We start from the raw sequence: 115,343 nt of genomic DNA, 5'->3' as shown, positions 1-115,343 counted from the left end.
TAGTTGGAAAAATCCCACTCTACGACCGATGCAGGAAGTAGTGGTCAATGCTGCACGTTCGATGAACGGCGGCGGCATGATGTGCATTGAGGCTCCCATGGGACAAGGCAAAACTGAGGCTGGACTCATCGCTGCCGAAATTCTGGCTCAAGAAACAGGACGTAGTGGGCTCGCTTTTGCCGCCCCTACTCAGGCGACGTCAAACGCACTTTTTGATCGGGTCAAAGCATGGGCACAAGGGCCTGCTGGCGGTTTTGAACCGCATACTATGTTTTTAGGCCATGCGAAAAACCAACAGCAAGATTCTTTCCGCTACCTACAGCGAGCTGATATTTTCGATTCAGAAGCCGACATTGAAGGGAAACAGAGTATACGCCCTAATACTTCAGTAGCACGTCACAGCTGGATAGGTGGTCGGAAACGCGGCATTCTTTCAACCTTCGTTGTGTGTACTATCGACCAGATTCTTATGATGGCTCTACAGTCACGCCATGTGATGCTTCGCCACCTTGGGTTAGGTTCTAAAGTCGTCATCATTGACGAGGTGCACGCTTATGATGCCTATATGGGTGTTTATCTCAAGGAGGCACTCTACTGGTTGGGTCAGATGAACGCACCCGTTATTCTCATGTCGGCTACTCTACCTGCACATGTTCGCATCTCTTTGATGGAAAGTTACGCGGAAGGTCTTGAAATTCAGGATTCTACTGAATGGGATTTTGATGATGATTTCGACTCAGAGGATGTTACCGAGCCTTCTCTCGACCTAGATTATCCAGTTATTCATACGCTCACTGCCGAGGATGGTTACACGCCACGTAAATGGCAGGTAACAGCCCCCGAGGAGCAGGTAACAATCTCCATTCGTCAGATAGGTGACGAGTTCACCGACCTTGATAAAGTGCTGGAACCCCTAGAAATCGGGCACGGCTGTGCCGCGGTTATCTGTAATACGGTGGGTCGGGCTCAAAACGCTTACGAGCATCTTCGAGCAAAATTTGGCGCTAACGTAATGTTGACCCATTCCCGTTTTACCTCTAAACATCGTGCGGAGAAAGAAGCTGATTTAGTTTCGCAGCTCGGTAAAGGCGCTCACCGAGGTGATGGCCGCCCAGAACGTTTAATCGTGGTGGGAACACAGGTTATCGAGCAGTCTCTCGACCTCGACTTTGATGTCATGGTGACCGACTTCGCCCCGGTAGATTTAGTACTTCAAAGGCTAGGCCGCCTGCACCGTCATGAGCGTGATGACTCAGAACGACCTTCCGAGTATCGTTCACCCATCTGCTACGTTCGTGGTGTTGAAATTTTTGGTTCTGAAACCCAAGTCCCCGAGTTCCCCAAAGGCTCACGTTCGGTCTACGAGCCCGCTATCCTGCTCAGCAGTTATGCGCAGTTACTCCCCTATTTTGACGGCAAAGCTCTGCGCATTCCGGCGGATATGAGCGAGCTTGTTCAGAAAGCATACGAAGATACTCCAAAGTACCCTGATGCTTGGAACGATGCATACCAGGAAGCGCGTGAAGAATTCAATAAGAACCGGGAAACCGCTGAGCGTAGGGCGCAATCCTACTTACTGAAACATCCAGGTGCGCAAACCCAAACGGTGATGGCTGATGTGATGAATAATTACATCAACACCAAAAACGGAACACTCTCAGAAGACCAAATCGGTGAGGCACGTGTACGCGATAGTGACGCTTCTCTTGAGGTGATTGCGATAGTGGTTGAACGCGATGGAGACGGCTACATTGACCGCTACCGTACGATTCCCAGCGCTACACGGAAAAACCAGGATATTGACTGGCACAATGCAAAGGATCCAGAGGAGCCCACAAAGCCCCTAGCCTTCGAGCTGTTAGCATCAGCTATACGTCTGCCCTACCAATACTCGGATTCTCCAAAGAACAGGGTTAATGGACAACTCCGCTTTGATGCTGCCATTGAGGAGTTAGAAGACGAGCGCATAGACTCGTGGCAGAAAAGCTTTATGCTTGCCGGTGAGCTAATTTTGCCTTTTGAGCTACAGGATTCCGGTTTCTACGAGGTGAAGCTCGTCGATTATCTTCTTCGTTACTCTCCTGAATTAGGTCTTGAGGCTATTCAAATTTCTGATGACTAAAGAAGGTTCATAAGCAGCATAAAAGTCCCGGTTCTCTAAGAACCGGGACTTTTTACTTGTGCGCGATACTGGGTTCGAACCAGTGACCTCTTCCGTGTCAGGGAAGCGCGCTACCGCTGCGCCAATCGCGCCTACAACATCAATGTGTTGTTGCGAGGTGAGGACGGGATTCGAACCCGCGTACACGGCTTTGCAGGCCGCTGCCTAACCACTCGACCACCTCACCGCATACATCTCTCGCGAGATGAGTTCGAACTCTAGGAGTCCTACGAGCGGTTGACGAGACTTGAACTCGCGACATCCACCTTGGCAAGGTGGTGCTCTACCAACTGAGCTACAACCGCTTATCAGGTGCTTTTCAAGCATCAACAACAGGCTTTACCCGTCACACTGACAGATAAATACTATACGGGTTTTTTCGTCGTTTGCCAAATCTTTTGCCGCACTTTTTAGGCCGAGCGTCAGTACCAAAAACCTTACGACCTTCTGCACAAACAAGGTCGCAAATATCAAGCACAGCATTCTACGCTATACCGCAATGCCATGAAGTCTAAGCCTCTGATTCCCCTAGCAAGCCTTCACGAGCGAGCGCCGTCAGACGCGAGACGGCACGGAAGTATTTCTTCTGGTAACCGCCAGCAAGCATTTCGGGTGTGAAGACCTGGTCGAAAGGTACACCGGATGAGACGATCGGCAGGTCTTTGTCGTAAAGACGGTCAGCGAGCACAACAAAGCGCAGCGCTACCGCTTGCTCGGTAATCGGGTGTACATCGCGCCAAGCGATACCCTGCAGACCGTCGATAAACTGGCGGTAACGGGAAGGGTGCACTTTCGCTAGGTGTTCGACAAGCTCTGAGAAAGTATCGATACCCACGGTTTTTCCATCGAATACTTCCTCAACCTTAGCGTCGAACGCGTCGGGAGTTACGGGTTCCGGTGCAGCTGGAAGACCGCGATGACGGAAGTCTTCACCATCCACACGGTGTACTTCGAATTGTTCGGCAAGTACTTGGATTTCACGTTTGAAGTCTTCGGCGGCAAAGCGTCCTTCGCCGAGGGCACCGGGCAGAGTGTTGGAGGTTGCTACGAGTTTGACGCCCGCATCTGCGAGTTCGCGCATCAGGCGGGACATGAGGACGGTATCGCCGGGGTCGTCAAGCTCGAATTCGTCAATGCAGACGAGCTTGTACCCACTGAGCGCTTCTACGGTTTTGCGGAAGGTGAGGGCACCAACCAGGTTGGTGTATTCGACGAAGGTACCGAAGGCTTTGGGTCCGTCAACATAGTGCCATAGGGAGGCTAGAAGGTGGGTTTTCCCAACACCGAAGCCGCCGTCTAGATAGAGCCCGGATTTTGCGGAATCTTTCTTTTTACCGCCAAAAAGTTTGCCGAAGAACCCGCCGGAATTTCCTCCTTTGTTGATTTTATCGCCGAAGGTTTTGAGTTTTTGTACTGCTTCAGCTTGGGAGGGCTGGTTTGGATCGGGAATATAGCTGTCGAATGACACTTCACCGAATCGTTCTGAGGGACGAAATCCAGCGAGAAGCTCTTCTGCTGAGACGTTTGGGATACGTTCGGTGAGGTGTTCGTAGGTGACGGGCACGATATAACTTTCTGAGTGACGTCTATGTTACTTGTCTTAAGTTTAGTACGGATGTGCTGAGCTTGCCGCAGCCCGGTACTCGGAGTGCTCTCTCCCTCGGGTACAAATGCGGTGAAAACGCAGTAAAACCCGGGACTATGCGTTTTACGTGGTTTTAGTCATGTGCGATCTAAAACCTTGAAAACACAGTCCCGGGTTTAGTCGTCAGGGGTGAATTCTGCGTGAGATTCGGCAGAGACTTATGAGAAGGTGAGCGAGTACAGCTGCACTCCGGACGAGACCTTGAGCTCAATAACTCCGCTACTTTGCTCATCGCCGCGCACAATGTGGTGGGCGTTGGGAGCACCGTCTACGTGAATCTTTTCCGTTGTACCATTGCGCCGCACTTCGATGGTACCGCTGCCGCCAGCAACAACCTGCGCTCCGTGAGCACGATAGTTAATCCGCAAAGTGCCATCGTTTCCTTGAGGCTCAATACGTTCGGGGGTTATAGACCACGTACCGTTGAGGTCGTATTGGTCAACAGCTAGACGATCTGCCGGTTTGAAGGTTCGGGTTCCGTTAGAGTAGCTTTCTTGCCCCGCAAAGTACATTGCGCGCTTAGAGCCCAGATACGTTTCAGGGGTTCGCGCATCATGCGCGTTTTGTGTTTCCTCTTGTGCATCATCCCTGTGAATAGGGTCTGGAAGCTGCACTTGTGGATTTGCGGCTTTGAGAAGTTCGCGTACCTGTGCCTCGGTCACCTTATGCCCACCTTCACCATAGTGAACAGCACGAAGTTTACCTTCACTATCAATGAGATAGTGTGCAGGCCAATAGCGGTTGCTGTAAGCACGCCAAATAGCATAGTCGTTGTCTTGAACTACCGGGTATTTAATACCTAGGTTCTCAATGCCTGCCTGGACATTCTTACCTTCGTGTTCGAACGCATATTCCGGCGTGTGTACTCCCACTATTTCTAGACCATAATCATGGTATTTGGCGTAGAGCTCATTCAGGTGCGGTGCCGTCCTCTGACAGTTAATGCACGAGTATGCCCAAAAATCAACGAGTGTAACCTTTCCACGCATATGAGCGAGACTTGGCTGATTCTCAGTGTTGAAGTTACCCGTGCCACCTGCTAATTCCGGGGCAGAGCCGCAGTCCTGCAATTTTTCTTCATCGGGTCGGCACGAGCTTATCGACCCACCGGTGGAAGAAGAAATAATATTATTCTGCGTATCTTGACTGATAGTCTGCTCAATCCCTTCCGTATAATTCGGAATTGCGCGCTGCAGCTGGGCGGGAACGTTGAATACTAGTCCGATTGAAAGAGCGATCAAGAGTACACCCGAGGCGGTGCGCACTCCACGCTGGTGGGTGCGGAACGTCTTAACTCGTTCTGCAATGCTTCGCCCCGCAAGAGCAAAGATCAACAGCGGAATAGCTGTTCCGAAAGCAAAAGATAGGGTGAGTGCTACGGTTTCGATACCGATGTTTCCGGTTGCGCCAGCAAGGGTAATAGCTGCAAGAACCGGACCCGCACAGGGCACATAGACGAGACCGAGAGCAAGCCCCATGAGGAAGCCGCCACGTGTGGTGCTGCGTTTCGCTCCGAGCTTTGAGAATTTCGCGAAAGGTTTTTCAAGCAGGCGCTCCAACGGGGGTATAAGCATGCTCAGCCCAACAATAATGAGGAAGGTGATACCTAAAATCCTCAGCGTATCTTGCGGCAAGTGCAGGGCAGCAAGAATAACCGAACCGAGCAGGGTAAAGAGGCTGAAGCTCAGAACGAGCCCGCCTACAACTTGATAGGGACGCCAGCGTGATGCAGTACGCTGCATGGGTGCTGGAGCTGCGTTTCCGAGAACTGCGCTTCTGCGCGAGAATAAGGCTTGCACATTGTCCGCAGAATCTTTTGCTATGCCTGTTTGTCCAAATTCGGTGGATGCAGTGCGCGCTGAATCTGCACCGCCAGTGACGAGAATAACGGGCAAGATAGGCAGGATGCAGGGCGAGATCCCAGTGATAAGACCACCGAGTATGCCTAGGATGATGAGCGATAACAGCATAGTTATTTTCCTCATGGATTGGTAATGCGAGGCGATGCTGCCTCACGTGTTGTCATGGTTATATTCGGAACGAACTGCGGTTTCGGTTTGGTTGAAATTATTTTTATAGCGATGCCTGCACAATTGACAGCATCTTAATGAGGCCTTTTACTCCGCAATATTCAAGCTCATGGAAGTTTTTCTCAAGGTGTTGCGAGAGGTAGTCAGATACATCACTTAAAAAATTTTCTGAGGTTTTGCAATCCGAGCGGGCTGAATGTTCCGAATACCTAATGAGTCCAGTTTAGGATTCTGAATATTTTGCAATGGTACGGGCGCTCCTCCGCGTTACCTGTGCCGATATAAGATTGGAGTTACGTATGTCCGTTATTCTTCGCACTGCGTCTTTTGCAGCTGTTTCTCTAGCCCTCGTTGCTGGTGTTTCTGCATGTTCTTCTAACGCTTCTGATCAGAACTCATCGCCAAGCGCATCGTCGAGCTCTTCTGCATCATCCACCCCCTCTTCTTCTGCCATGATGAGTTCAGACGCTATGATGTCTCCTTCAGCTATGCCAAGCCAGTCTGCCATGTCTGGGGACAAGATGGATGGCGACCACGGCAAGATGGACGGCGATAAAATGCAGGGAGATCATGACAGCATGAAGCATGATGACAATAAGATGGACGGTGACAAAGGAGGCAAGATGGAAAACAAAGACGCCATGATGTCTCCTTCGGCTTCCGCCATGTCGAAGTAATATTTTGCCGGTATGCTGCTTTACACCCTGGAATATTTTCTAGGGTGTAAAACATACCTAAACTTCGCTTATCACCGACACAATAATCAAATGTCATCATAGGGCGTGAGATGATATGACCATGACTTTTTTGGATCGTCAGGTGACTTCGGCGTATCAAGAAGCTCAAAAAGCCACCCAAATTCCTCAGGAATATCAGCGCTTAACTGCGTTGATGGAGTGTGCTGCCGCAGGAAACGAACACTGTTTTGAAGCTCTATACGATGCGCTTGTTCCGCGTCTGTACGCGCTTATTAACCGCATTCTTCATAACCGAACGCATGCGGAAGAAGTTACTCAAGAAGTTTTTCTAGAAATATGGCAAAAAGCGCCTTTATACCGTGCAGAACGGGGTACTGTGTTGTCGTGGGCTGCAACTATTGCTCACCGCCGTGCGGTTGATAGGGTGCGCTCCGTTGCAGCCTCCACAGAACGTGATTTCACACGCGGTCTTGAGGAGTATCGCGAATCTTATCATCATGTTGATGACGCAATAGCTGCTTTTATGGATACGGAGGAGGTTCATCATGCTCTATCGGGTATTCCACGCGAACAAGCGCAGCTGCTCACTATGGCATATTTCGGAGGTAAATCACAGCGCGAGATCTCCGATGAAACGGGCATTCCTCTAGGAACTGTCAAAACCCGCATGCGCGCTGGCATGCAGAAACTACGTGAACGATTGGAGGGCACCCGTGAGCACTAAAGACTATCCCGAAGATTTCCCCGATAAACTCGACTACGCCCTCCACACGCTTTCACCAACGCAACGTATAGCGTTTGAATCGTGGGCCCCCAAACACGAACGCGAAGATGCTAAGGCCGATGCTGCGGTTCTCTCTGAGGTTTTTGGTACTTCGCTCACTCCGCAAGAACCGTCCGCTGAGCTTAAAGCTCGTGTGATGGCTCAGGTTGCACATACCGAGCAAATCCAGCCAGTTAATGAGCTAGGTACAGATGATGTGAATGCCGAGCATAAGAGTGATCATGCCGATTCCGAAGGTTACTTTGCATCAGATAATGCAGACAACGCTCAAGCTATCGCAGACTCAGAGGATTCCGTTTATGCACGAGCTAAACGGCGTTGGTTCGGGGCTCAGGGTAAATTCTCACCATCTCGCATGACGGCTGCGGCAAGTATTATTATCGCTGCTGGTCTGGGCATATGGGGTTTCACGCAGCATCAGCAACTAGAACGTACCTCCCAGGAGCTTCAAGCCGCGAGGGTGTCCTCTTCGGCTCCAGCACATCCGGCAGCTGCACGACCTGGCGACCAGTCGATCGTCGAGCAAATCAGCATGGCTCCTGACCTTTCAATGGCCCAAGGTAAAGTCAACGGTATGCCAGTATCGGTCATGTACTCCCCTTCCCACAACATGGCGGGTGTTTCAACGACAAATCTGCCTGCGCTACCCGAAGGAAAGGTCTATAAGCTCTGGTTTTACGATGCTCAGGGCAATATTGTGGGATCTGGAATCCTCAATTCTGCTGGTCGCGGTGCAGGGATCACAACCATGACAGAGCACGATCTGAGTACAGTCACCGACTTTGGTATCTCAATTGAAGATGAATCGGCTAATTCTCCTAGTCAGAAACCCGCTATGTTGGAAAACGTTGTGTAGCCTAACGCTTGCAGGCGCCCCATCCATACGCAGGTAAAGGTGATACATACCTTAGGGGTTCACCTCACGTTTTCGTAGAATAGTCTTCATGGCTAAAAAGAATAAAAGCGGCAAGAAAGGTGCCTCCACCGCTGCGGTCGCGCTCTTGAAGGAAACTAAGACTCCTTTTGAGATTCGTGAGTATGAGCATGTGGAGGGAGAAACCTCCTTTGGGCTGGAGGCCGCGCAGAAACTTGGCGCCAATCCTGAGCAGGTATTCAAGACGCTTCTGATTGTTCATGACAAAGATTTTGCGGTGGCGGTAGTGCCAGTGAGCGGGCAGCTAAACCTGAAGGCGGCGGCACACGCCCTTGGTTGGAAGAGTGCCTCCATGTGTGATCCGAAGGTTGCCGAGCGCCGCACCGGGTATGTGGTGGGTGGTATTTCGCCGTTAGGGCAGAAAACTCCTTCCCCCACACTCTTAGATGCCAGCGCCGAGCAGTATCAAACTATCTTGGTCTCTGGCGGTAAACGCGGGCTTGATATTGAGCTCTCCCCCGCCGACTTGCTTAAACTCACCGGCGGCAACTATGCGCCTCTTCGCGCCTGAGCAGCCGTGTCTTGAGCTGCGGATCCCTGCCGCCGCCGAATGGTATGCGCTGTTCAGGGATACGCGCGTCATGGAGTATTTGGGGCGACCCGCAGATTCACTCGCCCACTATGAGGATATGGTGGTGCGGGCTCGCGCCGAATACGAGCGGGAAGGTTTCTGCCTCTACACGGTGCTGGCCAACGGTGAGGTGGCTGGTTTCACCGGAGCCCACCGGTGGTTGAATGATTGGGGTCCGGTCGGAGAGATTGAGCTGGCTTGGCGGCTTGGGTGCGCTTTCTGGGGTGAGGGCATCGCCACCCGCGCCGCCCAGCAGGTAATGGGTGAGCTTGCGGAGGCTGGGCATCAGCAAGTATTTGCTGTTATTCACGCCCGCAACCGGGCGTCGATGGCAGTGGCTCAACGTTTGGGGATGCACCAGCGCAGCAACTACGAGGCGCGACTAAAAGGCTTGAACCTGCCCGTTACCGAATGGGTCACGGACCTGTACCACCGGGAACAAAACCCGAGCCAGCACCGTTATAACGACGACAGCTCATAAGAGAAGATTTGAAGGAGTAGCAGTGGGAAATTCACTACCGGGTGTCGGTAAAATTGCGAAGAATTGGCGTGAAGTTCTCAAGCCCGAAGAGTACGCGGTACTGCGTGAAGGCGGCACCGAACGAGCCTTCACCGGCGAATACTGGGACACGAAAACTGAGGGTGTGTATTCGTGCCGAGCCTGCGGCACCGAGCTTTTCCGCTCTGCTGAGAAGTTTGAGTCGCACTGCGGCTGGCCCTCTTTCTTCGCCCCGCTTGCAGAAGAACGCGTGCGGTATCTGGAAGATACTACGTTCGGGATGCGCCGGGTAGAGGTGCGTTGTGCCGCCTGCGATTCGCATCTGGGCCACGTGTTTGAAGGTGAAGGATACGATACTCCGACTGATCTGCGGTATTGCATCAATTCTGTCTGTCTCACATTGGAACCGCAGAAGTCGTAAGCTAGAGCTATTTACGAGACAATACTGCTGTTAGCCCGGTGCCGATCCTTGGGTTTTCGGTATATTTGAAGAAAAATGTAACGCACAGCGGCAACGGGTAGAATGGTGGAGTTATTGTTTTCAGCCCCGTCGAGGGAGCTACCAGAAACGGATATTCAAGGAACCACTTTCAGATGAGTCTCAGCCCGAGTACCGAGCCTATCAAACTCCCACCTATGCTCGGATTACCTGCTGATTTCACAGTTCCCGATGTTATTCCGCTAACTACCCCGTCAGTTCCGGTCCCCTCCATTATCAACACGGAGAGGGCGCTTGAACGTGCTGCTGAATCTTTGCGTGCTGCATCCGGCCCGGTTGCAGTCGATACGGAACGCGCACAGGGTATACGGTACGGGATCAGGGCTTTCTTGGTGCAGCTGAAACGCGAAGATAAGCTCTACCTGATCGATCCCGAAGCTTTCTCTGACCTTAGGATCATCAACGATGCTCTAGCAGATGCCGAATGGATTATTCACGCAGCAACCCAGGATTTTCCGAGTCTGGATCTTCTTGGAATGCGACCGCGTCTTCTCTTTGATACCGAGCTCGGTGCACGTTTAGCGGGCCTGGAACGGGTGAACCTGGGAGCTGTTGTCGAAGAGCTTCTGGGATACAAACTTGAGAAAAAGCACTCCCAAGAAGACTGGTCACAACGTCCTTTGCCAGAGTCTTGGCTGAACTACGCATGCCTTGATGTTGATGTACTGGCAGATTTACGCGATGCCTTGGAAGAGGTTTTAGAAGACCAGGGAAAACTTGAGTATGCCCGCCAGGAATTTGCCTATCTCTGTTCACTGCCGCCCGCCGACCCTGCTGCGAAGAAAGCCGAACGGTGGAGGAAAACGAAGGGACGGAACACGCTCCGGTCCGTACCGCAACTAACAGCCCTGCGGAATCTTTGGTTCGAGCGCGATAAATTAGCGCAGAAGAAAGATATAGATTCTAAGGCTTTACTCTCAGATGCCGCACTTGTTGAGGCTGCGCAGAAAATGCCTCGTAATGTACCAGCTATCATGGCGATTCCGGGGTTCCGTACTCGACTGTTGAAACGTGAAGGTCCCCGCTGGGTGCGTGCGATAGTATCAGCTTCTCGGGGTGAGGACCCGGCGCCCTACACCATTCCGGCAACCGCCCCTCCCCCGCTTAAGGCTTGGGAAACGAAACGCCCTATTTCACTAGAGATTCTTAGCGAAGTGCGGAAGATAGTACAACGGGAGTCAGAGCGGCTCAATATTCCAGCACAGAATATTATCAGTGCTGATTGTATACGGCGTCTGTGCTGGGATCCGCCCGAGCCTTACTCTCAAGAGGCCCTTCTTGAGGCTCTTCGCTCGCATGATGTGCGCCCGTGGCAGATTGAAATCCTCGCCCCGGATCTTCATGAAGTTTTCCAGCGACACCTTGGCTAATGCCTTAACACATGGATCTCTCAACCCAAGAAAAATATGGAGGCGCACGCCACACAACAAAACGGCTTATTCGCGTGCATACGATTTATCCTCTAGATTTATAAGAGAGCGACACGCAGCTATCCCACAGGTACGGTCGCCTCAGCATCACATAAGCCCGGCTTCACACACCGGGGAATTCAAGGAGGAACGATGAACGAAGTACCATCGTGCACCTGTTCGTGCGCACAATCAGAAATTTCTGCGCACGAGCCGAACTCTCAGAGCATTCAGGAGCTGGAGCATAAACTTTCGCGCCGAAATGCACTCGTAGCGGGGGCTACAGCTACCGCAGGGGCTCTTGCTTTAAGCGCCTGTGCCGAAGGTTCCAGCGGTGGTGGAGGAGGCGGCGGTAACGGTGCTGCCGGGCCAGAGTCCCCCACCGATATTGCGGCAGTTTCGGAGGTACCCGTCGGCAAAGCGGCGAAACTTACCAAAGGCGGCGTTACCGTTATCGTATCTCAGCCTGAAAACGGTGTCTTCAAGGCTTTTAGTTCCACCTGCACCCACCAAGGATGCCAACTCAACGTACAAAACAACAGCCAAATTGTGTGCCCATGCCATGGTTCTCAGTTTGCGCTCGCCGATGGCTCAGTCAAAGGTGGTCCTGCCGAGTCGCCGTTGAAATCCTATAAAGCAGAGGTGAAAGACGGCAGGATCATTGTTGGAGGATAATACCTTTCACATATGGGTATTGACGGTATATTAGTTTTCAACGTCTAGATTTCGTGTCAATAAAAACGTTAGGGGGTGTGTGAAAATCTACACACCCCAACGTTTTATTTTTTGCACTCGGTCAATCACCACAAGAAAATTACTGGGTATGCCGCGGTTTTTGTCCTTCCTCGCGTGCGAAGGGAACCTTATCGCCCGCAAGCTGCGCGAGAATATCGGCAGTAATGGTTTCCGCGCACAAACCAACATCTTCCAGGATTTCCTCACGTGACGCATGCGGTATAAATTCTGCCGGTAAGCCGAGCTCACTCAACGCCGTATCCACGCCAGCCGCACGCATCTCTTGGCGAATGCGTGAACCCACACCGCCCGCGCGCACACCATCTTCGAGAGTCACCACGATGCGGTGGTCTCGCGCAAAATCCACCACCGAATGCGGAACCGGCATAACCCATCGCGGATCAATCACCGTCGAATGGATGCACTGCTCGGCAAGGCGTTCAGACACTTCGAGCGCTACCCGTGCCATAGCGCCAACGGCAACAAACAGCACATCGCGCTGCCCAGTTTCAGGATGCGGCCGCCCGGTGCGGGTCAGCACATCCACCCCGTCAGAGCGGCGTTCCAGGGCAGTAATATCTTCACCCACCGACCCCTTTGGGTACCTGACAACGGTCGGTGCATCATCAATAGCGACGGCTTCACGAAGCGCTTCACGAAGCGTCGCAGCATCGCGTGGAGCGGCCAAGTTTAACCCAGGAATAAACTGCAGAAGCGATAAGTCCCACATGCCGTGGTGACTTGCGCCGTCAGGTCCAGTAATACCGGAGCGGTCAAGAACCAGAGTCACGCCCGCCTTGTGAAGGGCAACATCCATCAAGAGCTGATCGAAGCCGCGGTTTAAGAAGGTCGCATAGAGCGCTACCACAGGATGCATACCGCCGTATGCCAAGCCCGCACTCATCGCAACGGCGTGCTGTTCTGCGATACCAACATCAATGACTCTGTTCGGATGCGCTTGCGCGAATTCACGTAGGCCAACAGGGATGAGCATGGCACCGGTAATGCCCACAATGTCCTCGCGTTCATCCGCGATCTGTTTGATCTCACGACCGAAAACACTCGTCCATGACTCTTCAGTGCTGGTTGAGACAGGCTTACCGGTAAGAGGATCAATCCGTCCTACCGCATGGAATTGATCATCATCATTCGCACGTGCCGGAGCGTAGCCGTGTCCTTTCTCCGTAATAGCGTGCACAATCACCGGGCCGCCGTAGTTCTTAGCGGCACGCAAGGCGGTCTCAACAGCTTCTTGATCGTGCCCATCAATTGGACCAACATATTTCATGCCGAGATCTTCAAAAATACCCTTGGGGACCACAACGTCCTTAATACCGACCTTCATGCCGTGCAGCCCCCGGTAAATCATCTGCCCCAGCGGCCCACCACGCTGCAGACCACGGCGCATAGCATCAAGTGCCCGATCGTATCGATGGTCAAGACGCATACGGTCAACCTGCTGCTGCACCTCGTGCTTAAGTGCCGTCAGCTGGTTAGCAAAACCGCCAATAGTAGGCGCATACGATCGACCATTGTCATTGACTACAATAACGACTTTACGACTACGGTCGGCAGCGATATTATTCACGGCTTCCCAGGCCATGCCTCCGGTCAACGCACCATCACCGATTAAAACCACCGTATAGCGGTCATTTTCTCCGTTGAGAGCGTAGGCGCGTGAAATACCATCAGCCCAGGAAATTGATGATGAAGCGTGCGAGGACTGAATAATATCGTGTTCAGACTCGCCACGGTCCGGGTACCCCGACAAACCGCCCTTTTGGCGCAGGGTGTCAAAGGCGTGACGACCAGTCACCAGCTTGTGTACATAGGACTGATGCCCTGTATCAAAGAGAATAGAATCGTGGGGCGAATTAAAAATACGGTGGATACCAAGAGTCAGCTCAACAACGCCAAGATTGGGACCTAAATGACCACCCGTTGCAGAAACATTCGTTACTATAAACTGACGGATCTCTTCAGCGAGTTCACGCAGCTGCTCGTAGCTGAGGGGGCGCAAATCCCGAGGTTCACGAATATCGGACAAGAACCCTGAGGATTCCTTGTTCGCCTCGTTCTCAGCAGACATACACTCTCCTTCTGCACAGTTGAGGTCAACAATGTACCTCTAGGTCTAACAGTTAAATTCTAACGGGTTGGGCTATATATACCCATTTGAAGGTTGCCGAAAAAAGTCATGGTTACCGTGTTCTCCATCTTAGGTACATACAGTTTTGCTGTATCTACGGGAATTTACTTATGACGTTTTGACAGACGCGCCGGACGAATACGCGCAGGCGCACGGTGAAAAAGAGCGAGCGTCTCAACATGATGCGTATTAGGGTACATATCAAATGCCCGTACCTGTACGAGATCCCAGCCTAGTTCACGCAAAATAGCTGTATCGCGTCCTAAGGCTGCAGGATCACATGCCACATATAGAATGCGCCCGGGTTTGAGTTCGTTGAGGCGTTCCAAAACTTTGCGGTTTGCCCCTTCACGAGATGGGTCAAGTACCACGGCATCCGGGGTAGGTATCTGACCAAGGCTATGTGCTGCTTTAAGATCTTGAAGGCTTTGTGCAACGTCTCCGCGAATAACCTCAACACGGGTTTCCTTGGAGTTATCGCTTCGGGAAGGACCATCCGGCGCGAAGTTGGAACGCGCATCACGGTGCGTTACCGGGGAACCTTCAACGCTGATAACCGTTCCTTCTGATCCGACAGCATCCGCGAGCGCTGCTGTAAATAGCCCAGCACCGGCGTATAGGTCGAGGGCGCATTCGCCTAAGGTTGGGCGGAGCATGGTTAACATGGTGCCCATGAGAGTTGAGGGGGCACAGCGGTGAATCTGCCAGAAGCCACCTGCGGAAACCTGATAGCTGAACCTTCGCGGACCAAAACTTACTTCTTCGGTTACGGAACGTAACCCACCGCCAAGGAGTATATCTCCCTGACGCACACGCCGATAAGGGCTATGCACGCTGGGCTGCCCCGAACGCTTGCTCGGTTTTGCTTTCGATCCGCTATAGGGGGTGAAGAAAAGCGAGATTTTACGCTTAGCAAGCTCGCCCCAAAGCTGGATGCACTGCCTTTCAATCTCTTTGGCGACATGGGTTGTCTCAAACCGGGGGTCAACCATGAATTGGAGCAGAATACGCCCACGTGAAGACAGTGTTGCTTCCAGTTCTCGAACGCCCCGCAGGTTGAGCTTGTGAAGTTCTAGATCACGTAATTCGCGTGCCACGAGGGGAAAATCAACGACGGGTACCGGTTGCGAGCTGTGGTAGGGGTACATGCCGATGCGCCAATACGTGGTACCGTCTTCAATGCTTTTAGCGGTGGTGTACCGTATACGAGATCGCCAGGAGAGGTCGCCTTCGACGAGGTCTCGATTAGGCATAGACTCAACGATAAGGTTTGTTAAGAGTGGTGATTCTAGAGGGATGCCGCCTAGGCGATGAAGCTGAGTTCGTACGATCTCGGCTTTGTAACGCCGTTGTTCAGAGGGTTCTAGGTGTCCATATTCCATCCCACCAAGAAGCTCTGCTATGCCGGTGAGTTTCTGACGTTCTTCGGGGGTTTTGAGGGCATCTGCCTGTGCCCAGGGATGCTTACGGCGCACTGGTGCAGGCACTTTGACGGCTACAACATCTGCAAAGTAGAAACGGTTTTTTGGGCCTATTGCGGTAATCCGAACTTGGGCTTCTTCACCCACTACACCGTGCCTTACGAAAACGACCCCGGCGTGCGTACGTGCAACGAGTGCACCTCCGTGGGCGGGTGTTTCACAGGTTACCTGGATTAGATCGCCTATAGTGTACCCCTGCTCCGAGGTAACGTTATCCGCACCGGAGTCACGTACTGTGCTGGTTTCAGGGGTGTTCACGCGTCTTCTCCTTACAGAATTCTGATGTGAAGCATTCTACACCGCTTATTTTTAAATAACCGTTCAACCCTGCCATAAGCATGAGAAAATCTCAAGGGTTCTCATGGAATATCACGTTTTTTCTGTGTGGGTTGAGCCCCGATACATCGTATCGTTTTTATGGGAGTGAACGGAGGTATCAATGTCCTCGGTATCAATGGACGTTGCATTCTCATGAATGCTCCACGGAACAGTCACAAGAATAACATTAGGCTCTTGCTCTAAAACTTTCTTAAGCTGTTTGACAGTTCGCGGATGAATGAGGCGCTGCCACCAATGTTCCGGAACAAACTCTGGAATGTAAACGGCAATAACATCCCGCGATGTATTGTTCTGAATACGGCGCACATAGTTATGTACGGCTTGGACGGTATCGCGGTAGGGTGAGTCAATCACCGAGAGTCGTACAGGAATCCGCATGCGATCCCAGCGAGTCTTCACATCGTCAAGAGTGGCCTGGTCGTTATTAACGGTCAGAGCTTCCAGCGTTGAAGGATGGGATGCGCGCGCATAGGCTAGGGCACGAAGCACGGGTTTGTTGAGATCTTTCGTGTAAACAATGGCGTGAACCCGTGAAGGCAGCGAGGATAGATCGGCGGATTCTAGATCTTCATATGGTATTTCTGCCGCTTTGATGACGGCATCGTAGTGTTTACGGGTTATCATCATGCCCCCGAACAAGGTAGCGATTATAAGAAGCGAAAGCCAGGCACCTGCCATGAACTTAGTGACAATAACAGTAATAAGTACAGCGGCGGTCACGATAACCCCGATGATACTGACGGCTAGGTCACGGATCAGGTGTCGGCGCGAAGTAAATGCCAGTGTAATGCGCAGTTTTCGGATGCGGTAGCTCACTACCGATCCCTGAGTGAGCAGCATCGAGAGGAACATACCCACGAGATAGAGCTGAATGAGCGAGAAAATATCCGAGCCAAAAAGCAGCGTTAGACATGTTGCCATAACAGCCAGCAGGAGAACCCCGTTACGGTAGAGGCCCACAGAGTTGATACTCCGTAGCTGAACTGGCAGATACCTGCGATCAGCGAGAGCAGATGAACTCAACGGAAAACCGATAAAAGCTGTAAAAGACGCTATGGTCAGCACTGCAACTGTGGCAAAAACAAGCAGCTGAGGTATGAGCGGGGCACCATCATAGATAGCGAGTGCTATCTGATAGAGCGCGGGTTTCTGGTGGAAGAATTCGCCCGGCGCGCGCCCCTCAATCAACAAATATTGTGTGGTGTCATGCACCATAGTAACGCCGGTAACTTGGGCTATGTAAAGTATGCTGACGAGAAGCACACCCGTTATGGTACCCATAATCATGAGGGTGAGGGCGGCATTATGTTTTTTGGGGCGCCGGAAGAAACGCACGGAGTTTGAGATCGTGGAAACTCCGGAGAGCGCAACTGCACCCGCTGAAAAAGACCGTGAGATCAAGAAGAAGAACGCTATGCCAATCAGCTGTGAATCGACGTTTTCGGGGAGTACCGAGTAGTTTGCCGATTCTGCTTTAGCAAGCACACCCATCCAGGATTTGATAATTCCAATGCACAGCGTAACGCCTAGGATCGCGAGGAAAATATAGAGCGGCCAGTGTGCTATCTTTCCCATGAGTTGTAGACCGCGCAGAGACACTACGGTCAAAATAATGATGAGCAGTATTGCGATGGCGCTGCGATGATCTTGTAATTCTGGGTAGAGTGCCACCAGGAATGTTGCCGCCGACGACATGGAAACGGCAACCGTAAGCACGAAATCAAGAAGTACCGAGGCCCCCAAAATAACGGCGGGTTTACTGCCCAACCGCCGATGCACTAGTTCAAAGTCGCCTTCGGCAGCGACCTGATTAATGTTGTATCGGTAGGTGCCTACGATCATAAGACCTACGACGGCGACCGCTAACCCAACCCAGGGGGCATAGACAATGGCTGCGTTACCCGCAACGGCGAGCATCAGAATAATCTCGTCGGCGGCGTATGCGACAGATGAAATACCGTCAGAGCCGAAAAGGGGTAGGGCAAAACGCTTAGGCAGCGACATGGCCGCTACTTGACGCGAATCTACCGGCTTACCGGTGAAGGCGCTGCGAATTTTTTCCCAACGATATTTCACAGGTTTAAGGCTATCCGCCTGCGGGGTAAAGCTCAATTTTATTTGCCGCGTGTTTCGCAGGTTATCGGGCGTTTAGTGGTCTTACTCGGTACACTTAACAGGAAAACCGGTCGTCTGTTGAGGAGGAAAGCACATGCCCCATTTCGTCATTATGGGTTCTGGTCGTGTGGGAGTTATGCTTGCCCGTACTCTAGAGGCTTCGGGGCATACGGTAGCCGTTATCGATCAAGATGAGCGAGCTTTCCAGCCCTTGCGTAAAGGGTTCAGCGGGCAGTTGGTGACCGGTGTCGGTTTTGACCAAGAAACGCTCAAACAGGCGGGTATTTCGGACGCGTATGCTTTTGCTGCTGTATCTTCGGGAGATAATTCAAATATTATTGCCGCCCGCGTGGCGCGTGAGACTTTCAAAGTAAAAAATGTTGTTGCCCGAGTCTACGACCCAAATCGCGCCGAATTCTTTCAGCGTCTAGGTATTCCCACTGTAGCCGCCGTTCGGTGGTCAACGGATCAGGTACTTCGTCGTCTGTTACCGGAGCAGGCACTCAAGGGGGATTTTCGGGAGCCATCGGGCAGGCTCATGCTTACTGAGATTCCACTGCATGAACAATGGGCAGGTCATGCACTCGTGGATATTGAGCGTGCTGCCGGGGTGCGCATCGCCTACATTACCCGATTCGGTGAAGGCATGCTGCCACGTCCAGATACCGCCTATCAGCAGGGAGATACCGTACACATTATGATGCGCACGGACGATATTAACGAAGTCTCTCGGATTCTTTCGCGGTCGCCTCGTACTGATGAAGACGTCGAGTACAGTACCGATCCCCGGCTGGATTGGTTCCATGCGAAGCCGATAGACCCGGCGCAGCACCCCAGCGATCGCCGTCGCCCGAAAGCATAAGGAGCTTATAACATGAAGGTACTTATTGTTGGGGCCGGTTCCGTGGGAGCATCTATCGCTAAGGAACTCAAGGCGAATGGGCACACGGTCACTATTATTGATTCCAAGCCTGAGATGAAAAAACGTACCGACCTGCCGGGGGTGCGCTGGCATATTGGTGACGCCTGTGAGCTATCTGTTTTGCGCCAGGTTCACCCGAATACCGCTGATGTGATTGTTGCCGCCACCGGTGACGACAAAGTTAATCTGATGGTATCTCTACTGTGCCGCAGCGAGTTTGGTGTACAACGCACTGTAGCGCGTGTGAATAATCCCCGGAATGAGTGGCTTTTCGATGATGCCTGGGGCGTGGATGTGGCAGTTTCCACTCCGCGTTTGATGACGGCTCTCGTGGAGGAAGCCGTCGAGGTGGGCGATGTGGTACGTCTGCTTACACTTCAGGCCGGCGGGGCGACGTTGGCGGCGTATACGGTACCGCTCGATCATCCTGTGATTGGCTACAGGATAGACCATGTGCAATGGCCAACCGATACGGTACTCACCGCCATCTTGCGCGATGGTGTTCCGGTTGCACCTTCCGCCGATGTTGTTATTGAGGGTGGCGACGAACTTTTCTTCATCACAACGCTTGACGGAGAAGACCAAATTCGGGCGCTCTTCGCCTAGATTATCTCTCCCCTCCTAGAGCACCAACGAAAACGAGCTATTTCTCAGCTGAAACGCGGAATATAGGAGCGGGTTATAGCGTCCTTTTGATTACGCAAGTTGTTTGTGTCTTCTGAGACTACAGCAATATTGCCCAGCGACACTTAGCTATGAGGTTTCTGCCGGATCAGATACTCGCCACGCCAGCCAGATACCCGCCGCGTACAGAGGCAACCCCATAACGATGCGCATAGCACCTAAGACTTCGGTAGCGTTCATATAGTAAAGCGGTATTTGGATCGCAAGTCGCAACAGCAAGACAGCCGCCATAATCCACGTTGCCAGCTTATAGGCTTTCAAACGTTCGGGTTTCTGTCGCCAGGTAAGCTGCTCTCCTCTGATATACCCGAAAATGAGTCCCGCCAGAGGCCAACCCACGATAATCGAAGCTATGAACGCAACACTGTAAATGCCGTTCGTCCAAAAACCCGGCAAATAATAGTCGGCAGCGTTCCCTGTGCGAAAAGCAGTGAAAGCACAAATTGCAACACCCACAATACCCGACACCGCAGGTATGAGTTTACTGCGCTGTACAAGGCGCAGCACGGTAAAAATACCTGCAGCTGCTACCGCGATAACTAAGGCCAAGTTTAAATCTTTGGTGACCGTGAAGAAGATAAGGAAGAGTAAAGAAGGCAGAGAAGTTTCTACGAGTCCACGCCACCCGCCAATTGCATGGAGCACATCCACATGACCTGACTCTGTACGGCGGATATTGCCCCCCAAAGAAGCACCCAGGCTCTTACCTAATGACTCTTGCCCCGATATCGAGTTTGTCTCTGCACTCTGGGCACCGTCAGAGGCATACTGGTTATTCGAATGCTGAGGGTCATGTGGAGTATTAACCACGTCGAGGATCCTTTTCTAAGAAGTATTGGGGAACAATCTCGTATCGGGGGTTGTACATCACGGGCGGATACGTGTGCGTTGAAATAACCCCAGAGCACCGCAATAGGCACCCCGCCAGTAAACCAGGAACCACACGCTGCCCATGCCAAATAAGGGTTACTCTTTCTCCCACAGAAAACGGCGGACGTGAGGGGAACCGCACTTCTAAACTCTCCGTCATGGGGTTCTTCCCCAAAACTGATTGTTGCTGGTCTCCATCAGGCATAATGGTCTCAGCATTCTGCGAGTCTTCCTGCTCATCGTCAAAGTCTTCGCCAGGAGGCTCAACAATGGGCATACCAATCAGGGCTAGAGGACTGGCCCATTGAAGCGGTTTTGACTTCGCCACGATAAGTTCTGCTTGGTAGAGCGGTTTATCGTGAACAGCAGGAATCCAAACCTGATCGATACGGCCAGCTAGGCGAACACGAAAACGTTCGGGGTACTCCGTCTCAACTTGAGAAGAAGTCCCCGAACCGGGTGCAGCGTGGCTGTTATCTATGCGCGGCATTACCCAATCTCTGTAATCTCGGGCCCGCGACGAGGCATTGGGCGTAGTTCGCGTTTATCCTCGTTCTTCTTTTTCTTCGTTTCAGTCTCTCGACTACTCACCTGCTCCTCAGGTTCCTGCTCTTCATCACCTGAGTCGTCTAAGGTATATATCTGTTCCGGCATCGTCATGGGTAATAGCTCACGTGGCGGGCGGGGGTCGTCGCCACGATTGACAATAGCGGTACGGAAGACCTCTTCGATCGCTTCAGCAGCTTCTTCATTGCCTAGAACAGCCTCGCCAGAAATAACACCACGTAAGAACCATCGCGGGCCATCGACGCCAACGAATCGTGCGATGCGCTCCCCTCGTTTCCCGTCCTCAGTCGTAGCGGGAAGACGGGTCAGCATCTCGGCTCCGAACTCGCCCGTATACATTTCGGCGGTTCCACCCTGCGATGCCACAGACTCGGCAAGATCATGCCGAATATCGTCCCATATACCAGTACTACGAGGCGCTGCAAACGCCTGAATTTGGAGGGTTCCACCAGCACGAATACAGGTTGCGGCAATTACAGCTCCCGTACCTTCGTCCATCTCAAGACGCAGATTTAGACCGTCAAGCATCTTAATATATAGAGCACCAAGGTCGATGTATTCTTCGGTATCATCAACCTCACCAATATCGTGGGGGCCTTCAGAACGGTCGTAGATAACTACCTCGGGCTCTTCATCATCACGATCGACCTTGTTAAGGCTGGACTTAGACTTAGCTTTGGTTAGCTCAGCATCTTCTTTCTTGGAGTCTTTAGAAGTAACCTTAGTAGTTTTCTCTTCTGCTTTCTTACGCTCATCGTCAGAGCTTTTCTTGCCAAAACCAAACACTGAATATCCCTTACTGGTAGATGTTAGTGCGTCTCATATTGTATGCAGATATTGTATATTTCTTTGTGCGATTAAAGTCTATTATCTGCCGAATTACGCGGTAAAAGATTATTTCAAGCCGCTTGAGCCAAATCCCTGAGATCCTCGTTCGGTTTCGTCAAGGTTCTCTACCACCACAAAATTAGCGTGTTCATAACGCTGAATGACAAGCTGGGCAATACGATCACCACGCTTGATTTGGAAAGACTTTGCACGATCCGTATTCAATAACGTCACCATAAGTTCACCGCGATACCCAGAATCGACAGTTCCCGGTGCGTTAACAATTGTGATGCCGTGTTTAGTAGCAAGCCCCGAACGCGGATGCACCAACCCTACATATCCTTCGGGAAGAGCAATAGCAATACCGGTAGGTACAAGTGCTCTCTCTCCAGGCGCCAGTGCAAAATCTACTCGTGAACGCAGATCTGCGCCCGCATCACCAGGATTGGTGTAAGACGGTGTTGGGAGCTCTGCATCAAGCATCTTAATCTGGACATCAATGGGATTAATCATGTCTTTCACTCTACCGAACATACGGGGCTACGTCATCTCTGTCCCCTTAGCGTACAGGAGTTTCACATAAGTACTGCACGGTGCTGGAGTGCGCAGAAAATAACCTCGGTTAGAATGTTGAATATGATTTTCTGCCCAGATGGTGCACACACTCTATTTTCTAGACGCCATCTGAACAGGTACCCAACAAGATTAGAAGGACTATTACGATGGCTTCTTCGTCACCTCATACGCTCTATTATGAGCGTCTTTCTCCTGGACCTGGCATGTGGTTTCTCACGCTGTGTGCCGGAGGTGCATCTTATCTGGTGGGCGCTCCTATTGGTATTCCGGTGGGTATTATTGCTGCTGTCGTTGTTACGCTTCTTCTCGGGTGGATTTTATATTTTTCTGCACCCACTATTGAAATATCGCAGGATTGGGTTCGTGTGGGGCGAGCAAGTATTGAGCGTGCTTATGTGGGTGAAACACACGCATTTCGTGGCGAACGGGCCCGTATTGCGGCTGGTCCCGACCTTGATGGGCGCGCATATATGTGTTTTCGCGGCTGGATTACACCAAAAATCCGCCTCGATATTACCGACCCTGCCGATCCAACCCCCTACTGGATTGCCTCAACCCGTAATCCCGAAAAAATAGCCGAGATTCTAAACGGCTAGTTCTCTTCTCAGCTAAAAGGGCGGTCTCCCTAAGGAAACCGCCCTTGAGTCGTATGGTTTAGCTTCTTATCCTTCGCATTCTACGCAGTACAACAGACCGTCTTCTTCACGCGCAATCTGCGAGCGGTGACGAACCAGGAAGCAGGATGCGCAGGTGAATTCGTCTTCCTGTGCGGGCAGAACCACTACGTTGAGCTCTTCATTGGAGAGATCTGCACCGGGCAGCTCAAAACTTTCTGCCGCGGTATTCTCATCCTCATCCACCGCCCCGGACTGCATCTCCGAACGGTGCGCGTTCAGCTCTTCGTAGGATTCTTCGTTCTGTTCGTCATCCTGCTTGCGGGGTGCATCGTAATCAGTTGCCAAACTATCACGCTCCGTCGTTTTTGGTGGGCTGAAATCCTACCGCCCACGGTGGTCTAAATAGGTAATACCCCATCACATATCGGCGTGTTATGCGACGGCGGCATGCAGGTATTGTTCACTATTGATACCCGTTTTGTCTAATCGGGACGCAGTTAGTGAACTTTTAGCCGTCATAAAGGCCTCTTGGAAGATATCAATTTAGGATTTTTTCACGATGTTTTGGGGGTTTTACTACCGTTTTTTGCGGCTCTCACGGTACCCTTGGTAGGTAACTTTATGTTTTTAAACCGGCATAACGGCATGGTTGTGGTGTTGCCCCACCCATGAATTTGGAGGTTCTTATGCTTGAATTGCGTCTGATTGGCGTACATGATGACGGTGAAAATCTGGTGCTTGAGTCTGCTGACGGCACTAGGTTTCTCCTTCCAATTGACGCGAATCTGCGCACAAGCATCACTAAGGCACGACGCATCCAGCCGCTTCGCGGGCGAGGTACTAAGGGGTCTTTCGGTCCGCGTGATATTCAAACTCGCTTCCGACAGGGTGCAAGCGTAGAAGAAATTGCTGAAGAATCCGGCTGGGAACCAGAGCGCGTGCGCAGGTACGAGTGGCCTATCGTGGCGGAGCGCTCGCACATTATTCGCGCCGCTCAAAACGTGAAAGTGGGACGACGTGATTCAGCTTCTGGCATAGGGCAAATTCCTGTCACCCTCGCGGCTCGTATTGCTGAGATTGCGCACCAGCACGGTTTTGAGGATGCCACCCAGGATTGGGAAACTCGGCAGAAAGAAAACGGGCAGTGGCGGGTTGAAGCCGACTTTGCGCTCTCCGACGAGGCACGCGCGAACTTGTCTGAGAAGGTACGGTTCCCCGCTCGTTGGACCTACAATCCGGCTAATCAAGGGCTGTACGCATCAAATGAGGCAGCATACTTCCTGATGGGAAGCCCGGCTGCGGTGGCAGCTGCGGCTAAGAAAACTTCTTTGGACGGCGAAGATGAAGAGCACGAAGAGCATCCGGAGGCAACCGCCCCGGTGCAGCAGCGGCTTGTGACTACTCATACGACTCCGGTACACGTTAATGCACCTACTTCTTCTTTGAAGGGCGAAAGCCGTGATGAACGTAAACTCAATGAGCTTCTCGAACGCGCCCGCTCGGTACGCCCGGTTACTCCCGTGGTGGAAGAGCCGGAAGTGTATGAGCCTGAGCCGGATACCCCGCAGTCAGTTGAACCCGTTGATGAGCATGGCAGCGACGACCCTGCTCCTTCGACGCCCGAGCATGCTCATCACACTTCGGAGCCCAAAAGCGAGCATCACCAAAGCAATCGTGATGGGAACAAGACTAGTTCTTCGAAGAAGCAGCGCCGAAGCATTCCCGCATGGGATGATATCCTTTTCGGCGGGCGCAAATAGTAGTAATTTCTTACTAGGATTCCTGAAGACACAGACAGTTTAGCCTGCCGTCCTTGCCGTTACGAGGTCGGCAGATACCGCAGAGGAATAAGACGCTCCGCATCGGTCAGCGAACCGTGCTGCCCCACCATAGCGAGTGCGTGTTCCTTCTGACGGCGCATATCGTAGAGCGCATAATCATCACGAGCGCAAACGATCAGATCGCCAATTCGTTCTCGCGCTGCATCACGAATTACCGTACCGTAGTAGCCCCGCTCATAAAGATCGTGTGAGTCTAGCACCCAAGCGTGCTCACCCCAGTGCCGAACCCAATATTGTGCGCTCTGGCGGCGGGCATCCGGTGAAGTATCGTGCAGATAGAGCTGTACTGCTCGCGGTTCCCCCGCCGTCATAGCAACATTTTCCAGAAGTTCTTTGGTCGCCGAATAGTCGATGCGGTTTTCCTGCGGAACATTTACCATGCCGTGATCGGCCGTGAGGAAAATACCAGCCCACGCCGGAGAACGTTCGGCAAGGCGGCGCAGTGCCAGATTAAGTTCTTCAAGTTGTTCAAGCCATTCGTCGCTTCCCGCACCGTAGCGATGCCCCGCTTGGTCAAGCTCTCCCCAGTAAAGGTATATCAAGGTCGGTGTGCGCGAGGCCAGAAGTTCACAGGCATAAGTAATACGAGCGTTATAGTCGGCTGCGCCCACGAACTCACCGCCGCGCAAGTTTGCTTCGGTGAGCCCACTCCCCCGGTATTTCTCCAGTGAAATCGTCACCACGCGCCTATCGGTACAGTACCGCTCGAAAACGGTGGGCAGGGGTTGCCAGGCGTGCGGATCAACATTCTTATCCCACCCCGAAAGATGGTTCATCACGGTATTCGTCGTGGGGTTGCGAACCTCGTAGCCAGCAATCCCATGAGCCCCCGGCGCGGAGGCGGTGCCCAACGATCCCAGCGACGCTGCAGTCGTGGTGGGGAATGCCGCATCTAATGCCCCTAAAGAAACTGTTTTCTTTAGATAAGGCGCATAAGATCCGTAGCTTTGCAGCAGTTGTTCTCCCAGACCATCGACCATGATCAGGCAGATATTACGGAATCCGTTTGGGTCAGCCCCAGCTTCAGTTAGCCGCTGTGCCAGGTTGAGTGGGTCTGCGTCCAGGCTGAAATCTGGTTCATCATCTAATGGGTGCTGAATACGCGGTAAGCTTCTCTGCGCTACCAATGATGCGGTCGATTCGAAAACATCTGCCACGCTGTTGCTTCCATAAGCAGGTGGCGGAGGCACCGGATTTCCAGCGTAATCGAGGTATTCAGACATATCAGCGGCTTTCGCTTACCTGAATATGTGCACGGTGTAGGGCGCGGGCAAACTGCTGCGCTTGAAGGATAGCTTCGGGGCCGTCCGCTGTTGCCGAGACGCGCAGGGCTAAATCTTCTCGGCTGGCGTCACCACTATACCCGTGATCTGCGGTGCAGTGCGGATCGGGGCAGGTAGCGGGTGCTAGTTCCAGGTGCAGCGAGCCCGTCCATGCTATCTGCATCGAAAGTTCGGTGGGGACCGTTCCGGGCTTATATGCCTGCGGATTATCGTACCCGTAACTAATAGTGACGGCACGCAGAGAACTCAGCTTAACCGCTTCAACGCCCACATGTGCTACGGTCTGCTGCCCTTCTTCTTCAAGGTGCTGGTCGTCTAAATGCGCTAGAATCAGCAGAGATCCACTAACAACTAAAACCGTGATATGGCGATGCAAATTATTATGGCTGAAATGCGTTTCAACCTGCACAAAATGGGATTCTGGTTCTAAACCGGCAAGAGCTTCATCAACAATGTCACGCACTAAATCTGGGTAGAAACCTGCACGTTCGATATCGGCCGTGAGTTTTTCCCGCGGATCATATGCGGTCGCTGTCATGAAGACTCCTTAGGGTCATAGGTAATAAGGCAGATTCGAGTGCGCATGTGTGGTGCCGTTGTTAGACACTGTAGTTTATACCTTAGTGCTTTACATGCCGCCTGTGCTACTTTGACGGGCATTTGGGCGGATTTTTCTGCGCTACCTGTAGAATAGAATTACGAATACGCCCACCCCACATTGGGCGCATTATTGTGCGCCTCAAGGAGAGAAATGGCACGCCGCAGCAAGTCCGCCGTTGAAGATTACCCGGTTGATATTGTCGAAAATATTGTCGATATTGATGTCTCTGCCGAGATGGAATCCAGCTTTTTGGAGTACTCCTACTCGGTTATTTATTCGCGTGCTCTGCCAGATGCGCGTGACGGGCTGAAACCGGTGCAGCGGCGCATCCTCTACATGATGCAGCAGATGGGGCTGCGCCCGGATAAGGGGCATGTGAAGAGTGCCCGTGTGACTGGCGAGGTCATGGGTAAACTGCACCCGCACGGCGATGCCGCTATTTACGATGCGATGGTACGTTTGGCGCAGTCTTTTGCGATGCGCCTGCCGCTGGTGGATGGGCACGGTAACTTTGGTTCGCTAGACGACGGCCCGGCGGCTGCCCGCTACACGGAGGCACGTATGGCCCCCGCTGCGACGGCGCTGACTGCGGATCTTGACGAAGACGTTGTTGATTTTGTGCCGAACTACGATAACCAGTTCATGCAGCCGGGCGTGCTGCCAGCGGCGTTCCCTAACCTGTTGGTCAATGGTACGACCGGCATCGCGGTGGGTATGGCAACGAACATGGCTCCGCATAACCTGCGCGAGGTTATTGCGGGTACGCGGCATTTGATTGCGCATCCTGATGCCACGCTCAAAGAGGTTATGAAGTTCATTCCCGGCCCCGATCTGCCCAGCGGCGGCACGATTGTGGGATTGAGCGGTATTAAGGATGCCTACGAAAGCGGACGCGGCACATTCAAGACCCGTGCCAAGGTCTCTATTGAGCAGGTGACCCCCCGTAAACAGGGCATTGTGGTGACTGAACTGCCGTATATGGTGGGCCCCGAAAAGGTTATTGAAAAGATCAAGGACGGCGTTAACGCCAAGAAACTGACCGGTATTTCTGATGTGGTCGATTTGACCGACCGCAAACACGGGTTGCGTCTTGTTATTGAGATTAAGAACGGTTTTAATCCGCAGGCTGTGCTGGCCTCGCTATATAAGCACACGCCTTTGGAGGATTCCTTCGGCATTAATAATGTGGCGCTGGTGAATGGGCAGCCGCAGACCTTGGGGCTGCTTGATCTTCTGCGGGTGTATATCGATCATCGTCTGTCGGTGGTGCGCCGCCGCACCGAATTCCGTCTGGGTAAGCATAAGGATCGTCTGCATTTGGTGGATGGTCTGCTGATTGCCATTGTTGATATTGACGAAGTTATTGAGATTATTCGGTCTTCGGATGAAACCGCGCAAGCTCGTGAGAAGCTGATGGCGGTCTTCGATCTGACGGAGGTTCAGGCGAACTATATTCTTGAGCTGCGTCTGCGCCAGCTTACAAAGTATTCCCGTATTGAGCTTGAGGCTGAGCGTGATAAGTTACGCCAGGAGATCGCTGAACTGGAGCGAATTTTGGGTTCCGATTCTGCGCTGCGTGAGCTGGTATCTGACGAGCTTGCCGAGGTTGCCGAGAAGTACGGCAACGATCGCCGTACCGTTTTGAAGACGAAAGACGATATGCAGTCTGCGATTGAGGCTGTCTCAAACGGGGCTTCAAAGGCGAAGAAGAGCCTCGGGTTGGCACTTGAAATTGCCGATGAGCCCTGTTGGGTGCTGCTGACGGCATCCGGCATACTGGGGCGCACGGTGGGTAAACCAATGCGTGAGGCTTTGGTTGATCCGGGCAAACGTATTAAACATGACGTCTTCACGTCTATTGTTCCTACGACGGCGCGGGGCGAGATTGGTGCGGTGACCTCTACGGGGCGCATGGTGCGCCTGTCGGTCATGGATTTGGTGGTGTTCGATGATTCTTCGGGAACTCCCGTATTGACTACGGGCGTCAAAGCTACTGAGGTTGTTGCCCTAGCAAAGGGTGAGAAGCTGGTGGGGCTTGTGCCGTTGAATGAGGTACTTGCACTGGCAACGGCGAACGGCGTGATTAAGCGCGTGAACCCGGAGTATCCGCTGAACCAGACGGAGTGGGATGTTATCAAGCTCAAGCCGAAGGATACGGTTATTGCCGCAACCGTGTGCTCTTCCGACGATAACGCCCTAACGTTAGTCACCCAGGAAGCGAAACTTCTGACCTTCGATGCGGCTAAGGTTCGTCCGCAGGGTCGCGCGGGCGGCGGTATCGCTGGTATTAAGCTGGGTGCGCAGGATGCGGTAATTGCACTCGGCGTGACCGCCCCGGGTTCTGCCGCCGAGGTTGTGACCGTCACGAACGGGCAAGACGGCATGGCGAGTGCGAAGGTCACTCCCCTGGCGGAGTACCCGCAGAAGGGTCGCGCGACCGGCGGTGTGCGGGCACATCGTTTCTTGACGGGAGAGTCGAAACTGGCACTGGCGTGGGTTGGCATTGGTCCTGCAAAGGCTGGCACGCCGGGTGGTGTGGCGCGCTCCTTGCCGACCGAGCACGGTTCACGTGACGGCTCGGGTGTGCCCCTTACCCAAACGATCGGCACGGTAGGCCCTAACTATGCGGCTATCACCGAGCAGGCAAAAATGGCGTCTGACGGAGAAAAGTTGTTCTAGCTTTTTTTAGTTGGGTCGCTGCTATTTTCATCCGTTGTTGCAGGTAGAGTGTTGCTTCCATGCAAGAAGGCAACACTGCTACCTTTAATGTGAAGTTTTAGGTGAAACCTGGATTTTTTCTACCGCAGCATTAAGGATAGGCAGGCATGACCGAACCGAATAAGCCCCGGGAGCAGATGACCGCGCAAGAACGGCTTGACTTTGGCGTAGAGTGCCTTGACGCGGGCAGGCTGAATGATGCTGTTCATATCCTTGCTACGGTTTCAGCAGGTGAAAATCCTGGGGCGTACTCTTGGGCGCAGTACTTTCTAGGTGATGTTTACGAGGATGCGGGGAATCTTCGTGAAGCGATGACCGCCTACAACAATGTCCATCGCCATGATAACCCTGTAGCCTACGCTTCGGCACAGAACAGCGCAGGTATTCTCTATAAGAACATGGGGCGGCTTGATGATGCGGTTGCCGCGTTCAGCCGTGTTGTCCGTGAAGACAACCCGGAATCCTATGCGTGGGCGCAGAACAACCTTGGCAGCGTCTATCAAACTATGAGGCGGCTTGATGATGCCGCCGCTGCGTTCAGAAATGTGCAGCTTAACGACAGCCTCGAAGCGTACACCAACGCGCAGTTCAACCTTGGCAACACCTATAAGCTTATGGGCAAGACAGATGATGCCCTTCAAAGCTGGGGAGGCGTGCTTCGCGAGGTAGACGCAGAAACCTACGCCCAGGCGCAGTTCAACATTGGTTCTACGTGCAAGAATCAAGGGCGGATAGATGAGGCGATCGCCGCGTGGGGAAGGGTGCGCCATGATGACAACCCCTCAGTTTATGCTCGGGCGCAGCTGAGCCTGGGCCTCACCTATGCCCCGCTAGGGCAGCTTGATGAGGCGATCGCCGTGTGGCGTAATGTGCGCCGGGAGGACAGCCCCGAAGCGTACGCCGCAGCACAAAACAACCTGGGCAGCGCATACGAAGACAAAGAGCTATTTGAAGATTCTTTTGCCGCCCGGAGCAGGGTTCTGCGCAGCGACAGCCCTTACATATATGCTGTGGCACAGCTCAACATGGGCATCGCCTACTATAACAACGGGTCTCTTGATGAGGCCGTGACCGCATGGAACCACGTTCTCGAAGAAGACGATCCGCAGTCCTACGCCGAAGCACAACGTAACCTTGCTCTGGTGAATAAACACTAACTGCCCACAGTGTTGCTCCTGCGCAGCCGGGGGCAACACTGTTACCTTTTAATGTGAAGTTTTAGGTAAGACCTAGAATTTTTCCCACCAAGGCCTCAAGGAGAGACAGGCGTGACCGAACCAAATAAGTCTCTAGAACAGATGACCGCCCAAGAACGGCTTGAACTTGGAAGAAGCCGCTACAATGAGGGTAAATTTGATGAGGCAATTACCCTTCTACAAACGATTTTTCCCACTGAAGACTCCCTTACATACACAGAGGCACAACTTGGCCTAGGACTTGCTTACGAGTTCAAAGGTAACATCAACGAAGCTATTAGCGCTTGGTTAAACATTCACCGTGAGGATAATCCCGAAGCCTATGCATGGGCCCAGTTCAGACTTGGGTTCGCCTACGAAATCCAAGACAGGCTAGACGAGTGTATAAGCGCATGGTCAAATATTGATCGTAAGGACAACCCAGAAGTCTATGCTAAAGCGCAGCTCAACCTCGGAGCAACCTACTACGCCCAAGGTAAGCTGGATCAAGCCATCGAAGCATGGTCAAACATCCACCGCGAGGACGACTCCGAAGCCTACGCACGGGCACGGCTCGGCCTCGGTGCTGCCTACTACGCCCAAGAGGACTGGGAACAGGCCATCAAAACCTGGTCAAAAATCCGCCGTGAAGAAGCCCCCGAAATCTACGCACGGGCGCAGTTCGGCCTCGGCGAAATTCATAAAGACGAAGGAGAGATTAAGCAGGCAAAAGACGCATACCGCAATGTGCAGGGCCCCTTTTACTATTGGGCTCAGCGGGAATACAGGATCCTTGGTTGTCCTCCAGAGTTGATTAACGATCTTCGTAGTCTAGCTAGAAATACCGATAAAGTCCGAGAGTCTCTTCAGATAATTCCAGGATTTGAGTCAAAAGTTGCGCACTATACTCGACCACAAATAGCTTTTGATCTATTCGAAGACAAGAAAAACAATAAGAAGCCGTCAAATTTCCGACTCAGTACCATTCGTGGAGTTAACGACCCAACAGAAGGACTAGTTTTAGGAAATTATTGGACTAAACAAGGTATCCCAGAAACCATACATACAAACGATACTGCAACATTTATTAGTTGTTTCACTTTTAACCATGACAACCTTAACCAGTTTCGTCTCTACGGAAAAGAGAATGGGCAGGAAGCAACAGGCGTTAGTTTGGTATTTAAGAAAAAGTTTTTTAGCGATCAGACAGATACCTTAGATTTTATAGCTGCCCCATCGACAGACCCATCTAGTAAATCGGAACAGATTAAGCCCAATGAAACAGGGAAAACGGAGAGTGACAATAAGAAACCGTTAATAGGTAAATCCACACTCTACCGCTGTATTTATCTAGACCCTGAAACTGGGTATTGGACCCTGGCTCAACGAGACAAATCCACTTTCTATCGTGAACACGATGAAGACGCAGATGCGAAAGGGAAATGGGAAAAATATTATAAATTAATTTCAAAGAAAGAAGAATGTGTAGAAAAATATTTATTTAGCAAAAAAAGATAATAACAATAAATCCGTCTCATCCATGCTTAAATTAATATTTACAGAAGATAACTCATACAAAAAATATAATAAAGAAGAAAAACAACAAATCCTTGAAACCGTTCAGTTTATCCTTCTCCCCTTGCAGTACCTGGTAAAACATATTGCCTTTCAGGAAGAGCAGGAATGCCGCATTATGTATATTACTCAGTTCCGTGATGAGAAGATTCACAGCAACCGTGAGGAACAGAAAATGTACGTCGAGTATGAGGAGTCTGTACTGCCACATATCGATAAAATTTGGCTCTCCCCCGGTGCGGCGAAGGACCAAGATTTCTTCCGCATCTTGTTGGATAAAGAAGACAACGACAACAAGGTTCGCATCTCCCAGAACCCGTTTAGAAACAAGGAGTAAAGGAGCACGGAGCTTGCACGAGAGTTATTCCTCCACGTGAAAACATGATGTCTACCGGCAAAAACTTATTCTAATCTTCATCTTTCTACGGGGGCGTCAAACTTCACACAGAGGTTGCACACCGTTACTCTTATATATATGCGTTTCAGGCAGAGGCTTGTTTCCTGCCCGAAATTCTACAGACACCGCCTATGGAGATCACCGTGACCGAAGCAGAGAACCCGTTAGAGCAGATGACCGTGCAGGAGCGCCTTAACCTGAGCAAGGAGCACTACAAAGCTGGTGCTTTCGATAAAGCTATCGACGTGCTGAGCACGATTTCTGCCGACGAGAACCCGCAAGCCTACGCAACAGCCCAAAACAATCTCGGTATTGTTTACCGGGACCAGGGCAAGGTAGAGCAGGCGGTCGAAGCCTGGAACCGCATTCCCAAAGATGTTCCCGAACTATACGCCAAGGCGCACAATAACCTTGCCTCTGCCTATATTAAACAGGGCGAAACTGATAAGGCTCTTGAAGCATGGAAGAACATTCCCTCTGCTGCCCCAAAGCAGTACGCAATGGCGCAGTTCAACCTGGGTGTAACCTACGCGCAGCAAAACAACGTTGATGAAGCTGTCGAAGCTTACCAGCGTGTTCCCAAGGATGTCACTAATCTTTATGCGCACGCGCAATACAATCTGGGTGCCACCTACACACAGCAGGGCAAAATGGATGAGGCCGCTGAAGCCTACAAGAACGTCCCCGATGCAGCCCCCGCAAAATACGCGAAAGCGCTCAACAATTTGGGCGTGCTCTACGAAGGGCAGGGTAAAGCCGAACAGGCTTCTGAAGCCTACCAGCAGGTACCCAGCACCATTCCTGACCAGTACGCAATGGCTCTCAACAACTTGGGCGTAACCTATTACAACCAAGGCAAGACAGAGCAGGCTCTCGAACTTTGGGAGACCGTTTCTGCCGATATTCCCGAACAATACGCGACCGCGCAGATGAATCTGGGCATGGTGTACGACAGCCAAGGAAAGCTAGAACAGGCTATTACCGCGTGGGAGCGTGTACCCGAGAGCTTACCGGAACGTTACGCTTCGGCACAGTACAATATCGGTACTTCCTATGTGGAGCAGGGCAAACCGACGAAAGCAGTCGAGGCTTGGGAACGTATTCCTGCGAGCGCCTCTGAGCCCTACGCGGTAGCCCAATATAATACCGGACTTATCTACGAAGAACAGGGTAATATCGACGATGCCCTAGTGGCATGGGAACGTGTTCCCAAGGATGCTTCTGAGCACTTTTATAAGGCCCAATTCAATATTGGTGGTGCCTACTACAAACTGGGTGAAACGGACGAGGCAGTTGCTGTCTGGAAGAATATTCCCGAGTCTGCTGCGGAGCAGTACGAGATGGCACAAACCAACCTGAGTATCATCGCCGAGAACCAAGAAAAAGCCTCCGAGCAGAAGAAGCAGAATAACGGGCAAAAGCAGGAAGGCTAAGATAACGTGAGGATTACTCCCCTCACTATCAGCGATGTTCCGATTTTGCGCGGCATTGCCCGTGATACGTTCACCGAAACATTTTCTGAGGCAAACAAAGCCGAAGATATGGAACGCTACCTTGCGGAACGGTTCTCCGAAGATCAGCTCACCCGGGAGCTCAGCAACCCTAATTCATTCTTCTACGTTGCCGAGGTAAACGGGCACATCGTGGGTTACCTCAAGCTCAATACTGCAGACGCACAAACCGAACCACAGGCGGCGAACGCGCTCGAAATTGAGCGTATCTACGTGTTGAGCAACTATCACGGAAACGGTGTTGGGCAGGCCCTCTACCATCACGCCATGAGTGTGGCAGAAGACCGAAAGACAAGCTACATGTGGCTAGGGGTTTGGGAACATAATCATCGAGCCCTGCGCTTCTACGAGAAAAACGGGTTCACCGCCTTCGGTACGCACATTTTTCAGCTAGGTAACGACCAGCAGACGGATATCCTGATGAAAAAATCTGTTGCCGCCTAAACGCTGCGCCTAGCCTGAATCCCTTCGGCGGTTAGGATATGAAGGATGCGCTTATCTTCACGCTGAGGCTCCTTCCCGTATAGTTAGAGAAAACAGTTTTTGCTTGAGGGTAAGCCCCGGCAAATTAGGTGCTTATAAACACCTGGTGTAGGAAAGGAAATCATGGTCGATCAGCCTCATGCAGAGATGCAACGCTACGCCCAGGAACAGGTAGATCTTGGCGCACAATACTACGAACAGGGTCTGCTCGATCAGGCATGTGAAGCGTGGGAGAAAGTACCTGAAAGTGTTCCCGATCAATACGCCATCGCGCATGTAAATATAGGCATTGTCTACGACGGTCAAGGCCAGCATGAACAGGCCATTAAGGCATGGCAGAAGGTTCCCGAAAGTGAGACTCAGCCCTATGCCGTAGCACAGTACAATATCGGATCTGTGCACGAGGCTTTAGAGCAGGATGAGTCTGCTTTAGCGGCATACAGCAAAGTTCCTAAAATAGATGTTCTGCACTATTCCATGGCACAGTTCAATAGCGCCGTGCTCCTGCACCTGCATGGTAACTTGACCACGGCTCTGAGTACCTATCAGAAAATACCTGCCAGTGTTCCCGATCAGTATGCGCGAGCACAGCTGAATTTAGGCGTTTTGTACCAGCAGATGGGGCACAATGACCAGGCTTTTGAGACGTGGAAACGTGTTTCCCCAGATTTTCCTGAGCTCTATGAGGTGGCTCAGTCGTATCTGAACGACGAAGATTCCTAATAGTTCAACAACGGTTGCGGTGAGGTATTATCACCGTAACCTGCGTTTAAGGCGCACGCTGTTTACTCGCTCAGTACCGCCACAATTTCTTGAACAATCTGCCAGCTTTCGTTGCGCTTTTTCCAGGTGATAGTGAATAGAAAATCCTGCTCCTGCGCTCCCTGACTCATCCTGCGTTTGAGCACAATAGTTCCAGTTTCACCGTCAGAATCTGCAAAAAGTATGGTGTGCGCTGTGTTCAGGGGTGCGGCGCCACTGTCTTTGAGGGCTTGAAAGAAATCGATATTGTCCTGTTTCGAGAGAATCTGCACGGTATTATCCGGTAGAATCCGCACAAATTTTAGGTTATCGGCATACACTCGCTTCAGAAAATCAATATCGTAGCTGATACCGCGTGAAATCAATTCTTCGGTGAGTGTTTTCATTGTTTCGTCAATCATGATGCCCTCGCTCTCTGACGTGGAAATACGTACAAGCTCAGCCTAGCATCTGAAAGTTTCATTCCGTCATATTCCATCAGGTATGCTCGTCTTATGACTGTTTAGTTATCGTCTTATGACGATTCCGTTCCACGTATCCGTGTCACATCCCGTAGTGTGAACACGGCTATCTTTAGCACCCATAAAACATAATTCTTAAGGAAACAGTCATGACTATCCCCTGGCTCCCTGCAACTCAAACCGCTCATAACCCTCAAGCGGTGGCACGTATCCTCAAGACCCTGCCTGAATGGTTTGGACGTGAAGAGTCCAATGCAGAATACATACATGATGCTGAACGACTGGAAACGTGGACGGTAACTCATCCCGAAACCCACGAAATTGTGGGTATCATGCTTATCGTCCAGCACTACCCGGTTGAGGCAGAAATTCATTTGCTGGCAGTAGATGCTGCCTTTCACAGATACGGAATTGGTACTTCCCTAATAAATGCATTCGAAAAAGAGGCACGTAACCGTGGTATCAGGCTGATACAGGTAAAGACGCTTGGAGAATCTTTTTTCAACGAACCGTACCAACGCACCCGAAATTTCTATAAAGCTGTAGGGTTTTTGCCTCTTGAAGAGACAGACCTGTGGGGCGAAGATACTCCCTGTCTGATTATGGTAAAAGCAATCTAACTGGCTTGACGTACATAGAGCGTAGGCTTCATCCTTCCAAAAGCTTACGCTTCTCAAGACGTCTAAACGGGGTCTAACATTTCTTGAACCCCTCACAACGTCATGTATAGACCTACTCCAATGTAACAACCGTGTTGCAGCGGGCAATGTCTTCGGGGCGGTGCGAGACCAAAACAGTTGCCATTCCGCTGGTGCGGGTTGCCGTGTCCAGATCAGTCATAAGCGCCGCAGCTGATTCAGAATCTAAATGCGCGGTAGGCTCATCCAGCAGAAGCACCGGAGATTCCACGAGCAGGGCCCGAGCCACCGCAAGACGTTGCCGCTGGCCTCCCGACAGGAACCCGCCACCAGCACCAACACGGGTGTGCAGGCCTTCCGGCAAGGTGCTGTACCACTCCCCCAAACCTACACGCTGCAGAGCCTTTATCATTTGTTCTTCGCTCGGGCGATCAGCACGATCGCGCGCCAAGAGTAAATTACCTTCAAGAGTAGACTCAAAAATATGCGCAGCCTGTGGGCACCATGCCGCATACCCGCGGAGCTGATCGTTCCCCCGTGCTTTCCCGTAGGAGCGAATTTCGCCAGCTTCCAACGGCAGGAAGCCCAAAAGAGTCGCCAGTACGGTGCTCTTGCCCGAACCTGAGGGACCGGTAATTCCCGTCCACTTTCCGGTATGCGCCGTAGCGTTAAGATGCTCAAAAACGGGCTTGTCCATGCTCGGCCACCGAGCGGCAGCATCGACAAGTTCAAGAGCAGGTTCCTGCCCCTGAGGGGCGCGAACACGCCCAGCATGAGATGTATCCTGTGTATCGTCCTCAAGGTCTGAAATACTATTTTCATCCGCAATACCGGGAGCAATCTGCGCCAACAGAGTGGCAAAAGAAGGCCACGAACGCACTGCTTCTATATGCTGCACGGAACTTTCTATCATTGCCGTACACATAAGAACTACGGCGGCAGATTCCGGAGCACCTACCGTTCCCGATACCGCTAACGGATACGCGATATTTGCGCACCACAGTGCTGCTCCGAACCAGCTCAGGGTCACAAGCGCCCTACCAAGACCTTGGGCATACGAGGTGCGAGTCAATGCGGCAACATTGCGGTCATTCAAACGTGTTGTAGCAATCTCGATGCTCGGCGCAACCCCGTTAGCGCGAATATCTTCTGCGGCACTCAGTACACCCGCGCCTAAACGCAAAAGCTCAGCTGTACTTTCACGTGTGGTTTCCTCAGCGTGAGCGTCCGCGCGCGTAACAGCCCATGGCACGAGAATTGTTGTTATCAAAGCTGCGAGCGCTACGGGCACAATAGCCTGAGGTAGCACAACAATGGTGGTTATTAGTGCTGTTAACATCACAAGCACATGTGCGGCAGGTGGAATGAGAACACGCGGAATCCTGTCGCGCAGCTCATCTATGCCGCCAATAAGCCTTTCCAGCAGGGCGTCTCCGCGAAGCAGGGCCCGCACGCTGCCAACATTAAGATAGGCCCCGGTCCAGGCGCGCACACGCAGATTATTCGCTGCGGTCAAGACTTTAGCGTGGGTGAGCAAACGCTCGGCATATCGAGCACAGGCACGCCCTAGCCCAAAGAAGCGCACGCCCACGATAGCTACCATAAGGAACATCATGGCTGGACCTTCGGCTGCGCGTACGATAAGCCATCCTGAGAGCGCGGTCAGAGAAATTGCGGCAAGGGAGGTGAGGGCGGCAAGAATGACCGGCGGCAGTCCCTGTAATATACCTAGTCCCGTAAGATTCCGCAGTGTTTTGAGGGTTTTCACGACTCCGACAGCATGTCCTGTGTTTTCTCGAACCATCTTTTCAGGAGCGTTGTGTAACGTTGGGCTATGCTCAGCAAAGGTATCGGCTGAGTCCTGCTTATGCGGGGCTGCAGCGGGGATAATCTTGGGTGTCTCATTCTGGACGATGCTCCACCGATACGCTTGCTCATGCGATGGTTTCGCATGCGCTCCCTCGACTACCGCCGATGCCTGCACCACACTATCGCAGTACTCGGTAAGTTCCGTTTCATGGGTCACGATTAGAACGGTTACTCCGCGTTCTGCGAGTGCGTCCAGAGACTGAGTTACAAGGTGGGCGGCGTGTGCGTCCAGGTGGGCGGTAGGTTCATCTACTAGAACGGTAATCTGGAGATTTTGATGGTGATCGGCTGCACGGTGGAGGGCATCAATGCGAGCTAAGATGCGGGCGCACGCCAACCTGCGCGCTTGACCCGCGCTGAGCGATTCGGGGCTGAGCTCGCTCAGGTTTTCGAGCCCGAGATTCCACAAATAGTTCTCTAGGCGTTCACGATCTGAGGGGCGTATCTGTGTTTCCCCCGTGAGAAGTTTAGCCGCATAGTCCTCTTCGCTGCGATCGGCGCTGAAGGCATAGAGCGCCATCTCGTGCAGGACTGTGGGGGCGGCGAAAATAGGATTCTGCGGAATACTCAGGGTGTTTCCGGCACCTATAATGCGGCCAGTTACTTTAATCGGTTCGGATGCGCCGGTTGGTACCAGTCCGTCGCGGACGCTCCCAGAAAGCACTCCGAGGAGCGTTGATTTACCGCATCCTGATGCTCCCAGAATGCCTACTAACGCTCCGCGCTGTTTTCCTACCGCGCTTGGGCGCTTCGAAGTACGTGGAATATTCAGGTTTACTGAGTCTAAGATCTGTGTACGTCCGGGGTATGTGACCGAGAGGTTCTCAATCACAAGGTGCTCGGGTGTTTCGGGAGTCGTCGATACTTTTTCGCAGGAAGCGCTCACAGAGGCTTCTGGTACAGGAGTGTCAAGGACTGTACGTGCAGATCGAAGTGCGGCTATGCCGTCTTCAGATTGGTGGTAGGCTGCACCTATATCACGCAAAGGCTGGTAGCATTCAGGAGCCAGCAGGAGTACAAGGATTGCGGTATCGAGTCCGAGTGTACCCTGTACCAAACGCACGCCAATAAGCACGGCGATCAGCGCCACCGAGATGGTCGTGATAAGTTCTAAAGCGAGCGAAGACATAAATGCGCTGCGAAGCGTCTGCATGGTACGTTCGCGGTATTGTTCACCCAGCTTCCTAAGGGCACGAGTTTGTGCACGTTCACGCCCCAGCCCAATCAATACGGGCAGCCCACGGATGAGTTCAAGAATATGGTCTGATAGACGGTGCAGCTCGGCTTGAGCGGCGACTGTATCTTCACGTGTGGTTTTACCGATAAGTATCATGAAGATGGGAATAAGCGGCAGGGTGCACGCTAGGACGAGGGCACTTGTGATATCCAATGAGAGCACAATAAGCCACAGCAGAACGGGCACTACGGCGACCGAGACAAAGGCAGTCAGGGTTTTAGTGTAATAATCATCAAGAGCGTTCAGTCCCCGCGCCAGCAGAACGGCGGTTGCGCCTGTACCTTCAGGGGTGTCTGCCCCTCCTGTAGCTAAGACACGATGCACAAGTTTTTGGCGGATACTTGCTTTGGCTCCTACGGCTGCACGCTGAGCACTTACGGACAGCGCGTAATCGGCGCCTGCACGTACAGCAAGCGCTATCAGCGCCGTAACGATTAGCCCCCACGTTATGGCGGCGTTTCCGGTGCCAAGAAGATTGCCTAGTCCTAGAAGCCATCCATTGGTACTGTCGAGTTTCGCTTGTGAGTCACCCGAGAATTCGATGAGAGCGCGATAGGTTTCTGGATCGCTGGCGGCCTTTAGATGCTCGTGCTCGGCGGCGAGCGCAGTAAATCCGGCGTGGGCTGCCCGGGCAATGAGGGATGCGAGCGCCGCGCTGAAGATCACGGTTGCCAGTGTGTGTATCCCGGTGATAAGCCCGAAAACCCCTAGGTTTTTACGGGCGTCTGGTCCTAGCGGTGGACGTTTATCGTTGTTGCGCTGTGTTTTATTGGCGCGTGGGCTCACGTCTCGTTCCTTCCCTACCGCTAAAGTGAGTGTGGATATTTTCTCCGGTGTGTTTCCTAGTTTAGACACTGGTGGCGGGCTTGTCTGCTTTCGGTTTTAAAGTATTTCCGGTGCCTTCATATGTTGCTGAAAGCACCGGAAATACTTCTGTACCCTCCCGATTACCGGGTACATTCTTGTCTATGACGCCCTGTTCGGGTGCGTCACCAGCTCGCTAGCATCGTGGGCATCGGGGATATTTTCAACGCGCAAACGCTTGCGGAACACCCAGTATGTCCAGACTTGGTACACGATAATAACGGGCAATCCAAATCCACTCACAACGCTCATAACTCCAAGTGTGTACTCCGAGCTTGAGGCGTTTGCAATGGTGAGCGAATGAGCCGCGTCCAAGGTTGAAGGTAGTACGTTGGGGAAAAGAGCGGTGAAAATCGTCAGCGCGCCAAAAGCCATGAAGAAGCTCAGACCTGCGAAGGCACGGCCTTCGCGTGAGCTTCGGGCGCTTATCCATGCAAAGAGCACTGCAAATACGGCAAGAATAGTGCATAGCCAGGAAATACCGTTACCGGTTGTAACCTGCATGTACAGTACCCAGAGCACGATAGGCAAAAGCAGAAGCGGAAGCCAACGCACCAGGGCGGTGCGTGCGCGGTGGCGTATATCTCCATCGGTTTTCAAGGCAACAAAGGCAAGTCCTTGCACGAGGGCAAACCCTACAAGAGAGAGGCCGCCTAGAAGCACGGGCCAGGAGGCCCAGGCGAAGGCACCGCCTACACGGTCACCGTTGGCATTAATTGGTAAGCCAATGGAGGTCAGCGCAAGAAGCGCACCTACCAGTAAAGCGATGAAGAATGATGATAGCGAGAGAGTGATAGTCCAACCGCGAATCCATCGTTCATCGTTTTTCTTACCGCGATACTCAATAGCAACCACGCGGAAGATCAGGGCAAGCAGCGCTAAAGTTAGTGGAATATATAGGGCTGAGAATAGGGATGCGTACCATAACGGGAACGCCGCGAAGGTGGCAGCACCACCGGTAACAATCCAAACTTCATTACCATCCCATACGGGACCGATCGTGTTCAGAAGCAGGCGTCGCTCTTTCTCGTTTTTGGCGAAGATGCTCATGAGCATGCCCACGCCCAAATCGAAACTGTCGAGGATAAGGTAGCCAATCCAGAAAATACCGATAGCGACGAACCAGATGGTTGGTAGCAGTGGCTGCCCGGCAAAGATATTAAAGTCGAAGGTCATCGTTTAGAATCCTTACCCGCCTAGTAGGCGAACTCCAAGACATCGCGCTTATCGTGACCGCTCTTTTCGCCGTCCTGCTCGTGTTCAGAGCGCACGAGTTCGGGCATAGCGGCTACCACGCCGGCCTTAATGTATTTAGTCAGCAGGTAAATTTCGACCACCATCAGGATGCCGTATACCGTTCCTAGGGCGATGAGTGAGAATAGTATCTCTTCGCCGCTCACACCCGGAGAAACCGCTGCCGCCGTGAACATGAGGATGGACGGGTCACCCTCAGGGTTGGGCGCCACCACGAAGGGCTGGCGTCCCATTTCGGTGAAGATCCAACCGAGGGCGTTGCCAAAGAAGGGAGCCCAAATTCCCCACAAAGCCAGGGTTTTCAGCCACTTGGCTTCGGGAACGGTACCGGTTCCTTTTTTACGGGTAACCCATAGTACGTAGACGTACGAAAGTGCACCAATACCACCAAGCGTGATCATGCCTCGGAATCCGTAGTAGGTGACTTCCATAAGAGGCAAATAGTTGATCTTCTGCCCGGCACGCTCACCGTAGAGGGGGTTATCCGCCAGATGCGTACCGTATTTAGCTTCGTATTCAGGCATGAGAGTTTTCACGCCCTTGACCTCGGTGGTGAAATCTTCGTGGGCTAGGAATGAGAGTGCACCGGGAACCTCAAGCACTGCCTGCACCTTATCGCAGTCTTGAGAACCCAGAGAAGATATAGAAAGAACCGAGAAACCGGTGCCGTCATGGCATGCCGCCTCGGCAGCCGCCATTTTAAGGGGCTGCTGATGAATCATGAGCTGAGCTTGAGCGTGACCGCTAAGAGCCACACCAGAGAACCCGATGAGACCCACAATCGCGCCGATACGCAGGGAACGGAACCAAACCTTGTAGTCGGTCTTATCACGACCGCCAACTTCTGCATCTCCTACTACAACCTTGCCATCCTCTACGATGTCAATGCCGTCACGGCGTCGGCGCCAGAGCTTATACCAGGAAATACCGACCAGGAATCCACCGGCGACCTGAATGGCGCCAAAGATCACGTGGGGGAAGGTAAGAAGCGCGGTGTTATTTGTGAGAACAGCCCAAATATCAGTCATGCGGGGACGGCCATCGACCATTTCAACGCCTACCGGATGCTGCATCCAGGAGTTTGCCACCAGAATAAAGTATGCGGATACCCAAGAACCGAGAACCGCCATGAAGAGGCATAGGGCGTGAACTTTGGGCTTGAGTTTGTCCCATCCAAAGATCCAAAGCCCCAGGAAGGTTGATTCGATAAAAAAGGCAAAAAGACCTTCCATAGCTAGCGGCGCACCAAAGACGTCACCCACAAAACGCGAGTATTCACTCCAAGCCATACCAAACTGGAATTCCTGCACTAAACCGGTTGCCACACCCATTGCGAAGTTGATGAGGTAGAGCTTTCCCCAGAACTTCGTCATACGTTTGTATTCGTCTTTTTTCGTGAAGATATAGCGCAGGTACAGGAAGGTGACGACCATACCCAAGCCGAGGGTTAGGGGCACCATAAAGAAGTGGTAGACGGTCGTGATACCGAACTGCCACCGCCCAATGTCAAGGGGATCCATGTACATGATCCTTTTCTAGAATGTGTAAAGTCTACTGTTGGCAGACACGCCCGGGAGCGTAGCACACCTCCGGAAGTCAGGTGCACATATCTCAGGATGTCTTACATAGGTAAGGTAACGCGTTTTAAAAACGGCATGAACCAGGCAAGTTTTACACTCAGGTGTGCATGGCTTGACGAACCTATAAAGGTAGTTAACACAATTATTGATTTTTATGCGCTTTGACCCGTAGATATTGGGAGAAATTTCAAGATAAGCATCACGCCTTGGTGATGCCTTTCCTAAAACTTTCCAAGAAATCGAAGGTCAGCAATTTACACGTACTAAGGTGACTCCTCCAAATTATGAGGAGAGACACCTTTTTCTTATAGTCATACATGATTTATGAAGAAGGACACAGTGAGTATAATCACCAATATTTGCAGCGTCAAATATCTGTCAAAAAGAGGCTTCAACTCTCCTGCGTCAGATTGTTCACAGGTGCAAACTAAATATCAATATTGTCCTGATCGAGCTGATGCGCACCAGCAATAATAAATTCCTTACGCGGAGCAACCTCCGCCCCCATCAGGAGCGAGAAAGCCTGCTCAGCTGCCTCCGCGTCTTCAATTCGGATGCGGCGTAGCATACGATGCCGGGGATCCATCGTAGTTTCGGCAAGTTGGTCGGCATCCATCTCACCCAAACCTTTATAGCGCTGAATGGGCTCTTTATAGCCCTTACCCTCAGCCTGCAGCTGACTCAGCAGTTCATGCAGCTGACGTTCTGAATAGGTATACACCATCTCGTTCGGTTTACCTCGGTTAATAACCTCTACACGATGCAGTGGTGGTACAGCCGCATATACACGACCGTCTTCGATGAGCGGGCGCATATACCGGTACATGAGAGTAAGAAGCAGGGTACGAATATGAGCACCGTCAACATCGGCATCGGTCATCATGATGACTTTACTGTAGCGTGCCGCCTCCAGCTCGAATGTACGCCCAGAACCGGCACCAATTACCTGGATTAGGGCCGCGCATTCGGCGTTCGCCAGCATATCTGTTACCGAGGCACGCTGAGTGTTCAGAATCTTGCCGCGAATCGGTAGAAGCGCCTGATAGGCCGAGGATCGCGCCAAGCGGGCGGTACCCAGTGCAGAGTCACCCTCCACAATAAACAGCTCAGAATGCTCTACGTTTGTTGACCGGCAGTCCACAAGTTTTGTTGGCATTGAGGAAGATTCCAAGGCAGTCTTGCGCCTCTGGGTTTCCTTGTGAATACGTGCTGAGATGCGGGTTTTCATCTCAGACACAACTTTTTCACACAGAGCTGCAGCCTGTGCTTTCTCGGCGCGTGCCGTAGAGTTCAGCCGAGCCTTGAGCTGATCACCAACTACTTTAGAGACGATCTGCCGCACAGCCGGCGTTCCCAGAATTTCCTTTGTCTGCCCCTCGAATTGAGGTTCCGCAAGGCGCACCGTCAACACGGCGGTAAGACCTGCGAGGGCATCGTCTTTCTCGATCTTGTCGTTGCCAACCTTAAACTTTCGAGCGTTGTCGGCAAGATGCTTGCGGAATGTTTTGAGAAGTCCTTGTTCAAACCCCGTGGCGTGGGTTCCGCCTTTGGGCGTGGCAATAATATTGACGAAGCTGCGGATTGTCGTCTCGTAGCCAATGCCCCAGCGCAGAGCAATATCAACCTCGCACTCACGGTCAACTTCGGTGAGCTTAGAGCGCCCATCCGAGCCTAGAACGGGTACGGTTTCCGTAAAAGAGCCTCTGCCGCTAAAACGCCAAATATCGGTCACGGCAGAGTCATGGGCCAGGAATTCAACAAACTCGCTAATGCCGCCGTCATGCTGAAAGACCTCTTCGTAAGGGCCGAACTCCCCCGGAGTTCCAGGGATGCGCCGCTCGTCTCGAATAGCAATGCGCAGCCCGGGAATAAGGAATGAAGTTTGGCGTGCACGTGCCACCAAATCCTCGTAGCTAAAACGCGCATCCGGGGTAAAAATCTGCGGATCAGCCCAATACCGTACTCTGGTTCCAGTTACACCACGCTTGGCGCGCCCTACGATCTGAAGCGCAGGATGTTTCTCATCTGCAGGAGTAAAAGAGTCTTCAGGCTTAGGAGTGCGCCCGGAATCGAACACGCCCGGTAGCCCATGTCGAAAGGACATCTGATAGGTTTTTGACCCGCGATCTACCTGAACGTCAAGACGTGATGAAAGCGCGTTCACCACCGAGGCGCCCACACCGTGCAGACCACCCGATGCCGTGTACGATCCGCCGCCAAATTTGCCGCCAGCATGGAGTTTCGTGAAAACCACCTCTAGCCCGGAAAGCCCGGTTCGAGGCTCAACATCGGTAGGGATACCGCGACCGTCGTCCTGTACTTCAACAGAACCGTCTCGGTAGAGAATGATCTGAATTGACTGTCCGTAACCGGCAAGAGCCTCATCAACAGAGTTATCAATAATCTCCCAGAGGCAGTGCATAAGACCGCGGGAATCGGTCGAACCAATATACATGCCCGGGCGCTTACGCACCGCTTCAAGACCTTCGAGAACCGAGAGGTGTCGGGCAGTATAGTTCGAGGCAGCCAAGATGTTCCCTTTCGAAATGGTTTTCTTCGTAAGTCTATTCTATCGTGCACCGCAGGTAACTTGTGTTCACTCTCGTCACGGACATTTCATGTGTAGTCCATCCTGGACGCTGAGAGCGAAAGGGTCAGGGCGAAGGTATGGCACCGAGGGTATGTGTGGTTGGATAGAGTTACGACAATTCTAGGAACCTATGAGAACTTCAGTAAGGGAGATTTTCAGTGAATGCTCATGCAACTCTCGAATCTGTTGATTCGCGTACGTTGAATTCCCATGACCGTTGCGATGCGTGTGGTTCTCAGGCATATATTCGTGCGGTCTTGCCTTCCGGGAGTGAACTGTTCTTCTGCGGTCACCACGGACGTGCCCACGAAGAAAAGCTCAAAGGGCTTGAAGGCATCTTGTTGTGGGACGATCAGACGTCACGACTTTAGGGCGAGATTCCCGAGGGTGTGACATCCGCCAGTAAATTACCAAGGGTACGACTTCTTCTTGACGGAGGAAGTCGTACCCTTGAAGTTTCTAATGCGTTTCGCCGGTCGCCCGCGCCGAGCTTTCATGCCTATTAGTCACCATAATATTGGACGAGAAATAGAACTCTTCCGGCAGTTCGTTAGTCACAGGACCGTGCGGAAATTCGCTAATCTTAGGCACAAAATACCAGTCCATCAGCTCGGCGCTTGTCTGCTTCAGGAACTTACGCACACGCATGGCGCGCGCTACTTGACGGCGAAGTCGTGGGGTATCTTTCTGCGTCGAGGTAAAAATCCACGGTTTCTCGTATCCTTCAGCGACGGTACCGAAGGTAATCTGCAAGAACCCATCGTCGGTCGTGGAATAAAGAAGATCATTGGGCATAATATCGGTGAACGCGAGCATCCAGCTATGTCGGCGCTCATAGCATTCACGGGTTGTCTGCAAAGCCGCGATAAGGCGGTGGTCAATCAAGAGCTCTACCCGACGTTCCGTGATGTCCCCCAGCTTGGCGTAGTTCCCAAAAGCGCGGTTTGCGCCGGAACGACGCGGCCATTTGGTGACGGCTCCATGAGGAACTTCTCCCGCAAAGGTGAACGGACCGCAAATAGTACCGGCCAAACGTAACCGTTCAAAGGGTGCTGTAGGCAGAAAAGTGTAAAGCAACCTATCGGCGCTTACCGATTTGCCCCAGCGTGCAACTTCAAAAATAGTTGGTTCCGGTCCTACAGGGTACATACGGGGCATAGGCCGCCCATATTCGTCAAAACCCTCACGGGATTTTCCATCCGGCAGATAACCTTCCAGAGTTGCTCCCACCGGTCGAGTCCATGATCCTGAATAGGGTTTGACGATGCGCGGGTTCTGCACCGGAAGAATGCTGGTGCGTCCACCGAAGTAGGCGGGCATCCTTTCCAGATTGCGCCATGCGTATTTTGCGGCAACTGCTTCGCGCCACCAAAGGGGCCGTTTACCGGGGGTTTGCCCGCCCAAACAGTGCATCAAGACCCAAAACCCTGCCCAGAGAAAGCATAAAGCTGCGCCGCTCAGAGTTACGATACTTCCAACCAGTGCTGCGGTACCTGTCGCCCAGATATTGATGCCCACCCATGCTGTTAAGAACCCCCAGCATCCCATGGCATAGGGCCCGAGAGTTATCACTGGATCAACTACTTTAACAGCGGTGATAACACGCCGATTGAGCCCGCGCCAGATATAAGAGTATGCCCACAGCGCGGGAATCAGCAGAATAATCATTACAGCAAAGAGAACAATCATCAGGGCCTCAAAGCATATCTGTTGCCGTATATATTACTTACCATTGTGCCTTGTACCAGAATCGTTTTATACGATCTTCACGGTCGAAGCTGAGAAAGAGATGACCGCAACGTTCTTTCTTCAGAAGATGTCGTACATACCCGATTGATGTGCTAAAACACTCCGATCATGTGTCTTTATGAAAGAACCTCATAGGACGCATGATTATTTATGCTCAAGAGCTTGCTGCAGATGCGGAACTAATGCTTCAAAGGCACGAGCTCGGTGACTTATTGAATTTTTGATCTCTGCCGGAATCTGGGCACACGACTGGTCCGCATAGGCTCCATCATAAAGCGCGTTGTCACCATTAAGCTCCACCGGCATCATAATAGGATCATACCCAAACCCGCCGTCCCCCTGCGGTGCGTGCAAAAGCGTTCCAGGAAGCTCGCCGTACTCAACTGCTTCATACCCACCGAGCGCTGAAGGAACAGCTAAGGAGGCGGCACAGCAGAATTTAGCGGCACGGTGTTCATCGCTGATATCACAAAGTTGTTTCAACAGCAGGGTGAGATTCGCGGTATCGTCCCCATGCTCCCCCGCCCAGCGCGCCGAAAAAATGCCGGGAGCGCCGTGAAGAACCTCAACGGAAAGACCCGAATCATCGGCAATAGCGATACACCCTGTAGATTCTGCCACGGCACGTGCCTTGAGCAATGAATTCTCGGCAAATGTTACCCCGGTCTCTGGAACATCGGGGGCATTGATGCTGGCGGCATCGACCACATCGGTATCCACGTTCAACCCAACAATACGGTTACGCAAAATTTCGCGAAGTTCGCGCAGCTTACCTTGATTGCGACTCGCTAAGACAACCTTAACCATAAAAGTATTACCCCTCTTCAAGAGATTCACGCTGTATCCGAGCAAGTTCGGCGGTGCCTTCTAAAGCAAGATCGAGCAAAGCATTCAGCTCATCACGGTCAAACGGTGCGCCTTCTGCCGTACCCTGAACCTCCACAAATTTCCCAGAGCCGGTCACGACCACATTCATATCAGTTTCAGCGCGCACATCCTCGGTATAGGGCAAATCAAGCATGGGAGTACCGTCGATAATACCCACGGAAATAGCTGACACAGAGTCTTTCAAAGGCTTAGCACTGGGTGAAAGCAGACCATTACGCTGTGCCCACGCGATAGAATCGGCGAGCGCTACATAGGCACCCGTGATCGAAGCGGTACGTGTTCCGCCATCTGCCTGAAGAACATCGCAATCCAGAACAATGGTATTTTCTCCCAACGCGTTCATATCGATAATGGCACGCAGGGATCGCCCAATAAGACGGGAAATTTCGTGTGTACGACCGCCAATCTTTCCCTTGACGGATTCACGCGAAGACCGGGTTCCTGTAGCACGCGGAAGCATGGCGTACTCTGCGGTCACCCAGCCTTTTCCTTCTCCTTTAAGCCAGCGCGGCACCCCTTCCGTAAAGGATGCGGTGCACAGCACCCGGGTATCGCCGAACTCTATCAGCGCCGAACCTTCGGCTTGGTTTGACCATCCGCGAGTGATGGTGATGGGGCGCAGTTCGTTGAGGGTACGACCGTCGGCACGAGCTACAGAAGTCATAGTTCTCCTACTCTTCTTCCGGTGGAAGAGATATGTTTGACATAGGTGGATCGAGCAGTTCGATAACGTTCAGGGTTGAGGTTGGCGGATGCGTGGGCGCTGGCCTAGGATGCACGCGATAGCTTGCTGCAACCTCGGCGACGCCTACCGGCCCGTCGAATGCACTTTGTGCCTCGGCACGGGCGATATCGGGGTCATTCCACACGGGCAGGTGCGTTAACAAAAGGTTGCGTACCCCGGCTTCTTGAGCTGCTTCACCGGCGCGCTTACCGGTCAGGTGAATACCGCGCAACGCATCGTCACGTCCTTCTTGATACGCCGCTTCGCACAGGAAAAGATCGGCACCGCGGGCAGCTTTGATGAGCCCATCGCATGTATCGGTATCACCGGAGTATGCAAAAAGTGTTCTGCCGTCCCGGCTATTGCAGGTAATACGTAGCGCGTAAGGATCTTTAGCGGGGTGGAGCACCCTAAAGGGTTCAACTGTGAAAGGACCGATTTCGACTTTATGTCCTTCGTCCCAAGTATGATATTCAAACTCGGTACTCATGCCCGGGTCTGGGTCAAGCCCGTGCGTTGCCGAAAGATATTCGTTAATGGCGGCAGGTCCGTAGAGAGGAATCCTGCCTTTGGGCCAGCCTCGGGGATCCCATTTCACGGCGACATGCAAACCGGAGAGGTCAATGCAATGGTCAGGGTGAAGATGCGATATCAGGATAGCGTCAATCTCAGCCAGGTCTATGTACCGTTGAAGTACACCTAGTGAGCCGTTGCCCATATCCATGAGCACACGCCACGTGTGCCCAGCATAGTCGGTTGCTGAGAGCAGATAACAGCTCGCCGGAGAATTTGGTCCGGGAAACGAGCCGGTACAGCCGATAATCGTCAAGCGCATACGGGGTGTTTCCTATTTGGTGTGTGTGAAAGCAGCAAGACTTGAGTCGATCGTGACGGAAGGCAGTCCTGAGGCTTCTTCGGAGTTGGAGTCTTTCGTAGTGGCCTTTTCGCTGCCTGCTGGTGCGGGAAGAGCCGCCAAAGAGCCTGTAGGGAATCGTTCTGCCACAGATGCCGTGTGCCGCACATTGTGAACTTCTGGGCCCAAGAACCTGCGCGCTAGGTTCTCGAAAGTCTCAGATTCGCCGGTCGCTAAGAATTCATGATGCGGATTCGTTTCAAGGTCAGGGTTCTCAATATTCTCGGTAAGAAGTGCCCGATAAACGTCTTTGGCGGTCTCATCTGCCGAAGACACAAGAGTTACGTCCTCCCCCATGATGTAGGAAATAATGCCCGTCAGCAAAGGGTAGTGAGTGCAGCCAAGTACCAACGTGTCTACTCCCGAATCTTTAAGGGGCTGCAGATATTCTTCGGCAGTACGCAAAAGTTCGGGTCCGGATGTCACGCCCTTCTCCACGAACTCGACGAATCGAGGACATGCGACAGACTGCACCATAAGGTTCGGGGCGATCGCAAATGTATCTTCGTAAGCGCGTGAGGTTACCGTTGCCTCTGTGGCGATAACCCCGATCTTACGGTTGCGGGTCGCGGCTAGTGCTCGACGCGCGGCAGGCTGAATTACCTCAATCACGGGAATACCGTAGTGGCGGGTGTAGCGTTCGCGTGCGTCCCGAAGCACGGCAGCAGATGCTGTATTGCACGCAATAACCAGCATTTTTACACCGGAATCAACAAGCTCATCCATAATGCGCAGGGCATTAGCACGAACCTCGGCAATTTTGAGCGGGCCGTAAGGTCCATGAGCGGTGTCGCCTACATAAATAATGCGCTCATGTGGCAACTGATCCATAATAGCGCGCGCAACGGTCAGACCACCCACCCCGGAGTCAAAAACTCCGATGGGTGCGCTTGATGTTGGACCAGCCGGTGGCGCGGGGGTTCCCCACGGGGTGCGGGTACGATATGGATTTGAGGTATCTAAGTTATCGCTCACGAACTTTACCTGTTTTCCTTCAGCATATGATGTACTTTATTTTCATTCTAAGGTGTTACAGATACTGTCCTGTTCTAGATAGCCGTCTCTGAGTCCTAAACCACCCTATAGGATGAGCCACATCAAGGTTCGGGCAGTGATGTTTCATATCGCATGCGGTACTGGATCCGTTAATCTGGAGGGCATCGTGCGATGCGCTTATTTTGTCTCTGATCAGCACGTTTCTAAGACTGCGGGGTTTCCATCGAATCGAGCATCGCAACCATAAGTGAGTCCTGTACCCAGGTCACGAAGTTGTACACGACCGCCAAATAATCGTCATCGTTCTCAACCTTTGACCAGTCCGTAAGATGGTGCACCTGGTCTGCACGTTCTTCATCGATAATGTCTAAACGGCTTCCCAAGACTAAACGGATATCGTTAAGTGCAGACGCCCACGCATGCGCGTGCTCATCACTAAGCACAATGTCTCCCGCTTCAATATCGAAAGCGAGGAGACTCAGATTTGCCACCTTCGTGGCGCGTAAATCCTGTTCAGTGTACCGGCGATATTCCAGCGCCGCCTCAGGATCGCTACTTCCTGCAGGCAGTACTCGTGCCACCGCTGGATCGTCCGGGATGCTGGGATTCTCGACAATACCGATGAGAGCTTCAAGAGGATCATGATTTTCCGAATCCGGAGATTCCAGAAGAGCAATCACGTCTTCAGCTAGATCTCGAATAAGATCAAATTCAGCCTTCTCAAATCGAGCGGCATAGCCATGCGGTGTATGTCGAAAACCCTGCGCCATAAATTAGTTCTCCGCCTTTTCAAAGCTCGCCATCAAACCCCACGCGTGCATGGCCTGGGTATGCTTTTCCGCATCCTCACGACTACCGGTGAACACAACAGCCTTGCCATTATTGTGCACCTGGAGCATCAGTTTCTCGGCACGACGACGGCTAAACCCGAAATGAGCGCGAAAAACATAGGAAACATAGGTCATAAGATTAACGGGATCGTTCCAGACGATTACCTGCCACGGCGTCTGCGTTTCAAGATTTTCGTCAATCGTCGCATCAAGCTCAGTGGCATCTAGAGTATCGGTCGCAAGAACAGCCGTCACAGTGTGGTTGGAAAGATGGGTGAGCTTGTTGGTCATGCATAAGATTATACTCGTGGGGGCTTTGTTCCTGCGGGATTGATTCCGTTCAAATAATCATAAATATCTTAAAGTCAAATTTACATTATGTCGCGGACAACACATCCCGTAAAGGTAGTAACCTGCCTAACAGACAACTAAAATGAGACATATGGCAACTACCTCGCTTCTAACCGACCATTACGAACTTACGATGCTCCAGGCAGCGCTCGCCTCTGGAACTGCGCATCGCCGCTGTACCTTTGAAGTCTTTACACGTCGCTTGCCCGCGGGCCGCCGCTACGGCGTGCTCGCAGGTACAGGACGCTTTCTCGAAGGGCTTCAGTCTTTCCGCTTCGATGACGAAGATCTATCTTTTCTAGCCTCTCGCAATGTTGTGAATGCGCAAACCCTAAAATACCTTGAGAACTTTAGGTTTACCGGCAATATTCGAGGCTATGTCGAGGGAGAGATTTTCTTTCCACACTCCCCCGTTGTACAGGTCGAAGCAACTTTCGCAGAAGCCTGCGTCTTAGAAACCTACCTGCTGTCTATCTTGAACTATGATTCAGCTGTTGCATCTGCCGCATCACGTATGACTGCGGCGGCGGGCCACCGTCCCTGTATTGAGATGGGCTCGCGCCGTGCGCACGAACGTGCCGCTGTATCGGCGGCACGTGCCGCTGCTATTGCAGGCTTCACTGCAACATCTAACCTGGAAGCGGGCAGGCGCTATGGGCTTCACACTCTCGGTACCAGCGCCCACGCCTTTACCCTTCTTTACGACTCTGAGCGTGAAGCCTTTGAAGCGCAACTGCAATCGTTAGGGGCACGCACGACCCTTCTTGCTGATACCTATGATGTCGAGAATGCGGTACGCCTTGGCGTGGAACTCGCGGGCGAAGAGCTCGGCGGAGTCCGCCTAGACTCAGGTGATCTGGTGGCATCAGCGCAGCGCGTGCGTGAACTTCTCGATTCTCTGGGCAACCACAACACCAAGATTACAGTGACAAGTGATCTTGACGAATACGCTATCGCTTCCTTAGCCGCCGCGCCAGTAGATTCCTACGGTGTGGGCACCAGGCTAGTGACCGGTTCCGGTGCGCCTACCTCCGCAATGGTGTACAAGCTGGTGGAACGTGAAAATACTGCTGGCGAGCTGGAACCCGTCGCTAAAACCTCTGCTGGCAAACGTTCTCTAGGTGGTGCAAAGCAAGCTGCGCGCCGCCACAATTCCTTGGGTATCGCTACTGCCGAGCTTATCGGAACGGGGAACAACCCCGCTGCCCTCGAAAATACTCGCGACCTTATTCGCGATTTTGTGGTTTCTGGCGAGCTCCTGCCCGGTTTTACTGGCGAGGAGGCGGTACGCAACGCAACCGAACGACATAGCGCATCCCTAGCGGAACTTCCCGAATCCGCTCGTCGCCTTTCAGAAGGCGAACCCGTTATTCCTACTGAATTCATCTAGCCACAGCCCATCCAGATATTGCCAAGAAAGGGACTATACACATGGCAAAAGCGCTTATTATTGTCGATGTTCAAAATGATTTCTGCCCTGGCGGAGCCCTTGCAACACAGCAAGGCGCCAACGTGGCATCGCTAATTAGCGAATACGTTGAGGAACACCATCACCAGTACGATGCCATTGTGGCAACTCAAGACTGGCACATTGACCCGGGCGATCATTTCTCAGAAAATCCAGATTATGTGAATTCCTGGCCTGTACACTGCGTCGCCAACACCGAGGGGGCAGAGATTCACCCGAATCTTGATACCGACTATATCGAAGCATATTTCCGCAAAGGCAAGTATGAGGCGGCATATTCGGGCTTCGAGGGTCTTCAAGCTGCCGAAGATTCCGTGATGACCGGTGAGCACGATCCCGAAGCATCGTTGGAAGATGAGGCACCCAACACCCCGCTTGCCGATTGGCTCGACGAACATGATGTTAAAGATGTTGATATTGTCGGGATCGCGACCGACTTCTGTGTACTAGCGACGGCAAAGGATGCAGTAGATGCCGGGTACGAAACTCGCGTGCTGATTGACCTCACGGCGCCGGTTCATGAAGACAAACTGGATGATGTTATCGCCGACATGGAGGATGACGGTATTACCGTCACAGAAGCGCTTTAGCCAGGCGAGAGATTATTCTACAAGCTCCTGCCCACGAACCAATCCGCCAATTTATCCAGGCGAGCCTGAATTTGCTCCGCCGATGCCTGCGCAACTGCGGGACCACCGCAAATTTTACGCAGCTCATTATGGATAACGCCGTGTGGTTTGCCTGAACGGATAGACCAGGCCGCCACGTTTTTCGCCAGTTTATTGCGCATCTCTTTAAGCTGGCGGTGGTCCACAATTGCGGGAGCTGCTGTCGCTGGGCGACGGGATGCGTGTTCACGCTGACGTGCACGAAGTAGAGTACCCACCTGGTCGGCATCCAGCAGACCGGGAATACCAAGGAAGTCTTGTTCTTCTTCCGAACCGATCTCCAGACCACCCGACGAAAATTCGGAGCCATCGAAGAGCACGCCGTGGAAGGAAGCTTGCGAACCAATCGCCTCGAATTTACCGCGCGTTAGTTGTTCGGAAGCGCGTTCCTCGCGGTTTGCTTCTTCGAGCGCTTCATCGTCCAGCCCTTCAGCCATTGGATCGATATCGTCGTCGGTGGTATGGCGGTCGAGGGCGTGGTCACGCTCAACTTCCATATCATTGGCAAGCATCATCAGCTGCGGCACAGACGGCAGAAAGACAGATGCGGTTTCCCCACGTTTACGGGCTCGCACAAAACGACCGATCGCCTGTGCGAAAAAGAGAGGTGTGCTGGTGCTGGTAGCATACACACCCACCGCCAAGCGGGGTACGTCCACCCCTTCGGATACCATGCGTACCGCGACCATCCACCGCTTGTTGCTTTCACGAAAATCGTCGATTTTAGCGGATGCTTCACGATCGTCAGAAAGTACTACGGTCGGCTTCTCCCCCGTGATCTTGTGCAGTTTTTCGGCATAGGCTTTGGCATCAGCGTGGTCAGTTGCGATGACGAGAGCTCCCGCGTCAGGAACAGTGCGGCGCACTTCGGTGAGTCGTTTATCGGCCGCAGAGAGCACTGTGGGAATCCACTCACCCTGAGGATCAAGTGCGGTGCGCCATGCCTGGGCGGTAATATCTTTAGTGAATCCTTCCCCTAGATTCGCCGCCATTTCTTCTCCGGCGGAGGTCCGCCAGCGCATTTGTCCGGAATATGCCATGAAAATAACTGGCCGCACCACATGGTCTTTCAGCGCGGGGCCATAACCATAGGAGTAATCGGCACGCGATCGACGAATACCTTCATGGTCTTGCTCATAGGTAACAAATGGGATAGGTGAGGCATCAGATCGGAATGGTGTACCGGTCAGCGCAAGGCGGCGTGTGGCCTCATCGAAAGCCTCCCGCAGACCATCGCCCCATGATAAAGCATCACCTGCATGGTGGATTTCGTCGAAGATAACAAGAGTCTTGTCATTTTCGGTATTTCGGGCGTGCAGCTGCGGCTTATTAGCAACCTGCGAATATGTGAGCGCTACGCCCTTGTACTGGCGTCCAACGTGAACATCGGCGTTTTTGAAATTGGGATCGATCGGAATACCGACCTTAGCGGCGGCATCCGCCCACTGTTTCTTGAGGTGGTCGGTGGGTGCTACCACGGTAAGTTTTCGCACAACCCCGCGATCGAAGAGTTCGCGTGCCAAGGTGAGAGCAAAGGTTGTCTTGCCCGCACCAGGGGTTGCTACAGCCATAAAGTCCCGAGGGTTCGTCTCAAAATATTTTTTCATCGCCTCGGCCTGCCAGGCACGCAGACTGACGGAAGTACCCCAGGGTGCACGGTCAGGGTATGCCGGGGAGAGCTTTGGCTTAACCATGCTGTCAAACAATGTAGGCTCTTCGTACTCGCTCATGCTCTTCTCCCCCATATTTTCTCTGGTTTACCTCTGCTTCAGTATTTCCCGTGTACAAAGGCTCCTGCAGAAACACAGGTTATAAATTCTACCACCGTGTCGTGATACGTCCGCGAGGGTTCGCTTAATTATTTTGCCCGGTGCGAAGTCTGTTTGAGCCCAAAAATAAAGTATGTGCCTGCACCCCCATGCTGGGGATACAGGCACATACTTCTGCATATTCCGGAGCGAAACTTCCGTTATTTGTCGCCGTTATCCGAATTATCTTTACCAGGCTTAAGACCCTCGTAGATTTCTTTGCAGGTTGGGCAGACTGGGAATTTTTGCGGATCGCGTCCAGGAGTCCACACCTTACCGCACAGCGCGCGAACGGGTTCACCGGTAAGGGCGGATTCCATGATTTTTTCCTTACGCACATAATGCGAGAAGCGTTCATGGTCGCCCGGCTCAGAAAGCTGGGCTTCTTCCCGCTCAAGTAATGCGGTACCGCCCGCAGTCTCGGGACCGAAGGGATCTTCAACGCCTTCAATGGAGCTCATGTTCTATCCTCCAAGTATGTTCTCGCCGTCTTAGTGCTATTAGTTCTATTGTAGAGACTAGTGTAACAACGGGAAGGGAAGCATAGTTATTCCATAGAGAATAAGGGCGACGCTTGGAAACATACGTGTAACTGCCCCATAACACCGCCCCATATTCTCTATATAGGCTCTAGTTCGTATTGAACTTTGCAACCCGCTGAAGCATCATCGAGCTATGGCGATCGTAGAGTTTACCACCTGCAGAAATTCCAATAATGAATAGTGCAGCGCCGATAACCAGCTGGATAACGCCGGAGATAATCAGTACCATGTCATCCTTGCCACCGACCATGTAGATGAACGAGCCAATCCCACCGGGAAGAGCGATCAGCATGCAGATAATCATGCTGCCCATCAGCAAAAGCTGCTTCGCGAAGCCGTCTGGCTGCTTAGGCGTTTTGAAGGGGTTGGCTCCAGGAGGCGCGACCGGCGGTGAAAGCACTGTATCAAGCATCAATCCGAACCCTACGGTTCCTGCGTAGACTCCCAGCTGATGCAAAAGCACGACCGGGTAATAGGCTATAAGCCCGTGGACAGCGCACATAATAAAGAACATCACCACGACGATCGGCAGCATTACGATGGAATGTCCGAGTGCACGCCCGAGCCTATCATCACGCCCACGCAGAGGCGAGAGCACATGCAGACTAAAAGCCGTGTTATCGTACGAGACCATATACGCTATGTAGAATCCTGTGAAGACATTGCAGAAATAAACCCAGAACCCGAAGAGCGTTTCAGGTCCAGCCCCGGAATTAGCGAGCTGGATTCCCGTCGTCGCACCACGAGACCCCATGCTGCCCGTGAAGAGCGGCATCACGAGAGCAAAGAGTACATAGAGCATGGCAGTCATGGCGATCAGCAAAGTCATGCGCGTATCTTTGAAGTAGCTATGAATGGTACGTGCGGCCACAGCGCCCCAACCAGTGTTTGGGAACCTCGCAAAAATACCAATATCTCCTGCCGTCAGGTTCTTAGCCTTGCCCCGTTTTTGTTCACCGCTGACATTACGCATTGAGCGTTCGAGGCTACGACCCCACAATACCCAAGCACCACCCAGGTATATGAGGGAAAGTACCAGACTTAGACCTGCTAGAGCCCAGTTACCCGCCGCCACATGGTATGCAATCGCAAAAGCAGACCCGAAAGGCGTATACCCCAACCATTGAACGTTCTGAGCGATCTCCTGGAAATGATCTATCACATAGAATATAGCTCCACTGAAGATAAAGCCCGAGCTTACCAACAGCACGCCCAGAATAATCTTGAAGATCAGATCAATACGGGGGTTAGCATTCAAATAAACGCCAAGCTGATTGGCAAGGCGCGCCACTGTCATCAGCAAAGCCAGCCCCAACACTATGCTCAGCAGATAGGCTGCTAATCCCACAGGATTACCAATAAATCCGAGGGTTCCCAGAAGGATTAGGATAATCGTCGCTATACCTGGAAGACCTATAAACCCACCGAAGAATTGCCCCTTCTGCAGCGTCTTAGCCTCTAGCGGGAATAACACGAAGCGGCTTTCATCAAGGGTTCCGTCTAGGCCAGTCCAGACAATGGGGATAAGAGCCCAGCCAAGAGATACAAGAAACCCGAGGAATAGGGCGAGTGCAGGACCATCTAAACTACCATCAATCCCTAAACCAACATAAGCGAATCCCAAACCAGTCAGTGTGCCAAGCAGATATAGGGCGCCAAAGGCAATACCAATAATCGCCCACACACTACGTTTGAGCGAAGCAAGCACATACCGCCATTTTAGTGAGACGAGGTGCGCAACCATGATAGTCCTTCCGAGGTGGTGCGTCCGCCCACGAGCTGTATGAAACGTTCTTCCAAAGTAGATTCCCCACGCACTTCATCAACCGTACCTGCAGCGAGAATCCGTCCCTCATCCATAATGGCGACGTGATCGCATAAACGCTGCACCAAGTCCATGACATGCGAGGAGAGAATAACTGTTCCGCCTGAGGCGACGAATCCTTTGAGGATATCCTGAATATTAGCCGCTGAAACCGGATCAACCGCTTCAAAGGGCTCATCCAAGATCAAGACTGAAGGGGCGTGAATCAGCGCTGCTGCGAGGGCGATCTTCTTAGTCATACCTGCTGAATAGTCGGCGACCGCGCGACCTGCTGCATCGGTTAAATCCATAGCCTGCAGAAGATCCTTGGTACGTTCGGCGACAGTGTCACGTTCGAGACCATGCAGGTACCCCGAATAGGTAATAAGCTGTTCACCTGTGAGTTTATCGAAAAGGTGCACGCCATCCGGCAGAACGCCCAAGTGCTTTTTGGCTTCCAAAGGGTTCTGCCACATATCGGTTCCCTTAATCAATGCCACGCCTTCGGTGGGCTGCAGCATACCAGAAACCATTGAGATAGTCGTCGTCTTACCGGCACCGTTGCGCCCTACCAAACCGTAAAAAGAGCCGGTAGGAATAGCAAGATTAATGCGATTAACGGCAACTGTCATACCGAATGCCTTCGTCAAACCATGAATTTCGATGGCATTAACAAGGTGCGCACCAGGTTGGTGACTAAGAGCCTCACGGGCGACTTGAGGCAAGCTCCCCGGCTGTGCGTTTGCATAACTCTGATCGGTCATTGACTGACCGACATCATACGTCGGTGTACCAGCTTGTGTATTCTCTGGTGAATAGCCGTAGTCTTCAGGTGCCGTCCCAGGCACAAAATTGTGTTCTTTCATACATACAACGGTACCAGTTTGGGAATACTTCAGAACCATATTTTGGGCTTATATCACCAATAATTCTCTAAACTTTTTAAAGCATGAACTATAAGGATTGCTAGAATATTTTTATTACCTTCGCGTTGAAGGTGTGGATAAGGCGGGATGCGCCATAAGATACAAACATCCCGCCTTATTCTCTATTCTGTGGGGTCTAGAAAATTGCCATCGTCAGCTCAGCCCGTGCTTTGACTGTTCGCGGATCTGTAGCACCTACAACGTCAAAGAGCTGCACAAGACGTTCACGTACTCGGCTCTTATCTTCCGGAGAAACAGATTTAAAAAGTCGCAGCAGTCGTGCGTAGGCATCTTCAACATGCCCGCCTATAACGTCAAGATCGGCAACGTTAAAGGCAGCCTCAATATTGAGAGCGTCGGATGCCGCCGCTTCACGCTCTTGGGCAAGATCCAAATCTGCCACACGAGCTAATAAATCAACCTGAGCAAGCCCAACTTTAGCATCATGGTCGCCCGGGTTCTCTGTCAAAGCCTCGCGATATGCGGCTCGTGCTCCTTCATAGTCGCGTTCATCAAGGGCCTCCAGTGCTTTAGCGTGCAGCGGCGGCAGGGTTTTCTCTTCCTCATCCGAAGGAGCAGGCTCAAATCCACCGGGAAGCTGATACTGCGCAGCAACCTGCAAGACCTGCTTCAGCATTTCTGACAGATCCTGCGGACTGATCTGACCGTTATAAAGAGGGGCCGGGCGACCGGCGATAACGGCCACACCTGCCGGTACGCCGTCCATGCCAAACGCTTGGGCAGCCTCCGGAAGTTTCGTAATATCGACGGCGGCAAGCAGCATCGCACCTTCCGCCGCATTGACTAGGTTTTCGACGGCGTCTAGCATTTCAAGCGACGCTGGAGAATGCGGGGCATATAGCCCAAAGATCACGGCGCCTTGAGTAGACAGTTGTACGTACTTCTGAAAATCTTCAGGTGTTGCAACATCGAAACGCCAGCTTTTCGCCGAATTGCTTTGTGCTGCAGTGGGTGTAGAAGTACTGATATCGTGACCGCCAAGCACTGGAGCGCTACGTACCGACGCGGGAATTTGTTCTGCTGAGCTTTGGGGGTTTGTTGGCAGTTGGTTCGGGGTGGGAGGAATTGTCATCGAGAATCCTTTGCGAGCCTCAGAGAAATTTAACGTACTCCCTAATTATCCCGCGCGACCCGCTGTTTTACAGGATTCTCAGCAATCGTTCGAGGTGCGCGAAATTTCAGATAGGCTTACTCGGTAGCTTTCTGCCTCAAGAATGTTGCGAGCGCATACAGTTTTCAGAGATGCCCGGTAGAATAGCCAGGTAAGCTTTATGAAAGGCAGACTATGTCCGATAGCTCGAATCCGCAAGCCCAGCAGACTCCTCCCCCAGTTCCCCGGGTTCCGCGGAAAAAGCCGGAGCAGGAAGAACACATGTTTGAACAGGACGGTTCCGCATCGTCTACAAAGCGCGAATCCCTGACTTCACATATTACGGGTACCATCAGCGATTTGACCGATAGCATCAGTCAGGCACGCTCACAACGCCGCAAAGCTTCTCTTCCTCCCCGCATCGCTCCAAAAGTCGATGAGGCTTCTGAACTTCATATTTATGAGAAAAGCTCACCGCTGCATAATCCTGTATCTTTCGGTTTCCTGACGACGGTTGGTGTTGGTCTGGCCCTGCTGGCTTACTACGCTTTTACCAATGTCGGCGCGCTTGTCGGCTGGGTCACTGGCGCTATCTTCATCGCGCTTGGGCTTGACCCCATTGTTCGTAAACTTGAGAGTTTCGGCGTTAAACGCAGTGCCGGTGTGGTGATTGTGGTTCTTTCCTTCGCAGCCATCATTAGCGGACTTGTGGTGTGGATTGTGCCTATTATCAGCGCACAGGCCAGCAGCTTTGTCTATCGGGCACCCGCTATTTATCAGGATTTCATCGATTCTGATACTTTCAAACGCATTGATGACGTTCTGCATGTTAACGACTGGGTTAATAACAACGTTCCAAAGTTCCTAGAGTCTCTTACATCAAGCTCTGCGGTCGGCGGATTTATGAGCAACCTAATTACTGCGGGTTCCACAATTGCGCAGATTTTGACCGGCACTATTATTGTGCTGTTCCTCTCGCTCTATTTCCTCTCGTCAATGCGCACTATTAAGGCGTGGGGGTCGCGTTTGGCTCCGGCTTCCAAACGGGAACGTGTTGAGGAACTTACCGAACGTATCACGGGTGCTGTTGGTAACTATGTGATGGGGCAGGGAGTTGTCGCTGTTCTCAACGCAACCTTTGCGCTTATCACCATGATTATCTTGGGGTTCTCATTCCCTCAACTTGTGGCTGTGTTCGTCTTGATTTTGGCCTTCATCCCATTAGTTGGCGGCGTAGCGGCGCTTGTTCTGGTGTCTCTTATTCTTCTGACGCAAGGCTGGCAAATGTCTGTCACATTTGCGATCGCCTATTTCATTTACCTGCAGATCGAGGCGTACGTAATTTCGCCGCGTATTATGTCAAAGGCTGTTTCGGTTCCCGGCGGTGTCGCTATTATCGCTGTCGCTGCAGGCGGTGCGCTGTGGGGCGTCTTGGGTGCGCTTATCGCGATTCCTGTCGCCGCATCGCTACTGATTCTGGTGAAGGAAGTCTTTATTCCCCGCCAAGACCATCGGTAAAAAACCTTTTCTTAGAAATAAGGATGCGCCCGCCGTTGAGAAAAGCGGCAGGCGCATCCTTCGTATAGACGGAGTAGACAGATTATAGTTCAGTAATCTCTTCTGCGACCGGGCCGTTGTATTCAGTAGGAAGTGTGGTCTGCTGACCCGTCACCACTGAGACAAGGGCATTGATCACGCTGTTTACCGACTTTTCACCCACCCAAAGGTGTTTACAGTTCTCAAAAGGCACGACCTGAGTGCGGGCTATTGATTTAAAACGCTCGCGCGCTTCGGTAGGGCGTAGATAATCGTCAAACTCCGGGATAAAGGCATAGAGCGGATTTGAGATTTTATTCCATTCATCCAGTTCAGCAGGATGCACTCGGTGCAAAGGCGGAGAAAGCAGAATAGCCCCCACAAATTCTGATGCATGTTCTGGGGCATACTTGAGCACAAGTTCCGTACCGAAAGACCACCCGATTAACCAAATATTCGGCAGCTGGCGTTCTACGGCATATTGTAAGATCGCGTCAAAATCTTTTTTCTCGGCAAATCCTCCGTCGAACACTCCCTCGCTTGTACCGCGGATCGAAGAAGTGCCGCGGGTGTTAAACCGCAGAACCGCAATATTTGCCAGCGCTGGCAGACGGAATGAAGCCTTCTTGTACACATGCGAATCCATATATCCGCCGTGCGTTGGAAGCGGGTGAAAAGTCACGAGAGTAGCTTTAATTTCCCCTTCGGGAAGTGCCAGTTCACCCACAAGGCGTTTTCCGTCAGCGGTTGTGACCTCAAAGTTCTCTCGGCGCGCGGGAAGTACCGTACGAGATTTAATGAGAACAGGCTGATCAGATTGGGTGAAAACATACCGTGAGGGATCAAACTCTCGGAGTTTTCCAGAGGACTCTTCAGTCGCCATAGTGTCACTTTCTTCGTTCTAACAGGTCTTCGCACCCACGATAGGTATTCCGATTTCGTAATAGTTCTAAGCGCGTCTGGTACGCCAACAATGTTGGTGCCAGTGGCGGCGCTCATCAATAGCGCGAGAACGCCCCAGTGTATGGCTTTCTTGCCATACAACAAGATGCGCTGTTCTTGGCGGAATTGGACGGTTGCATTCCGGGCACGTATAGGTTTTCAGAGCATTTACGGCGGGAACGTATTGCACCAGCCAATCACCAAAACGGTCACGTTCAATGCGCGGCGCCGGATCAAGAATACGAGATATATCACGTCCACCGGGTGCAGACCGCGTCCATTTGTTGGAGGTTGTGCCCGAGGAACGTTTACCGGGGTGATTCTTGCGTGCCATGCTTTCTATTCTAGCGTTCAGTCTGACTGCGCAATGCGGTTACCCATCTTTTATCCGCTATGATGCGTCAGTCAGCGGTTTCTACAGCTGGCATGTCATACTCTTCCTCGGTAGAGTAGATGGGGTGCGTATCGTTATAGCTGACTGTTCTGTTGATTACGAAGGGCGTTTGCGTGCCCATCTCCCCCGTGCTACCCGCTTACTTATGGTGAAGAATGACGGTTCTGTGCTTATCCATTCCGATGGAGGTTCCTATAAGCCGCTGAACTGGATGAGCCCACCATGCTCTCTCCTTGTCGCAGACTATGACGAAATTCCAGAAAGCACCCGTGAAGATCTTGATACGGATGTGCAGCAGCTGTGGACGGTACAAGCCGCTAAAAGTGATGACCGCCTCCTTATCCGCGTGTACGAAGTTATTCATGAGCACGCCCATGATTTAGGAGTCGATCCTGGACTTATCAAAGACGGCGTAGAGGCCGACCTGCAGCGTCTTCTTGCAGAACAGATTGAAACGCTCGGCAAGGGTTACTCTCTAGTACGCCGTGAATACCCTACGGCTATTGGTCCTGTAGATATTATGGCGAGAGACTCCAACGGTATCAGCATTGCGGTAGAGCTCAAGCGCGTGGGCGATATTGACGGAGTGGAACAGCTTACCCGGTACCTCGATCTGCTCAACCGCGACCCACGGCTGGCACCCGTCAAGGGAGTTTTTGCTGCACAAAAGATCAAGCCCCAGGCACGGACTCTTGCCGAAGATCGCGGTATCCGCTGCATCTCTCTCGATTACGATGCGATGCGCGGTATCGACGACGCAGCAGATCGGCTTTTCTAAGCCAACATTTATGCACTGTAGAGATCTTCGCGACTCTAAAACTCAAGTATTCGGGAAAGTAAAAGCCGGTACAACCAACAATAGGTTGTACCGGCTTTTACCTTATTAACGGTTTACTTCTTACCCGTCGTAGGGGTAGCGATCTCGGCATGCTTTGCCGCGATCGTTACCTTATCGTTTGAGACGGTCAAGAACCCATCATGCAAACGCGTGGTGAGTTCGCCGCCATTGACGGGTCGAATCAGAAGTTCTCCGTCCTCCGCAAGAAGCGCACAGGTGGGGATGAGTCCGGGATAAATGCCCAAATCGCCGTTCGTAGTACGCACCCGTACATAGGAAGCTTCACCAGTCCACACGACGTTTTCGCGAGAAACAACTTCAACTGTTAGTGCCATAATTACTTGGCTCCGGTCTGTGCCTTGATTTCCTCGTACTGACGCATCACGTCATCCATGCCACCGATGTTGTAGAACGCCTGCTCAGGAATATGGTCTACATCGCCATTGCAGATCATCTGGAATGATTCGATGGTATCCTTCAACGGAACAGTGGATCCTTCAACGCCAGTGAACTGCTTTGCGGTATAGGTGTTCTGTGAAAGGAACTGCTCAATGCGGCGTGCACGTGAAACAACGACCTTCTGCTCCTCAGAAAGCTCATCAACACCCAGAATCGCGATAATATCCTGAAGGTCCTTGTTTTCCTGCAGGATAGCCTTCACGCGAATAGCCGTGTCGTAGTGTTCCTGCCCAATGTACTGCGGATCAAGAATACGAGAGGTCGAGGTCAACGGGTCAATTGCCGGGTACAGACCGCGCGATGCAATCTCACGCGAAAGCTCGGTAGTCGCGTCCAAGTGTGCGAAGGTTGTCGCCGGTGCAGGGTCGGTGTAATCGTCTGCAGGAACGTAGATTGCCTGCATCGAAGTAATGGAGTGACCGCGAGTCGAGGTAATGCGTTCCTGAAGCAGACCCATTTCATCCGCCAGGTTAGGCTGGTAACCAACAGCAGAGGGCATACGACCGAGCAAAGTCGAAACTTCAGAACCTGCCTGAGTAAAGCGGAAGATGTTATCGATAAAGAGCAGCACGTCCTGGTTCTTCACATCGCGGAAGTATTCCGCCATAGTCAAGCCGGTGAGTGCCACACGCAGACGAGTTCCCGGGGGTTCATCCATCTGTCCGAAGACAAGGGCAGTATCTTTCAAAACCCCTGCTTCTTCCATCTCAACCCACAAGTCGTTACCTTCACGGGTACGCTCACCAACGCCGGTGAACACCGAGGTACCACCGAAGTTGCGCGCCACACGGGTAATCATTTCCTGAATCAGCACTGTCTTACCAACGCCAGCACCACCGAACAGACCGATCTTACCACCCTTAATGTAAGGGGTGAGCAGGTCGATAGATTTAATACCAGTCTCTAGCATCTCGGTCGATCCCTCTAGCTCTGCGAAGCCGGGAGCGGCGCGGTGAATAGGCCAGTATGCGTCAGCATCGATATCGGAGTTCGGTACGTCTAGTGCGTTACCAAGAACGTTGAAGAGATGCCCCTTCACGCCATCGCCCACGGGTACAGCGATAGGAGCCCCGGTATCTAGGACAGCCTGCCCACGCACAAGACCGTCAGTCTGTTGCATAGAGATGGCACGAACAATCGAATCACCCAAATGCTGAGCAGTCTCAAAGGTGATGGTGTAGGTTTTCCCGTCGAGGGTGAGTTCAGTGGTCAGCGCATTGTAGATATCCGGCACCTGACCAGCGGGGAACTCAACGTCAACCACGGGGCCAATCACGCGGGCAATACGACCCGTCGCGCCCTGGGTGGTGGTAGTAGTCATGTTTCTCACTTACCTTGAAAAGTTGAAAGTAGATAGCTTCGAGTTAGCAGTGTTCTTAAGAGGAGGCGAGAGCGTCTGCGCCGCCCACAATCTCAGAGAGCTCCTGAGTAATCTCGGCCTGACGAGCGTTGTTCATCAGTCGAGTGTACTTCTTGATCAGAGTCTCAGCGTTATCGCCCGCAGTCTTCATCGCACGCTGACGCGACGCAAGTTCACTTGCAGCGGCTTGGAGCAGGCACGCGAAGATACGAGAAGCGATATAACGCGGTAGCAGCGCATCCAATACTTCCTGAGGAGAAGGCTCAAATTCAAAGGATGCGGGTTGCTGATAATCGGCCGAAGAGAGTTCTTCGTCAGGTACGATTTCCTCCCCCAATTTAGTTGCTTCTGCCACGTGAATGGGAAGCAAACGAAGAATCTTGGTCTCTTGAGTCACCATGGACTTGAATTCGGTGTATACGATATGCAGATCGTCTACCCCGCCGTTTTCATGTCCCTTTTCGTACTCCTCCAAGAACACATCGCGAATCTCAACTGCGGTATCAATATGCGGATTATCGGTGTGTCCTTCCCAAGCACGTTCATAGGGACGTTCCCGGAATTCAAAATAAGACTTCGCTTTACGCCCCACCAAGTACAGCTGTATTTCGCGCCCCTCGCCGCGTAGCCTTTCGATAAGCTCTTCTGTTTTCTTCAGCACAGACGACGAATACGAGCCTGCAAGACCGCGATCACTCGTCATCACCAAGACTGCAGAGCGCTTATGCTCATGCTTGCCGAATGTATCGGGACGATGGATCAGAGGATGCTGCACGGACTGTTGCGTTGCCAAAGCAGTCACAACGCGGGTCAATGCGTTTGCGTAAGGACCCGTGGTTTGAGCGCTTCGACGCGCCTTGTTAATACGGGAGGTCGCGATCATCTCCATCGCCTTGAAGATCTTCTGCATAGACGATGTCGAAGCAATTTTCTGTCGGTAAACCCTAATCTGGGCTCCCATAGAGCTTCCTTTCTCCTGGACATCTGCCCCGCCCATAACTCTGAAAGTTCAGAGCGGGGCTAACACCTAGGACTAATCGCTAACCGATGGTTTCCTGAGTGATGTCACGATCCTGAGCCGCTTTATGCTCCTCATGACCTGCATCAACAAGGTGGCTGGTACCCTCCGAGCGGAATCCCTTCTTGAAATCTGCAACGGCAGCTTTCAAGGCATCTAGGGTTTCATCCTCAAGCTTGCCGGATGCGGCAATATCACTCAACACCGAGGTCCGGTGACGCAGATAGTCAATGAACTCTGCCTCGAAGCGAAGAACGTCAGAAACCTCAAGATCATCAAGGTAACCGTTGGTACCTGCCCAGATGGAGACAACCTGCTCTTCTACCGCATACGGGGTGTACTGCGGCTGGCGAAGCAGCTCGGTAAGACGGGCGCCGCGAGTCAGCTGTGCCTTGGAAGCATCGTCGAGATCGGAGGCGAACATTGCGAACGCTTCCATAGCACGGTACTGAGCAAGGTCCAGTTTCAAAGTACCGGAGACCTTCTTCATAGCCTTGGTCTGCGCTGCACCACCCACACGAGAGACGGAAATACCAACATCAACGGCGGGGCGCTGGTTAGCGTTGAACAGATCAGACTGTAGGAAGATCTGGCCGTCAGTGATAGAAATGACGTTGGTCGGGATGAAGGCAGAAACGTCATTTGCCTTGGTTTCGATAATGGGGAAACCGGTCATCGACCCTGCGCCCAACTCATCAGAGAGTTTAGCGCAACGCTCCAATAGACGAGAGTGCAGGTAGAAAACGTCACCGGGGTATGCTTCACGCCCTGGCGGACGACGAAGCAATAGCGACACGGCGCGGTATGCTTCTGCCTGTTTTGAAAGATCATCAAAGATAATCAGGACGTGCTTTCCGCCATACATCCAGTGCTGACCAATGGCAGAACCGGTGTAGGGAGCCAAGTATTTAAAGCCTGCTGCGTCAGATGCGGGGGCAGCAACGATCGTGGTGTATTCCAACGCTCCCCTAGTTTCAAGGGTGTGTCGAACAGCAGCAATGGTGGAGGCCTTCTGTCCAACTGCCACGTAAACACAACGAACCTGCTTACTGGGGTCACCAGTTTCCCAGTTAGCCTTCTGGTTCAGAATCGTATCGACTGCAATCGCAGTTTTACCGGTCTGACGGTCACCAATAATAAGCTGACGCTGCCCTCGACCGATCGGGATCATAGCGTCAATAGCTTTCAGACCGGTCTGTAGGGGCTCATGCACAGACTTACGCTGCGTTACACCAGGTGCCTGCAGCTCAAGAGCACGACGCCCTTCATCCTTAATAGGACCCAGGTCATCAATGGGGTTACCTAACGGATCGACTACACGACCGAGGTAAGCATCGCCCACCGGGACCGAAAGCACCTCACCAGTACGGTGAACTGGCTGTCCCTCTTCGATACCGGTAAAGTCGCCCAGAATAATGACGCCAATATCGCGGGTATCAAGGTTTTGCGCGAGGCCAAGGGTGCCATCCTCAAAACGAAGTAGTTCGTTCGCCATAACCGAGGGCAAACCCTCGACGCGCGCAATACCATCGGAGGCTGCTACAACGCGCCCCACTTCAACACGTTCCACGTTGCCGGGTTCGTAAGACGCTGCAAATTCGTTCAGCGCGTTACGGACATCATCGGCGTTGATGGTCAAATCGGCCATCTTATGTCCCTGCTCTCCTAATTATGGTTGCACCTCTCGGAACAACCGAAACTTGCTTCGTGGGAAGGAACAATATTCTAAAAATTTGTCTGCTTCCCAAGGTATCTTCTAAATCACCGTTGCGACGTATCGCAGAAATGTTCAGCTAATCTCTATGCTTGAAGGTCACGTTCAAGATCATCAAGACGGGTACCAACGGTTCCGTCGATAACCTCATCTCCAATCTGTACGCGCATACCGCCTAGAACAGCTGTATCTATAGATACGTCGAGTTTAAGCTGACGATTATAGATCTTGTTCAAGGTCCGGCTCAGGCGTTCAAGCTGTGCCTGCGACAGCGCTACTGCAGAAGTCACCTTTGCGATGTAACGGTTCTGTCGCGTGACGATGATTTCCACGAATTCATCAGCGAGGCGAGCGGCATGGTGACCACGGGATTCGCTACCAATTCGTTCCAAGAGAAGTACGCCTTCCGCAGTGACGGCTGGACCGCCTAATGCTACAGCGAGCTTCTTCTTTGCTTCTTTGCTTGCCAAATTGTCGGACAGCGCCGCTTGCGCTTCGGGGGTACCATCAACGTTGCGCACAAACGTCAGCAACTCGTTGGTAACCTCTTCAAGGGCATCAGCACCACCACGAGACTGAGCGGATGCGATGGATGCGAGTACCGCAGCCTTCTCAAGCGCGTCTGCAAGATCACGCTCTTGAGACCAACGCAGTGCTACCGCCGTAGTCAGCACCTTGAGTGCTTGAGAAGAAATTTTGCCGCTAAAAATAGCCTGCGCAATATTTTCTCGATCCTTCCCTTCACGCGAAGAGTCGGTCAAACCACGGCGTAAACCGCCATCGTGGTCAAGTACATCGACCACGGCGAAAAGCTCGCTAGCTAGGTTGAGTGGGTTCAACGAAGCGTTGGCTTCAAGAACCGCTTCCACCTTGCTCAGTGATTCAGTAGATACTCCTGCCATTACCGAGTTGCACCTGCATTCTGTTGCTCGGTTTCAAGGTCAGCAAGAAAACGATCTACCACGCGGGCCGATCGCTCATCATCGTCAAGGGCTTCGCCCACAATCTTTCCTGCAAGAGTAGTCGCCAAAGTACCAACTTCATGACGAAGAGATACTGAAGCAGCTAGGCGCTCAGCCTCGATAGTCTTCTGCGCATTATCAGTAATACGCTGAGCCTCAACGGTTGCGCGCTCACGAGCCGCTGCGATAATTGATTCGCCTTCGGTACGCGCTTCCTCGCGAATTTTCTGAGCTTCCAAACGAGCGTTTTCAAGCTGCTGGTTGTACTCTTCGCGAGCCGCTGCGGCCTCCGCCTGAGCTTTCTCAGCTTTGGCAAGACCACCCTCGATTGCTTCTTTACGGTCCTGGTAGATCTTCTCGAACGCCGGGACAACGTATTTATGAACGATGAAATAGAGAATCACGAACCCAACGACGGTGATGCCCAATTCCCAGAGATTGGGAATTAGAGGGTTAGAGCTGTGCTCTGCGCCCCCTCCTTCTGCCAGATAAGTCATTGAGGGATTTCCTGTTCTTTAGGTTGGTTCGTTAACAGCTATATCTGAGCTTAGATGATGAATGCCAGAACGAGGCCCAGAATCGCCAGAGCCTCAACCACCGCAAAACCCATGAACAGCATTGGCTGCAGGGTACGCTGGGACTCGGGCTGACGTGCAACGCTCGTCATGTAGGCAGCGAAGATTAGACCCACGCCGATGCCGCCACCAATAGCTGCGAGGCCGTAACCAATAACGTTCATGTTGATTCCTTTCAACAGTGTGTGCTTCAGTGAAAATACCGAAGTTACAGAGCTACTTATGTGTATTCGACCCGTAAAACGGGTTGCTTTCTTCGCAACTGGATAGCCAGTTACGAAAACCTATTATTTTTAATGTCCTTCGGAAACTGACCCTTGCAGGTATACCGCGAGGAGCAGTGTGAAGACATAAGCCTGGATTACCTGAATCATCAGTTCCAGGAAGTAGAGGAATAGACCCAACGCCCCAGAGGCGATACCGCCCAAAGCTGCAGCCCCGCCGACGCTCATCACTAGGAACTGAGTTAGGGATGCTGCCACCATCATTGCCATGTGACCGCCGAACATCGTAGCGAAAAGACGAAGCGCGTGAGTCACGGGACGAATAATAAGGTTCGAGAGGAACTCAATCGGTACCAAAATAACGTACACCCACCCCGGAACTCCGGAGGGCATCGTCAGATCTTTAAAAAATCCAACCAGTCCCTTGCGCTTGATACCTACACCGACCCAGGTAAGGTAGCCGACGATAGCCAATGCATAGGCACTGCCTGGGTGAGAAAAAGAAGGAAGTTGAATAAGGGGAATTGAACCGTAAAGGTTATTAATCAGAATAAAGAAGAAAGAAGTAAAGAGCAGGGGCACGAAAGGCTTGAAATGCTGTGCACCAATCAGGTCTTTGCCAAGTGAATTACGGGTGAAGAGATAGCCTGATTCTGCAATGAACTGGGCTTTACCCGGAACCATTGCACGCTTGCGTGCAGCCATCATAAAGAATAGGGAAACGACTACGACAGACAGGATGACGAGCAGCATCTGTTTACCAAAGCCGAACCCAAGAGAATCAACCTGGAAGAAGTCAGGCAGATGCATATCGGCCGGTGTCGGCGGCGTATAGCCTTCTGCGAGTACAGACCCGTTCTCGTTCAAAGCAAGTCCTTTCTTGCCGTTAGCTAGCTACTTGCTGGTGCAAAACTATGCTCAACTAACTGGATGGAATGTGTGCAAAACCTAAAATTTTTAGGCTATTTATTTAGAGCGACTCGTATGCAGATATACCAGGTAGATGCCTCCGCAAGCACCTATCAGAACACCAACCCATACAAACCACCGGGTATTGAGGAGCCAGTCAGCTCCAAAGCCGACCAATCCCCAAAAAGCCATGCCGATAATAAGATACAAAACAGACATCACGCCGCCGGATAGTCCACCGCCGGATACCAGTTCTCCTGTGGTACGGAGTTTCTTATCTCCGTCCCACCATTTCTTCTCAGAATCGGTCAAAAATTTCCCTATCTACTTCTGAGTAAGCCTTTGTGTGTGCTAAGACTCAGGATCGAAGTACAAAATCCTTGAATTCATAATGGTTACAGCCTCGACACTTAACCACAGTACCGCTCCTATGACGGCACCACCAAGCGTCCAACCGTGTTTAAGTGCCTCTGGCATAGGTACTAGTAAAAGCACCATCGCCATGAGTAACACCTTCACCACATAACTTACAAGCAAAGCCTGAGGAATCCCAATCTTTATACGGTGTGCCCCCAAAGCAGTTGCTACGCCCATGGTGAAACATATATAGACTACCAGAAACCCAACCATAAATCCCGCCGACCCGCGAATGCCCAATATGATTCCCAGAATCGGTAAACAAAGAACTAAAACCAGTGCAGACACTACGGTCTCGCGATAGGCTAAAAGCCCCCAGGAAAAGCCTTGCACCCTATTTTGCTTATTGTCTTTCTTACCTATACCATAGATAAATTTTGGGTTCCACAGAGCCCTCCGAATCGAATTTAGCCGCCGTTGTTTCACTCCTGTGAGCCCTCAGACTTCCGCTCGCTCACAGGATGCGTCTCTGTGTTCAGATCTGCAATATTCTGCTTGGAATTAGCGTGCCCCTGCTCGGCAGGCTGCAGACGCGTATCCAGTAGTTCGGGAAGCCGCAGGTATAAAACAATGACAGCTACAGCAAGGGCAAGAACGCCAACACCAGCGAAAAAGGCACCTGTTAGGAAAAGATCTGAGGCAAAGAGTACAAAAGCCCATACAATCGCAGTCGCAGAACTCACCATAATTGTTGCGCTGATATGTCCCAATCCGACGTCAGTCAGACGCTGATACACATGGGTTCGATGCGGTTTGTACCACTGCTCCCCAGCAGCCATACGACGTATAAGAGTCATCGCAGAATCTGCAAGATAAACCAGAAGCGGGGCTATCGACGCAAGGAACGGAATTCCAGCATAGAAAGCACCAACAGCAATTGTTCCAAGAGAGGCACCCAGGAAATAAGACCCAGCATCACCTAAGAAAACATTGTGACCCGTGCGTAAATTCCAAGGTAGGAAAGCCGTATAGGCACCTGCAATTGCCAGACCGCCTATCGTCATCCACGGCAAACTACTTACGCCACCCATATAGGCGTAGGCAAGCCCAGCCACCAGCCCATGGCATCCGGAGATACCGTTGATGCCGTCCATAAAGTTTGTAACGTTTATATACCCCGCAATAAAGATCCCTGCTACAGGAACCCACAGCAATGATGCCTCTTGAATAATAGCGAGAGAAAGTGCAATACCGAGTCCTATAACAAGCTGCATCCCGGCACGCTTGGCAACGCTGACCCCATAGACATCTTCGGTCCATCCCAAAAGCAAAGCAAGACCGCCGCCTGCCAAAAAAGTTAACGAGATGGGGAGATTTACAGTCCACCCCATGAGGGTAGCGACCGCGAAGCTCAAACAGGTAGCGTTAGCGGTTGCCAGCCCCATGCCCCGGTACGTCGGAATCGTATGCGAGGAACGCTCATTGGGTATATCAACCATATTTAGCGCGTGCAACAGGGGGCGTACCGCAAAAGGCAGAAGCGCTCCTAACACAAACGCTAGTATAAGCACCAGAGATGCCTGGTTCATGTCTCTCCTCTAGACGGTAAAACCTCGTAACAGGGTGTAATTTGGGATTCTACTTCCCCGCTGCTGGTTCTACAAGACGAATTCATCACGTAGTACACGCCTATGTAGACGTTAACGGGGCAAAATTTCATCGTTCAATATTCAAAAACGGCTAATTCCTGTGTTCTTCCAGAAGACGACCCTGACGCGGATCTACTACGCGGGTAAATCCATGACGCTCATAAGAACGATGCGCTTCATAATTCTGAATCCACTGCTCATAATCCAAATCCTCAGGATTGAGAGCTGGTGCCGTCGAGTGAGAAATAAACTTGTTTTGAGTGCTTCGAGTGTGTTGCTCATTAGCACCAAAGAGGGTTTCATCCAATTTTTCGCCAGGACGCAGACCGGTCACTACAATATCAACATCGTAACGCTCATAGGCTTTACGCATCTCATGTGCAACATCGTAGATAAATACAGGCTCACCCATATCAAGCACCATAACTTCACCCGGATGACCAATAGCCCCTGCCAGCATCACCAGCAGGCAAGCATCCGTGATGAGCATAAAGTATCGGGTAGCGTTCTCATCAGTAAGTGTAATGGGACCGCCATTGAGAATCTGCTGCGTAAACAGAGGTTTGATAGAGCCGCGCGAGCCAAAAACGTTACCGAATCGAACCGATACATAAGTCTTCCCCGTCTGCTGTCCAAACCACGAGGTTAAGCATTCAGCGGTTCGTTTTGACTGCCCCAAAGCGGTCTTAGGATCTGCCGCTTTATCTGTTGAAACATTCACAAATGTTTCAACATCCGCCGCTTGCGCAGCATATAGAACGTTAAGGGTGCCCAGCGAATTTGTTTTCCATGCTTCCTCAGGGTATGCCTCCAGTGCAGAAACATGCTTCAAAGCTGCGGCGTGGAAAACCACCTGCGGTTTTCGTTCAAGGAAGATATTACGCAGGTTTTCCCCCTCACGAATATCCGCGAGAATAATACGCTCATCATCCAGGCTGGACTCGCCAGTGATCGAGAGCTTTGTTTCCATCAGCAGGGTTTCGTCACGATCGAGCATCATGAGCAGCTCAGGGTCGTATTCGTGGATCTGACGGCATAGCTCAGAACCAATAGATCCTCCTGCGCCGGTCACCAAGACCCGCTTACCTTGAAGGTAGCTGCGCAAAACTTCAGTATCGACATCGTAGTTAATTTCGCCGCGGATAAGCTTCATGAGCTCGTTATCGTCGGTTTCTACCACGTTGTTGCCGAAGAGCTTTTCGCTGGCGCTCGCTACACGAGTTACTTCGACTCCGTGTTTTTGCATGCGTGCCCAGACCCGGTCGAAACGATCATGCGGCATGTTGGTGATAGCGACGATCATTTTTTTAGGGGCATAGCGCCTGATGACCGCATCCAGCTCTTTACCGGTGTTATAAACCGGCACATTGTGAATATTAATACCACGTAGCTGAGGGTTATCATCCACCACCGCAACAGGCCGCATATATGCAGAGTCATCATGCATAAGAGCTTCGATAACTGTGCGACCCGTAAACCCGGCGCCATAGACGATAACAGGCTCACCATCAAGATTACGCAAAGTCTTATGCTCAACATAAATGCGCTTAACCATGCGCATCGCCGCCATGAACAGCAATGTAATACCCACCGAGATAGGCGGCACACCATGAGGCACATGTACTAGTCCGAGAGCTTCATCTACGTAGCTGAAGAGGAAAAGCGCCACCGAGACGATACCTACAGTTGCGCCCGTACGCCAGACTTCCTCGAAAGAACCGTAAGAATACAGGCCGCGGTACACCTTCATACCGTAGCCCACAAGAATCTGCAGAATAATCGCAAACCCCATACTGAGCGCCACGCTTTGAAGATCAATCACATCAAAGACAGAATTCTGGTTCAGAAGCAGGCTGTATCGTAGCATAAACGCGATGACAAGCCCTATAATCCAGGCTACGGAATCTAATGCAATCTGAACGAGAAGCCACCAGCTTTTAGGGGTGTAGGGGCGTTGGCGATCCACCACCGCAATCGGTTGAGTCGTGGGATAGTTCTCCACTTATGCGTCCTTCCCCTGCAAACTATTCTCTACGTTCCTACTAGGCCGTATATCGGTGAGCGCTCGAAATGCCTTACGGCGTGTACTCTCCGGAATAAACCGGTACGCCGTTCGAACGCTCATATTCTTAATCCACCCGAGCTTTGAGATCGCGTGCCCGGTATATAGTCGACGTTGAATCGCCCAATCCTGTTTCCAGGCGTTAAGTCCGCCCCGCCGTGTGTAGGCACCTGCACCCACACGATAACGGACTAATGGCTCAGGCACATTACCAATCTTATAACCGGCGGAGATAACCCGCGACCACAGCCACCAGTCTTCGGCCCCGGGTACATATTCATACCCGCCTAAACGCTGAACAACGTCTTTGTAGAAAGCCACCGTTGGGTGGTACAGGGGATTGCGCGAAGGCATCATGTCAGCCAACCGAGATGCGTCAGTTACCGTTTGGCGGGTAGCCTCTACTGCGGTATTCTGCGCATCAACTTCGTACATGGCAGAGCCCATCACCGCGCAGTCGCTCTCGATAAGCGCCGGAATTAAGGTTGCAAATCGGTCTGGCTCCGAAATATCGTCAGAGTCCGCGCGGGCAACGATGCCGTAAGAACAAGCATTCAGCCCCTCGTTGAGTGCAGCGGCAAGACCCACGTTCTGAGGCAGTTTGACTGTGACGATAGGAGCGCATTCCCCCGCCCTGCTACGTTCGACCCAACGGTCAACGACCGCGCGTACTTCAGAAGGCAACGGGCCATCCTGAACCAAAACCAGTTCAGCAGGCCGAAGGGTCTGATGCTGAGCGTTCGAGGCAATAGCCGCCTCCACATGATCAGCAGATTCCCGAGCGTAAACACTCATCAGAACAGAGAACTCTGCCTGAGAATGTGGTGCGCCGAAGGAACCACGATTTTTTTGAGCGCCATAATGCCCCGGAAATTCAAGGTCGTACACTTCGCGAAGCACATCACGATTAAGGCGAGGGGCATGCAGCGCATCCTTGATGCCCCTCAGGAAATACCCCAAATAAATAGATTTTTCGTCCGTACGCAGAACCGTCGAAGCCCAAAGTCTTGCTACCGACCCGCCATATAACAACTTCTCAAGCGGGCTAAGAGTACGGGATCGCGTGAAAACCCACAATTTATTGCGAACATCGTTATAAAACCGCGGGCCCGGCTTCGCATTCGTCGTCCCAAAAGTTTTCGTGTGGTGACGAGCCACCGAGGCGGGTATAGCAATGGCATCTCGATGATGTGCAAGACGGGTCGAAAATTCAAAATCATCATTCCAGATAAAAAAATCCGCAATCGGTAGGCCGCCATTCTGACGAATAACTTGAGCGTCCATCACCAAAGATACAAAGGAGGCGCTGCGTATAGGCCGACCCCCCACCGCTTGTGCACGACGATGCCGCCCGGAGCCAGCACCGAACATAGTGCGCATCGTATTCATGGGATGGTCTTCCCCATTGGTCCACACAACCCGTGAAGCTATCAAGGCGGGACGACGGCTGCGGTCCGGAGAATATGATTCCCATGCTTGAACAGACTCATGTAGGGTGTTTTCGGTTGGTTCAGTGTCATCATCCATAACCCACACAAGATCTGGATTGTGGCGCGCTAACGCTCGATCGATTCCAACGGCGAATCCACCCGCACCTCCCATATTCTGAGACAATGTGATGATATCGAGCGGAAGCGAATAGCTTAGATTTTTTAGATACTCGGCCGTGCCGTCGGTAGAGGCGTTATCAACCACGACAACGGCATCCGGCACAACCTGCCCTGCGGCGATACCTGCAAGGGTAATGGGTAATAAATCTTGACGATTATAGGTCACAACAACCGCTACAACACGCGGCCTACCGAGCTGTGCCACACCGCAGACAGGCGCACTCACCGAGTTTTCGCTCTCATCAGGCATCGACGCTTCCTCCCCCAGCACGCACTTTTCAGGCGGACCTATAAACACACGGATATATGAGACATCCCAAGATAGCTATTCTACCCGTCGAAAGCTCTATAGCTAAACATTACGTTCCAGCTTCAGTTTCGACTAGAGACCAAAAAGTTAGCTCCGCCACGTGCTCCTGTGCCACGACTATGCTTTAGCTCTCTTCTGCCCTGAAGTACTACTCTAAAACGTTATTTCTGTTTCTTAAACACCACCGAATATGCGAAAGTTGAAATACACACTCCGTAACAGTTTGGGGTGAGAAAGGTGAAAAGACGTGTCCGAGTCTAAATGGAAAGTTATCGGTGCAAGTGGCTTCGTGGGGTCGTCCATCGTGGCACGACTAAATGCCGAAGGAATCAGCGTAGATCCCATTGAGGCACCCCGTTTAGCAACCCGAGCACTCGACTCAAGAACTATTATCGAAGAAGCTCAGCTCCTTGAAGGCATCATCGACTCCCTAGCGGATGCGTTTGCCGGGGCTCAGGTTGTTGTTAACGCAGCAGGTCTTGCTGCCCCCAATATGCAAGACGTACCTGCGCTAGTGGGTGCTAATGCTCTGTTACCAGCGGTTATCGCTATAGCAGCACACCGTACCGGAGTACGCCGAGTTATTCACCTCAGTTCGGCAGCAGTTCAGGGCGCAAAATCTGTTCTTGATGCGAGCGAATACACAGCTCCCTTTAGCGCATACTCCTTTTCAAAAGCCTTGGGTGAAGAAGCTCTTTTAGACTTGCAGGATACGTTCCACGAGGCCTCGCATGGCGAAACCTCTGAACCTGTTGAGCTGTGCATCCTGCGTGCCACCAGCGTGCAGGGGCGCGGGCGCCGTACTACCGAGGTCTTCGCCAAAATAGCCTCTTCCCCGTTAGCTTCTGTAGCAGGTGCAGGAACCCGCAAATCCCCTGTATCGAGCTCATATGCACTGGCTGAATTTGTGGTTAAAGTCGGCTCCTTTAAGGGTGAGCTGCCCTCTATTGTGCTGCAGCCGTGGGAAGGCGAGACGGTAGCCTCTACCATGGCGGATGCCGGTCGCCGCAAGCCCGTGCACCTGCCTGAATGGCTGTGCAATCTGGCGGTTAAGACCGGGTATACGGTCTCCGAAATGATGAACGATAGGTTCCAAGGTTCCGTTCGCAAAGTCGAGCTCATGTGGTTTGGACAAGAACTCGACGATTCCTGGGCTCGTGAAAACGGTCTTCTACCCGAGCCGCGAGTGCGTGAAGTGCTGCGCAATGCCCATACTGCACTCGGTAAAAAGAAAGATAAGCGATTTAAGAACGCCTAGCTACAGGTCCTTACACTTTTCTACACAGAATAAGCAACGGTGAGGGATTCGAGAGTTAGTATCTCGATTCCCTCACCGTTTTTGAATAGCAGTATTTTCTTGTGAGAGTTATCTGCCCTCTAAGATTCTGATTTCGCCTCGCCATGCACGAGGGCGCGAGCCGCATCCGTCGATACCGGCTTAACTGGAGCCTGCGCTGTCTTGACCGGCTGAGGTGTGTTATTGCGGTAACCGCGCGAGCGTTTTTGATCGACCTCAGGCTTTTTATCGGCAGCAAACGAGGTGGCGGTATTAACGGCGCCCAACAGCATGTCTGCGATAGAACCGGCTACTGGTGATGCTGCACGTTCCGGTTCTTTGCCGCCGCCGGCATGCTCAGCGTCCCACTGGTCATAAGCTTCATCAAGGTCTTCCTGACCGGTCGGCTTTTGCTCAGTATCTTCTTGAGCGGAGGCTTCTTGCTTATCCTTCTCCTCGTTACGAGCATTGAGCTCGCTACGGGTCACAATTGAAGGCACAACCTCACGAAGCTCTTCAACGGTAATAGCCCCTTCACGAACCACAACATAAGGGGTCGAAGTACAGTCCAGAATTGTGGACGGCTTGCTATCGCCAACGCTTCCGTCTTCCTGCGGTGCAGGACGAGGACCATCGTCCACAACAAGCGTGACGTCCTCACCCAGCTGATTAAGCGCTTCTTCGGCATTAGCTGCCGCAGGCTGTCCTGTCTTGTTAGCCGAAGACACCGCCAATGGACCGTGCTCAGTCAGAAGCTTGAGCGCAAACTTATCGTCGGGCACACGTACAGCAACCGTCCCTTGAGTTTCGCCCAAATCCCACGTCAGCGACGGATAGGAATACAGAATAATTGTTAGAGCTCCGGGCCAAAACTTATTGCCCAAATCATAAACATCGTTTGGGATTTCGTCAGCAACGCCCGCAAGAGCTGCAAGGTCGAATATCAGCACAGGCGGAGGCATGGTACGGGAACGGCCTTTATCAGCCAGAAGCTTCGAAACGCCCTGATGCGAGAAAGCATCACAGGCGATGCCGTAGACGGTATCGGTAGGAATCACGATAGTTTCGTGGGCATTCAATGCCTCACGAGCGGCTTCGACGGCCTCCGTGGTCTCGGTATCAGTCGTTACTGGGTACAGCTTTGCGTTCACGTGCCTTATTCTCTCATGTTTTGGTACGAGGCGGTGGATGGTGTGACAAGGTTACGCAATAAGCGAGTGGCCACGCCCGAATATACCGCTCTCTACCGGGGTTTATATCCCGCGGTGTGTCTGGGTTTGCCGTTCAAATCTCGGATTGAGTATATGCTCACAAACCCCTGTGCCGCCAATGTCTCAGCCACTCGGGTCTCTTGTGAATCATCGTGCTCCATCATAAAGAAACCGCCGGGACGCAAAAGATAGTGAGCCCGAGCGATTACCTCCCGAGGAATTTCCATGCCGTCTTCTCCCCCGCCATAAAGCGCCATTTGCGGGTCATACTCGGCGACTTCAGGAGCCTGGGGTTTGCGGTGGGGAGGAATATATGGAGGGTTTGAAAGCACCAAGTCAAAGTATCCGGGCAGATCTTCAAGCGAGGTACGAATATCGCCCGGAATAAGGTGTACATTCTGAGGATCAAGATTCTTGCGTGCCCAGAGGAGAGCCTGCTCGGAAAGTTCAACCGCAAAAACTTCTGCTTGAGGATTCTCTTCTTTAATTGCTGCGGCGATTGCCCCGGATCCCGTGCATAAATCCACGACGCGAGGGCGAGCGTTAGACTCGTATGTCGCCAAGACCCGTAGAGCTTCCTCCACTAGAAGCTCAGTTTCAGGACGAGGGATAAAAACACCCGGACCTACCTTTATCTCCAGGTGATAAAAAGGTGCGACCCCCGTAATATGCTGCAACGGAACGCGCTGAGCTCTGCACTCTAGCAGTTCCGTATAGCGTACTGAATCTTGTGGCGTAATCCTACGCCCCATCAGGGCGAACCGCTGCACGTCCGCACGAGTTACTTGGGTTTTCCCGTAGCTGCTGCACTGAACGCCTTGAGAATCCGTATCTAACAGATATGCGGCAAGAAGTTCGGCGTCCGCTCGATATTGTTCTATCCCGGCGTGACGCAGTACGTTAGCACCGCGGCGCAAGGCTTCATCAAGCCCTTCGCCGCGGTGTGCTGTTGGGGTGACCCGTAATCCTGTCACTTCTGCGTCGCCTCGGATTATTCCTGCTCTTGGCCAACCTGTTCCAGTCGGTGAGCCTCATCCATTTCGATGGCAGACTGCACAACTGGATCAAGGTCGCCGTCCAAAACCGCGTCTAAGTTATATGCTTTGTATCCGGTACGATGGTCGGCAATACGGTTCTCGGGGAAGTTGTAGGTACGTATGCGTTCCGAACGGTCCATCGTACGCACCTGAGAGGCACGATGCGCGGCGTTCTCAGCGTCGATCTGTTCCTGCTGATGCGCCAGCAAACGGGCACGCAGCACGCGCATTGCAGCTTCGCGGTTCTGCAGCTGTGATTTCTCATTCTGCATAGCCACAACAATGCCCGTAGGAAGATGAGTAATACGCACGGCAGAGTCGGTTGTATTCACAGACTGCCCGCCGGGACCGGAAGAACGGTAAACATCAATCTTCAGGTCGTTCTGACTGATCTCGATCTCTTCGGGTTCATCAACCTCAGGAAATACGAGCACGCCCGCAGCCGACGTGTGAATGCGCCCCTGCGATTCAGTTGCGGGAACACGCTGAACTCGGTGCACGCCGCCTTCATATTTCATGTGTGCCCATACGCCTTCGGCAGGTTCGTTGGAGGTTCCCTTGATTGCTATCTGGGCATCCTTGTACCCACCCACATCGGTACTGGTGGAGGAAATAACCTCGGTCTTCCAGCCCTTATGCTCGGCATAACGCAGATACATACGCAAAAGATCACCCGCGAAGAGAGCCGCCTCGTCGCCGCCCGCGCCCGCTTTGACCTCAAGAATAACGTTGCGGCCATCATCAGGATCACGAGGGATCAAAAGACGGCGTAGCCTCTCTTGGGCTTCTTCAAGCTCGGCCTCAAGAGTAGGAATCTCAGCCGCAAAATCGGGGTCTTCTGAGGCCATTTCACGCGCCGCTTCTAAGTCATCCGCCAAGGACTTGTATTTGTTATATGCGGTCACGATACCGGTGAGTTCCGCATAACGCCGCCCCACGCGGCGAGCCTTCCCCTGATTTGCCTGAACGGCGGGGTCAGCCAGCTGCTCCTGAAGCTCAGTGTGCTCGTCAAGGAGCACCTGGATAGACTCAAACATTTTTGCTCTCTTACCTTTGTATACGCGCCGATTTTCGGGACTCGCGTATATCTTCACTTCATTATTACAGGGTCTAGGCACCGCACACCCCGTACCGCACAATCTTTTGGGCGGTACGGGGCGAACAATGCTGTGCGATAACCGCTACGAGACGGTTACCTTGCTAATCCACAAGGCGCAGCCCATTCTTCTGAACGGTCAGCAAGAATTCAACGTTGCTCTCAGTCTTCCGAAGCTGGTTCGTAAGAATATTTAGAGCCTGCTCGGGTTCCATACCAGCCAGAGCACGGCGCAGACCCCACATAATCTTAACTTCGTCCGGAGAGAGCAGATTCTCTTCGCGGCGTGTGCCGGAGGCGTTAATATCCACCGCCGGGAAAATACGCTTATCCGCGAGCTGACGTGACAGACGCAGTTCCATATTACCGGTGCCCTTGAACTCTTCGAAGATAACTTCATCCATCTTCGAGCCGGTTTCTACCAGAGCCGTCGCCAGAATAGTAAGCGAGCCACCTTCTTCGATGTTACGAGCGGCACCGAAGAATTTCTTCGGCGGGTACAGAGCGGCAGAATCGACGCCGCCGGAGAGAATACGACCGGAGGCAGGAGCCGCCAGGTTGTAGGCACGCCCCAGACGAGTCATGGAATCCAGCAGCACGACCACATCGTAACCCAGCTCAACCATGCGCTTAGCGCGTTCGATAGCCAGCTCAGCAACGGTGGTGTGATCCTCAGCAGGACGGTCGAAGGTTGAAGCTATAACCTCGCCGGAGACCGTACGCTGCATGTCGGTTACTTCTTCAGGGCGTTCATCCACCAAAACCATCATGAGGTAAACCTCAGGGTTGTTGGCAGTAATAGCGTTCGCGATCGACTGCAACATAAGGGTTTTACCGGCCTTTGGCGGCGAGACGATCAGACCGCGTTGACCTTTACCGATCGGAGATACCAGATCAACAACACGGGTACCCAGTTTCTTCGGGGTGGTCTCTAGGCGCAGACGTTCCTTGGGATACAGCGGGGTAAGTTTCGAGAACTCACGACGGCTGGAAGCTTCTTCCACAGGCTGCCCATTAATAGCTTCAACTTTCACAAGCGCGTTGAAACGCTGGCGCGAGTTTTGTTCTCCCTCGCGCGGCACGCGAATAGCGCCCAGAATATGGTCACCCTTACGCATGTGGTAACGCTTAACCTGAGCCAGGGATACATAGACATCGTTCGGACCGGGCAGATAGCCGGAGGTGCGCACAAAAGCATAATTATCGAGGATATCGAGGACACCGGAAATCGGTGCCAGTACGTCGTCCTCATTCACCTGAGGCTCATCGGAATCCCCACGACGGTTACGACGATCATTCTTTTCATAGCGGTCACGCTTATTGCGGCGGCTAGTGCGCTCCTCACGATTCTGATTCTGTTTTTCGAATCGTTGATCGTTTTTCTCAGAACGCTCATTCTTCTCAGAACGGTCACGCTTGTTACGGCGGCTAGTGCGCTCTTCGGCCTCTTCTTCGCCCTTACGACGGTTATTCCGCTCGCGTGTGCGGGTACGTTTAGTCGGCTTCTCAGGTTCAGATCCGAAAGTCATATCCAGAGCCGCCGTAATGGAGTCCAGGGTAGTAGAGCCATCCGAAGTTGTGGCTTTCAAATCGGCGGAATTCTCCGGAAGATCACGCTGTGCAGAACGCGAACCGATGCTTTCAGAAGCCAGTTCTGCTTTCACATCTAAGGGAGGCAAATCCGCATTCTTACCCTCTTGGGGACCGCGACCGTTCTTAGCTTCACGGTCTTTCCGAGATCGTGAATTTCGAGTGCGGCGAGTGGTACGTTCCTCGCGCTCGGGGGTCTCGGTACTCTCGCCAGATGCTGCTTCTTCGGAAGATTTCTTTGTTGAGGAAGCCTCATCAGGTTTAGCGGCTTCTTCAGAAGCTGCCTTAGCGGTCTTGCGACTACGCGCGCGCTTCTGTGCCGGAGTCTCATCCTGCGCTTGAGAATCTTGCGACTTTGAGCGGGTGTTTTTAGAAGTTTTCGTGCTTTCTTGAGTCGAGGCAGCCTCGGCACCTTCGGTGGTGCCGCCGCGCTGATGCAGGGTTAACGCTTCCACAAGCTCAGCTTTCTTCATTTTCAGGTATCCACGAATACCGAGCTGCTGAGCGAGAGTACGAAGCTGTGCGACCTTCAAGCCGCTGAATTCGGAGAAGGCGTCACCGGAACCGGTGCCATTATCCTCGATCACGACAATGTTCTTTGCCAAACGATTTATCCTTTTAGTCAGGGACACCCAGAAAATCCTCTCAGAATTGAGGATCGGGTTTTTCTCATCATGCATACAGTGTAGAAACTACATACCGCATACTGTGCGGTATCGCGCTACGCTATACTGCCTCATGTATATCCGAGGCACTCACTTTCGAACCGTCGTTACGTGGGGTCAAGAAACGGCAAAGTCCTTGTGAAGTGAGGCAAAAAATACATAACCACAGAAAAATATTTCCTCGCGAGCTCCCCACGGAAGAAGAAGCATACGCGAACACACAAAAAGACGTGGTTCAAAGAAAATACTTTCCATTCCCGGATGTGGCGGTTCTTCGTGCGACCGGGAGATAAAACAAACACGATAAACCATGCAGGTGAAAAACACCTTACTGTGTAACTATAACACCTTCTGCATCGATTTCAAGGGGCATGACGCGCCATGACAGGCGACGCCCCTCATATTCGCTCCCCTCATGAGTAGCCTCAAACTCAGCGATCGCTCGCTGTGCTGCAGCGACTTCTTCACAGCTACGGGAGAAGGTTAATACGGTAGGCCCGGCCCCCGAAATTACGGCGGGAAGCTGCCGATCACGCAGATAGGCAACCAGCGCCGCACTCGGTTGCATCGCAGGAATACGGTACCCCTGATGCAGATAGTCCACGGTTGCATCCATAAGATACTCCGGTGCTTGCGAAAGGGCTTGAATCAATAAAGCAGCACGACCTGAGTTTGCCGCAGCTTGCTCATGCGGAATCTCAGCAGGAATCAGCGAACGTGCAAGTTTTGTAGAAACTTCATAATCGGGTACCGCTACGATAGGTACAACAGCAGAATGAACCGGTACGACCAACGAGCGCCAGTCCCCCAGTTCGCCCCAGGATATTGATAGCGAACCATACACCGAAGGCGCCACATTATCGGGGTGTCCTTCAAGGTCTGAAGCTACTTGAAGAATCTGGTCACGACTCAATTGAGCGTGCTCGGGAAGCAACCCGGAAGCCGCCGCAACGCCCGCAACAATAGCGGAGGCAGATGAGCCCATGCCACGTGAATGCGGAATACGGTTGTGTGCCGTCAGCCTGAGGGCGGGGAACTCATGAAGCCCGACCCTCTCGAAGGCGGCATGCATCGCCTGAATCACTAGATGGGTTTCATCGCGCGGTACGGCCTCACTGCCCTCGCCGGAAAGCTCAAATTCTAAACCTTCAGAAATACGCTCAACCCTAAGTTCATCATAAAACCCTAAGGCCACCCCTAAGGTATCGTAGCCGGGCCCGAGGTTAGCACTTGATGCCGGAACCTTGACGGTGACGGTTTTACCGACAGGAATATCTGCGCATGTGATAGGGGTATCGGAATTCGACATGGAAACCTCGGGTGCATGTGGATGTTAGGAGCGCATACCGTGCTGTTCAAGCGGTGGAACAACACTAATGTCACTTACTTTACGAGAATTTATCCTAGCATTGAGCGGGTTACGGACAGAATAAGACGCCCTTGCCCAAGAAAATTTTCTCGGACAAGGGCGCATCGACCTATCGGTTAACAGGCTATAGGGTGGTTAGTTCAGGTCAAGAATATCTGCCACAGCCACAACATCGAAGGCTGCCTTAGTCGGTTCAACTTTCGCACCGTTGACCGGTTCCAGCGCCCACTGTGGGTCCTTCAAACCATGACCTGTCACCGTAATGACAATAGTCTTGCCTTCAGGAACCTCACCCGCGCGGTGTTTCTTGAGCAAACCTGCGACGCCAGCGGCTGAAGCAGGCTCAACGAAAACGCCCTCGCGGGAAGAGAGCCAGCGGTGCGCCTCAAGAATCTCTTCATCGGTAACGGCCTCAATCACGCCGCCGGATTCGTCGCGTGCCGCTTCAGCTTTCTCCCATGAGGCAGGGTTACCGATGCGAATTGCGGTCGCAATCGTTTCGGGAGTGTCAATCGGGTGTCCTGCAACAATCGGGGCCGCGCCAGCTGCTTGGAAACCCCACATGATGGGTCGCTTGGTGGCGACCGGCTCTAGGACCTTGCCGTCACGGTTCGTATAGGGTTCTGAATACTCCTTGTATCCCTTCCAGTAAGCGGTGATATTGCCCGCGTTACCTACCGGGAGCAGATGGTAATCGGGGGCGTCTCCCAGGGTGTCGACGACCTCAAAAGAACCGGTCTTCTGCCCCTCAATGCGGTAGGGGTTCACCGAGTTCACCAAGAATACTGGGTAATTCTCGCTAAGTTTACGGGCAATTTCGAGGCAGTTATCGAAGTTTCCGTCAATCTGAATAATATCGGCACCGTGGGCGATGGCCTGCGAGAGTTTACCCATCGAAATCTTGCCGTCCGGCACGAGTACCGCGCAGCGCATCCCCGCTTGAAGCGCATATGCCGCTGCCGACGCTGAAGTATTACCGGTCGAAGCGCACACAACAGCCTTCGCACCTTCGCGTTTAGCGGCGGTAATAGCGCTCGTCATGCCGCGGTCTTTGAAAGATCCGGTGGGGTTCATCCCCTCGAATTTGAGGTATACCGTATTGCCAGTCTGCGCTGACAGCGCCGGTGCGTGAATCAGCGGGGTTCCGCCTTCGCCTAGAGTTACCGGTTTTACCTCGTCCCCGAACGGAAGACGATCGCGGTATTCGTTAATGACGCCCTGCCACACATGTGCCATGGGATTCTCCTACTTTCTGCTGATGGTTTTACTCGCGCGGACTTGAGAATTTCCGCGCTGAAATTCTAGTCTTCCTGATCTATTTACCGGACTCGACGCGAATCACGGAAATAATCTCACGCACAGTATCTAAACCGTCGATCACCGCGATCGCGCGGCGCAGGTCAGAGTCTTTGGCAGAGTGCGTCACCAGGCGAATCTGTGCGGCGCCATCCCGCGGAGTAGATTGACGCAAAGAATCCACCGAAATACCGTGTTCGGCGAAAATACGGGCAATGTTTGCGAGCACGCCCAATTTGTCATCAACCAGCATGCCTACCGAGTAGCGGGAGATAATGTCGCCCAATCCGGTAGCAGGCAGCTGCGCATAAGAGGACTCGGGCACACCCGGACCACCCAATACCAGGCGGCGCGCTAACGACACAAAATCACCCAGAACGGCGGAAGCAGTCGGTGCTCCACCTGCACCAGGGCCGTAGAACATCAGCTCGCCTGCATTCTGTGCCTGCACAAACACGGCGTTAAACGCGCCGTGAACACCCGCCAGCGGATGCTGCCGCGAAATAAGCGTAGGAGCCACACGGATATTGACTCCGTCGCCATCTCGCTCACAAATAGCCAGGAGTTTAATCACGTAGCCGTCGGCATCTGCGGCGGCAACGTCATCGGCGCTTACGGCGGTAATACCCTCAACGTGAACGTCATCAATGGTGAAATCAGAATGGAACGCCAATGAGGCTACAATAGCAGCCTTTGATGCGGCATCGTGGCCTTCAACGTCGGCGGTGGGGTCTGCTTCGGCGTAGCCGAGTTCCTGGGCGTCTTTGAGCGCATCGGCAAAGGTTGCGCCGGTGGTATCCATCTGGTCCAGAATGTAGTTGGTGGTGCCGTTCATAATGCCCAGCACACGAGTGACGGTATCGCCTGCCAAAGAATCGCGCAGGGGGCGCAAAATCGGAATTGCACCGGCGACCGCCGCCTCATAGGAAAGCTGTGCACCGGACTTATCGGCAGCAGCCTGAAGCTCAACACCGTGCTTTGCCAGGAGCGCTTTATTCCCTGAAACCACCGATTTACCTGCCTCTAGAGCGCGCAGAATGCGGGTTCGTGCAGGTTCAATACCGCCGGTCAGCTCGATCACCACGTCGGCAGCGTCAATCAGGGCGTCTGCATCGGTGGTATACAGCCCTGGGTCGGCATCCCAGTGGCGTTTAGCCGCAATATCACGCACGGCTATACCGATCAGCTCAACAGGCGCACCTATCCGTTCTTTGAGAACCGCGCTATCCTCACTAAAAATACGCGCTACCTGAGAACCAACGTTCCCAGCGCCGAGCAGAGCAACCTTAATGGTGTCAGTCACGTTATCTCCTACATTTTGACCGAGTGGTGAACGCGCCTGTACGAACGGGCGACGTCATCATCAACTGTATCAAGAGAGCGGCGCCTGGACGCGGTCAAGACGCCAACATTACCGCCATTTACGGGGGTGTCGTTATATTACAAGCAGTTTCTTACCCAAACATACGCCATGCGGGTCATCATGCGGAAAAGATTTGGTGCCCGTACTAGAAGCCCGTATCGAGAGCAAGCATCTCATCTTCGCTTTGGCGACGAATAATAGGATGCGCCGCTTCCCCCGCCGACGTAGCAATAACCGGCGGACGGCTCAGGTAGTTATAGTTCGACCCCAGCACATAACAGTACGCACCGGTAGCTGGCACCGCGAGAATATCCCCCGCACGCAGGTCAGCAGGAAGATAGCAATACCGCACCACAATATCACCCGATTCGCAGTGTTTACCTACCACACGTGAAAGCACGTGCTCTCCCGCCGGGGCGCGGTTTGCCAGGGTTACCGCATAGTCGGCGTCATAGAGCACTGGGCGCGCATTATCACTCATACCGCCGTCCACAGAGACGTACCGGCGCACTCGAATCTGACCGTGCTCATCCTCAATACTCACGTTTTTGATGGTGCCAACGGTGTAAAGTGTCACCCCTGAGGGGCCTGAAATCGAGCGGCCAGGCTCAAAAGACATATGCGGAATCGTCATGCCAAGACGCTCGCAGGTTGCCGCGACTGCATCCGCAATCGAGACGGTAATCTGCTCAATACTGCGCGGGGTATCGGCCTCGGTATAGCCAATACCGTAGCCGCCGCCCAGGTCAAGCTCAGGCAGACTGATACCGTATTTCTGGTTCACGGCATGCATAAAGGTGAGGGCAGTATCTGCCGCTTGCTCGAAACCTTGAGCTTCAAAAATCTGCGAACCTATATGGCAGTGAATACCCCGAAAATCCAGGGAATCTGTGGCAGTGAGGATACCGGCGGCAAGCATCGCGTAGGATTCGTCCTCAGTGGTTGACCAATACTCAAGTTCATCTGCCTCTAACCCGGCAAGACGCGCGGTTCCAGGCTGAAGCGACATCCCAAATTTTTGATCTTCATGCGCCGTAGCAATAGATTCGTGGGTGGAGGCATGTACACCGGGCGTAATCCGAATGAGCACGGGAACCGCCGGATACGGCTCCTGCCCCGCTGCGGCGCGTTCTGCGTTCAGTTCGGCATGCACATACGCGATGAGTTTAAGCTCGTCAACGGAATCTGCCACCACACGCCCTACCCCGTGTTTGATGGCGCGCACAATCTCGCCGCGCGACTTGTTATTACCGTGCAACGCAATATTTTGCCCGGGAACCTGAGCCCGCAGGGCAATCGCCAGTTCCCCTCCCGATGCCGTATCAAGACACAAACCTTCTTCATGCGCCCACCGCGCCACGGACGTGCACAAGAATGACTTTCCCGCGTAGTAGACACTCACCTGCGCGCCATACCGGGCGAAAGCATCCTCGAATGCCTGGCGGTACCCGCGCGCCCTAGCTCGGAATGTATCTTCCGAAAATACGTACTGCGGAGTATCAAACTCTTTGACAAGCTCGCTCGCTGCAATGCCGTCAATGGTTAGTTCTCCCCCATGATTACGCTGAAATGAGTCCGTCCAGATGGTACGGTTCAGCTCGGCCGGATGTTCGGGGCAGGTAAGCCAGTCGGGGGCGTACAGGGATTGTGCGTCGCTCATGCAGAAGTCCTCGGGTCTTGTGTCACGGTCACAGATTCGTGATGCCATCACCACTATATCGGAACGCCTCGCCGTCACGATGCTGCTCATGGGCGGTGTTCAGATAGCGGATAAACCAATAAATAAACAAAAGCCGCGTACCCCGTCATCGTGTTGGAGGGGTACGCGGCTTCCGACAGGTTCGGAATTACATACGCTCGGGGGCGGTGACCCCCAGCAGACCCAATCCGTTGGCGAGTACCTGACGTGTTGCATTGTTGAGAAGCAAACGGGTACGGTGCAGATCAGTCACTGGCTCATCGCCCTTTGGAGCCACGCGCGAGAGGCCATACCAGCTGTGGTAGGCCGCCGCAAGGTTTTCCAGATAACGGCTCACGCGGTGCGGCTCGTAGAATTCCGCTGCAGTACGCACGGTTGCCGGGTATTGCCCCAGCACTGCAAGAAGCTCAGTATCTGCGGGCGTATTCAGAAGCCCTGTGTCCACGCCATCGGCAAGATGCACGCCAGCATCAATGGCATTACGTTCTACAGCCGCGGTGCGGGCGTGCGCATACTGCACATAATAGACAGGGTTATCGCTGCTCTTCTGCACCAGCAGATCAAGGTCGATATCAATTGTGCTGTCTACCGAGTAGCGGATCAGTTCGTAACGTGCCGCATCCACACCCACAGCCTCTACAAGGTCTTCAAGGGTGACGACGTTACCGGCGCGCTTCGACATACGCACGTGTTTGCCGTCCTTGACAAGGTTCACCAGCTGCCCAATCATGACCTCAATCTGCTCGGTCCGGTACCCCAAGATTTGAGCGATAGCCTTGAGTCGTCCTACGTAGCCGCTATGGTCTGCACCAAGCATATAGATGGCTATGTCCGCAGGGTTCTCAGGACGGGTCATTTTATTGCGGAAATACGCAATATCTCCAGCAACATAGGCGTGATTACCATCCGATTTAATGACCACACGGTCTTTGTCATCGCCGTAGTCAGTGGTGCGCATCCACCACGCGCCCTCGGATTCAAAAAGCTGACCATCCTGTTTCATCTGCTCAATGATGCGGTCGGCCTCGCCAGATTCAAATACCGAGTTTTCGTGGAAGAAGACATCAAAGTCGGTACCGAAACGGTGCAGAGACTCTTTAATCTGTGCGAACATAAGCTCGGTTCCGATCTCACGGAAAACTTCTGCGGGGTTTTCGGCGTCGAGCGCGTCTGGGCGTTGGGCGAGAATCTGATCTTTGATATCGGTAATATAGGCGCCCGCATAGCCGTCTTCAGGGGTAGGCTCTCCCTTGGCGGCAGCAAGAAGCGAGTTTACGAACCGATCAATTTGAGTGCCGTGATCGTTGAAGTAGTATTCGCGCACCACATTTGCGCCCTCGGCTTCGAGGATATTGGCGAGCGCATCACCCACGGCCGCCCAGCGGGTTCCACCCAAGTGGATGGGGCCGGTGGGGTTAGCCGAGACGAATTCAAGGTTAATGGTTTTTCCCGCGAATTTATCGCTGGTTCCGTATGTATTTCCAGCTTCGACGATAGTGGCGGCGAGGGTGCCTGCCGCAGCCGCATCCAGGGTTATATTGAGGAAGCCTGGACCGGCAATATCTACCGTTGAAACTCCCGGAATTGAGGCAATTTTATCGGCAAGAACAGCTGCTACTTCGCGAGGGTTCTTGCCAACTTTCTTGGCGAGCTGCAGCGCAATATTAGTCGCCCAGTCACCGTGTTCGCGAGATTTCGGGCGTTCCACGCGCGCGAGGGGAAGCTCTGCGTTATCTGCGAGGGTAAGCTGACCGGATGCGATAGTTTTATCGAGTTCTTGAGCAATTGCTGCTGATAATTCTTCGGGAGTCATAGCTACATATTCTAGCAACATCTGATAGGATATAGAGGTTCGCTTGTGCGCCGTATGCGGCTGAAACGCCTAGTTTCCGGTTGAGGTGCCAAGGCGGTCACCAAAATTTCATATGTCAGCCCTTGTAGCTCAGTGGATAGAGCGCTTGCCTCCGGAGCAAGAAGTCGAAGGTTCGAATCCTTTCAAGGGCACTTTTTTATTGGCCTATCCGCTTCAGCGGGTAGACCATTTTTATTGAACTACTGACATTAGCCCGCTGAGCCATACCATGAAATAACGTAGAGAAACGAAACCATGCAGGAACCTGGGAGGCTAGGATGTCTATAGGCACTTTTGCATTTATTACGATCGCTCTCTTCATGGTGCACGAATTTGAGGAGATCATCTTCGTGCGCCGCTATATCGAGAAGTACTCCAGCGATAACCGGTACCACGACGAAATCTTTATAGCGGGGCAAGACCATTACCCCTCAACCGCAGTTATTGCCGCCATGATAGGTGAAGAATTTATTGTTGCTTGTTTGATTCTTTTTAGCGGGGTCATATTTGATTCCATTGAGACCGTCACAGCTATCTTTATCGCTTATATTCTGCATCTTATCCTTCATATCCGCGAGGCGTTTATCTTTCCTGGGTGGGCACCGGGCAGCAGGACCGCAGTATTTACGATGCCGCTTAACGCTATTACCTTATACGCTATCTTTGCTACCCAGCATATCGATTACCTCAAATTAGTTATTTTGACCGTGGTCTTGAGCGCTGTGATTCTTATTAACCTCCAGATGCTTTACCGACTATCGGGAAAGATTGAAACGTCCATTCAGAAGATTGCGTAATACTAGGGTTCCCGGGTTTCTATAGTTAGACAATAAGCCCTCACGACGCTGATAGCTCTCTACTACAGGAACTGATAGGGCTTCAATTTAGCTAGATATGCACATACTCGTCATGAGAACGGCACGTGTGAGAGTTGCCTTTTATGACATGCTATTTTGCCCCGTGACTTGCGCTTGAGAGAATGTTTCCAACCGTTATCGTCAAGGCAGAAGGGGTTCACCATGACCATGCACCAGGTACAGCTCACCGCATGGGGTGAGCCCGAGAACCTGCATTTTACAGAGGCTCCTATGCCTTCGCCCCTTCGCGGGCATGTTCTTCTCAAAGTTACCGCCGCTGGTGTTAATCCTATAGACCTTACAACGCGCAAGGGATTGGGCCCTGCGGCATCATTGATTAATCTTGACCAAGAACCCGCCGTTTTAGGATGGGATGTTGCCGGTTTGGTTTGTGAAACGGCGGGCGATTACACGGGATTCCAGCCAGGCGAGAAGGTTTTCGGGCTGGTGCAGTTTCCGCATCCGGGTAAGACATATGCCGAATACGTTTTGGCTCCTGCCCATCAGCTTGTGCACGCCCCTGCAGATATTCCCGATGAGCAGCTGGGTGCCGGTGCCCTGGCAGCATTGACGGCATACCAGGCACTTTTTGAGGTTGCGAAACTTTCTTCCGGGGAACGCGTGCTGATCCATGCGGGCGCAGGCGGTGTTGGTCATCTCGCGATTCAGCTTGCCCTCGACGCTGGCGCTACAGTTTACGCTACGGCTTCTGAGAAAAACCGTGAGTTTATACAGTCTTTGGGCGCAGAATTTATCGACTACACAACCCAAGATTTCCGGCAGGTTCTAGGTCCTACCCTTGATGTGGTACTGAATTCTACGGGTGCACAAACCTTCGTAGATTCTTTGGATGTACTGGTTCCGGGCGGTCGAATCGTGACCCTCACAAGCCCCGATCCTTTAGAGACTGCACGCGAGCGCGGGTTTACGGCAGAGTGGCTGACGGTGCATCCCGACCGTTATCAGCTGGGTGAGATTGCTCGACTCATGTCGCTGGGGATCGTGAAAATTCACGTAGATCAGACTTTCCCGCTAGAGCAGGCAGCGAAAGCTCATGAGCTTGTGGGCTCCCGGCATGTGCGCGGCAAAGTGGTGCTTGTTCCTTAGGATTCTACGTGTTCTCTGGAAGAAGAACCTGAATCTTTATAGGGCTGCCGACACTCCAGACGATGAGGTGGCTGCCAGCATATGGTCCACGTCTCTGTGAAGGCGCGCGGCTATGGCGGCATCATAGAGCACGCCGTTGTAGCAGAACTTTTCACGTTCTACGCCCTCAACCACGAACCCTGTATGGCGCGCCACTGCCGCTGATGCCGGGTTATTGGTGCGGTACCCAAGCTCTAAACGACGAACACGTGGGGACCTTGCGGCTATAAGAGCTGAGAAATCGTAGCTGATCTTGGCTTGTTCTGCGGGTTTTCCGGGTGATATAGCGCTATCAATCGACGCGTCTATATTCTGTGCCCAGTCGCACGCCGCACGCACGCATCGACGTGTTATACCGAGCCCTCGGGTTTCTGCCGAGATCCAGTAGTAAACCCAAGCTCTATCCCAGGTTCCAGAAGGCTGGCGCCCCATACATCTGAAACCTATGCATCCTGCAGCTTGGTTGTCAGCTTCCAGGCACCACGTGATGTGTTCAGAAGACGGAAGAAGCTCTTCGCAGATGAGAGCTCGCGCATCTTCTACACTACCGAGAGCTGGCATCTGATGTACAAGGTCGGGCGTTGCACGGTATATGTCATAGAGTCTTGAGGCATCATCTTCCCGCCAAGCCCGCAGTTTTATTTTCATGACCTGCCTTTGCGTTTGAGATTATTAGTATCTGCTCCAAGATTACACAAGACTTCGCCGAAAGCACGGCTTTCTTGGGCACCAAATACAGAAGAGTAAACTAGTAACAATATGTCTGAGCAGAAACCCACCGAACACACAGATACTCCTAAGACCGCTCGAACCGCACCCAGTATGGCGAGCATGGCGGCTGCCATTCATGCGGCGCCGATGCGCGCACCTCAAAAGCCAGCGCGCACATCCCAAACATCCGATGAGAAGCCTGATGATACTTCCACGGCAGAGTCAGGTGCAAAGCGGGATATTTCCCACAAGAATTCCTCACGTAAAAATAACGCTTCACGCCCCAAAAACCCGCAAAAACGCGAACGCCGCAAGAGCCACCGGGACCGGCCCGAACAGCGTCCCTACACCCCGCTGATTCCCGCTGTGATTACTTATCCCGAAGAACTGCCCGTCAGCGAGCGCCGCGAAGACATTAAGACGGCTATTCGTGATCATCAGGTCATCATTGTTGCTGGCGAGACCGGCTCGGGTAAGACCACGCAGCTGCCTAAGATGTGCCTGGAACTCGGTCTTGCCGAGAAAGGCATGATTGGGCACACCCAGCCGCGCCGCCTTGCCGCGCGTTCGGTGGCGGAGCGCATCGCCGAAGAGCTGGGGCAGAAAATTGGTGAGACCGTGGGTTACCAGGTGCGTTTCACCTCTGAGGTGGGCGAGAACAGCGCCATCAAACTCATGACGGACGGTATTCTGCTCGCCGAAATTCAGCACGATAAGCTGCTGCGCAAGTATTCCACGCTCATTATTGACGAGGCACATGAGCGCAGCCTAAATATTGATTTTATTTTGGGGTATTTGAAGCGGATTCTGCCGCAACGACCTGATTTGAAGGTAATTATTACCTCCGCAACCATTGATCCTGAACGATTCGCGAGGCATTTCGCACCGAGTTTCGTGCCAGGTAAGGGTGTGGTAGACGATTCTCTCAGCGATGAGGAACGTGAGCTTGCCGAGCAGATTCTTCCCGATGATGCTCCCCCGATTATTGAGGTCTCAGGGCGCACCTATCCGGTGGAGATTCGCTACCGCCCGCTCGATGGGGACGACTACGCTGATGAAGATGAAGGCGACGAAGACCGTGACCCAACCGATGGAATCCTTGCCGCCGTTGAGGAGTTGTCAAAGGAAGCACCCGGCGATATCCTGATTTTCTTCTCGGGCGAGCGCGAGATTCGTGATGCTCACGATGCTTTAGAGTCTTTGGTTGCCAAGTCCCCACGTATGAACTATGAGGTTCTGCCGCTGTATGCGCGTCTGTCGTTAGCAGAACAGCACCGCGTGTTTACGCCGGGGAGTCGGCCGCGCATCGTGCTGGCGACGAACGTTGCGGAAACTTCGCTGACGGTACCGGGTATCAAGTATGTGATCGATACCGGTACTGCCCGCATTTCGCGGTATTCGGCGCGCACGAAGGTGCAGCGTCTGCCGATCGAGCGGATTTCGCAGGCGAGCGCGAACCAGCGTTCGGGGCGGTGCGGTCGTGTGAGCGATGGTATTGCGATTCGGCTGTATTCTGAGGACGATTTCGCGTCGCGCAGCGAGTTTACCGACCCGGAGATTCTGCGCACGAACCTGGCGGCCGTTATTTTGCAGATGATTGCGATCGGCGTGGTGCGTGAGCCCGGCGATATTGCGCGGTTCCCGTTTGTGCAGCCGCCCGCATCACGCGCGATTAATGACGGCGTGAATCTACTGCGTGAGCTTGGGGCGCTTTCTGAAAAACCGGCGCGCACGGATAAGAGGGGGAAGCATCATCGTGCTACCTCGACGCTGACTGCTACGGGGCGTGCAATGAGTGCGTTCCCGGTCGATCCGCGCTTGGCGCGCATGATTATTGAGGGTTCGCGCCGTGACTGTGCTAAAGAGATGATGGTTCTTGCCGCCGCTTTGACGATTCAGGATCCGCGTGAACGCCCGGCTGAGGTGCGTGGCACCGCCGATGAGATGCACGCCCGTTTCACGGACGATAAATCTGATTTTTCGTCGTTCCTGCTGCTGTGGCAGTACATTAATGAGCGCCAGGCTGAGCTTTCCTCTTCGCAGCTGCGAAAAATGTGCCACCGCGAGTTTATTAACTTTTTGCGTATTCGTGAGTGGCAGGATCTTTTCGCTCAGCTGCGTGAGATGGGGCGCACCGCGAATATCCGCGTGTCGAACGGGCGCGATATTGACGCATCGGGGCGTGAGGTTGAGATTCATAAGAGCCTGCTTTCGGGTCTGCTCTCGCATGTGGGCGCTAAAGAGGAGCGTGAGAAAACCTACGGCAAAGCCCCGCGTGGTCCGCGCGAATATCTGGGGGCGCGCGGCACAAAATTCGCTATCTTCCCAGGTTCAGGGCTTTTCAAGCAGAACCCCGATTGGGTGCTTTCTGCCGAGCTTGTAGAGACTTCCCGGCTGTGGGCACGCACAAACGCCGCGATTGAGCCGCAGTGGGTTGAAGAAGTGGGCGGGCACCTGCTGAAGAAGCAGTATTCCGAGCCGCACTGGTCGGCAAGCCGAGGTGCCGCCGTGGCGTATATGAAGGGCACCCTGTACGGGTTGACGATTTATGCCGACCGTGCTGTGCAGTATTCCCGGGTAGATGCCGCCGCTGCACGTGAAATTTTTATTCGTTCCGCCCTGGTGGAGGGCGACTGGCGCACCCAGCACAAGTTCTACAAGCGCAACCTGCGTGCCCTGGCTGAGGTTGAGGAGCTTGAGGCTCGCCTGCGTCGTCGCGATCTGCGAGTGGATGACGCCGTGCTTTTCGAGTTCTATAATGCGCGTATCCCCGAGTATGTAACGGACGTTCGTTCCTTCGATAAATGGTGGAAGCACGCACGTTTAGAGAACGATAACCTGCTCGATTTCAACCCGGAAAACCTTATTAATGAGGATGCCGCCGATTATGACGATTCGCAGTTCCCGCGCCAGTGGGTGCAGCGTACCGACGGCGGCGAACTCACCCTGGATTTGCGGTACGAATACGCCCCGGGTGCGGGGTTGGGCAGTGCCCGCACGGATGCGGCAAAGCGCGACGGCGTGGCGGTTCAGGTACCGATTCTGTTCTTGAACCAGCTGACCCCCGAGCCGTTCCGCTGGCAGATTCCGGGGATGCGCCATGAACTTTTAACGGCACTCATTAAATCGCTGCCGAAGGCGATTCGCCGTAATTTTGTGCCCGCCCCGGATGTTGCACGCATGGCGCTGGAGTCTTTAGAGGCGGACTACTCCCCCGCGACTGACGAGCTTCTGCCCTCGTTCGCGCTGGTGCTGCGCCGTCTGCGCGGCGTGGTGGTTGAGCCGGATGCCTTTGATTGGGACTCCGTGCCGGATCATCTGAAGTTCACGTTCCAGGTGCGCGATGCCCGCAATAAGATTCTGGGCGAAGGCAAAGATATTCGTGAGCTGCAGCAAAAACTTCATGCGCAGATCCGCTCAGCCCTGGCAGATTCGCTGGGCGCTTCGGAGGATACGGTGGCGAAGATGGCGGTGCTCGCGGGCGGGAACTCAGTGCAGGGGGCTTCATCGCGAACCGGTTCGGCGCAGCAGGGCGCGCAGGAAAACAGCGCAGGGTCGGGCACAAAACCCGGGAAAACCGCCGCTCAGGGTGCAGATTCTCAAGATTCTATCCGTGAAACCACGGGCCTGACCGATTTTCCTGGCGAGGAGATTCCGCGCAAGGTGCAGCGCATTATTGCAACCCAGGCGGTCAGCGGATACCCGGCGCTGGTGGACGAAAAAACGAGCGTGGGCATCCGTATTTTCCCCACCGAGGCTGAGCAGGTACATTCGCAGCGGCGCGGTATTATTCGTCTTCTGCAGCTGCAGGTGCCCTCACCTGAGCGGTATGTGAGCGATCACCTGTCGAATAAAGAGAAGATTGTGTTCACGCAGAACCCGCACGGTTCGATTGACGAACTGATTCGGGACTGCACGGTTGCCGCGCTCGACAAGCTTGTTCCGCATAAGCCCGTGTTCACGCGCGTCGAGTACCGTGAACTGTTCGAGCATGTGCGCGCCGAGCTGATCGATACCGTCTTTGAGGTTACCAAGCTGGTTGCCGAAATCCTCTCAGAGGCGGCGGCGCTGCGCAAAGCCATTAAGAAAGCAACCTCGTTGAGCACCATGCACGCCGTCTCAGATGTGAAGGGGCAGCTCGATAACCTGGTGTACCCCGGATTCGTGGCGAATACCGGGTACGATCAGTTGGTTCACCTGCCGCGCTATCTGAAGGCAGCGCAGATACGCTTGACGAAGCTGGGACCGAACCTGAACCGAGATAATCAGCTCATGCTCACGGTGCAGGATTTGGAGGATTCCTACGATTCCGCCGTTAAGTCGCTTCCCGAGGGGACTCTTATTCCCGATGCGCTCGCTCGCGTGAACTGGATGCTTGAGGAGCTGCGTGTGAGCTTCTTTGCCCAGGAACTCGGCACGGCGTACACGGTCTCTGAGAAGCGCATCGCCAAGGCTCAGCGTGAGGCGCTGGAGCAAGTGAAGAGGTAGGTTTTCGGCAGGCTCTGTCTAGGTTTTCGTTCCTCGAAGGGTTGGGTGTTGCCACAAGATTCTGAATCTTGTGGCAACACCCAACCCTTCTACGCGCCATAGTGGTATCGGCATGAAGCTATGACAATAGAGTCGTCAGTAAGCTTGTATACGAGACGGTGTTCATCAGTAATTCTGCGTGACCACCAGCCTGAAAATTGATGTCTGAGAGCTTCAGGCTTCCCTATACCTTCATTACCATTTCGCTCAACATCTTTGATCAGTAGATTAATGCGCTTGAGAACCTTCCGGTCTTGCACCTGCCACCAGAGATAGTCGCTCCATGCTGAATCGTCAAAAATAATTCTCACAACTATTCCTCAATCAGCTGATGTTCAGACCCAAGACCAGCTTCAAGACGAGAGATAGATTCCATAAGACGACGTGCATTAGCCGGGGAGCGCATAAGGTAGGCAGTCTCTTGAAGAGATTCATATTCAGACAAGGAGAGGATAACTGCTGGCTCGTGCCCCGATCGAGTAATAACAATTTCTTCACGGTGGTCTTCAACGTGGTCAAGTACTTCAGCATACCGAGCCCGAGACTCGGTGTAAGACATGGTTTTCATAAACACCTTCTTTCTCTGTACAGTATAATGTACAGAGGGCTTGATAGGAAAGCAATGAAGCTCGGTTACCATACATTTAGACCGGTTTCTCCAGTTATTTCTGCGCCAATCCGAAAGTTTTGAACACGTATGATGATGGTATGAGTTTTATCGCTACGTTGGTTCTTCTGATAGGTATTAGTGCGGGAAGCAGCTATTTTTACAGACAACATGCCGCGCGGATAAAACCTCAGCCTGATGGAACCGTCCGAGCGAAGCTGCCCGGCTGGTACATCGCGTTTGGTTATTTTCTCATTGCAGCAGGAGTCTTCTTAGCCTTTGCTTCACTTATTTTAAGTTCAGGCAGCAATCCTATGCCCCTGAACATGGCGATTGGCTTTCCTGCTATGACCTTCGGTCTTGGTATCGTGACGATTCTTATGGGTCAGCGCCAATACGTTGAAACCGGCGTGGACTATATCGAACGCCGCGCTTGGTACGGCAAAGTGACCCGAATTCCCTTCCATGAGATTGACTCGTACTCGTATAGTCCAGCGGGCCTTGGCGGTTGGCTGGTTCTTAAGACGGCGGATAGACGCAGGATAGCGTTTAACTCTCGTTTTCTACGGGGTGAACGGGTGATCGCTGCGTTGGCGTTTCGCCAGATTAATGGCCGCTGGCCCTCCCCGTATAACCAGGAGGAACAACGAGTCTTGGGAGAGGAATCATCCCTGAGAGCTGCTCAGCAGTACCTTGCGAAGACTCCGAGAGCTCGGGGCTTGCGGCGGTAACGATACGGTGCCTACAACAGCAAGAGATTTGGAGGTGGGCAAGAAAACCTTACTCTAAGATCGGTCCCGCACGTATCTGGTCTCCCCTTCCTCAGTTTTTGAACACGTATTATGGATATATGACTTTTATTATTACTGCGATTCTTCTAGTGTGTATCGGTGCGGTTAGCGGATACTTCTATAGAAAACATGCCGCGCAGGTAAAGCCTCAACCCGATGGGACGATCAGGGCAAAGCTGCCCAGTTGGTACAGATTTTGTGGTTACTTCCTCGTCGCTGGGGGAGTACTCTTTGCCTTCATCACCCCAGCTTTGATCTCGGGCAGTAATCCGATGCCTCCATATATGGCGTTTGGGGTTATTGGAATCTGCTTAGTGTTTGGCGTCTGGGCAATTCTCATGGGCCAACGTCAGTATGTTGAAACCGGTGTAGATTATATTGAGCAGTGCACTTGGTACGGCAAAGTTACCCGTATCCCTTTTCACGAGATTGATTCGTATGCGTATAGCTCAGGGCATCCCGGTGGATGGTTGGTTCTCAAGACAGCAGATAAGCGCAAGATTGCATTTACGTCCCGGTATCTGCGAGGCGAACGGGTTATGTGTGCACTGGTATTTCGCCAGATTAATGGTCGCTGGCCTTCCCCAACGAGCCCTGAGGATCAACAGGTTTTGATGCAGGAAGCCTCATTGGCAGCCGCTCCGCAGTATCTTACGGAAAACCCAATCGGTCAGAATCTAAGCGGACAACAGGTGTAACGTTCAGCAGGGACATATACATAAAGTCGCCGCCCATTTCGGGAGCGGTTTCTTTATCCAAGTGCGGTTCAAATGCCCTCAGATACAGAAACCGCTCCCGTTTTATGAATATGCTGCTCAAGCAGGGCTATCGAATCCATAAGGCGACGAGCATTCGCCGGAGAATTCATCAGGTACATAGTTTCTCGGAGTGATTCATACTCGGAGGGAGGCAGAACCACAGCAGGTTCATGCCCTGCCCGGGTAATCATGGCTTCCTCACGATGCACTTCGCCGTAGTCGAGAACTTCGGTAAATTGCTCGGCAGAACCGTTATAGGAAAAAGTTTTCATAGGGCGCTCCTCGCTATTGGGGTAAGAATAGTTCTTAAAGATGAATATCTAACGACCTGTTATCGTCTGGACGCAAACATGAAAATAGATTCTAGCAAGAGGAAAAAGAAGTGTTTCCAAAACGATCTTTTTTGCTTTTTGACCTTGAGTTTTTTAGCCAATTCCTCATAAGATTCGGGAAAACGCCCTGTTCGAGTATAAAACTTCATGTAGAGGTCTATTCCGGGGTCTACAAAAACCGTCTTGATAAATTTTGCGCTATTGCCTGATTCGTCTTCGACATACAGGAAGATATCACGCCAGTCATCTTTTCTCCACTCAAGTTCGACGACATCCTTCCAGGGCATAAACTTTTTACGTCTCCCAAACTTACGGTAGGTTATACCATTATCATGGAATTGCACAAAGGTTCGAAGAAAAAGAACTGTAAAGGTAATTGGTATGCCAGAAAAAACTGAAAGTAAAATAAATCCTTCTAAATTGTTTCTACCAATCTCTTTAATAACTCCTAAAAGACCCATATATCCCAGATACCCTATTAGAACAGAGAATATAAGCGGAACATATTGCTTAGTGTTTGGATTATACAAATAGTAGGAACGTTGTATAACCGAGAGGAAGATGCCAACAATAAGAACAATGTATAATTCAGGTTTCATATAATCTACTAGGGAAGTTGTTGCCCCTGCGGGGGAGGTACAGAAGACATGCCAGAGCCAGACTTGCAGGCACCAGAGGTAACTTTATAACCCTTCTCAAATTGTAAATATTCTCGATGAATTACATTTTCTCCCTCATTCTTCCACTTTTTACTGTTGGAGTCATACTCTCCCGTAAATACTTGAACCCCGCGTGTATCATAAGAGATAGGAAGAGCAGTAACACCTTTATCATTGGGATTTGAACTATCTTTAATGCACGACGCATACCCGCTATCATCCCAGTTTATAACACCTACAAAATCTCCAGCTAAATTGATTATAAGCATCATAACAAAAGTAGCGACTAATACACAAACTTTTAAATTTATTTTTTCATCAGTAAATATAAAAACGGCCATCATTATAAAAGGCATGCAAAGACTAAAAAAAGATATAACTAATGACATTATAAATATCCAGCATACATATTTAATCTCAACGGCTAAAAAATACAATAAAAATAAGTTAATAACTAAGCTTATTAGAAAAATAATGAGCATTACAAAAAATATACGCCGAATAGGAAAAACTTTATTCATATTCATCTCACTTTGCAGTGTATCTCTTGATACTTCTCTTACTTTTCCATACTTATTATCTCTCATTAATATGACAGAAACACATACAGGGATTATTACTATTGACACAATGATCCCAAAGGGGAAAGATATAAATGTAACCAACTTATATAGATTTCCTGTAATATAATATTGAACATATTCAGCTGCAGCTCCAACATTACCAGAAAATGTCACTGAATATGCCCTTATTAAAGTTATACACAAACACACAATCGAGAGGGAAGATATCATAAACCAATTTTCTTTAGTGAATTCAAAACTCTCTTTAAGTGATTTTAAAAAACTGTTTAGATTATTATTCTTATCCCTAAATTTATTATTCGACTTAAAATATCCTGGAATTCGCTGTTTTTTCTTCACTTTATGTTCTCCTCTAAAATTTTGTTCTTACCCCTCAAAGAAAAGCCGTTCATAAACTTTCCTGGCATTTCGGGTGACTCGTAAATAGTCTTCTTCTAATTGGCGGGCGCTGCCGGGGGTATAGCCGCTCCAGCGGGCAACCGCCTCCAAAGCATCGCGTAAAGTGGGCAACAAATCGGATTGACGCACGCCACGCAGTACATTGCCGCCGCGAATCTTGGTCGCCAACAGCCACGCATCCCGCAAAACTTCGGCGTCCTCGGCAGCCACTAAGTTAGCCTGAACAGCAGCATCCAGCGCATCCAGAGTCGAAGTCGTGCGAAGCCCCTCAACCTTATAAGCGTGCTGCAGCTGAATCAGCTGAACCAGCCACTCCACATCAGAGAGCCCGCCACGCCCCAGCTTCAGCTGCCGGGTACGGTCCGCCCCGTGCGGCATGCGCTCATGCTCCACTCGCGCCTTCATACGCCGCACCTGCTGCGCCTGCTCCACCGTGAATTCACGCGGATACCGGTACGGGTCAATCAGCTCAACAAACGCACGCCCCAGGTCCTCAGAACCGGCGATCGGGCGTGCCCGCAAGAGCGCCTGAAACTCCCATGTCTCTGCCCAGCGCTCATAGTAGGCGCGGTATGAATCCAGTGAGCGTACCAGCGCACCCTGCTTACCTTCCGGGCGCAAATCCGCATCTACCTCAAGCGGGCGTTCAGCACGAATCGCAGGGCGTACAGGCTGTTTAATCAGCTGCATCAGGTGATTCACAATGCGGTTCGCCTGCGCCTGGGCTTCTTTCTCATCGGCTCCCTCCACGGGGCGGTGCACAAACATCACGTCTGCATCCGAACCGAAGCCGTTCTCGGCGCCGCCCAGACGACCCATCGCAATTACCGTGATCTCGGTTAGTAGCAGGTTCCTCTGTCCCTCTTCGGAGTTCTCCCCCGTTGCCTCTTGAAAATCGTGCTGCGGTGCGCCGCTCTTATGGGGCGCAGTTTCCTCGTTGCGCTCCCCTGCGTTGATCTCTTCGCGTTCCGCCAGGGCGAGCGCCGCGCCGATGGTGCACTCGTCCACGGTCGCCAGCCCGGTGCACACCTGCTGAACGCTCAGCAGGTTCAGGGCGTCTCCCATGGCGATGCGCAAAATCTCGCGGCGGCGCAGGTACCGTACCGCGCGCATAGCGTCCGCAGAGTCCTCGTGACGTGACAGGAGCGAGGTAATTTCAGCTTTGAGAGCGTCCGCACTCAGCGGCTGCAGGTCGGCAACCTTATCAAGCCAGGTGATGGAGGTGGGCGCATCTTCCAGCAGGTCGGTAATATACCGCGAGCTTGAGAGTATCTGGCACAGCCGCTCCGCAGCGGCAGGTGAATCGCGAAGCATACGCAAGTACCAGCTCGTGGTGCCCAAAGACTCTGAGACCAGGCGAAACCCCAGCAGCCCGGCGTCTGCATCCACGCCCTCAGCAAACCAGCCCAAGAGCACGGGCATCAGATGCCGTTGAATCTCAGCGCGGCGGCTGATCCCGTTGGTGAGTGCTTCAATATGCCGCATGGCTCCGCGCGGGTCGCGGTAGCCGAGCGCAGCCAGACGGTCCTGCGCCGCCTGGTCGGAAAGCGCCACTTCATCGCGGCTCAGCGTTGAAACTGCGGCCAGCAGAGGGCGGAAGAAAATACGTTCGTGCAGGGAACGCACATTGCGTTTGAGTTTCTGCCAAGCTTTGAGCATCTGCTCAGCCGAGAGTGTTCCCATACGTTCGGCGGGCACCAAGGAACGGGCAAGAGCGCGCTGTTCCCCGGCGCGATCGGGCATCAGGTGGGTTCGGCGCAAGTGCATAAGCTGAATGCGGTGCTCCAGCAGACGCAACTTCTTGTAGTCGCGTGAGAACGCTTCGGTATCGGCGCGGCTAATGTAGCTGGCACGGGTGAGCGCGGCGAGCGAATCCAGGGTAGATTTGGTACGCACAGCAGGGTCGGTTCGCCCGTGCACCAGCTGCAAAAGCTGAACCGTGAACTCGACATCACGCAGACCGCCGGGGCCGAGCTTTATTTGACGTTCCAGCTGGGCGGCAGGAATATTATCGGTCACGCGGGCGCGCATAGCCTGCACAGATTCCACAAAGGAATCCCGAGCGGCTGACTCCCACACGAACGGCTCGATTGCGCGTGCGTATTTTTCACCCAAATGCGCAGACCCAGCAATTGGTCGGGCTTTCAAAAGCGCCTGAAACTCCCAGTTCTCAGCCCAACGCTTGTAGTACCGCACATAGGATTCGACGGTGCGCACCAGCGGCCCGTCCTTGCCTTCGGGGCGCAGGTTCGCGTCCACCTCCCACAGCGGCGGTTCGGAGGCAGGCGCCATGATCGCTTTCGTCAGCGCGTGTACCAGCTCAGTACCGATCTGGGCGCAGTCCTGCTCGGTGAGGGGTTCTACTCCCTCGGGCAGTTCACTGGCGGGAACGGGTGCTATCACATACACCACGTCTACATCAGAAATATAGTTCAGCTCGCGCGCCCCGCATTTGCCCATACCGATAATCGCCAAATCCAGGGCATCTACGGATGCACCCCGAGCAGGTGCCGAGCACAGTCCACCGCCCAGCCCCTCGGCAACCTCGGTGCGGGCTATCGCAAGCGCCCCTTCCAGCGCAGCAGCGGCAAGATCAGCAAGATGCCGCCCAATCGTAGGCATAAGTTCCACGGGATCGGGCGAACACACATCAACAAGCGCAATTTTCGTGAGTGCGGCACGGTACGCCACACGTAGTGCCGTATACCCGTCTTTACCCGTCATCTCACGTGATGCGCGCGGTCGCTCATCGTCGGGGTTTGCACCCACCGCTTCCAACAGCTCCGTGCGGTATGCGGTTGCCAGCGGGGCTGTAGGCTCATCAATATCGTCGAGCTTTTTACCCCCGGCAGTGCCGCTGTACCCGCGAATATGCGGGGTTTCCTCAACATCGTGCGGGTCTATCTGCGGCTCGATATCCTCCGCCTGAATAGTGCTGGGCTCTTGAGTGGCGATGAGCTCAGGTTCAGAGTCTAGCCCGTGGCTGTCGAGAACATCGTCGATCAAATGCGGGTTGCGGTACAGAAAATCGCCCAACGCCTGCGAAGAGCCCAAAAGCCGGAACATGCTAAATTCGGCATCCCCGCGGTTCGCGCGCTCCGCCGTTGCGGGGTGCTTTTCGATAAGCCTCACCAGCGAAGGTAACGCGATATCCGGCGAGGGTGCCCAGCGCAGCCCGGCAAAGAGAGCATCCGTATTGACCTGGGCGAGTTCGGGGGAATCAAGCCAGCGCTCGCTCTTTGCGGCATCGTAGAACCCAGCGGCGACCATGCGCTTGCGCCTGCGTGCGTGTTCTTGACGTTCCGCATCCGCCGGTACCGCCGCTGTTCCTTCAGTAGGTTGCTGCTCTGGCATGGTCCCCTCCCGAAACTCGCCTATCCGCTAGAGAATCCCCAGATTATGCTTGAGCTCGTACGGAGTGACCTGCGCCTGGTATTGTTCCCAATCGGCACGCTTATTGCGTAAGAATTGTTCGAAAACCTGCTCCCCCAGAGCCTCTGCCATGAACTCGGAGTCCTCGGTACGGTTAATAGCCTCACGCAGAGAAGCAGGCAGCGGGTTGTAGCCCATAGCGCGGCGTTCTGCGGTTGTCATGGCGGCGAGATCTTCAGTTACGGCAGGCATGAGCTCATACTCGTGCTCAATACCTTTGAGCCCCGCAGCGAGGATGACCGCATATGCCAGGTAGGGGTTCGAGGCCGAATCAAGCCCTCGGTATTCGATACGCGCCGCCTGCATCTTATTCGGTTTATAGAGCGGTACGCGCACCAGCGCCGACCTGTTATTGTGCCCCCATGAAACGTAACTGGGTGCTTCCCCCCCGCCCCACAGCCGCTTATATGAATTGATGAACTGATTGGTGACCGAGGTAAACTCCGGGGCATGCTTGAGCACCCCGGCAATAAAGTGCCGCGCCGTCTTTGAGAGACGATACTCAGCCCCGGCCTCGAAGAACGCGTTAGTATCGCCCTCAAAAAGCGAGAAATGGGTGTGCATACCGCTGCCAGCATATTTGGTGAAAGGCTTGGGCATGAACGTTGCGTAAAGATCCCGCGTGTACGCAACCTCTTTAATAACGGTACGGAACGTCATCACATTATCGGCGGTCTGCAGGGCATCAGCATGGCGCAGGTCGATCTCGTTCTGCCCGGGACCAGTTTCATGGTGGCTAAACTCCACCGAGATACCAACCTCTTCAAGCATGGTCACCGCCTTGCGACGGAAATCCTGTACAATCCCTCCGGGAGTGTGATCAAAATAGGATTCATAGTCTACCGGTACCGGAAAACCATCATCACCCAGCTGAGCAGATTTGAGCAGATAAAACTCAATTTCAGGCGACGTATAGCAAGTGAATCCCATCTCAGCCGCTTTGTTGAGGGTTCGCTTGAGTACGCCGCGCGTGTCGGATGCGCTCGCCTCACCATCGGGTGTAAGAATATCGCAGAACATGCGGGAGGTATGGTCTTCAATCCCGCGCCAAGGCAATATCTGGAATGTGGAGGGATCGGGTTGAAGCAGCATATCGGATTCGTACACGCGCGAAAGACCCTCAATAGAGGAACCGTCAAAGCCGAGCCCTTCCTCGAAGGCGCTTTCAACCTCAGCTGGGGCCAATGCCACGGATTTGAGGGTTCCCACCACATCGGTAAACCACAGCCGAATAAAGCGAATGTCGCGCTCTTCGATGGTGCGCAGTACAAATTCCTGTTGACGGTCCATAGATATCTCCCTGTATTCCGGGCGGTAGCTGACTCGGCGGTGAGTGATGCCGTGCTCACGCATATGTTGGTGCCGCAAGACGCGAGTGCGCTGGCACGGTTTTATGTCTCTTTCTAGACTATCGGTTTCTTCCCGCAAACGCCTGATGTTCAGGTTTCGTTTATGTAAATTCTGTGGGTCAGGTAGGCGGGTGTAGCTCAGTTGTTGTATGTTCCGCGTTTTGCCTACCCTTGAAAACTGAACTATAAAAGCCAGCTTCGGGCTAAAAAGTTAGATCTGCGGCGTTCTCGACCTAAAGCCAGCTTCTTATGTAGACAGTAGTTTATTCCCCCAAAATTCACGTTCAATTCACGCTAACGGGCGCTAAGCTGTCCGGCGAGTCGCCTAAGATAGAAGTTATTGGGTGACTCCCATCACTTCAAAGTTTTGCGGACATCCCAACCACGAAATCACTGAATACGTTCCAGAGGAAATACACATGAGCATTGCAGAAATATGCAGATTGATAGCTATAGCGTTCATGTACATCGTATGTTTTATCGTTTTAGGAATTCCTGTTCTCATTTTCGCTGGATTTATCGTATGCGCCCTTCTAGCTATACCCCTCACGCCAATCCTATGGGTCATAGACAAGTTCCGGAACCGAAATCCTACCCCGGTTCCAGAGACTCCCAAAAACCCGTTTAAACTCGACGAAATTACCTGGGCTCTATCGCCTCGCCAACTGCGCGACCGGCATGAACTGTACGTACGGTGGGCGCATCGTATTTACCTCAATATCGCTATCCGCCCTGATACCCTCAAAAAACCCACGTTGGACGATGCCTACTCTGAAGCTGTCCGTGTTGACATTCTGCGAGCTTACACGGCCTTGAACAGATATGAATACGCGCTAGATGCTAAATCTTCTCAACCGCAGAAACTCCGTCAGGCAAGTACCGACGCTCTCGGATACTCTCGAGGTGTTATACGTCAGACAGGTTTGATACTTGGAGATTGGAAAGAACCGCGAAATATATCCGCAAAAATCTTTAAAGGGCAAGAAACTAAGGTACAAGAACTTTGCGGCATCCGTGATGAAACCGAACAGCATCTTTCCACCGCACTATCGCAGCATAAGAACAGTGATTTTCCCCAACAGATTGCTTGTGCGGTGCTTGCCGCCGCAACACAGGTTCTAGAGGCAGCGCAGCATAAACTCGCCGAACATCCGCATATTCGCGGGGATGCGGCACGAACTTACCTGCACCACGAAATTCAACGTGCAATATGCGGCGTTAGGACTATATTGACGGCGCTGCAAGAAGCCCTTGATGCATGCGAGGAATACTGCCGTGCCGCCCCCGAAGCGCAGACTGCCGTTGAACTTCTTGAAGGGGCGCAACACGGAGCCGAAGAACGCCGCAACCGTTTTTATCGGCAAATTGTTAGCCACCGTGCCGAACAGCTCGAAGAACTCCTAGCGACAACCGGCAAGGCACCCGCTGATCTGTCACAAAGTCAAGGGCATCGAGACCGCATAACGAGCTTTTGCGTAGATCTGCTTACGGAGGTGAAGCCGGTACTTTCAGAGGAGTCTTATACACGCTGCGAGCGCCTTATTCAACGCCTATGCATAACGCAGATACGACGCGAATACGGTTACACAAAGCTCCTTCTTGCTGGGGAATACGCGCCGCTGAACGCACATGAGCTCTGCGCGGCTATGCTGAATCAGTATGCTTGCCAAATACTTCTGGAGGATGAAGATGATCTATCGGGCTCTTTAGAGTACCTGGTTAATCTGGTAAAACAATTACGGCATACGCGAGAGGAAATGCTGCAAACATATGACGGCTACTTCCCCGATATGACACCAGATTCCCCAAGCCAAAAACGGTTTGTGACGGCGCTAAGCTACGAGCTTCTTGTATCTGACACCGAAATGTATGCGGCATATGACGAATGCCAGCGTATGCTCGAACGCGATAAGCGCAGCAGACTGCAGCCCGATTCAGAGGAATATCATTACTGGATGCTGCAAAACCCTAGTTGGTTTTATCATTCCCTGTATAAGGATGACTTTTTTGTACCCTGGCATAAGGTGTGGGAGGAGCCAGACTGCCCACGACCGGACTATCTGAAAGTCTGATACTCGGTTCATCACATCGTATAAAGTGGCGAATCTGCCCTTCGTAAAACCAGGAAGGAATAATTGTGGAGTATCTTATTTTCAGCGGCGCCTTCATGCTCGTTATGTTCAGTATCATCTGGCTTATTTCTTATATTTCTTCTTTCAAAGAGCCCTGTCCTTTACCCAATGGAGTCTATGAGCCCGAGTTTATCGTGGCCGATCCGTATGCGCTCTCGGCAGTAGCACTCTCTCCCCAAGGGTTCGCCCCTGCCAACGCTCACCCCTCAATTTTCGAGCTATCGCAGGCGGAACTCATGCACAGATGCACCGCCTGGTACCGCGAAGCTGTATACGCCGCCCAATATTTTCAGCTGCTACGAGAACGGGCGTAGATAGCCCAAGTTCGAGTCAGCAAAGCCGTCAGTCGTGACTATCTGGAAGATACCGATAGTTTCATCCAGAATATGCACTCTGTATATTATGCTTTCGCGACCACAGTGCACAGAGACGATCAAGCCCTCAAAAACGCCGTAGCACAGTCTCTCAGCTGTTCCTTCGGAGTGCTCTTGAGCATTGCCTATTTGCCCGTTCCCGAAAGTTATCTCACCGATGAAAAACTCGCGCATATCGCCGACCGTGCTCGGGAGCACCAACAGGCTTTATCGCGCCAAATTCACGATCTTGAGACACGCTATCCAGCGATCACCTCATTCCCATTTGATGTACTACATAGGCACCTTCGCCTAGCCCAAACGCTGCACGAGAATACACACCATGAACGATATCTCCAAGGTGCCCAGACTATTTATCGACACCTCACTCTGTTCACGGATGCATTCGACTCTGCACAATCACAGCTGAGCCCAACGCTGAAAACCCTTGAGCGTCTGCTTCAGCAGATTGATATTGACCACGCATCAGAGCATTTTCAGACACTTACCGAATATCGTGCAAGGCTCACCGAGCTACAATCGGCGGTGCCATCACAAGACCCCATCACCGTGCTAGTACAGGCAACGCAGCTTACTCTCGATATTGTCAAAGCTCTCGGATACGCATTTTCCGCAGACACTAAAAACGATGCGCGAGCCCTCCTGAGCACCACTACCGAAACACTTATCTCTGCTAATCTAGCCCGCACCAACGTGTACACACTCGGTCACCTTCTGCCTATAAGCCCAGAGCTTCGCGCCGCCCTCTCTCAGGCACATGTTCAGGTACCCCAACTCTACGAGATGATGTCGCTTAGCCAGATGGTCCGCGAGTGTGAACGCCTCATGAAATCCGCATCTGCGCTGCACCATCGCGCCCGCACTGAATATCACGAAAAATTCTCAGCTTTTACGCATGAAGAAATTCTCTCGACTGTAACGGAGGCTCTGACCCGGTCTTCAGCCGAACTGCAAGCCCAAGCACAACACTGTCTTGAACAATTCCAATGCGATGCGCTCGCCGCTGAGAAACGAGACTCCGGTACCGACCCACTCGTGTACTGGCCCCCTGCTCTCACACAGGATACCGTTTTCCTCTTCCACGCAGAACGTCACGGTTGGCGCTGGGGCTGGCGAAAATCCCTTGTCAGAGGTAATTACTCTCCATTACGTGCCCTGTACTAACCAGATGATGGGTGTTTTGGTATGCCATAGCATCAGGCGTTATCTATCAGCGAACCGTTCCCCAGCAATACCGGAGCAACCACGATAAAATAGACCCCATGAGCGAGAACGAAAACGCCCCTTACGCACCATCCGCGTCTGCCATATCTACACAGCACCCGCACAACGCGACGAGCGCCGCCCCCACGGGAGCCGGAGATAAGCCTTTCAGCCTTGAAGAGGTGAAAAAAGTGCGTACCCTCCATCTCGCGCAGGCTAAAGCTGCGGGCGAAAAGTTCTCAATGCTCACCTGCTATGACTTCTTAACAGCCCAGATTTTTGACCGCGCGGGAATCGATATGCTTCTTATCGGTGACTCCGCCGCTAATGTCGTCTACGGATATGAGTCCACTCTCACCGTTACTCTTGACGAGATGATTCCGCTCGTAGCCTCAGTAGCACGCGGCGCATCCCGCGCTATGGTGGTCGCCGATCTCCCCTTCGGCAGTTACGAGCAGTCTCCCGCACAAGCGGTCGCATCGGCGGCGCGCCTCATGAAAGAAGGCGGGGCACACGCTATCAAAATCGAGGCCAACGCCGCTATGACCGAGTGGGTTCGCGCCATAGTTCGTGCAGGTATTCCGGTTGTCGCACACGTCGGCTTCACCCCACAGTCGGAACATGCTCTCGGCGGTTTCCGAGTGCAGGGCCGCGGCGAAAAAAGCGACGCCGTTGTTGCGGATGCACGCGCCCTCGCCGAAGCTGGCGCATTCTGTGTGCTTCTTGAAATGGTGACTACAGAGACCGCGCGCCGCGTTGATCAGGCGGTGGGCGCAGTTCCTACTATCGGTATTGGCGCAAGCAACGTCACTACCGGTCAGGTGCTTGTCTGGCAAGACGCTATGGGAATGCGCGAGGGCAAACTCCCCAAGTTCGTCAAACAATTCGCGCAGATCGGTTCGCTTCTTGAAGATGCGGCACGTACCTACCGCGCCGAGGTGCGCTCGGGCGAATTCCCCGCCCAAGAACACACTTTTGAGTAGAAATCCTCTCAGAAAAGCCGCCTTAGGGAGCAGCGGAAAATCTACAAAGCACAAGAGCCAGCCTCACACACGGTGAGTCTGGCTCTTAAGATTTGCGCGGAAATCGGCTAGTCCTGATTGTCCCATTCTTCATTACGCTTCTGCGCTGTTTCCATGGCCTTTTCTGCCTCTTCGCGTGTCGCATAAGGACCCCACAGGTGGGTAATCTTGCTTTGCTGCCCTTCTTCTACCTGCCCGGTAAAGGTGTTGTACCAGTACTGCACCGGGTGTGGGCCTGGGGTGACATTGTCGGTAATACTCATTATTCTCCTTCAGCATGCCTGCGCTTTGGTGACAGAAAACTACGCAGGTTCTTTATGTCCTTCACGGTAGCACCTTTTACATCCTCATGCGCCGTCTTTCACCAATTTTCGTCAACTTTAAGGCCCTGCGCACGCATGATGAAAAATATTCTGCGTATATGGAAAAAGGTTCGGGTTTTGTATGGGGTACCTAGCGATACACCTGTGTTCTGCCGGTAAGATAATTTTATGGCTACTTCTCATAATCTTCCCGCAGAACCGGGTGCCGCGCCCATAGGGTGCCTGACCCCCGGAGTTGTCACCCCCATGCGCACTGTACCGGCAGATATTGTTCGCCCCGAATACGTGGGTAAGAAAACCCCCAATGAGGGCAACGACTCAAATATGTACACCCCTGAAGAGGTTGAGAGAGTACGTGCAGCGGGTAAGGTTGCTGCAGGCGCTATTGTGGAAGCGGCAAAGATTGCCGTCCCGGGCACGACAACCGATCAGATCGATGTGCTGATCCACGAGTATATTTGCGATCACGGTGCCTACCCCTCCACCGTGGATTATCGCGGCTACCCGAAATCGGTATGCACCTCGCTGAACGAGGTGATCTGTCACGGCATTCCCGACTCCACGGTACTTGAGGACGGCGACATCCTAAACCTTGACGTCACCGCATACCTTGATGGAATGCACGGCGACACCAATAAAACTTTGCTGGTGGGTAATGTCGATGAAGAATCCCGTCTGCTGGTAGAACGTACTGAAGAAGCCCTCAACCGCGCGATGAAGGCGGTTAAACCAGGCCGTCAAATCAACGTTATCGGTCGCGTGATTGAAAAATACGCGGCGCGTTTTGGATACGGTGTAGTGCGTGACTATACCGGGCACGGCGTGGGGCGCGAATTCCACTCGGGCCTTATTATCCCGCACTACGATGCGGCACCCGCCTATGATATGGAGATCAAAGAGGGCATGATCTTCACCATCGAACCCATGCTGACACTCGGCACGATCGAGTGGGATTTGTGGGATGACGATTGGACTGTGGTCACCCGCGATCGCAAACGTACCGCCCAATTTGAGCACACCATGGTTGTCACAGCAGACGGCGTGGATGTTCTCACCCTGCCTTAGTTTTTCTCCCAATAACACAGACACGACGAAAGAGAGACCTATGAACGAGACTACTGCTGCAATTCCTCCGGTCGAAAACTCGGTAGAATACGTCGATGTTCCGGCGCCCACCCCCAAAGACCTGATGATCGGTATTGATATTGGCGGTACCGGTATGAAAGGCGGTATCGTCGATCTGCGAACCGGTAACCTGGTATCCGAGCGTTTTCGTATTCCCACCCCGCAGCCAGCAACCCCACAGGCTATCGCACAGGTGGCACGCCAGATTGTTGATGAGCTTCAATCACGTGAGATAGCGCCAGAGCCTTATTCTGCCATCGGCGTCGATTTCCCCGCCGTCGTGAAGAATGGTGTGGTTTTCTCAGCTGCAAATGTTGATCCCGCCTGGATTAACACTAACCTTGAGCAGCTCATCAGTGACGCCCTGGATTCAAGGACTGTTTACGGCATTAATGATGCTGATGCCGCCGGTCTTGCCGAAGCCACCTACGGGCAAGGACGAGACAAGACGGGGCTCATCGCCGTTATCACCCTGGGAACCGGTATTGGTTCCGCCCTAATTAACAACGGGGTTTTGGTGCCGAACACCGAACTCGGACACCTTGAAATTGACGGGTATGATGCGGAATCCCGCGCATCCGCGCGAGCACGCGAAGTTCATGATCTTTCGTGGAAGAAGTACGCTAAAAAGCGTCTGCGCCGGTATTTCCAGCATGTTGAAGCGTTGTTCTCCCCCGACCTTTTCATTATTGGTGGAGGCATCTCAAAGAACCCCGAGAAATTTATGCCCTACTTCGAGGACGAGATTCGCACTCCTATGGTGATGGCGACTCTGCGCAATAATGCTGGCATTGTGGGTGCTGCGCTTTGGGCTGGCGGAATGCCTTCCGAACGTCAGCGGCGCGGCGAACTCTAAAGCCTGTAAAACTTCATAAAGCGCGAGCAGATAGTATTTTGACGAGCAGATAG

General features: G+C 52.6%; 99 protein-coding genes, 4 tRNA genes and 1 pseudogene (1 of these 104 cut by a window edge). 40 read left to right on the top strand and 64 right to left on the bottom strand.

Annotated features, from left to right (window positions below; translation table 11 throughout):
* On the top strand, positions 1-2,122 hold the 3' portion of the coding sequence (locus HMPREF2625_RS07705) for a CRISPR-associated helicase/endonuclease Cas3 (protein ID WP_070523624.1). 875 nt of this gene lie to the left of the window's left edge; 2,122 of the gene's 2,997 nt are visible here — the last part of the coding sequence; its start codon lies off the left edge, out of view; its stop codon occupies positions 2,120-2,122.
* 59 nt (positions 2,123-2,181) lie between these two features.
* On the opposite strand, the gene HMPREF2625_RS07700 is transcribed toward HMPREF2625_RS07705, so the two are convergent.
* The 5 genes from HMPREF2625_RS07700 to HMPREF2625_RS07680 form a co-directional block, all read right to left on the bottom strand.
* Positions 2,182-2,253, bottom strand: a tRNA-Val gene (locus HMPREF2625_RS07700).
* A gap of 24 nt (positions 2,254-2,277) precedes the next feature.
* Positions 2,278-2,348: transfer RNA gene (locus HMPREF2625_RS07695), tRNA-Cys, on the bottom strand.
* A 45-nt stretch (positions 2,349-2,393) separates the two neighbouring features.
* Positions 2,394-2,466 (bottom strand) — tRNA-Gly (locus tag HMPREF2625_RS07690).
* 206 nt (positions 2,467-2,672) lie between these two features.
* Entirely contained in the window at positions 2,673-3,725 is a 1,053-nt protein-coding gene (gene zapE / locus HMPREF2625_RS07685) for a cell division protein ZapE (RefSeq protein WP_048751306.1), read from the bottom strand.
* Positions 3,726-3,964: 239 nt separating this feature from the next.
* Positions 3,965-5,776, bottom strand: coding sequence for a cytochrome c biogenesis protein DipZ (locus HMPREF2625_RS07680; protein WP_070523621.1), 1,812 nt, complete (start codon positions 5,774-5,776; stop codon positions 3,965-3,967).
* 359 nt (positions 5,777-6,135) lie between these two features.
* Here HMPREF2625_RS07680 and HMPREF2625_RS07675 point away from each other — a divergent pair, with 359 nt between their 5' ends.
* From HMPREF2625_RS07675 to HMPREF2625_RS07640, 8 genes are all read left to right on the top strand, one after another.
* Positions 6,136-6,513 carry a hypothetical protein gene (locus HMPREF2625_RS07675; RefSeq protein ID WP_013398938.1) on the top strand — a complete coding sequence of 126 codons (378 nt, stop codon included), beginning with the start codon at positions 6,136-6,138 and terminating at the stop codon, positions 6,511-6,513.
* 121 nt (positions 6,514-6,634) lie between these two features.
* Positions 6,635-7,258: a sigma-70 family RNA polymerase sigma factor gene (locus tag HMPREF2625_RS07670; protein WP_238382318.1), complete on the top strand. Its 624-nt coding sequence runs from the start codon at positions 6,635-6,637 to the stop codon at positions 7,256-7,258.
* The gene (locus HMPREF2625_RS07665) at positions 7,248-8,174 is read left to right on the top strand and encodes an anti-sigma factor (RefSeq protein ID WP_037230854.1); all 927 of its coding nucleotides are present in this window, start codon (positions 7,248-7,250) and stop codon (positions 8,172-8,174) included. Before HMPREF2625_RS07670 ends, HMPREF2625_RS07665 begins: the two co-directional genes overlap by 11 nt.
* Positions 8,175-8,262: 88 nt before the next feature.
* Entirely contained in the window at positions 8,263-8,763 is a 501-nt protein-coding gene (gene ybaK, locus HMPREF2625_RS07660; RefSeq protein ID WP_004004504.1) for a Cys-tRNA(Pro) deacylase, read from the top strand.
* A complete protein-coding gene (locus HMPREF2625_RS07655) occupies positions 8,744-9,304 on the top strand; it encodes a GNAT family N-acetyltransferase (RefSeq protein WP_004004502.1) in 561 nt (186 codons plus the stop codon). The genes ybaK and HMPREF2625_RS07655 overlap by 20 nt, the downstream gene beginning before the upstream one ends.
* Before the next feature lie 22 nt (positions 9,305-9,326).
* Positions 9,327-9,743: a peptide-methionine (R)-S-oxide reductase MsrB gene (msrB, locus tag HMPREF2625_RS07650; RefSeq protein WP_004004501.1), complete on the top strand. Its 417-nt coding sequence runs from the start codon at positions 9,327-9,329 to the stop codon at positions 9,741-9,743.
* A gap of 173 nt (positions 9,744-9,916) precedes the next feature.
* Entirely contained in the window at positions 9,917-11,191 is a 1,275-nt protein-coding gene (locus tag HMPREF2625_RS07645; protein WP_004004500.1) for an HRDC domain-containing protein, read from the top strand.
* 192 nt (positions 11,192-11,383) lie between these two features.
* On the top strand, positions 11,384-11,905 hold the full coding sequence (locus HMPREF2625_RS07640; protein ID WP_004004499.1) for a Rieske (2Fe-2S) protein: 522 nt from the start codon (positions 11,384-11,386) through the stop codon (positions 11,903-11,905).
* Between the two features lie 139 nt (positions 11,906-12,044).
* Here HMPREF2625_RS07640 and dxs read toward each other — a convergent pair whose 3' ends face one another.
* The 3 genes from dxs to HMPREF2625_RS07625 form a co-directional block, all read right to left on the bottom strand.
* Positions 12,045-14,054: a 1-deoxy-D-xylulose-5-phosphate synthase gene (gene dxs, locus HMPREF2625_RS07635; protein ID WP_070523618.1), complete on the bottom strand. Its 2,010-nt coding sequence runs from the start codon at positions 14,052-14,054 to the stop codon at positions 12,045-12,047.
* 164 nt (positions 14,055-14,218) lie between these two features.
* A complete protein-coding gene (locus HMPREF2625_RS07630) occupies positions 14,219-15,853 on the bottom strand; it encodes a class I SAM-dependent RNA methyltransferase (protein WP_070523615.1) in 1,635 nt (544 codons plus the stop codon).
* Positions 15,854-15,964: 111 nt separating this feature from the next.
* Positions 15,965-18,046: an APC family permease gene (locus HMPREF2625_RS07625; protein ID WP_070523612.1), complete on the bottom strand. Its 2,082-nt coding sequence runs from the start codon at positions 18,044-18,046 to the stop codon at positions 15,965-15,967.
* 97 nt (positions 18,047-18,143) lie between these two features.
* On the opposite strand from HMPREF2625_RS07625, the gene HMPREF2625_RS07620 reads away from it, so the two are divergent.
* Together HMPREF2625_RS07620 and HMPREF2625_RS07615 are read left to right on the top strand one after the other, a co-directional pair.
* Positions 18,144-18,911, top strand: coding sequence for a potassium channel family protein (locus tag HMPREF2625_RS07620; protein WP_004004495.1), 768 nt, complete (start codon positions 18,144-18,146; stop codon positions 18,909-18,911).
* Positions 18,912-18,923: 12 nt separating this feature from the next.
* A complete protein-coding gene (locus HMPREF2625_RS07615) occupies positions 18,924-19,577 on the top strand; it encodes a potassium channel family protein (RefSeq protein ID WP_004004494.1) in 654 nt (217 codons plus the stop codon).
* Between the two features lie 147 nt (positions 19,578-19,724).
* On the opposite strand, the gene HMPREF2625_RS07610 is transcribed toward HMPREF2625_RS07615, so the two are convergent.
* The 4 genes from HMPREF2625_RS07610 to dut all read right to left on the bottom strand — a co-directional run bounded on the left by HMPREF2625_RS07610 (position 19,725) and on the right by dut (position 22,433).
* On the bottom strand, positions 19,725-20,465 hold the full coding sequence (locus HMPREF2625_RS07610; RefSeq protein WP_070523609.1) for a DUF3159 domain-containing protein: 741 nt from the start codon (positions 20,463-20,465) through the stop codon (positions 19,725-19,727).
* Positions 20,458-21,015 carry an asparaginase gene (locus tag HMPREF2625_RS07605; protein WP_070523606.1) on the bottom strand — a complete coding sequence of 186 codons (558 nt, stop codon included), beginning with the start codon at positions 21,013-21,015 and terminating at the stop codon, positions 20,458-20,460. Before HMPREF2625_RS07605 ends, HMPREF2625_RS07610 begins: the two co-directional genes overlap by 8 nt.
* A complete protein-coding gene (locus HMPREF2625_RS07600; protein ID WP_013398924.1) occupies positions 21,015-21,878 on the bottom strand; it encodes a DUF3710 domain-containing protein in 864 nt (287 codons plus the stop codon). The genes HMPREF2625_RS07605 and HMPREF2625_RS07600 overlap by 1 nt, the downstream gene beginning before the upstream one ends.
* 108 nt (positions 21,879-21,986) lie before the next feature.
* Complete coding sequence (gene dut, locus HMPREF2625_RS07595; RefSeq protein ID WP_246826750.1) at positions 21,987-22,433, bottom strand: dUTP diphosphatase; 447 nt, start codon at positions 22,431-22,433, stop codon at positions 21,987-21,989.
* A 209-nt stretch (positions 22,434-22,642) separates the two neighbouring features.
* Between dut and HMPREF2625_RS07590 the strand changes: the two genes are divergently transcribed.
* Entirely contained in the window at positions 22,643-23,092 is a 450-nt protein-coding gene (locus HMPREF2625_RS07590) for a DUF3093 domain-containing protein (RefSeq protein ID WP_070523599.1), read from the top strand.
* 66 nt (positions 23,093-23,158) lie between these two features.
* Here HMPREF2625_RS07590 and HMPREF2625_RS07585 read toward each other — a convergent pair whose 3' ends face one another.
* Positions 23,159-23,458, bottom strand: a complete 300-nt coding sequence (locus tag HMPREF2625_RS07585; protein ID WP_004004482.1) for a DUF4193 domain-containing protein — start codon at positions 23,456-23,458, stop codon at positions 23,159-23,161.
* 323 nt (positions 23,459-23,781) lie between these two features.
* Here HMPREF2625_RS07585 and sepH point away from each other — a divergent pair, with 323 nt between their 5' ends.
* Positions 23,782-24,873 (top strand): septation protein SepH, encoded by a 1,092-nt coding sequence (gene sepH / locus HMPREF2625_RS07580; protein ID WP_070523596.1) that lies wholly within the window; start codon positions 23,782-23,784, stop codon positions 24,871-24,873.
* Positions 24,874-24,932: 59 nt separating this feature from the next.
* Here the strand turns inward: sepH and HMPREF2625_RS07575 are convergent, their stop codons facing one another.
* Entirely contained in the window at positions 24,933-26,177 is a 1,245-nt protein-coding gene (locus HMPREF2625_RS07575) for an alkaline phosphatase family protein (protein WP_070523593.1), read from the bottom strand.
* Position 26,178: 1 nt separating this feature from the next.
* Entirely contained in the window at positions 26,179-26,775 is a 597-nt protein-coding gene (locus tag HMPREF2625_RS07570) for a DUF5998 family protein (protein WP_013398920.1), read from the bottom strand.
* A gap of 213 nt (positions 26,776-26,988) precedes the next feature.
* Between HMPREF2625_RS07570 and HMPREF2625_RS07565 the strand changes: the two genes are divergently transcribed.
* From HMPREF2625_RS07565 to HMPREF2625_RS07540, 8 genes and pseudogenes are all read left to right on the top strand, one after another.
* On the top strand, positions 26,989-29,517 hold the full coding sequence (locus HMPREF2625_RS07565; protein WP_070523590.1) for a DNA gyrase/topoisomerase IV subunit A: 2,529 nt from the start codon (positions 26,989-26,991) through the stop codon (positions 29,515-29,517).
* Between the two features lie 146 nt (positions 29,518-29,663).
* On the top strand, positions 29,664-30,713 hold the full coding sequence (locus tag HMPREF2625_RS07560) for a tetratricopeptide repeat protein (protein ID WP_070523588.1): 1,050 nt from the start codon (positions 29,664-29,666) through the stop codon (positions 30,711-30,713).
* Between the two features lie 111 nt (positions 30,714-30,824).
* Positions 30,825-32,249, top strand: a complete 1,425-nt coding sequence (locus tag HMPREF2625_RS07555) for a tetratricopeptide repeat protein (protein ID WP_246826748.1) — start codon at positions 30,825-30,827, stop codon at positions 32,247-32,249.
* Between the two features lie 22 nt (positions 32,250-32,271).
* Positions 32,272-32,364, top strand: a pseudogene (locus tag HMPREF2625_RS11075) (hypothetical protein); the annotation flags it as partial.
* A gap of 60 nt (positions 32,365-32,424) precedes the next feature.
* Positions 32,425-32,643, top strand: coding sequence for a hypothetical protein (locus HMPREF2625_RS11070; protein WP_246826799.1), 219 nt, complete (start codon positions 32,425-32,427; stop codon positions 32,641-32,643).
* A 203-nt stretch (positions 32,644-32,846) separates the two neighbouring features.
* Positions 32,847-34,136, top strand: a complete 1,290-nt coding sequence (locus HMPREF2625_RS07550; protein WP_246826747.1) for a tetratricopeptide repeat protein — start codon at positions 32,847-32,849, stop codon at positions 34,134-34,136.
* Between the two features lie 6 nt (positions 34,137-34,142).
* Positions 34,143-34,658: a GNAT family N-acetyltransferase gene (locus tag HMPREF2625_RS07545; RefSeq protein ID WP_070523582.1), complete on the top strand. Its 516-nt coding sequence runs from the start codon at positions 34,143-34,145 to the stop codon at positions 34,656-34,658.
* Between the two features lie 162 nt (positions 34,659-34,820).
* Positions 34,821-35,420 (top strand): tetratricopeptide repeat protein, encoded by a 600-nt coding sequence (locus HMPREF2625_RS07540; protein WP_070523579.1) that lies wholly within the window; start codon positions 34,821-34,823, stop codon positions 35,418-35,420.
* A gap of 62 nt (positions 35,421-35,482) precedes the next feature.
* Here the strand turns inward: HMPREF2625_RS07540 and HMPREF2625_RS07535 are convergent, their stop codons facing one another.
* Complete coding sequence (locus tag HMPREF2625_RS07535) at positions 35,483-35,860, bottom strand: nuclear transport factor 2 family protein (RefSeq protein ID WP_070523576.1); 378 nt, start codon at positions 35,858-35,860, stop codon at positions 35,483-35,485.
* A 209-nt stretch (positions 35,861-36,069) separates the two neighbouring features.
* Between HMPREF2625_RS07535 and HMPREF2625_RS07530 the strand changes: the two genes are divergently transcribed.
* Positions 36,070-36,540 carry a GNAT family N-acetyltransferase gene (locus HMPREF2625_RS07530; protein ID WP_070523573.1) on the top strand — a complete coding sequence of 157 codons (471 nt, stop codon included), beginning with the start codon at positions 36,070-36,072 and terminating at the stop codon, positions 36,538-36,540.
* Between the two features lie 112 nt (positions 36,541-36,652).
* Here HMPREF2625_RS07530 and cydC read toward each other — a convergent pair whose 3' ends face one another.
* The 4 genes from cydC to HMPREF2625_RS07510 all read right to left on the bottom strand — a co-directional run bounded on the left by cydC (position 36,653) and on the right by HMPREF2625_RS07510 (position 45,892).
* Positions 36,653-40,450, bottom strand: coding sequence for a thiol reductant ABC exporter subunit CydC (cydC, locus tag HMPREF2625_RS07525; protein ID WP_246826746.1), 3,798 nt, complete (start codon positions 40,448-40,450; stop codon positions 36,653-36,655).
* A 180-nt stretch (positions 40,451-40,630) separates the two neighbouring features.
* Positions 40,631-41,704 (bottom strand): cytochrome d ubiquinol oxidase subunit II, encoded by a 1,074-nt coding sequence (gene cydB, locus HMPREF2625_RS07520; protein ID WP_070523569.1) that lies wholly within the window; start codon positions 41,702-41,704, stop codon positions 40,631-40,633.
* Positions 41,705-41,724: 20 nt separating this feature from the next.
* On the bottom strand, positions 41,725-43,302 hold the full coding sequence (locus HMPREF2625_RS07515; RefSeq protein ID WP_004004464.1) for a cytochrome ubiquinol oxidase subunit I: 1,578 nt from the start codon (positions 43,300-43,302) through the stop codon (positions 41,725-41,727).
* Positions 43,303-43,789: 487 nt separating this feature from the next.
* Positions 43,790-45,892 carry a DNA gyrase/topoisomerase IV subunit B gene (locus HMPREF2625_RS07510; RefSeq protein ID WP_004004463.1) on the bottom strand — a complete coding sequence of 701 codons (2,103 nt, stop codon included), beginning with the start codon at positions 45,890-45,892 and terminating at the stop codon, positions 43,790-43,792.
* A 218-nt stretch (positions 45,893-46,110) separates the two neighbouring features.
* On the opposite strand from HMPREF2625_RS07510, the gene HMPREF2625_RS07505 reads away from it, so the two are divergent.
* A complete protein-coding gene (locus tag HMPREF2625_RS07505) occupies positions 46,111-46,323 on the top strand; it encodes a DUF7455 domain-containing protein (protein WP_070523566.1) in 213 nt (70 codons plus the stop codon).
* Between the two features lie 88 nt (positions 46,324-46,411).
* Here the strand turns inward: HMPREF2625_RS07505 and HMPREF2625_RS07500 are convergent, their stop codons facing one another.
* The 7 genes from HMPREF2625_RS07500 to clpS form a co-directional block, all read right to left on the bottom strand.
* Positions 46,412-47,641: a peptidase E gene (locus HMPREF2625_RS07500; RefSeq protein WP_070523563.1), complete on the bottom strand. Its 1,230-nt coding sequence runs from the start codon at positions 47,639-47,641 to the stop codon at positions 46,412-46,414.
* A gap of 204 nt (positions 47,642-47,845) precedes the next feature.
* Positions 47,846-48,508, bottom strand: a complete 663-nt coding sequence (locus HMPREF2625_RS07495) for a non-canonical purine NTP pyrophosphatase (protein WP_070523560.1) — start codon at positions 48,506-48,508, stop codon at positions 47,846-47,848.
* A gap of 7 nt (positions 48,509-48,515) precedes the next feature.
* A complete protein-coding gene (gene rph / locus HMPREF2625_RS07490) occupies positions 48,516-49,253 on the bottom strand; it encodes a ribonuclease PH (RefSeq protein WP_070523557.1) in 738 nt (245 codons plus the stop codon).
* A 7-nt stretch (positions 49,254-49,260) separates the two neighbouring features.
* The gene (locus HMPREF2625_RS07485; RefSeq protein ID WP_004004458.1) at positions 49,261-50,148 is read right to left on the bottom strand and encodes an MBL fold metallo-hydrolase; all 888 of its coding nucleotides are present in this window, start codon (positions 50,146-50,148) and stop codon (positions 49,261-49,263) included.
* Positions 50,149-50,160: 12 nt separating this feature from the next.
* Positions 50,161-51,201 carry a glutamate racemase gene (gene murI / locus HMPREF2625_RS07480; RefSeq protein ID WP_070523554.1) on the bottom strand — a complete coding sequence of 347 codons (1,041 nt, stop codon included), beginning with the start codon at positions 51,199-51,201 and terminating at the stop codon, positions 50,161-50,163.
* 224 nt (positions 51,202-51,425) lie between these two features.
* A complete protein-coding gene (locus HMPREF2625_RS07475) occupies positions 51,426-51,992 on the bottom strand; it encodes a DUF2017 domain-containing protein (RefSeq protein WP_013398900.1) in 567 nt (188 codons plus the stop codon).
* A 3-nt stretch (positions 51,993-51,995) separates the two neighbouring features.
* Positions 51,996-52,343 carry an ATP-dependent Clp protease adapter ClpS gene (clpS, locus tag HMPREF2625_RS07470; RefSeq protein WP_013398899.1) on the bottom strand — a complete coding sequence of 116 codons (348 nt, stop codon included), beginning with the start codon at positions 52,341-52,343 and terminating at the stop codon, positions 51,996-51,998.
* A 142-nt stretch (positions 52,344-52,485) separates the two neighbouring features.
* Here clpS and HMPREF2625_RS07465 point away from each other — a divergent pair, with 142 nt between their 5' ends.
* Together HMPREF2625_RS07465 and HMPREF2625_RS07460 are read left to right on the top strand one after the other, a co-directional pair.
* Complete coding sequence (locus tag HMPREF2625_RS07465) at positions 52,486-53,793, top strand: nicotinate phosphoribosyltransferase (RefSeq protein WP_285840324.1); 1,308 nt, start codon at positions 52,486-52,488, stop codon at positions 53,791-53,793.
* A 41-nt stretch (positions 53,794-53,834) separates the two neighbouring features.
* Positions 53,835-54,461 (top strand): isochorismatase family protein, encoded by a 627-nt coding sequence (locus tag HMPREF2625_RS07460; RefSeq protein WP_070523551.1) that lies wholly within the window; start codon positions 53,835-53,837, stop codon positions 54,459-54,461.
* A gap of 17 nt (positions 54,462-54,478) precedes the next feature.
* On the opposite strand, the gene HMPREF2625_RS07455 is transcribed toward HMPREF2625_RS07460, so the two are convergent.
* The 5 genes from HMPREF2625_RS07455 to HMPREF2625_RS07435 all read right to left on the bottom strand — a co-directional run bounded on the left by HMPREF2625_RS07455 (position 54,479) and on the right by HMPREF2625_RS07435 (position 60,712).
* A complete protein-coding gene (locus HMPREF2625_RS07455; protein ID WP_204874836.1) occupies positions 54,479-56,269 on the bottom strand; it encodes a DEAD/DEAH box helicase in 1,791 nt (596 codons plus the stop codon).
* Positions 56,270-56,508: 239 nt separating this feature from the next.
* A complete protein-coding gene (locus tag HMPREF2625_RS07450; protein WP_004004450.1) occupies positions 56,509-56,808 on the bottom strand; it encodes a DUF3039 domain-containing protein in 300 nt (99 codons plus the stop codon).
* Between the two features lie 169 nt (positions 56,809-56,977).
* On the bottom strand, positions 56,978-58,633 hold the full coding sequence (locus HMPREF2625_RS07445) for a hypothetical protein (RefSeq protein WP_004004449.1): 1,656 nt from the start codon (positions 58,631-58,633) through the stop codon (positions 56,978-56,980).
* Positions 58,609-59,457, bottom strand: coding sequence for an ABC transporter ATP-binding protein (locus HMPREF2625_RS07440; RefSeq protein WP_004004448.1), 849 nt, complete (start codon positions 59,455-59,457; stop codon positions 58,609-58,611). The genes HMPREF2625_RS07445 and HMPREF2625_RS07440 overlap by 25 nt, the downstream gene beginning before the upstream one ends.
* A 298-nt stretch (positions 59,458-59,755) precedes the next feature.
* Positions 59,756-60,712 (bottom strand): co-chaperone YbbN, encoded by a 957-nt coding sequence (locus tag HMPREF2625_RS07435; protein WP_070523544.1) that lies wholly within the window; start codon positions 60,710-60,712, stop codon positions 59,756-59,758.
* Between the two features lie 213 nt (positions 60,713-60,925).
* Between HMPREF2625_RS07435 and HMPREF2625_RS07430 the strand changes: the two genes are divergently transcribed.
* Positions 60,926-62,248 (top strand): AI-2E family transporter, encoded by a 1,323-nt coding sequence (locus tag HMPREF2625_RS07430; protein ID WP_246826745.1) that lies wholly within the window; start codon positions 60,926-60,928, stop codon positions 62,246-62,248.
* A gap of 82 nt (positions 62,249-62,330) precedes the next feature.
* Here HMPREF2625_RS07430 and HMPREF2625_RS07425 read toward each other — a convergent pair whose 3' ends face one another.
* Positions 62,331-63,149 carry an alpha/beta hydrolase gene (locus tag HMPREF2625_RS07425; RefSeq protein WP_070523538.1) on the bottom strand — a complete coding sequence of 273 codons (819 nt, stop codon included), beginning with the start codon at positions 63,147-63,149 and terminating at the stop codon, positions 62,331-62,333.
* A 66-nt stretch (positions 63,150-63,215) separates the two neighbouring features.
* Positions 63,216-63,542 carry an ATP/GTP-binding protein gene (locus HMPREF2625_RS07420; protein ID WP_070523535.1) on the bottom strand — a complete coding sequence of 109 codons (327 nt, stop codon included), beginning with the start codon at positions 63,540-63,542 and terminating at the stop codon, positions 63,216-63,218.
* 124 nt (positions 63,543-63,666) lie between these two features.
* On the opposite strand from HMPREF2625_RS07420, the gene nucS reads away from it, so the two are divergent.
* Positions 63,667-64,380 carry an endonuclease NucS gene (gene nucS, locus HMPREF2625_RS07415; protein ID WP_070524436.1) on the top strand — a complete coding sequence of 238 codons (714 nt, stop codon included), beginning with the start codon at positions 63,667-63,669 and terminating at the stop codon, positions 64,378-64,380.
* 113 nt (positions 64,381-64,493) lie between these two features.
* Here nucS and HMPREF2625_RS07410 read toward each other — a convergent pair whose 3' ends face one another.
* From HMPREF2625_RS07410 to HMPREF2625_RS07350, 12 genes are all read right to left on the bottom strand, one after another.
* The gene (locus HMPREF2625_RS07410) at positions 64,494-64,775 is read right to left on the bottom strand and encodes a F0F1 ATP synthase subunit epsilon (RefSeq protein WP_070523532.1); all 282 of its coding nucleotides are present in this window, start codon (positions 64,773-64,775) and stop codon (positions 64,494-64,496) included.
* Positions 64,776-64,777: 2 nt separating this feature from the next.
* The gene (gene atpD, locus HMPREF2625_RS07405) at positions 64,778-66,220 is read right to left on the bottom strand and encodes a F0F1 ATP synthase subunit beta (RefSeq protein ID WP_013398888.1); all 1,443 of its coding nucleotides are present in this window, start codon (positions 66,218-66,220) and stop codon (positions 64,778-64,780) included.
* A gap of 55 nt (positions 66,221-66,275) precedes the next feature.
* Positions 66,276-67,220: a F0F1 ATP synthase subunit gamma gene (locus HMPREF2625_RS07400; protein WP_037230839.1), complete on the bottom strand. Its 945-nt coding sequence runs from the start codon at positions 67,218-67,220 to the stop codon at positions 66,276-66,278.
* A gap of 79 nt (positions 67,221-67,299) precedes the next feature.
* On the bottom strand, positions 67,300-68,925 hold the full coding sequence (gene atpA / locus HMPREF2625_RS07395; protein WP_037230835.1) for a F0F1 ATP synthase subunit alpha: 1,626 nt from the start codon (positions 68,923-68,925) through the stop codon (positions 67,300-67,302).
* Between the two features lie 152 nt (positions 68,926-69,077).
* The gene (locus tag HMPREF2625_RS07390; RefSeq protein ID WP_013398886.1) at positions 69,078-69,893 is read right to left on the bottom strand and encodes a F0F1 ATP synthase subunit delta; all 816 of its coding nucleotides are present in this window, start codon (positions 69,891-69,893) and stop codon (positions 69,078-69,080) included.
* The gene (locus tag HMPREF2625_RS07385; RefSeq protein WP_013398885.1) at positions 69,893-70,450 is read right to left on the bottom strand and encodes a F0F1 ATP synthase subunit B; all 558 of its coding nucleotides are present in this window, start codon (positions 70,448-70,450) and stop codon (positions 69,893-69,895) included. Before HMPREF2625_RS07385 ends, HMPREF2625_RS07390 begins: the two co-directional genes overlap by 1 nt.
* 50 nt (positions 70,451-70,500) lie before the next feature.
* Complete coding sequence (gene atpE, locus HMPREF2625_RS07380) at positions 70,501-70,692, bottom strand: ATP synthase F0 subunit C (RefSeq protein ID WP_004004436.1); 192 nt, start codon at positions 70,690-70,692, stop codon at positions 70,501-70,503.
* 129 nt (positions 70,693-70,821) lie between these two features.
* Positions 70,822-71,619 (bottom strand): F0F1 ATP synthase subunit A, encoded by a 798-nt coding sequence (gene atpB, locus HMPREF2625_RS07375; protein WP_004004435.1) that lies wholly within the window; start codon positions 71,617-71,619, stop codon positions 70,822-70,824.
* A 99-nt stretch (positions 71,620-71,718) separates the two neighbouring features.
* Positions 71,719-71,973 carry a DUF2339 domain-containing protein gene (locus HMPREF2625_RS07370; protein ID WP_048751857.1) on the bottom strand — a complete coding sequence of 85 codons (255 nt, stop codon included), beginning with the start codon at positions 71,971-71,973 and terminating at the stop codon, positions 71,719-71,721.
* Positions 71,974-72,500: 527 nt separating this feature from the next.
* Complete coding sequence (locus HMPREF2625_RS07360) at positions 72,501-73,607, bottom strand: MraY family glycosyltransferase (RefSeq protein WP_070523526.1); 1,107 nt, start codon at positions 73,605-73,607, stop codon at positions 72,501-72,503.
* A 151-nt stretch (positions 73,608-73,758) separates the two neighbouring features.
* A complete protein-coding gene (locus HMPREF2625_RS07355) occupies positions 73,759-75,669 on the bottom strand; it encodes a polysaccharide biosynthesis protein (RefSeq protein WP_070523523.1) in 1,911 nt (636 codons plus the stop codon).
* Positions 75,670-77,589 carry a glycosyltransferase gene (locus HMPREF2625_RS07350; protein ID WP_246826744.1) on the bottom strand — a complete coding sequence of 640 codons (1,920 nt, stop codon included), beginning with the start codon at positions 77,587-77,589 and terminating at the stop codon, positions 75,670-75,672.
* A gap of 307 nt (positions 77,590-77,896) precedes the next feature.
* Here HMPREF2625_RS07350 and HMPREF2625_RS07345 point away from each other — a divergent pair, with 307 nt between their 5' ends.
* Positions 77,897-78,907, top strand: a complete 1,011-nt coding sequence (locus HMPREF2625_RS07345; RefSeq protein ID WP_013398879.1) for an NAD-dependent epimerase/dehydratase family protein — start codon at positions 77,897-77,899, stop codon at positions 78,905-78,907.
* 119 nt (positions 78,908-79,026) lie between these two features.
* Here the strand turns inward: HMPREF2625_RS07345 and HMPREF2625_RS07340 are convergent, their stop codons facing one another.
* The 9 genes from HMPREF2625_RS07340 to argS form a co-directional block, all read right to left on the bottom strand.
* On the bottom strand, positions 79,027-80,076 hold the full coding sequence (locus HMPREF2625_RS07340) for an L-threonylcarbamoyladenylate synthase (protein WP_070523519.1): 1,050 nt from the start codon (positions 80,074-80,076) through the stop codon (positions 79,027-79,029).
* Positions 80,077-80,168: 92 nt separating this feature from the next.
* Positions 80,169-81,110: a peptide chain release factor N(5)-glutamine methyltransferase gene (prmC, locus tag HMPREF2625_RS07335; protein ID WP_070523516.1), complete on the bottom strand. Its 942-nt coding sequence runs from the start codon at positions 81,108-81,110 to the stop codon at positions 80,169-80,171.
* A 17-nt stretch (positions 81,111-81,127) separates the two neighbouring features.
* Entirely contained in the window at positions 81,128-82,210 is a 1,083-nt protein-coding gene (prfA, locus tag HMPREF2625_RS07330; RefSeq protein WP_004004426.1) for a peptide chain release factor 1, read from the bottom strand.
* 163 nt (positions 82,211-82,373) lie between these two features.
* Positions 82,374-84,464: a transcription termination factor Rho gene (rho, locus tag HMPREF2625_RS07325; RefSeq protein WP_070523513.1), complete on the bottom strand. Its 2,091-nt coding sequence runs from the start codon at positions 84,462-84,464 to the stop codon at positions 82,374-82,376.
* A 388-nt stretch (positions 84,465-84,852) separates the two neighbouring features.
* On the bottom strand, positions 84,853-85,833 hold the full coding sequence (thrB, locus tag HMPREF2625_RS07320) for a homoserine kinase (protein ID WP_070523510.1): 981 nt from the start codon (positions 85,831-85,833) through the stop codon (positions 84,853-84,855).
* A gap of 195 nt (positions 85,834-86,028) precedes the next feature.
* On the bottom strand, positions 86,029-87,129 hold the full coding sequence (thrC, locus tag HMPREF2625_RS07315; RefSeq protein WP_070523506.1) for a threonine synthase: 1,101 nt from the start codon (positions 87,127-87,129) through the stop codon (positions 86,029-86,031).
* 79 nt (positions 87,130-87,208) lie between these two features.
* A complete protein-coding gene (locus tag HMPREF2625_RS07310) occupies positions 87,209-88,492 on the bottom strand; it encodes a homoserine dehydrogenase (protein WP_070523502.1) in 1,284 nt (427 codons plus the stop codon).
* A gap of 205 nt (positions 88,493-88,697) precedes the next feature.
* On the bottom strand, positions 88,698-90,212 hold the full coding sequence (lysA, locus tag HMPREF2625_RS07305; RefSeq protein ID WP_070523498.1) for a diaminopimelate decarboxylase: 1,515 nt from the start codon (positions 90,210-90,212) through the stop codon (positions 88,698-88,700).
* Positions 90,213-90,399: 187 nt separating this feature from the next.
* On the bottom strand, positions 90,400-92,064 hold the full coding sequence (gene argS, locus HMPREF2625_RS07300; RefSeq protein WP_210394400.1) for an arginine--tRNA ligase: 1,665 nt from the start codon (positions 92,062-92,064) through the stop codon (positions 90,400-90,402).
* A 118-nt stretch (positions 92,065-92,182) separates the two neighbouring features.
* Here argS and HMPREF2625_RS07295 point away from each other — a divergent pair.
* The 3 genes from HMPREF2625_RS07295 (at position 92,183) to HMPREF2625_RS07285 (ending at position 94,067) form a co-directional block, all read left to right on the top strand.
* A tRNA-Arg gene (locus HMPREF2625_RS07295) sits at positions 92,183-92,255 on the top strand.
* Positions 92,256-92,381: 126 nt separating this feature from the next.
* Positions 92,382-92,900 carry an HXXEE domain-containing protein gene (locus HMPREF2625_RS07290; RefSeq protein WP_070523491.1) on the top strand — a complete coding sequence of 173 codons (519 nt, stop codon included), beginning with the start codon at positions 92,382-92,384 and terminating at the stop codon, positions 92,898-92,900.
* 222 nt (positions 92,901-93,122) lie between these two features.
* Complete coding sequence (locus HMPREF2625_RS07285) at positions 93,123-94,067, top strand: NADP-dependent oxidoreductase (RefSeq protein ID WP_070523487.1); 945 nt, start codon at positions 93,123-93,125, stop codon at positions 94,065-94,067.
* A 36-nt stretch (positions 94,068-94,103) separates the two neighbouring features.
* Here HMPREF2625_RS07285 and HMPREF2625_RS07280 read toward each other — a convergent pair whose 3' ends face one another.
* On the bottom strand, positions 94,104-94,754 hold the full coding sequence (locus HMPREF2625_RS07280) for a GNAT family N-acetyltransferase (protein WP_070523484.1): 651 nt from the start codon (positions 94,752-94,754) through the stop codon (positions 94,104-94,106).
* Positions 94,755-94,865: 111 nt separating this feature from the next.
* On the opposite strand from HMPREF2625_RS07280, the gene hrpA reads away from it, so the two are divergent.
* Positions 94,866-99,305, top strand: a complete 4,440-nt coding sequence (gene hrpA, locus HMPREF2625_RS07275) for an ATP-dependent RNA helicase HrpA (RefSeq protein WP_070523481.1) — start codon at positions 94,866-94,868, stop codon at positions 99,303-99,305.
* Positions 99,306-99,394: 89 nt separating this feature from the next.
* Here the strand turns inward: hrpA and HMPREF2625_RS07270 are convergent, their stop codons facing one another.
* Both HMPREF2625_RS07270 and HMPREF2625_RS07265 read right to left on the bottom strand, forming a co-directional pair.
* The gene (locus HMPREF2625_RS07270) at positions 99,395-99,655 is read right to left on the bottom strand and encodes a Txe/YoeB family addiction module toxin (RefSeq protein WP_013398864.1); all 261 of its coding nucleotides are present in this window, start codon (positions 99,653-99,655) and stop codon (positions 99,395-99,397) included.
* A gap of 2 nt (positions 99,656-99,657) precedes the next feature.
* Entirely contained in the window at positions 99,658-99,912 is a 255-nt protein-coding gene (locus tag HMPREF2625_RS07265; protein ID WP_048751938.1) for a type II toxin-antitoxin system Phd/YefM family antitoxin, read from the bottom strand.
* Between the two features lie 353 nt (positions 99,913-100,265).
* Between HMPREF2625_RS07265 and HMPREF2625_RS07260 the strand changes: the two genes are divergently transcribed.
* Together HMPREF2625_RS07260 and HMPREF2625_RS07255 are read left to right on the top strand one after the other, a co-directional pair.
* Positions 100,266-100,682 carry a hypothetical protein gene (locus HMPREF2625_RS07260; RefSeq protein ID WP_246826743.1) on the top strand — a complete coding sequence of 139 codons (417 nt, stop codon included), beginning with the start codon at positions 100,266-100,268 and terminating at the stop codon, positions 100,680-100,682.
* A gap of 119 nt (positions 100,683-100,801) precedes the next feature.
* A complete protein-coding gene (locus HMPREF2625_RS07255; protein WP_070523475.1) occupies positions 100,802-101,440 on the top strand; it encodes a hypothetical protein in 639 nt (212 codons plus the stop codon).
* A gap of 68 nt (positions 101,441-101,508) precedes the next feature.
* On the opposite strand, the gene HMPREF2625_RS07250 is transcribed toward HMPREF2625_RS07255, so the two are convergent.
* Genes HMPREF2625_RS07250 through HMPREF2625_RS07230 form a run of 5 tightly spaced genes read right to left on the bottom strand, consistent with a single transcriptional unit; the run spans position 101,509 to position 108,196 of the window.
* Positions 101,509-101,772 (bottom strand): type II toxin-antitoxin system Phd/YefM family antitoxin, encoded by a 264-nt coding sequence (locus HMPREF2625_RS07250; RefSeq protein WP_070523472.1) that lies wholly within the window; start codon positions 101,770-101,772, stop codon positions 101,509-101,511.
* 59 nt (positions 101,773-101,831) lie between these two features.
* On the bottom strand, positions 101,832-102,431 hold the full coding sequence (locus HMPREF2625_RS07245; protein ID WP_070523468.1) for a hypothetical protein: 600 nt from the start codon (positions 102,429-102,431) through the stop codon (positions 101,832-101,834).
* Positions 102,432-102,439: 8 nt separating this feature from the next.
* Positions 102,440-103,414 (bottom strand): hypothetical protein, encoded by a 975-nt coding sequence (locus HMPREF2625_RS07240; protein ID WP_070523465.1) that lies wholly within the window; start codon positions 103,412-103,414, stop codon positions 102,440-102,442.
* 27 nt (positions 103,415-103,441) lie between these two features.
* Positions 103,442-106,828 carry a bifunctional [glutamine synthetase] adenylyltransferase/[glutamine synthetase]-adenylyl-L-tyrosine phosphorylase gene (locus HMPREF2625_RS07235; protein ID WP_070523462.1) on the bottom strand — a complete coding sequence of 1,129 codons (3,387 nt, stop codon included), beginning with the start codon at positions 106,826-106,828 and terminating at the stop codon, positions 103,442-103,444.
* 27 nt (positions 106,829-106,855) lie between these two features.
* On the bottom strand, positions 106,856-108,196 hold the full coding sequence (locus HMPREF2625_RS07230; protein ID WP_004004410.1) for a glutamine synthetase family protein: 1,341 nt from the start codon (positions 108,194-108,196) through the stop codon (positions 106,856-106,858).
* A gap of 478 nt (positions 108,197-108,674) precedes the next feature.
* Here HMPREF2625_RS07230 and HMPREF2625_RS07225 point away from each other — a divergent pair, with 478 nt between their 5' ends.
* The 4 genes from HMPREF2625_RS07225 to panB all read left to right on the top strand — a co-directional run bounded on the left by HMPREF2625_RS07225 (position 108,675) and on the right by panB (position 112,947).
* Entirely contained in the window at positions 108,675-110,327 is a 1,653-nt protein-coding gene (locus tag HMPREF2625_RS07225; RefSeq protein WP_070523459.1) for a hypothetical protein, read from the top strand.
* 65 nt (positions 110,328-110,392) lie between these two features.
* The gene (locus HMPREF2625_RS11065) at positions 110,393-110,701 is read left to right on the top strand and encodes a hypothetical protein (protein WP_246826742.1); all 309 of its coding nucleotides are present in this window, start codon (positions 110,393-110,395) and stop codon (positions 110,699-110,701) included.
* Positions 110,702-110,875: 174 nt separating this feature from the next.
* Positions 110,876-111,925, top strand: coding sequence for a hypothetical protein (locus HMPREF2625_RS07220; protein WP_246826741.1), 1,050 nt, complete (start codon positions 110,876-110,878; stop codon positions 111,923-111,925).
* A 98-nt stretch (positions 111,926-112,023) separates the two neighbouring features.
* Positions 112,024-112,947, top strand: a complete 924-nt coding sequence (gene panB / locus HMPREF2625_RS07215) for a 3-methyl-2-oxobutanoate hydroxymethyltransferase (protein ID WP_070524432.1) — start codon at positions 112,024-112,026, stop codon at positions 112,945-112,947.
* Between the two features lie 107 nt (positions 112,948-113,054).
* Here panB and HMPREF2625_RS07210 read toward each other — a convergent pair whose 3' ends face one another.
* Positions 113,055-113,249 (bottom strand): hypothetical protein, encoded by a 195-nt coding sequence (locus HMPREF2625_RS07210; protein ID WP_013398853.1) that lies wholly within the window; start codon positions 113,247-113,249, stop codon positions 113,055-113,057.
* Positions 113,250-113,477: 228 nt separating this feature from the next.
* Here HMPREF2625_RS07210 and map point away from each other — a divergent pair, with 228 nt between their 5' ends.
* Together map and ppgK are read left to right on the top strand one after the other, a co-directional pair.
* A complete protein-coding gene (gene map / locus HMPREF2625_RS07205; protein WP_070523455.1) occupies positions 113,478-114,374 on the top strand; it encodes a type I methionyl aminopeptidase in 897 nt (298 codons plus the stop codon).
* Between the two features lie 124 nt (positions 114,375-114,498).
* Entirely contained in the window at positions 114,499-115,290 is a 792-nt protein-coding gene (gene ppgK / locus HMPREF2625_RS07200; protein ID WP_172461400.1) for a polyphosphate--glucose phosphotransferase, read from the top strand.
* Positions 115,291-115,343: the final 53 nt, after the last annotated feature.

The sequence above is a fragment of the Rothia sp. HMSC064D08 genome, assembly GCF_001809525.1.
Lineage (GTDB): Bacteria > Actinomycetota > Actinomycetes > Actinomycetales > Micrococcaceae > Rothia > Rothia dentocariosa.
This window is presented reverse-complemented; position numbering and strand designations above follow the sequence as displayed.

Bases quoted from the DNA above. Each gene is read 5' to 3' on its own strand.
- HMPREF2625_RS07680 (WP_070523621.1), bottom strand. From the start codon at position 5,776: ATGCTGTTATCGCTCATCATCCTAGGCATACTCGGTGGTCTTATCACT.
- HMPREF2625_RS07675 (WP_013398938.1), top strand. From the start codon at position 6,136: ATGTCCGTTATTCTTCGCACTGCGTCTTTTGCAGCTGTTTCTCTAGCC.
- HMPREF2625_RS07670 (WP_238382318.1), top strand. From the start codon at position 6,635: ATGACTTTTTTGGATCGTCAGGTGACTTCGGCGTATCAAGAAGCTCAA.
- ybaK (WP_004004504.1), top strand. From the start codon at position 8,263: ATGGCTAAAAAGAATAAAAGCGGCAAGAAAGGTGCCTCCACCGCTGCG.
- HMPREF2625_RS07655 (WP_004004502.1), top strand. From the start codon at position 8,744: ATGCGCCTCTTCGCGCCTGAGCAGCCGTGTCTTGAGCTGCGGATCCCT.
- HMPREF2625_RS07645 (WP_004004500.1), top strand. From the start codon at position 9,917: ATGAGTCTCAGCCCGAGTACCGAGCCTATCAAACTCCCACCTATGCTC.
- HMPREF2625_RS07640 (WP_004004499.1), top strand. From the start codon at position 11,384: ATGAACGAAGTACCATCGTGCACCTGTTCGTGCGCACAATCAGAAATT.
- dxs (WP_070523618.1), bottom strand. From the start codon at position 14,054: ATGTCTGCTGAGAACGAGGCGAACAAGGAATCCTCAGGGTTCTTGTCC.
- HMPREF2625_RS07620 (WP_004004495.1), top strand. From the start codon at position 18,144: ATGCCCCATTTCGTCATTATGGGTTCTGGTCGTGTGGGAGTTATGCTT.
- HMPREF2625_RS07615 (WP_004004494.1), top strand. From the start codon at position 18,924: ATGAAGGTACTTATTGTTGGGGCCGGTTCCGTGGGAGCATCTATCGCT.
- HMPREF2625_RS07605 (WP_070523606.1), bottom strand. From the start codon at position 21,015: ATGCCGCGCATAGATAACAGCCACGCTGCACCCGGTTCGGGGACTTCT.
- dut (WP_246826750.1), bottom strand. From the start codon at position 22,433: ATGATTAATCCCATTGATGTCCAGATTAAGATGCTTGATGCAGAGCTC.
- HMPREF2625_RS07590 (WP_070523599.1), top strand. From the start codon at position 22,643: ATGGCTTCTTCGTCACCTCATACGCTCTATTATGAGCGTCTTTCTCCT.
- sepH (WP_070523596.1), top strand. From the start codon at position 23,782: ATGAATTTGGAGGTTCTTATGCTTGAATTGCGTCTGATTGGCGTACAT.
- HMPREF2625_RS07575 (WP_070523593.1), bottom strand. From the start codon at position 26,177: ATGTCTGAATACCTCGATTACGCTGGAAATCCGGTGCCTCCGCCACCT.
- HMPREF2625_RS07570 (WP_013398920.1), bottom strand. From the start codon at position 26,775: ATGACAGCGACCGCATATGATCCGCGGGAAAAACTCACGGCCGATATC.
- HMPREF2625_RS07565 (WP_070523590.1), top strand. From the start codon at position 26,989: ATGGCACGCCGCAGCAAGTCCGCCGTTGAAGATTACCCGGTTGATATT.
- HMPREF2625_RS07560 (WP_070523588.1), top strand. From the start codon at position 29,664: ATGACCGAACCGAATAAGCCCCGGGAGCAGATGACCGCGCAAGAACGG.
- HMPREF2625_RS11070 (WP_246826799.1), top strand. From the start codon at position 32,425: ATGTATATTACTCAGTTCCGTGATGAGAAGATTCACAGCAACCGTGAG.
- HMPREF2625_RS07540 (WP_070523579.1), top strand. From the start codon at position 34,821: ATGGTCGATCAGCCTCATGCAGAGATGCAACGCTACGCCCAGGAACAG.
- HMPREF2625_RS07535 (WP_070523576.1), bottom strand. From the start codon at position 35,860: ATGATTGACGAAACAATGAAAACACTCACCGAAGAATTGATTTCACGC.
- HMPREF2625_RS07530 (WP_070523573.1), top strand. From the start codon at position 36,070: ATGACTATCCCCTGGCTCCCTGCAACTCAAACCGCTCATAACCCTCAA.
- cydB (WP_070523569.1), bottom strand. From the start codon at position 41,704: ATGACCTTCGACTTTAATATCTTTGCCGGGCAGCCACTGCTACCAACC.
- HMPREF2625_RS07515 (WP_004004464.1), bottom strand. From the start codon at position 43,302: ATGGATCCCCTTGACATTGGGCGGTGGCAGTTCGGTATCACGACCGTC.
- HMPREF2625_RS07500 (WP_070523563.1), bottom strand. From the start codon at position 47,641: ATGATTGTTCTCTTTGCTGTAATGATTATTCTGCTGATTCCCGCGCTG.
- HMPREF2625_RS07495 (WP_070523560.1), bottom strand. From the start codon at position 48,508: ATGGTTAAGGTTGTCTTAGCGAGTCGCAATCAAGGTAAGCTGCGCGAA.
- rph (WP_070523557.1), bottom strand. From the start codon at position 49,253: ATGACTTCTGTAGCTCGTGCCGACGGTCGTACCCTCAACGAACTGCGC.
- HMPREF2625_RS07485 (WP_004004458.1), bottom strand. From the start codon at position 50,148: ATGCGCTTGACGATTATCGGCTGTACCGGCTCGTTTCCCGGACCAAAT.
- HMPREF2625_RS07475 (WP_013398900.1), bottom strand. From the start codon at position 51,992: ATGGCGCAGGGTTTTCGACATACACCGCATGGCTATGCCGCTCGATTT.
- clpS (WP_013398899.1), bottom strand. From the start codon at position 52,343: ATGACCAACAAGCTCACCCATCTTTCCAACCACACTGTGACGGCTGTT.
- HMPREF2625_RS07465 (WP_285840324.1), top strand. From the start codon at position 52,486: ATGAGACATATGGCAACTACCTCGCTTCTAACCGACCATTACGAACTT.
- HMPREF2625_RS07460 (WP_070523551.1), top strand. From the start codon at position 53,835: ATGGCAAAAGCGCTTATTATTGTCGATGTTCAAAATGATTTCTGCCCT.
- HMPREF2625_RS07455 (WP_204874836.1), bottom strand. From the start codon at position 56,269: ATGAGCGAGTACGAAGAGCCTACATTGTTTGACAGCATGGTTAAGCCA.
- HMPREF2625_RS07450 (WP_004004450.1), bottom strand. From the start codon at position 56,808: ATGAGCTCCATTGAAGGCGTTGAAGATCCCTTCGGTCCCGAGACTGCG.
- HMPREF2625_RS07445 (WP_004004449.1), bottom strand. From the start codon at position 58,633: ATGGTTGCGCACCTCGTCTCACTAAAATGGCGGTATGTGCTTGCTTCG.
- HMPREF2625_RS07440 (WP_004004448.1), bottom strand. From the start codon at position 59,457: ATGACCGATCAGAGTTATGCAAACGCACAGCCGGGGAGCTTGCCTCAA.
- HMPREF2625_RS07435 (WP_070523544.1), bottom strand. From the start codon at position 60,712: ATGACAATTCCTCCCACCCCGAACCAACTGCCAACAAACCCCCAAAGC.
- HMPREF2625_RS07430 (WP_246826745.1), top strand. From the start codon at position 60,926: ATGTCCGATAGCTCGAATCCGCAAGCCCAGCAGACTCCTCCCCCAGTT.
- HMPREF2625_RS07425 (WP_070523538.1), bottom strand. From the start codon at position 63,149: ATGGCGACTGAAGAGTCCTCTGGAAAACTCCGAGAGTTTGATCCCTCA.
- HMPREF2625_RS07420 (WP_070523535.1), bottom strand. From the start codon at position 63,542: ATGGCACGCAAGAATCACCCCGGTAAACGTTCCTCGGGCACAACCTCC.
- HMPREF2625_RS07410 (WP_070523532.1), bottom strand. From the start codon at position 64,775: ATGGCACTAACAGTTGAAGTTGTTTCTCGCGAAAACGTCGTGTGGACT.
- atpD (WP_013398888.1), bottom strand. From the start codon at position 66,220: ATGACTACTACCACCACCCAGGGCGCGACGGGTCGTATTGCCCGCGTG.
- HMPREF2625_RS07400 (WP_037230839.1), bottom strand. From the start codon at position 67,220: ATGGGAGCCCAGATTAGGGTTTACCGACAGAAAATTGCTTCGACATCG.
- atpA (WP_037230835.1), bottom strand. From the start codon at position 68,925: ATGGCCGATTTGACCATCAACGCCGATGATGTCCGTAACGCGCTGAAC.
- HMPREF2625_RS07390 (WP_013398886.1), bottom strand. From the start codon at position 69,893: ATGGCAGGAGTATCTACTGAATCACTGAGCAAGGTGGAAGCGGTTCTT.
- HMPREF2625_RS07385 (WP_013398885.1), bottom strand. From the start codon at position 70,450: ATGACTTATCTGGCAGAAGGAGGGGGCGCAGAGCACAGCTCTAACCCT.
- atpE (WP_004004436.1), bottom strand. From the start codon at position 70,692: ATGAACGTTATTGGTTACGGCCTCGCAGCTATTGGTGGCGGCATCGGC.
- HMPREF2625_RS07360 (WP_070523526.1), bottom strand. From the start codon at position 73,607: ATGAACCAGGCATCTCTGGTGCTTATACTAGCGTTTGTGTTAGGAGCG.
- HMPREF2625_RS07350 (WP_246826744.1), bottom strand. From the start codon at position 77,589: ATGCCTGATGAGAGCGAAAACTCGGTGAGTGCGCCTGTCTGCGGTGTG.
- prfA (WP_004004426.1), bottom strand. From the start codon at position 82,210: ATGTTTGAGTCTATCCAGGTGCTCCTTGACGAGCACACTGAGCTTCAG.
- thrB (WP_070523510.1), bottom strand. From the start codon at position 85,833: ATGTCGAATTCCGATACCCCTATCACATGCGCAGATATTCCTGTCGGT.
- thrC (WP_070523506.1), bottom strand. From the start codon at position 87,129: ATGGCACATGTGTGGCAGGGCGTCATTAACGAATACCGCGATCGTCTT.
- lysA (WP_070523498.1), bottom strand. From the start codon at position 90,212: ATGAGCGACGCACAATCCCTGTACGCCCCCGACTGGCTTACCTGCCCC.
- argS (WP_210394400.1), bottom strand. From the start codon at position 92,064: ATGACTCCCGAAGAATTATCAGCAGCAATTGCTCAAGAACTCGATAAA.
- HMPREF2625_RS07290 (WP_070523491.1), top strand. From the start codon at position 92,382: ATGTCTATAGGCACTTTTGCATTTATTACGATCGCTCTCTTCATGGTG.
- HMPREF2625_RS07285 (WP_070523487.1), top strand. From the start codon at position 93,123: ATGACCATGCACCAGGTACAGCTCACCGCATGGGGTGAGCCCGAGAAC.
- HMPREF2625_RS07280 (WP_070523484.1), bottom strand. From the start codon at position 94,754: ATGAAAATAAAACTGCGGGCTTGGCGGGAAGATGATGCCTCAAGACTC.
- hrpA (WP_070523481.1), top strand. From the start codon at position 94,866: ATGTCTGAGCAGAAACCCACCGAACACACAGATACTCCTAAGACCGCT.
- HMPREF2625_RS07265 (WP_048751938.1), bottom strand. From the start codon at position 99,912: ATGAAAACCATGTCTTACACCGAGTCTCGGGCTCGGTATGCTGAAGTA.
- HMPREF2625_RS07260 (WP_246826743.1), top strand. From the start codon at position 100,266: ATGCCCCTGAACATGGCGATTGGCTTTCCTGCTATGACCTTCGGTCTT.
- HMPREF2625_RS07255 (WP_070523475.1), top strand. From the start codon at position 100,802: ATGACTTTTATTATTACTGCGATTCTTCTAGTGTGTATCGGTGCGGTT.
- HMPREF2625_RS07250 (WP_070523472.1), bottom strand. From the start codon at position 101,772: ATGAAAACTTTTTCCTATAACGGTTCTGCCGAGCAATTTACCGAAGTT.
- HMPREF2625_RS07245 (WP_070523468.1), bottom strand. From the start codon at position 102,431: ATGAAACCTGAATTATACATTGTTCTTATTGTTGGCATCTTCCTCTCG.
- HMPREF2625_RS07235 (WP_070523462.1), bottom strand. From the start codon at position 106,828: ATGCCAGAGCAGCAACCTACTGAAGGAACAGCGGCGGTACCGGCGGAT.
- HMPREF2625_RS07230 (WP_004004410.1), bottom strand. From the start codon at position 108,196: ATGGACCGTCAACAGGAATTTGTACTGCGCACCATCGAAGAGCGCGAC.
- HMPREF2625_RS07225 (WP_070523459.1), top strand. From the start codon at position 108,675: ATGAGCATTGCAGAAATATGCAGATTGATAGCTATAGCGTTCATGTAC.
- panB (WP_070524432.1), top strand. From the start codon at position 112,024: ATGAGCGAGAACGAAAACGCCCCTTACGCACCATCCGCGTCTGCCATA.
- HMPREF2625_RS07210 (WP_013398853.1), bottom strand. From the start codon at position 113,249: ATGAGTATTACCGACAATGTCACCCCAGGCCCACACCCGGTGCAGTAC.
- map (WP_070523455.1), top strand. From the start codon at position 113,478: ATGGCTACTTCTCATAATCTTCCCGCAGAACCGGGTGCCGCGCCCATA.
- ppgK (WP_172461400.1), top strand. From the start codon at position 114,499: ATGATCGGTATTGATATTGGCGGTACCGGTATGAAAGGCGGTATCGTC.